This window comes from Glaciecola sp. G7-5 (assembly GCF_055808975.1).
On record NZ_CM147892.1, the window covers coordinates 980417 to 1095759 of the forward strand.

Genomic DNA, 115343 nt, shown 5'->3' on the forward strand with positions numbered 1-115343 from the left:
ACGTTTGTTCATCCCCGTGGGCAATCGCTTCAATGGCCTCTGCTGCTCCTCGTCGCAAAGAATGCACGTTGACGATATCGCCTCGTCTGATGTGGGTAAGCAGAGCAGATATTGTTGCTTGCTGGGGTGAAAATGCGATATCGATATCACCGCCTTGTACAAGGTCTACATAGGCACTTCTTTGAATAAGCACCATCGCTTTTGCGGCGCCCATACGCTTGGCTAGCATGGCCGACATAATGTTTGCTTCATCGTCGTTGGTCACAGCAATAAATGCATCAACTCGGTCAACACTTTCTTCTGATAATAAACTCGCATCACTAGCATCACCTTGGAACACGGTTACCTTATCTAAGGTGCTAGATAAATATTCTGCGCGTTCGGCATTATATTCAATCAGTTTAACGTTATGTTTACCGCCTAATCTTTTCGCAAGGCCCGCGCCTATAAGGCCGCCACCTGCAATCATAATGCGTTTATAGCTTGCTTCTAGTTTTTGTAGCTCACTCATGACCGCGCGAATATGCTTTGTATCGGCAATAAAGAATACTTCATCATCGGCTTCAATTACCGTTGAGCCCAGTGGGCGAATTGGTCTGCCGCGCCGATAAATGGCGGCGACACGTGTATCTACATTAGGCATATGCTCTTTTAATGCAGATAAGGCGTGACCTACAAGTAAGCCGCCGTAGTATGCTTTAACAGCGACTAAGCTTGCACGCCCATCGGCAAATTCAACCACTTGTAGCGCGCCGGGGTAATCAATCAACCTTTTTATGGCAGTGGTTACGAGTTGTTCGGGTGCAATAAGGTGGTCAACTGGAATATCTTTATGTTGATAAAGCTGATCTTGATAAATAATGTATTGTTCAGAACGTACGCGGGCTATTTTGGTCGGGGTTTTAAACAAACTGTGGGCCACTTGGCAGGCCATCATATTACTTTCATCACTGTTAGTAACCGCAATAAGCATGTCGGCATCTTCAGCACCGGCTTTTTTAGAATGTCGGGGTGTGAGCCAATACCACAGACTATTTGTACATCAAGACTATCTTGTAAACCCGATAAGGTAGATTGCTCCGAATCGATAATGGTGATTTCATTTTTCTCACCAGCCAAATTCTCGGCTAAGGTAGCACCAACTTGTCCTGCACCAATAATTATTATTTTCATTTCAGCAACTGATCTCGGTTACTAAGTAATAAGCAAGAACACATTAGGGATGTGTTCAACATTTTTTTAGCCTAGCATAAAAAAAGCCGTCCATGCCGTCTTGCCCCGGCAATATTTGCCAAGTATCTTTTGATTCATTGTTATTTGTGACAATCGGAACAAGTGTAGCGTCATTATGCGTGGCAATAAAGTCTTCAATTTGGCCTTGGTTTTCCTGAGGCAGTATGGAGCATGTTGCATATAGCAGCGTACCCCGGGCTTTAATTTTTGCCATGCGCTGTGAAGTATTTGCTTTTGTAAGGTAACTAGTACATCAATATCTGCGGCTTTTCGTAACCACATAATGTCAGGATGACGCCTAATAACGCCAGTAGCAGAGCAGGGAGCGTCCAAAAGTATTCTATCAAACAATGGTAAGTCACTGTTTTCATGCAATAAGCTAGCATCTTGCACGACAAATGTGGTGCGCGTGTCAAACCTAGTGCTGTGGCCTAAACGCTCGAAATTCTCATGTACCCGCTGCATTCTTTTGGGGTCTGAATCAAGTATATAAAGATGCGCTAGTGCTTCTTGATACTCTAAAATACCTGCAGATTTTCCGCCAGGTGCAGCGCAGCAATCTAGAATAGTATCGTCTTTTTGCGGATTGAGTAACAAAGCCGCTTGTTGTGCTGCATAATCTTGCACAGCAAAGTGACCTTCTTCATAACCCGGTAGACGCACAATTTCCCCCGCGTTTAGTAACTTTATGGTCTTGCTTGCAAGGCGTTCGAAGTTGTAGTCGGCAGCGCTTAATGCCGCTTCAAAGCTTTCGACACTGGTCTTTTGAGTATTTACACGCAGCCACAAAGGCGCTCTGGCGTGCATGTTGGCGGCTATTTTAGTAACATCATGACTATCGCCATAGTGTTTTAGTAAGGCCTTATGTAACCATTTCGGTAAGCCAAGCGCCACATGTGCTTGTTCATGTACTTGAGATTGAATATCTTCACGTTCAAACCTTCTTAGTACCGCATTCACCAAACCACTTAGGCCCATTTCTCGCATTTGCTTACAAGCATCTACCGTCTCTGATACGGCGGCATGCTGGGGAGTGCGAGAGTAGGCCAACTGATACATGCCTAGCATGAGTAGGTGTTCGATAATCTTTTGCTGTTTTTTAAGTGGCTTCTCGAGTAGTTGCCGCAGCCAAACTTGTAACTCAGGTAGTTTACGAAGGCAGCCATATACCATTTCTTGCAACCAAGCGCGATCTTGTGGTTTTTCGTGTCGGTTCCATATTAGTGGCATCACTTCACTTGCAGAGCGACCATTTTCCAGTATTTGGAATAGCACCCAACTGGCGTCAGAACGTTTATTAATAGGGTGTTTTATATGAAATAAGTCTTTGCTGTTGCCTTTGTTTTCGTGGCGCTTGGCATTATTTTTCATTGTAGTACTTCATTGGCGGCAAAAAGTGAGGGTTGGCCGTTTACAAGCTGCGAGATGTCTTGTGCTTTTTTGCCGGCTAATTGCAGTTTTTCAATGACAAGCACACCCAGCTCGGTGGCTATTTTTAAACCGTGTTTATCGTAGGATATTACCTGACCGGGTTGCATCATCAGTTGCTCGCTGTCGCTTAAGCTTTCAACTTTTGCCTGCCATACTTTTATGGGTTTGTCTTGATGCGTAAACCACGCCACTGGCCAAGGATTAAATGCGCGAATGTTCCGCTCTAATTGTTCAGCAGGCAAGCCCCAGTCCAAATAGGCTTCTAGTTTACTGAGTTTAGCAGCATAGCTTGCTTGGCTATCATCTTGCTTTATCGCCTTTAGTGTCGATAACTTTGACAAGGTTTCAACCAGTGCTTGCGGACCTAATTGGGCCAATTTATCGTATAATGCCGCACTTGTGTCGATGGCATCTATGTCGACTTTATGAATCGACAATATATCACCTGTGTCGAGCCCTTCATCCATTTGCATAATGGTAACGCCCGTCTCTTTGTCACCGGCCCAAATGGCGCGTTGAATAGGCGCCGCACCTCGCCATTTAGGCAGTATTGAGCCGTGAACATTAATACAACCGAGTTTAGGAGCGCTAAGTGCTGCTTTAGGCAGTATTAATCCATAGGCTACTACTACCATTAAATCGGCATTTAGCTCACGCAATTCTTGCTGCGCTTGTTCTGCTTTTAGGGATTCAGGTTGAAAAACCGGTAGCTTGTGAGCAGTCGCAATTTCTTTGACCGCACTAAACTTAACTTTATTACCTCTACCAGCAGGGCGGTCGGGCTGCGTGTAAACAGCAATGACGTCAAATTTGGCATCAAGCAATGCTTGTAAATGCGAAGCGGCAAAATCGGGAGTGCCAGCAAAAATAATACGCACACAATCTCCTTAACGATGGTGTGAAAACTAGTAAAGACGCGTTAGTCTCTCGCGGCTAAACGTGCTTCTTTCTCGAGCTTTTTCTTGATACGGTCGCGTTTTAACGGAGACAAATAATCAACAAAGAGCTTGCCTTGCAAATGGTCAAGTTCGTGTTGAATGCAAATCGCTAACAAGCCTTCCGCTTCTAACTCAAAAGCTTCACCGTTTTCGTTAAGTGCCGTCACTTTGACTTTTTCTGCGCGGTCAACCTTGGCGTAGTTATTTGGAACCGACAAGCAGCCTTCTTCACTAACAGTTGAGCCAGACTTTTCGAGGATTTCAGGGTTAATAAACACATAAGGTTCATTTTGCTCTTCTGATATATCCATCACTACTACGCGCTTGTGCACGTTTACTTGGGTAGCGGCTAAACCTATACCTTTTTCATCTTTCATGGTCTCAAACATATCGGTGACCAACGATCGAATACTATCGTCTACGTTATCAACTTTTTTTGCAATTGTGCGTAAACGCTCATCAGGGAAGGTTAAAACTTCTAATACAGGCATAAAAATTTACTCTTTGGGTCAGTATTAATATACATAACATTGGTTCACAATTCGTATTTAACAATTGTCGCTTTACCTTATTATGGTAGCACACGACAAAAGTTTTGATTAATTTACCAAACGCTTTGTTATGAATTTGCGACAAATAAAGCAAATTCAAGGTAATTGGGGGTTAATTTTATAGGTTTCAGACCGATAAGCTATTATACAACAGTCAAAACAGATATGAATCTGAATTCTCGCAAGGTTAAAAAAGATGGTTAAAGGCTCGGTGATTTTACGCGCAACAGCATTTACAGTAGCACTTCTATGTACTACGGTAGGCATGGCGGTTGCCGATGTTTTAAATATTAAAGCAGATGCCCCAACCCAGTATGTCGTTAAAAAAGGAGATACCCTGTGGGACATTTCCAATATATTTTTAAGCAAGCCTTGGTTGTGGCCTGAATTATGGCGCAATAATACCCAAATTGAGAATCCGCATCTTATCTATCCGGGTGATATGCTTAATCTTCGTTACGAAGATGGTAAGCCTGTGATTGAGCTAGTAAGAACGCCAGGAAGGGAAAAAGGAAAACGGGTATTTAGTCCTGAAGGCCAAGTGACGAAAAAACCAAGTCCTATTTCAACTTTGCCTTGGGATTTGATTTCCTCTTTTATTGCTAATGATAGTATGATGGAAGCCCATCAATATGAAGCCTTGCCGGGCTTGTTAGGTGACAAAAACGGTACCCCAAGGTTTTCTGAAACAGACTATGTGCTGACCCACAAATTACCCAGCACAGACGGAAACTATCAAGTTATTCGTAAGGTTAGAGAAGTATTCGACAGTAAGGGTAATCGCTTAGGCTTGCAGGTAAGTCATTTAAGTGATGCTGAAGTAAGCTATGCATTGTCGAACGATCGTCAAATTGTGCACTTAACAGCCAGCACCTTAGAAGCAAAGCAAGGTGATAAACTCAAACCGCTTGAGAAGCTAGTAAAACAAGACCTTAGACTTGCTCCTGCAAATACGCAAGTAGGCGAGTTAGTGCAAAATATAAATGGTAATTCATTAATTGCGATGCGTGACATTGTGATTGTCAATTTGGGTGAGCACGAAGTAAGCCCTGGCACGGTCTTTGGTATTTACCAAAAAGGGCCCGATGTAGTCACGGCAAAAGAGCCTACTTACACAACCAACGAGAGCTTGCTTGATTTGTTTTCCTTTAAAGACCGCGTAGAGCAACCTGCATTTAAGGTGGGCGAATTGGTAGTGATAAAAAGCTTTGAAAAGGCAAGTTATGCATGGGTTACCAAAGCCGAAACCCATTTAACCGGTGGTGAAACCATCGCAAAACCCTAAATATATAAGTAGAAAATTCTACTATCGATTATTCCAAGGAAGGAAAATCAAATGTTCAACGCAATATCTGCATATAAAAAACGCACATCAAGCATTCACACCGAAGAAAAGCTCGTAAGTCAGTGGTTACGCTTAAACAACGTCCCCAATATTGGCTACATCCGCCTATGCAACAGCGCGAAAAAATTAAAATGTTCGCTACCAGATTTACTCTATACACCAGCGGATGCCTTGTTGGCTATTGGCTGGAATCAAACGCAAATACAGGCAATGTCTGCAGCAAATCAAGAGGTAGTTACGCAAGTAAAGCAGACTCTCGAATGGCTGAGTCAATCAAGCAAACATCATTTTGTGAGTCTTGATTGTGACGCTTACCCTGCTTTACTAAAGGAGATATCGAGGCCACCTTTATTTCTTTTTGTTAGTGGTGATATCGCTTTACTTAAGCGGGCGCAATTAGCTTTTGTTGGCAGTCGAAAAGCATCCTTAGGTTCATTACAAACTACCCAAGATCTAATTTGCGGGGTGGCTACACAAACAACGGCCATTAGCGTAAGTGGCTTGGCCCTTGGTATTGATGCCGCTTGTCACAGTGCTAGCTTAGCCAATAACTTGCCTACTATTGGCGTGTTGGGGTGTGGCGTAGATGTCGTTTATCCAAAACGTCACAAATATTTATATCAACAAATTGCTGAGCATGGAGCATTGGTGTCTGAGTTTTTATTAGGCACAAAACCGGTAGCAACTATGTTTGTGCGGCGCAATCGGATTATTAGCGGTATGAGTTTAGGTACAGTTGTGATTGAAGCCCAAATAAAAAGTGGAAGCTTAGTGACTGCTAGATACGCACTTGAGCAAAACAGAGAGGTGTTTGCAGTCCCAAACAATATACATAACCCAAATGCAGAAGGTTGTCACTGGCTTATTAAACAGGGCGCTAAATTAACCGAAAGTATTACTGATATTGTTGATGAAATCCCCTGTATAGCAAACGAAACAAAAAAAGTAGAAAAAAGCAAGTGAAAGCTTGGCATCTGATCCATTGTTAGATAGTGTTGACTACAGTGCTACATCAGTAGACACTATCGCAACACGCACCGGCATGGCTTTAAACGACGTGTTGTCACGACTATTAGAATACGAATTGCGTGGACTGGTAGCTTCAAGTGCAGAAGGCTACGTTAAACTGAGGGGCTAAAAAATATGTTTGATATCCTCATGTATCTGTTTGAGAATTTAGTGAATAACGAAGCCGATATTATGGTCGATCAAGATGAATTGACCGAAGAACTGATACGAGCTGGCTTTCACCACGACGAGATTTTTAAAGCTTTGGCATGGCTCGAAAAATTATGTGATTTACAGGCCAGCGATGAAACGCCTTATTTGACGCGTGCCAACGGCATCTCTAATACCCGCATATATACACACGAAGAGCAGGTCATGCTTGATGTTGAGTGTAGGGGCTTCTTACTTTTTCTTGAGCAAATTAATGTACTTTGCGCCACCACGAGAGAAATGGTGATAGATCGAGTCATGGAAATTGATTCAAGCGAGTTTTGCTTGGTTGATCTAAAGTGGGTGGTATTGATGGTGTTATTTAATGTGCCAGGCAAGGAGCTCGCGTATGAACAAATGGAAGAACTTCTTTTTGAATACCCTGAAGGCTTGTTGCATTAAACAAAGTCGTACATGTAACACCGAATGTTGCGAAGCACGGTAATATTCATTCCCACAACCTATAGGTAAACGAGCAATAAATCTGTCATGTCAAAAAAAGACGATGCATTATTTCCTGACCATAGTGCTAATCAATTAGCCTATGGGGATTGTCCTGAGTGTGCAGCGCCCCTTCAACTTAAACATGTTGGTAAGTCGACATTTTTGGGCTGTACCCGTTATCCACAATGTGACTATTCAAAGTCACTTAACACTTTTGAAGTCACCACATTAAAGGTCATTAGTGACAGTCACTGTCCTCAATGCAATGCGGCACTTGCAGTTAAAAAAGGACGCTACGGGATGTTTATCGGCTGTACAAACTTTCCAAGTTGTCATTATATTTCTGCTAGTCAACAAAAGCAGGTTCAAGCACAATATCAACCTGTACATTGTCCAAAATGTAGAAACGGAGAAATACAAAAAAGGCAGAATCGCTTTGGCAAATTTTTCTACTCTTGTGATAATTACCCCAAATGTAAATATCTAGTCAATAATGAGCCAGTTGCCATGGATTGTCCAAAGTGCAAAGCAAATATCATGCTGCGAAAAGCGAAAACCGAGAATGTATATATATGTGCAGACCCCAAGTGTGCACATTTAGTTGATGAAAGCGAACATGAACAATAAATCTGAACACGCGATGCGGGAATTAGCTCATTGGTATAAGTCGGGTCAGGTGTTTGCATACCCAACGGAAGCTGTATATGGTCTTGGCTGTGATCCTTTAAACAAAGAGGCAGTTTATAAAATATTGGCACTAAAAAGCCGAAGTGTTGAAAAAGGCATGATTCTAATTGCCAGTAATTTCTCGCAAATAGCGCCATATGTTTTATTCGACAGCTTGCCCCAAACGACACAAGATACTATTTTGGCTTCTTGGCCTGGTCCAGTTACATGGTTATTGCCAAAGTCATCGGCCACGCCTGATTGGGTAAGCGGGGATTCAAGCATGATTGCCGTGCGAATCACTAAACATCCTTTAGTTAGGCAAATGTGCGATCATTTAAATGCTGCTCTAATTTCAACAAGTGCGAATCCAGCTGGTGAGTCACCGGCAATGACAGAGTCACAGGTGCGCGCTTATTTTTCAGATCAGGTGTCAATTGTGGCCGGGCAGCTCGGTACACAAAACTCACCGAGCAAAATTTTTCACAGTTTAACGATGGAAACCATTCGAGCATGAGCGAATCAAGCAGTTCAAACACTAAGGTCGATTTAGACAGTGTCACACAAGAACAAATAGATAAGGTAAAGGCTTTTCTTCTCAAGTTACAAGATTCTATTTGCCAAACGCTTTCTTTAGCAGATGGTGGTGGCTCATTTATAGAAGATACCTGGGAACGAGAAGAGGGTGGTGGTGGCCGTTCACGCGTCATGCGCGGTGGAGATGTGATTGAACAAGGTGGCGTTAACTTCTCCCATGTTTTTGGTACGCAAATGCCTGCTTCCGCCACGGCCGCTCGACCTGAATTAGCCGGTCGTAGTTTTCAGGCCATGGGTGTTTCCTTAGTTATTCATCCTAATAATCCTTACGTGCCCACGTCACACGCAAATGTACGGTTTTTTGTTGCGCAAAAAGAAGGTGAGGCACCTATTTGGTGGTTTGGTGGCGGATTTGACTTAACACCCACCTATGTTTTTGTTGAGGATGCAAAGCATTGGCATCAGGTGTCTGCAGATTTGTGCGACCCCTTTGGTAAAGATGTTTATCCTAAGTATAAGCGCTGGTGTGATGACTATTTTTATCTAAAGCATCGCGGCGAGACACGCGGTGTTGGAGGCCTATTCTTTGACGACTTAAATCAATGGGGTTTTGAAAAATCCTTTGAGTTTATGCAGGCTGTTGGCAACGGTTACTTAGATGCTTATGTTCCTATTGTCGAAAAAGAGAAAGAACAGCAACTTTTCAGACCGAGAGCGTCAATTCCAACTTTACCGCCGAGGACGTTACGTTGAGTTTAATCTAGTCTATGACAGGGGGACTTTATTTGGCTTACAGACTGGAGGGCGAACCGAATCAATTTTGATGTCTATGCCACCACTTACGCGATGGGAATATAATTATAAGCCTTCACCAGAATCTCCTGAGGGTAAAATTCAACAATATTTGAAGCCAATCAATTGGCTCGACCTATAAGGAGCCTTTTTGATTATTGGCATTATTAATGAAGTAGAATAAAAGTAGAACAAAGATAAGTTCCTTCAAATATCCTTAATTGCTTGATTTGGATCAACGAATTAAACCGCGTTAAATCAAGTGTTTGCCAAAGCTTAATCTAGATCAATATTTTATATCTTGCTTACTTTACTATTGGTTTCAGTTTTCTAATTTAACCTTTAATTAATCAATATATAGTGAGTAAGTAATGAAAAAGTCTATTCTTTCAAGCGCAATAATTTCTGTTTTAGCTTTAGGTAGCGCAAATGCGTTTGCACATGAAGCTGGCGACATTGTAGTTCGCGCAGGTTTAACCAACGTTGCTCCTGACGAAGCAAGCTCTAACATTTTAGTGGGTGGTGCAAACTTCGAACTTGGCGGAGCAGTTGTGGGCGGAGTATCGGTAGACAACAACACCCAACTTGGCTTAAATGTTGCCTACTTTTTGACTGACAACTGGAATGTTGAATTGTTGGCCGCTACGCCTTTTTCTCATGATATTGACTTAGCAAGTGGTGGTAACTTAGGTAAAACTAAACATTTACCGCCTACCATTACCGCAAACTACTTTTTTGCTGATGCTGGCGCTAAATTTCAACCTTATGTAGGTCTTGGTATTAACTATACTATCTTTTTTGACGAAGATTTTAATGACGAAACAGTCGCCGCGATAGATGGTTTGATTGGTGCAACTATTTCAGATTTGAGCCTAGACAACTCGTTTGGCCTATCTGCGCAACTAGGTGCTGATTATGAAATTTCTGATGGGCTATATTTAAACGCATCAGTTCGTTATATCAATATTGAAACTGAAGCTAAGTTTAAAGTAAATGGCGCTGACTTAGGTACAATTGAAACGGTTGAGATCAACCCATTCGTATATACCATTTCACTTGCTTACAAGTTCTAAGTTAATAGCTTCTTTATTTTAAGGCTAAGACATTAATAGGGACCTGTTGGTCCCTTTTTGTTGCGTGGCGAATAATTACTACTAAGAAAAAACAACTTAATCTTGAAGATGGTTTGGATTAAGACAAATTTTCGGTATTATGCTAGCCCTAGTGTTTTATTAGGTACACAGTTTGACAAGTTCTTCTGCTATTGCTTGCGTATTTGGAAACCCCATTGAGCAAAGCAAATCACCCATTATTCATGCAATGTTTGCCAAACAATTTGGTATAGACTTAATATATACCAAACGTTTAGCACCCGAAGACGGGTTTAATAATTCTGTTGAAACGTTTTTTGCTGATGCGCGTTGTATTGGTGCGAACGTGACCATGCCTTTCAAGCATGATGCGTTGGCATGGGTCGATAGCTTATCCAGTCAGGCTATGCGAGCAGGCGCGGTCAATACAATTATCCGCAAAGAAAATTCGTTTGTAGGTGACAACACCGATGGTATTGGACTTGTGACCGACCTAGAAAATCATGGCGTTGTTTTACAAGATGCGAACATCCTTTTGATTGGTGCCGGTGGAGCGGCGAAAGGGGCCTTGCCTGCGTTGGTTGATGCAGGTATAAAAAGTGTGACGATTTACAATCGTAGTGAAGACAAGGCAAGAGAGCTACAAAACTATACAAACAGTTATGCTGGTGAAAAAGCGAGCCTTTTCAGCAAGACACCAACAACACAATTTGATGTGATCATTAACGCAACTTCTCTAAGCTTAAGCGGGCAGGTGCCAGACCTGCCAGATGATATTTTTCATAATAATCCCAGTGTATACGATATGGTCTATCAATCGCAGCCAACCGCGTTTTTAAACAAAGCGATAAAGTTGGGCTGCACTAATACTATAGATGGATTGGGGATGCTGGTTCACCAAGCGGCTTATAGCTTCTATTTATGGTTTGCCAAAAAGCCGAATTGTGACCCCGTGTACCAATACTTACGTGACTTAAATAAATAATCAGGCATTTGCTAGGTATTGATCCTTCAATTTCACGTAATTTTTTGCGGATTCTAACAAGAAAGCTTTTTCAGACTCATGCAATGGGCGCTTTTTAAGCGCAGGGTTACCAACATATAAATAGCCGCTTTCTAAACGCTTGTTTGGTGTTACCAACGAGCCCGCGCCAATGAAAACGTCGTCTTCAACTATCGCGCCGTCCATGACAATTGCGCCCATACCCACTAGCACTCTATTACCAATAACACAGCCATGTAACATACATTTATGGCCAACGGTTACGTCATCACCAATAATCAAGGGGAAACCGTTTGGATTTCTTTCACTAACTCGACTAACATGCAATACGCTTCCATCTTGAATATTAGACCGCGCGCCAATTCTAATGATATTAACGTCACCCCTTGCTGCCACTAAAGGCCATACACTAGCGTCTTGACCAAAATGAATGTCACCTGTGATAGATGAGCTTTCGTCTATATAAACTGAACTGTCAAAACTGGGACGTATATTATTAAAAGTGTTTATTGGCATTGGGACCTCGTTAGACTTTCACAGCTAAGATATAGCTATTGATGTATGAACATAAAATAGCATAGCTAAATATTAAGCTATCGCCAACCAAATACCAATAAAAGCGAGTAGACTTCCGCCGATACGATTTATCCATTGCGCTTGGTTACCTTTATTTAAAAGTTGCCTCAGCCATTTTCCTCCATTAGCGTAAATTAACATACATACCAATTCGCTGAGCATAATGATAGAAACTAGGATAATGAGCTGCAATGGGAGCGCTTTGTCGATATCTAGAAAGGGTGGCAATACCGAGATCATAAATGCCCAGCCTTTTGGATTAGCAACCGCGGTTAAGAAACCTTGCAAAACTAAATTATATGGTGATAGTTGGTTATCTGATAAGGTGGAATCGAGTTCAATGTGCACCTTAGTTAACAACATCTTGATACCAAGGTAGAGTAGGTAAGCCCCGCCGACCCATTTAAATACCACAAAAGCAGTTGGATATTGGATCATCAGACCGGCAACACCCAATACAGCGAGCACCGCCACGAGGGCAACACCAAAAACCTCACCTAACATCATATATAGTGTTTTCCTAACGCCAATTGTCATACCTAATGTCATCGCTAAGCTCATACACATACCGGGTGTTAACGAAATTAGAAAAAAGGTGGGTATAAATACAGCTAAAATAGCGATCTCTGGCATAAGCCCTATAATTCCTCTTTAAATGTAAAAGTTTGCACCAAAGCAATACCGCTAGTATCTATTAGCGCATTTGAATAACTTCGTTGTTGCACTTAAGTTTCCGTTTTTGTATCACAGATGTTAAATAACTACTATATTTTGAGCGTTTCGATGCAAAAACGAGCAGACAGTCACAAAAACACAAATAAATTTAGTAATAGGCTTGATCATAGAATTTATCTATGTAGAATGCGCGCTCGCTTCAAGGACACATCGTTAGGCTTTGATTACAAAGGCTAGCAAGTCGCTTTGAAGTGTCAAGATTAACGCGTCATTTCGATGACGCAAACGTAAAACAAGCTGCAAAATAAATTGCAAAAAAGTTTACAAAAAGTCTTGACAAAATTTGCGAGTGACGTAGTATTCGCATCCCGCTTGAGGAGAGGTATAGTCCACCTCACAGCGAGTTAGCCGTCAGGCTAACAATGTTCTTTAACAATTAGTAGCAAGACAATCTGTGTAGGCACTCGTCAAGAGTGTCTGCGACAAAAATTTATTTGTAATTTCAGTATTTAATTGAAGAGTTTGATCATGGCTCAGATTGAACGCTGGCGGCAGGCCTAACACATGCAAGTCGAACGGTAACATTTCTAGCTTGCTAGAAGATGACGAGTGGCGGACGGGTGAGTAATACTTAGGGATCTGCCCTTTGGAGGGGGATAACCATTGGAAACGATGGCTAATACCGCATATTACCTACGGGTAAAAGGGGGCTTCGGCTCCCGCCAAAGGAGGAACCTAAGCGAGATTAGCTAGTTGGTGAGGTAAAGGCTCACCAAGGCGACGATCTCTAGCTGTTCTGAGAGGAAGATCAGCCACACTGGGACTGAGACACGGCCCAGACTCCTACGGGAGGCAGCAGTGGGGAATATTGCACAATGGGGGAAACCCTGATGCAGCCATGCCGCGTGTGTGAAGAAGGCCTTCGGGTTGTAAAGCACTTTCAGTTGTGAGGAAAGGTGTGTGGTTAATACCCATATACTGTGACGTTAACAACAGAAGAAGCACCGGCTAACTCCGTGCCAGCAGCCGCGGTAATACGGAGGGTGCAAGCGTTAATCGGAATTACTGGGCGTAAAGCGCACGCAGGTGGTCATTTAAGCCAGAAGTGAAAGCCCCGCGCTCAACGTGGGAAGGCCTTTTGGAACTGAATGACTAGAGTCTTGGAGAGGGGAGTGGAATTCCAGGTGTAGCGGTGAAATGCGTAGATATCTGGAGGAACATCAGTGGCGAAGGCGACTCTCTGGCCAAAGACTGACACTCATGTGCGAAAGTGTGGGTAGCGAACAGGATTAGATACCCTGGTAGTCCACACCGTAAACGCTGTCTATTAGCTGTTTGTGGATTTAATCCGTGAGTAGCGAAGCTAACGCGATAAATAGACCGCCTGGGGAGTACGGCCGCAAGGTTAAAACTCAAATGAATTGACGGGGGCCCGCACAAGCGGTGGAGCATGTGGTTTAATTCGATGCAACGCGAAGAACCTTACCTACTCTTGACATACAGTGAACTCTCCAGAGATGGATTGGTGCCTTCGGGAACACTGATACAGGTGCTGCATGGCTGTCGTCAGCTCGTGTCGTGAGATGTTGGGTTAAGTCCCGCAACGAGCGCAACCCTTGTCCTTAGTTGCCAGCATTCAGTTGGGCACTTTAAGGAGACTGCCGGTGACAAACCGGAGGAAGGTGGGGACGACGTCAAGTCATCATGGCCCTTACGAGTAGGGCTACACACGTGCTACAATGGCGAGTACAAAGGGAAGCGAACCTGCGAGGGTAAGCGGACCCCTTAAAGCTCGTCGTAGTCCGGATTGGAGTCTGCAACTCGACTCCATGAAGTCGGAATCGCTAGTAATCGTAGGTCAGCATACTACGGTGAATACGTTCCCGGGCCTTGTACACACCGCCCGTCACACCATGGGAGTGGGTTGCAAAAGAAGTAGCTAGTCTAACCTTCGGGAGGACGGTTACCACTTTGTGATTCATGACTGGGGTGAAGTCGTAACAAGGTAACCCTAGGGGAACCTGGGGTTGGATCACCTCCTTACCAAAAGTCAATGACGTTTTTGACTGAGTGCTTACACAGATTTTCTTGCTAAAAAGGGGTCAGAGTTACTTACTCTAACCGCTTGCTATTAAGAATAAACAAAGGACTACGAGTAACTAACTCTGACCCCTTTTTGCTCTTTAACAATTTGGAAAAGCTGATAAAAAAAGTAATCTATATTTAAAAGTAAGAGAAGTGATGAAAATTGCTTGTATGTACATGAAAGTGTGACATACGAAACGATTTTCTCAAGAGCTACTCTATCTGACATATATACCTCTATTTTTTCCACCGAAAAAATAGAGCGATTAGCAAAACTTGTCACCATACGATTTAACGCGCTTTGAATTACAAAAGCGAAGCGTTAAATAAAGCATGCGCTTTATAAGGGTTGTATGATTAAGTGACTAAGCGTATACGGTGGATGCCTAGGCAGTTAGAGGCGATGAAGGACGTGTAAGTCTGCGATAAGCGTTGGGAAGCTGACAAAACGCGTTATACCCAACGATTTCCGAATGGGGAAACCCAGGTCTTAGGGCCTATCGTTAAGTGAATTCATAGCTTAACGAAGCAAACGAGGGGAACTGAAACATCTAAGTACCCTTAGGAAGAGAAATCAAACGAGATTCCCCTAGTAGCGGCGAGCGAACGGGGAGCAGCCGAATCAGTATGATGTAGCAGAATGTGTTGGGAAGCACAACGATACAGGGTGATAGTCCCGTATGTGAAGCATCATATTGGTCATATTAAGTAGGTCGGGACACGTGTTATCCTGATTGAAGATGGGGGGACCATCCTCCAAGGCTAAATACTCCTAACTGACCGATAGTGAACCAGTACCGTGAGGGAAAGGCGAAAAGAACCCCTGTGAGGGGAGTGAAATAGAACCTGAAACCGTATACGTACAAGCAGTGGGAGCACCTTTGTGGTGTGACTGCGTACCTTTTGTATAATGGGTCAGCGACTTATATTTAGTAGCAAGATTAACCGTTTAGGGGAGTCGTAGCGAAAGCGAGTGTTAACTGCGCGTTTAGTTGCTAGGTATAGACCCGAAACCCGGTGATCTAGCCATGGGCAGGTTGAAGGTTGAGTAACATCAACTGGAGGACCGAACTCACTGATGTTGAAAAATCAGGAGATGACTTGTGGCTGGGGGTGAAAGGCCAATCAAACCGGGAGATAGCTGGTTCTCCCCGAAATCTATTTAGGTAGAGCCTCGGACGAACACCATTGGGGGTAGAGCACTGTTAAGGCTAGGGGGTCATCCCGACTTACCAACCCTTTGCAAACTCCGAATACCGATGAGTGCTATCCGGGAGACACACGGCGGGTGCTAACGTCCGTCGTGAAGAGGGAAACAACCCAGACCGCCAGCTAAGGTCCCAAAATATTGCTAAGTGGGAAACGATGTGGGAAGGCTAAGACAGCTAGGAGGTTGGCTTAGAAGCAGCCACCCTTTAAAGAAAGCGTAATAGCTCACTAGTCGAGTCGGCCTGCGCGGAAGATGTAACGGGGCTAAGCAATATACCGAAGCTGCGGATTTGTCTTAGGACAAGTGGTAGGGGAGCGTTGTGTAAGTGGATGAAGGTGAGCTGTAAGGCTTGCTGGACATATCACAAGTGCGAATGCTGACATGAGTAACGATAATGGGGGTGAAAAACCCCCACGCCGGAAGACCAAGGTTTCCTGTCCCATGCTAATCAGGGCAGGGTAAGTCGGCCCCTAAGGCGAGGCAGAAATGCGTAGTCGATGGGAAACAGATTAATATTTCTGTACTTATATAGTGAGTGAAGGAGAGACGGAGAAGGCTAGGCAAGCATGGCGTTGGTTGTCCATGTGAAAGTGCGTAGGGCGTAGAATTAGGCAAATCCGGTTCTACATTAAACCTGAGACACGAGACGAGTGACTAAGGTCGCGAAGTTGTTGATGCCCTGCTTCCAGGAAAATCTTCTAAGCGTATTGCTATATGAACCGTACCCCAAACCGACACAGGTGGTCAGGTAGAGAATACTAAGGCGCTTGAGAGAACTCGGGTGAAGGAACTCGGCAAAATAGTACCGTAACTTCGGGAGAAGGTACGCCCCTGTTTGTGATGGACTTTACGTCCTAAGCGAATGGGGGCCGCAGTGACCAGGAGGCTGGGACTGTTTATTAAAAACACAGCACTGTGCTAAATCGAAAGATGACGTATACGGTGTGACACCTGCCCGGTGCCGGAAGGTTAATTGATGGGGTTAGCGTAAGCGAAGCTCTTGATCGAAGCCCCGGTAAACGGCGGCCGTAACTATAACGGTCCTAAGGTAGCGAAATTCCTTGTCGGGTAAGTTCCGACCTGCACGAATGGTGTAACCATGGCCTCGCTGTCTCCACCCGAGACTCAGTGAAATTGAAATTGCAGTGAAGATGCTGTGTACCCGCACCTAGACGGAAAGACCCCGTGAACCTTTACTACAGCTTGGCACTGAACATTGACCCTACATGTGTAGGATAGGTGGGAGACTATGAAACGTTGTCGCTAGATGACGTGGAGTCAACCTTGAAATACCACCCTTGTACGTTTGATGTTCTAACACTGGTCCCTTATCGGGATTGTGGACAGTGTCTGGTGGGTAGTTTGACTGGGGCGGTCTCCTCCCAAAGTGTAACGGAGGAGCACGAAGGTTGGCTAATCCTGGTCGGACATCAGGAGGTTAGTGCAATGGCATAAGCCAGCTTAACTGCGAGACAGACACGTCGAGCAGGTACGAAAGTAGGTCATAGTGATCCGGTGGTTCTGTATGGAAGGGCCATCGCTCAACGGATAAAAGGTACTCCGGGGATAACAGGCTGATACCGCCCAAGAGTTCATATCGACGGCGGTGTTTGGCACCTCGATGTCGGCTCATCACATCCTGGGGCTGAAGTCGGTCCCAAGGGTATGGCTGTTCGCCATTTAAAGTGGTACGCGAGCTGGGTTTAGAACGTCGTGAGACAGTTCGGTCCCTATCTGGTGTGGGCGTTGGATGATTGATGGGAGCTGCTCCTAGTACGAGAGGACCGGAGTGGACGAACCGCTGGTGTTCGGGTTGTGATGCCAATTGCATTGCCCGGTAGCTACGTTCGGAATCGATAACCGCTGAAAGCATCTAAGCGGGAAGCGAGCCCAAAGATGAGTCATCCCTAGCGATTTAATCGCTTTGAAGGGTTGTTGTAGACTACAACGTTGATAGGCAGGGTGTGGAAGCGTAGTAATGCGTTAAGCTAACCTGTACTAATTGCCCGTAAGGCTTAATCATACAACACCTTATAAAGTGCAAATATTTATTCACTGCTTTTGTGGATCAATATCTTGCGCAACCGATGTGTGCATGTTCCATGGGAACGCTAGGACATCATCGGTATTAATGTGTTAGTAGTGACAAGTGACTAATCAAGATGTGAAATAGAGTAGCGTCTCTTACTTACTAAAATAGTAGATGTTAAGCACATGGTGACGATAACAAGTCGTCATTCCTGCGCAGGCAGGAACCTCCTTGGGCAACCGCGGAGTGTCAAACATCTATCCCATTACTTTTTTTATATTCCTCACTGTTGAGGAGGTTCCCGCCTTCGCGGGAACGACGGTACTTCGTCGTAAATATGAAGTGTCGTAACAGCTTTTTCAAATGAAAGCGCGTTGTTTTGATAACGGCGTGCTAAGTCGGAGCCCCTCAATCAAGTTGAGGGCGCTTCGCGCTTTTTTGTCTGGCGACAATAGCGATACGGTACCACCTGATCCCATCTCGAACTCAGAAGTGAAACGTATTAGCGGCGATGGTAGTGTGGGGTTTCCCCATGTGAGAGTAGCACATCGCCAGACTCCCAATTAGAAAAACCCGCATAGCAAACGCTAGCGGGTTTTTTTACGTCTGCAGTTTGTGCAACCCTTGCACATTCAACGTAAATACCATCATATTCAACACAAAACCCTGCACTATCAACGAAGAAAGGTCATTCCTGCGCAGGCAGGAACCCCCAACATTACACGGCAAAAGCCAAACATCTATGGGGTTTGCTAGGCTGTTGAGGAGATCTTCGCCTGCGCGAAGATGACGAGGGTGGCAGCGAAGATGACGAGGGTGGTAGCGCAGATGACGGCGTAGAGTTACGGTGATAACGTATGCGGTGCGGTGATGACGTCTGTGGGCTGCGGTGATGACGTCTGTGGGCTGCGATCATAACGGCGTAGCGATGCGAAAATAACGTTCGGGGTCGCGGTGATAGAAATTAGTAACCGGTTAGTTCTAAAAAGCCGTTTCCTTTGTGAGAGCCTTCTACCTTCATCATGCCTTCATAGTAAGGCACTAGAGCTTTGTTCCATTGATCATTTTTCAATGCGGTAACTTTGATATCAATATCCTTACTTGGTATGGAGATAGCCCATTGCAAGGGAAGCAGTTTGTTATCTACTTTGGTTTTATTAAGTGCTTCCAGAGATACTTGTGATGGAAGCAAGGACTGTTGTTTTCCTTCAGAAGAGATGTATGAGCCAGTTATATAATCGTTTTGGTCCTTTATTCGCATTCTAAAGGCCATTAGTTTACTTCCATCATCTAGATGCAGTGATAGCCAATCCCATCCCAACGTTGACTGGTCAAAAAGTCCCGATGTCCATTCATGATCAAACCACGCTTTGCCTGTCACCTCTATTTTTTCCGTTTGTTCAGCTGGATTGATCATTTTCAATGTCCCTTTCACATTAATAAATGGTGCGCTGTAATAATGCGAAGCATGGCCACTTGTAGATTTGACACTATAACCATTGTTTCCATGCGGTATATAGGGGCCTTGTTTACGCAAGTGTAAACTAACTTCAAGGTTTAATGAGGTGGTATTTTGGCTGGCTGCGCTAAAATCCAAAATCGCTGGCAAAAGATCGCTGCCCTGCTCGAAGTTCTTCCATTGCCAGTCGTCAATATTGAGGATAAAAGGATTGCTTGTTATTGCCGCATTGCCTACACCGCCACGGGCAAACTTCTCTGCAAACCAGTGTTCTTTCATTGAATGTACTGAAGCGTGCGCCATAAACATCTGATTATTATGCCAAATGTTATTTTGCGAATCTGCAGAAGATACATCTGCTGCTGGGTTCCTAAATCTAAATAGTGTCCATTGAAGACCATAAATTTCATCATTTGAAGCTTCTAGATTAGCGGTTAAATACCACCATTCAATATCAAAGAAGTCGTGAGATGCATGGTCTTTTGGAAAAGTTATCTCATATTCTGGATCTGCTAAGCTTCCAATATCGTCCTCAATCGCATAAATATTGCGACCGAACACAGAGCTAGCGGTCGCCTCTTCATCGGAGCTCGTAAAGCTTATAAATAGCGCAATACTAAAAATAATAAGGCCGGCGAGCATCATGTCTCTTCGCATAACTAATTCAACCTTCTAATATCTTTAATAAGAGGGCGTTTTCCTGCGCGTACAATAGGAATACTAATAACAAGCAGAACAACGCTCAAACTGACAATATAAATATAGGCTATCTTTAGCGCATCGATTTGTAACGGGTAGGTCCATTTAAATGCATGAAAATTGATGTCATAGATTAATACCCAACTGAGTAGAATGCCAAAGGGTGTCGCAAAAATTAAGGCAACTAAACACAGCAACATGTATTGGAATAAAGCTAAAAGTTGCGTTTTAATGGCTGAAACACCTAAGCTCCGTATCAACATGTTTTGAGGCCTTGTATCGTTCATTAACACGACTATTGCGCAAGCAAGAGATAGTGCAGCCACCAATAATGTCACCACATTTAAGCCATCGGTGATCAAAAAGGTTCGATTAAACGTTTGTTCAGAAACCGCGAGTAATTCTTTAGTGCTTAATAGGGAATTTTGATAATTTATATTCGCGCTATCAAGAGCTTGTTTAAATCTTTCCAAACCTGCCTCATCCACCACTATCGAGTATATTGCGCTTTTCGTTAGCGATCCGTCAAAGGCAGATAGCGGCATAATGACTTGTTTGTATGCGTTACCAAAGTCATAAATAATTCCTTGAATAAGGTAAGTAGTAGAACCATTAGTAGTAGGGTGAGGAAGGACAATGGTACTACCTACTTTATAGCCATAGGTAAATGCAAATTGTTGATTTACAAATACGGCTGTTTCATTTTCAAAATCGTCCCAGGCTTGTTCATGAGCAGCGCGCTCATAAAATACCATCGCCTGTTTAAATTGCACCGTCGTTGGATAGCTATGCAATTGAATTTTATCATTATTTTGATAACTAATAATTTTTTCATAGCGCTGATACAGGTCGATATCTGCCGTTTCAGCCATTGCAGCAATATCTTCATTGCCTTCATAATATAAATAATAATCACTTGTTAATCGCGAGTCTAGCCAACTTAAGGTTGCATTTCTAAAGCTATCAACCATCAAGTTCATACCAATATTACTGGTTGCAGCAATAAAAAAAGCACAACAGGCTACTTTGGTTTTACCCGACAAGGCAATGCTTTGTTGAGTACTTAATTTCAGCAAAGTAAACGAGGGCGGAATAAGTCTATCTAATACGCCAATGACCTGCGGATAATTCGCCAGCAAAAGCGAACAACCTGACAATATTAGTAAAGCTGTCGCGAGCAACATTACCCACAATGCTGTGTCAAGTTGCAAAAGACTAAATGCAATAGCAGCAAAGATTGCACTCGATAGCCAAAAAACCTGTCGCCACCCTCTCTGGGAATGAGGAACATTATTCTCGGCCTTTATAGAATTTAAAGATTTATTGCTTATTAGGAACGGTGCAATTGTCGCAGCAATACAGCCAAACAAACTAATACCAAACACTTGCGTAAATAAGCCAAGCAAAGAGATATTACCAAAGCCAACTTGAACTCCATACAGACCTTCAAGTGTCGCCTGTATGGAAGGTGAAACAATGTTCGACAAATGAATACTAAGATAAATGCCCACACAGCTTGTGACCAAAGTAATCAAGCTCATTTCTATCAATTGATTAGCAAAGATTTGGTATCTAGATATACCAAGTTGGCGACAGATCTTAAACCACGGCATACGCGCATTTATCAGTAGATTGACAGCGTTAATCACTATAAACAAACACACAACAAACATCAGCAGTGCCATTGCTAACAAATTCATATGAAAGCTATTGGTGAGTTCGCCCTGTTGGTTATTTGTATTTATCGCGACTATCTTAAGGTGGGTGGGCAGTTGTTTTTCAATCTGACTTATTCTATCCGTGAAATCATCGGCAGAAGCAGTACCTACTAACAGCAAGCTGCTGAGTTCGGCTTCAGGAAATAGTCTATAAAACTCTCCAATATCACATATTAAGTCATTGCCTAAACTGGGATTGTTTATACTAATAAGTTTGGGGAGAGTGTAATTGTGCTTTTGCAGGGCATTTAATTCGCTCATAGGGCGAGTAGATAGTCTTTGTATACTGTCGTTGTCGGCATCTAATTCAGCTAATAAACTTGGATGTCCAATCGCAAGTGATGTACCAAAAGCCATGGATCCTAGTGTTTGGCTTTGTGCTGTGAGGGAAGTGTTTTGCGCGCTCTTTGTGCTATCGGCTAATAGCGGCAATAAAGATAGGCTATCAATCCCGGTTACTGTAATACGCCTTTTACTTAAGCGCTCGTTTCCTTTGTAAATATGTGAAGAAGCCGTAGCGATAGCGATAAGTTGACTAAAGCCTTTATTGCGTAACGCTGTATAGTCTTGTTTTGTTAAGACTGACTGAGGTGTTTTTGCCACAATTTGATACTGCACATTTGGTATCAACAAAGTGTTATTGTCACCGTAGCTTTGTTTAGCACTGGCATTAATGATCAATACAGTAGATAAGCCACACGTTGCGATCACTAATGATGCACACAACATCAACAGACTAAATTTGCTTGCCTTGTAACTTTTGAGCAATAGCGTAAAAAACAAAGGCTTGAATACTTCCATACTAATGTGTCGACGAAAGCAAACGCCCTTGCTCCAAGCGCACTTGTTGCTGCGTGAGGGATGCAACTTGTTCACTATGGGTAACTAGGATGAGTGTCGTATTATGTTGCGCACAAGTATCTATCAACAAACGACTAACCTTTTGTGAATTAACGCTATCGAGGTTACCTGTGGGTTCGTCGGCCAGTAAAAGCTTGGGTTTGTGAGCTAGGGCTCTAGCAATAGCCACGCGTTGTTGTTCACCGCCAGATAATTGATGAGGAAGCTTGTCTGCATGTTTTAACACGCCCAATGTCTCCATAAGCGCATTAATGTATTTGGCATCGGTGGGACGCCCACGTTGTGCATTTAATTTTGCAGGCAAATAAACGTTGTCATGTACGCTAATGACGTCGATCAGGTTATATTTTTGGAACACTATCCCTATGGTCGACATTCTGTAGTTGTCTGCTTGTTCTTGAGAAAAGGCGCTTATATCTGTGCGTCCTTTTTGGCCTTGGTTATTATTATTGTCGTCAAACCAGATATGGCCTTGATCAGGCTTATCTAATGCGGCCAACAAATGCAATAATGTCGACTTCCCAGAGCCAGACGCGCCCATTATACTAACACTCATGCCTTGTTCGATTGAAAAGCTTAGCTCGCTTAAAATGGTTTGTTTATGGCCGCCATCTATATATGACTTTGATATTGCATCGATTGATAACATATTTTACGATTATTTCTTCATTAAAAACCAGGCTAAAAATAAGCCGCTTACAAAGCCAAAAAAGTGAGATTCCCAAGAGACATAGGGTTGACTCGGTAATACTCCCCAAACCATCGTTCCATACACGAAGGCGACCAATACCGATATAATCATAAGCCCAATTTTTCGACTTAAAAAGCCTGCGAGTACAAGAAAGCCAAAATAACCGTAAATAATTCCGCTCGCACCAACATGAAAAGCGTGTCTACCAAATAACCACACCAGCAACCCTGTGCTCACGATAAGTGAAAAAGACAGAACGAAAAATGTTCGCTGAGAAAATTGAAGCAACAAAAAGGTAAACACACACAAGGTGACTATGTTTGATAAAAAGTGTTGCAGACTAGCATGCAGAAATGGCGCAGTAAAAATATAGGGAAGTGAAAAAAGTGATCTAGGTACTATGCTGAATTGATTGAGTATTCTGCCAGTAAAAAGATTTATTATTTCAATGACAAATAGTAAGGCAAACACGTAAGCAACGATACGCAGGTGCTTTTTCAGAACAGAGTGATTTTGTGGCATGAAGTACCTAGCAATACTTAACAACTATCGCTTTACTTTACCTCATTGGCTAGCGATTAGACATCCTATTTGTTGGTTTTAATGTTGAGGGCTCTGATTGACAGCTTTTGTACTTGTATACACTTCGTGATGATATTTTATGCCGTACTTTTGTCTGAGTGTTTCTATCAATTCACGTTCTTTTTCGATAAAGGCGCTAAGCTCTTCGAGTAAGGTAATATGCTTGATGCTAGATAGATGATAAGCAACGCTAGTATTGGGCAAATTAGGCGCGATGGATAAGCCATGCAAATTATCATTTTCAGCAATTAAATATGCCCCAATATTATATTCTACATCTGCCGCAACGACTGAGCCTCGTTGCACAGAATATAACGCAGTATATAAATCCCTCACTGGGACCGACTTTATATTGTAATCTTTTATAGGGCCAACCCAGGTATAAGCGGTGTACCCAAACGGAATAGCGACTTTTGATACGTCTTCGACGTTTATATTGCGGTTTTCGGTACGAACAAAACTTGCGCTTATTGTGTCTATGATTGGGGCGCTATAAATATTTGGCAATCGGTTTGAACGATAGGCTGACCATAACGGGTTATCTGGGAATATAAAATCGATTGCCTCACTATCCATTGACGGTTGTAGGCGATTTACGGGCATAGGTAAATATTCAAAGGTAATATTTTTCGCGTCTGCAAATTTTTTTAATATTGCCCAGCCAAGTCCTCTATCTTCTACATTGGCATAGGAGAAAAGTGGATAACTGTTTACATAAGAAACACCTATTCGAAAGTGCGTCTGCTTTTTAGTGAGGGTTTTTTTTGTATCTTGCGAGTTTTCAATATTGGCGTTGGTCGTCTGGTCGGGGCTTTCATTTGTCTTGCTGAAACTTAGCTTATTGCCCAATAGCAGTGTGACTAGTAATAGTAGACAATATTTTTTCACGTAACACTCTCTCTAAATTTATGGGCGATTTACACATATAGATGGTTAAGTATCGGCCAATTAAGCAAAAAACTGAGAACTTAAAGGGTTTTCGGTACGAGTTTATTATTATATGAGAGTGTCCTATATTCTGACCTTGTTTGACGTTTACTAAATTAAAATATGCGATTTTGAGATAGTGAGTGCTTACATTTGAACTTGGCGTGGCCGGACTTTTGGATTCTTTGTGTTATACAATGCCTAAATATTAAAAAATTTATGAGTAATACAACTTCATGAATACGATCGCGTTTGGCCTTTTTAAAGATATTGCGCGTGTTGTAAATGCGCAATTTAAGCTAAAAATATTTAGCGATATTCGCAAAATGAAAAGTCAGTTAACCGAGTTTTTATCAAGCCCGAAATGTGACTTCGCAGCTAAAAAATAAGGGCGCTAAACTTCCACGATTTACACTGTGAACTAGTGCGATTGACGCGAGGTCACATTGCAAAGTGGAAGAAAAAATCTTTGGTTTAACGAAAATATGCTAATAAAAAAGCACAATGATTTCACTTTTACAGGGACTGTATATTTAGTCTTTCTGCTTTTTATAGAGCTTGAGATTGGGTCTAAATATTTCTTTTTTGCTAGCCTTATAAAAATGAATAGTCAGAATGCCCCTTGTCTTTTATGTTCTTTAGTTTGAGCGACAAAACTCTTTAGCAATTATAAACAAAGGCGTGTATGCTTGTTCACATAAAGTCACAAGCTGTAGTTTTTTGTTCGATGTGACAGGTGAGCAATTAAATATGGTATCTAACTATCGTGTCCGATATAAATTTACGCAATAAACTAGCTAGGTTTTTGAACTGCGAACTTGATTGTAATTCAGGGCGTTTGAGTGTTGATGGTAGCCAGCAAAAACTAGAGCCCATGGTTCATCAATTTATGCTTTTGCTTATTCAGCACCAAGGCGAGTTGGTGAGCAAGGAAGAGGTCCTAGAAACACTTTGGCCATCGAAAAAACCTAACGACGAAGCCCTACGTGCAATGGTCAAAAAAGCACGTGAAGCCCTAAAAGATAACGCCAGAAATCCTATCTATATTAAGACAGTTCCAACCAAGGGATATTTGCTCATACCACCTGTAGATTTAGTTTCTACAATGCTACAGTCGTATGTAAAAGTACATGCTAAATTTATCGTTTGGACGGCAATTGTGGTAAGTTGCGCCATAGTGGCGTTTATTTGGTATTTAGTCAGTACGGGATATGGGGATGATACGCTGCCGAAAGTAAGCATTGAAAAAACTACGATAGGGGTTGTGCAGAACAAAAGTGTAAGTACTTACTACATTAATGACGATATAATAAATATATGGATAGATAGTTCTGATGCTAACAATCTAAGCCAAGTCCTGATTGAAAATATCAACACTAAACAACTGCAAAAAATCGTATTCCCGGAGCTATTACATCAACAATTTTGGTATTCACAAGGAAGTAAGCGTATATTGCTGATGCGTAAAGACAACAAGGGTTTTTACGCAATCGATGTTAATCGACAAGCAAAAGACGCAAGTATTAAAAAATACCCAGTAAGTTTGCCTGATGGTTCTAATGTGCTTGGCGCTGATTTTAGTGGTAACTATTTATATGTAAGCTCTGAGACCGATAATACATTTAATTTGTTTTCTTTGGATAGCGGTCTGCAGCAAACAGCGGTTGAGCGCTGGCCTTCGATTGTGGGTGCATCTGAGCAAATCGAGAAGTTGAAAGCGAGTATTGCGTCAACACCACCGCTCAATTCAGTTGAACAAGTGAAGGTCAACGTTTGGCCTTCGCCTGTGAGCAGCGGATTTATACTTAGTTTAGAAGCCAAAAACCGGCATAGTTTGTTCTATTTTAAAGATGCACAAACTGCCGTTCCCACTCGCTCGCTTGATCTTAACAATGGTTTGCAAAGCGGCGTATTTAATGCCCAAGGCAATCGTTTTAGCTTCACCGACAATAGCGCAAATCTTAGCGCATTTCAGCTCGATGAAGGGCGCTTAACCTTATTTAATGCCAATGGTGAATTGATTAATCAGGTTGTTGCCGATTGCGGTGCTACTTGCTTTGTGCTTGCCAATACTCAAGGCATACCGAAGTTGAATGAATATACAATACCCGAAGTGTTCGCTACTAAAGCCACAAGTGAAAATGCTAGTCAACACGTGCAACTGGTGTCAACAAATACGATTGCACGCAATGAATATCTTCCCCAGTATACTGATGAGGGTCTCTACTTCGTAAGTCAACAAGCAGACCAAATAGCGATTGTTTACAGAGCGAAGAATAGCGCCGAAAGGGTCATTTACGAGTTTAGTAAGCAATCGCAGATTGACGAATTGCTTGTCGATGAGGATTCTCGGTTTTTAGCGGGTATTGTAAATCAGCGTCCGTTTGTCATCGATATGGATAGCGCAAAAATTCGTTATTTACCGCTTACTTTTCCTAAGGTTAGTCATATTCATTTCTCAACAAAATCAGGCTCTGATACTAGCGATATATTGACCTTTTATGCTGAAACAAGTATTGCAGGGCAAACGACGAATTTACGACAGCCTGACGGTTTGTACGAATACAATATGCGTACAAAGCAAATGAGACTGCTAGAAGCGGGTATAAAAGTGAAAAAGTCGATTGATCTAGTCGATACACTTGATAAGGGAAGTAAACGTTACAGTGCGACATTTCTGCTTAACAAGCATGGCATTGGCTTTGTAAATTTCCAGAATAACAAAGCGTCGTTGCAAGTTGAAATTGGCACTAATGATTGTAGTGCTTGCTGGCAAATACATAAAAACCACCTATATCAATTAGTGCCAAGTACATACAGTAGCGAGCAAGCTTATCTTCTTAAAACACATTTGCTTACGGGCGAACAAAGCAAAGTCCCTTTACTTCTTAGTGATTTGCTGAAACCCTTTAGTATCCATCCAAGTGGCAATAAAATAGCACTTATTACGCGGCAAAACCTACAAACAGAACTCACGCAAATCAAAGGGATAACACAAATATACTGATTGGCTTATTTAAATTCTCGCGCATTCACATCAAGGTGTTGTAATAAGCCAGTTAAATCGACTAACTTACCAGCGATGACATGTTCGACCCCGCCATTTCCACGCTCTAGAATGCCTTTAACCTGTAATATCTTTGCGTTTAAATAGGCTTCTTTTTGTGCTCTGGCGCTACGCTGCCAAATAACTACATTGGTATTTCCGCTATGATCTTCTAAAGTAATAAATGTTACTCCTGCAGCGGTTCCAGGACTTTGTTTACACGACACAAGACCAACAACCGAGATAAAAGATTGGTGTGCAACAAGGGGAATATCTTTCGCTAGGGTGAACTTAGGTAATAAATTTGCTTGTTCTAGCATGTCGATAGGATGATGTTTGACCGACAGCCCTGTACTAGCATAATCTTCTAATAAGTTATCAAACATAGATGGTTGGCGAATAAGGGATTGAGTGGGTGTACTGCTAGTTTGACTAAACAGTGGTAAATCAACAATATCATTCATTAGCTGCCAACGGCTATTAAATCTATCTTGACCAAAACAGGCGAAAGCATTCGCACTCGCCAAGGCTTGTAAGCAAGACGCCGGTAAACCAATATGACGTAGTTCTTGGATACTTTTAAATAGGCTCGCTGGCCGGTACTTTATGAGGGTGTCAACTGATGAAGCCTTAAGTCCTTTGACTAAGCGTAAGCCTAAACGAAGTGCATGATCATGAACACTATCTTGCTCATATTTAGACTTCGCTTGTTGATTTTTGTTTGTGGGAATAAGTTTGTGATCATAATCTGATTGATTAACGCAAACGGGCAGTATGGCTACCTTATGACGCTTGGCATCTTGAATAATTTGTGAAGGCGCGTAAAAGCCCATAGGCAAGCTATTGAGCAAGCCTATATAAAAAACAGCAGGGTAATAATGTTTTAGCCACGCTGATACATAGGCAAGTACAGCAAATGAAGCTGAATGGGATTCTGGAAATCCGTACTCGCCAAAGCCACATATTTGTTCAAACAGACGCTCAGCATAAGCCAGTGAATAATTTCTTTGGGTCATTCCATCAACAAGTTTTTTCTGAACTTGCCCAGTTCGCCATTCTTTTTCCAACTAGCCATGGCACGCCTTAATTGATCTGCCTCTCCGCCACTAAAGCCGGCTGCCACCATGGCAAGTTGTATAACTTGTTCTTGAAATATAGGCACGCCCATTGTGCGTCCAAGGACGTTTTTGACCGCCTCTGAAGGATAGCTGACTTTTTCTAAGCCATCTCGGCGTTTTAAAAAAGGATGTACCATATCGCCTTGTATAGGCCCAGGCCTAACAATTGCAATTTGCACGACTAAGTCGTAGTAACATTTGGGTTTTAAACGCGGGAGCATCGACATTTGTGCCCGCGATTCGATTTGAAAAAGACCCACGGTGTCGGCGCTTTGTATTTGTTTATAAACCTGTGGGTCGTCACCTAATGCGGTAATAAAGGCAATGCTGCAGTCTTGCTGGTAGTTATTTTTGAGCATATCAAAACATTTGCGAATGGCTGTTAACATGCCAAGCGCAAGCACATCGACTTTCAGTAATTTAAGGCTTTCAAGGTCATCTTTATCCCATTGAATTACGGTACGTTCGGGCATGGCGGCGTTTTCAACCGGAACGAGTTCGTATAATGGGCCTTCGGAGATCACAAAGCCGCCCACATGCTGAGATAAATGGCGGGGAAAGCCAATTAGTTGTTCAACCAAATGTACAAACTTATTACCCAGTGAGGACTCAGGATCAATGCCTAATTCTCCTAACTGAGATTGCCAGCTAATTGCACGGTCGCGCCTATTTACATTTTTAATGAAAAAGTCGAGGTCGGTGTTATTAACGCCTAATACTTTACCCACTTCACGCAAAGCGCTTTTAAAGCGATAACATACCACCGTGGCGGCAAGCGCGGTACGTTCACGGCCATATTTTTGATAGATATATTGGATGATTTCTTCACGGCGCTCATGTTCAAAGTCTACATCGATATCGGGTGGCTCATTTCGTTCTTTTGAGATGAAACGTTCAAACAGTACGCTGATTTGCCTTGGATCAACGGCAGTAATTTCTAAGCAGTAACACACCACCGAATTTGCTGCTGAGCCTCTGCCTTGGTATAAAATATTGCGGCTTTTGGCAAACATCACAATATCGTGAATGGTTAAGAAAAAGTGCTCGTACGATTGTTCTTTGATCAATAAAAGTTCTTTTTCGATAATATCTCGGATGTCTTTAGATAGGCCTTGTTCAAACCTATTTTTAATGCCTTGCTCAACCAATTCACGCAGATATTGGGTGGGCGTCATGCCCTTTGCGACGACCTCACTAGGATATTGATAGGCTAGTTCGTCCATACTAAAGTGACAAGCCGAGGCTAATAGGCAAGCATTGTTTAACCACTGCACCGGATAGAGTGACTTCAGTTTATTAATAGGGCGCAGGCAAGCTTCGCTATTTGCTTGTGCGCGGCGACCAAGTTCATTAATACCGCAGCCCATTTTAATTGCTTGTAGGCAGTGCTGCATTTCTAAGCGTGAGGGCTCATGCATAAGCGCGCAAGAGCTGGCGATAATATCAATATCATAAACTTCACTAAGGTCTTGGCAATAAGCAAGATAATCTTGTTCGTTGGCGTTTAACCAGCGCTTTGCGACTAAAAATAAGCGTTCTTTGAAGTGCTTTTGTAACCAAGTGATGAAGTCGTGACTTGGGTTTTGTTGCTGCCACGCAGAAAAAGAAGGGCCCGGGTGCGCACTATGCTCAGGGTAAAGGCTCGGCTTGGCTGGTATCCATAAACAAAAGCAATGTTTAATGGAGCTGAGATCCCACTTTGACAGCGTATATTCGCCTTTTTCGGCTCGCCTGCGTGCGTTTGTTATTATTCTGCAGCACTCTTTGTAAGCCAAATGGTTAGGACAAATAAGCACAATCTCTTGGTTTTCATATATGAACTTACTCCCAACTATTAGCTTGATGGGTAAATGGTTATTTTTAATTTCGGTGTATGCCCGTACTACCCCAGCAACCGAACATTCGTCGGTAATGGCAATCGCTTGATAGCCTAAAAAATAGGCTTGGCGTATCAATTCTTCAGGGTGCGAGGCTGCTTCTAAAAAGAGAAATTAGATTGGCAGACCAATTCAGCAAAACCAATAAGGGGCGCTGTGTTTTCTGGTGGCGGATTAAATAAAGTAGCCATGTAAAAACCATTCTTGAGTGGGGGTTTTAAATATCCATAACTGCTGGCCGTCTTGGCTTTGTCCTATGTAGTAATCTCGGTTAATTGCCCTGTCATCCCACCAACCAGTTTGAATACGTTCAGGGCCTTTTATAACCTCAAGTTGTTGCTGCAGTGGTTGCGGTGTTTGCAGTAATAAGCCGGGCCTGTCATCAAAAATGAAGGTTGTAGAATGCTTGTTCTTATTTGAAGTTGTGCCAATAGGGCTTGATTCGCTACATTTTTCAGGCCTAAAATCACCAACAAAGTGCAAGTGCTTTACGGCCTTATTTCCTAACTTGCTTTGCAATCTAGAGATCAAGGTAAGGGAGGCGAGATGAGTCGATTTTTGGGCAAACATATCGTCGTTAGCAACTTCTGCTACTTCATAATGTTCACAGCTTAAGGATAGGGCGTAAACCGGTGAATCAAATTGTATCGATTCTAATTTAAGGCTAATAATGTCTAGCCAATCAGGGGTTTTGTAAATAGGACGTATGCTCGCAAAATGATGCTCTTGCGGCTCATGCTCACGCTGGAAAAACTGCATAGCAATTGATAAGCAATGTGCATTTCGCAGTTGCAAAAACTCACTGAGTTTATCTATCACAAGGCCTATAAGTGGTAAAAGTTTATCGCTTAAGCTGACCTCATATAATAGTTCTATATAGTCATGGTAGCGGGGTTTAGGTTGGTAAAAGGTGACACGCGCAGCTTGCTTACCTTGTAGCTCGTTAATGACGCCCATGCTAAAACGTGAAACACGGTTGGCGAGATCGGCCGTAGGAAGTTGACACAGTTGTGCATAAGTTTTAACCCCAATGCGGGCCAGTTTTTGTAAGTCTTTGACGTCGATATCGGTATAGCTTAAGGCGCATTGCTTAAGCTCGGCGCTAATTTTCTCACGATCATCACTAATAAGTGACTTGTGATTTAGGGCGAGTACTTTTGCTCCTTGAACCGAATAACTCGATGCGGCGATAAAATGAATACCTTGGCGCTGTAATACTTGCTTTATGACTAGCCAATAAGCTTCTAACCCGCCATAGAGACTAAGCATGTTTTGCGCTCTTAGGACTAGCGCATTGGGCGGGGCGAGTACAATATCTGAAGTCATTAAGTATAAGTGGTCGGCAATATTCACAATATGCGTGCTTTCTATTTCTTCGCTATATTCGTGCAACTGTAAATCAGCACAGCTCAAACTTGCGCTCGCTAAGCCCATATTAAGGCGCAAGCCTTGCTCGAGTGCCTTTTTGTTTAATTGGCACAAGGTGTTTGTATTTACGTTTACAACGCCGCGGGGCTGCTTTTGCTGCCTAATCTGATGACTTTCAGCCGCTTCTATTAAATCAAGCTGTAGCCTAGGGAAGTAGAGATAAATCCACAATGAGCGCGTATCAAATTGCATGATTTACCTGTTGGCGTTAATCGCAACGATTTTATTAGCGCTGTCTACTTTGTGCTGGCGGCGTTTGAGTGAGCGATTAGTCAGGCTTTTAAAAGGAAGCGGAATACGAACCGCTTTTTGCGCCCAGCCTATTTTTTGCTTGTTTATTTTTATGCTCAATTCATCGTTTTCACGCTCAATACTAAGCGATAAGCTAAGCGGTAAATTACTTTGCTGGTTTTCGCTTTGCTGATCCTGGGTATTGTTATTTGTGCACCGGGCATGAAGGTGACTCTGTAGCCATACGCAGTAACAAGCCCCTTGCAGAGCGGCGTGTTCAAGCTTACGTATTTGTATGTGTTTTAGCTTTTTCTGCCACATAAAAATGGCACAACAAGCCCCACTTTTAGCTGACTGTTCAGCGCTCCATAAGGCGTCTTCAGCTTTGTTTGTACGGATCACAAGCAATTGCGCTAAAGAAATATTTTGTGCAAGCAGAAACTCTGCGTTTAATTCAAAAGGCGGATCGATAAACATATATAGCTTGTCGTTTTTGCGCTTTTGTTGCTGTAAAACAGACAGCATCAGGCGCATTTCGCCGCAGCCAAGTGGGCTTTCTATATGGATCATGCCTGCCGCGGGAAAGCCGCGAGACAATACCTTATCAAGGTTTTCATAGCCGGTTGCTAGCGTATCACTTGCGGCTTGTTGCTTAGCATTTGCGGCTGTCCATACCCATTGCTTATTTTGTAAATCATGCAGAATAGGATTCATAACCAGCTCAATTTATACTGTACGGATATACAGTATAAATATTATTGTAAGCGACGCAAGCAAGAAATGTTTTTTGATATAAGAATGATCGCTAATTATTTGTTTTAAATAATCTTTTTTTCAGATAAAAAAAGAGCAGGGCTATTGCAGCACTGCTCTTGATAATACCTACATATCGCTAAAAAGTGTGTAGAGCGATAAATTTACAGTGGTATTTGATTGCCGTTTAACAATGCAATACCATTTTCTAAGCTAAAGTTTAGCTTATAAGCTTCGTCTTCTTTTATAAGCATGCCCTGCTGTGTAAGACCTTGCAAGGTTCCTTCTATCTGTTGAGTCATTATTTGGTCTTGCTCTTCCTCGCTTAAGGCTACGAAGTTCGGATTCGCCGAAAGCTGCTGAGATATCATTAAGCTGGCGAAGAATTGCGCTGCATCTTCGGCCATTGTCAACTCGCTAGTAACAAGGACATGTTGCATCCAAAATGCCTTATCGTCGATGCTCTCTGGCAGCTCTTGAATGTCAGTCACTGTGCTCATAATATTGCCTTTAAACTCACTGCCATTTACTTTGCCACTAATATTCGTAAAGTTATATTCAGGTTTTGCTTGCAGCTGTTCAAGTAGATAAGTGTCGACAAATGCATTCATGTCGGCTTCTAGTTGGCTTGGGTTTGCCGCGTTTTCCATTAATTTATTGCTAAACTCTTGATAGGCCAAAATAAACTTAGCTTGTAAGTTTTTGACTTCAATGAGCGTATTTAAATCAGTGAGATTCATATCAGGGGCATCTACTGATGCGATGTTAGTATTGATTGAAACGCCGCCCAAATCATTTGATTTATCATAATCACTTGTCGCGTTCATCTTTGTATCTACGATACGTACTTCGGTGTTTTCAGTCATATCGTTGAAGCTCATTAGATCAATCGAAAAGCTTGAGCTTGAATCATATAAACCTTGGGTCATTAGATTTGTAATTGACTCAGCGGCATTCACATCAAGCACGATATTTTGAATATCCAAGCTCAGCGTGTTTTCTACCGTCATTTGCAAGCCATCAGCGGCGCCAACATATTCAATTGAGTCACTGTTAAGTTCACCCTTTCCTTTAAGCCCCGTAAACGAAACGATACCTTTGGTCTTCGGGTCGGTATATTCTATTGCTGCAATACTATCTCGATAAGTTGTGCTTCCAAGTAGGCCCGTTAGACCTTTGAATTGGTAGAAGGGGTCGTTGTTAGGAAGTACTAAACTAGCAGGAAGCTCTGGAGATTGCGTTTGTACAACACTGCGCAACCAAGCAATTGCAAAGCCATCACTAAAGATAAAAGGCCCATGGCTCCCCATTACGTCAACATTAACCGAAAAGTCCAAAGGTGCTTGCCCGGTCACGTCTGACATATCAGGCATAGTTAAGGCAACATTCACAACCGCTTTAGTACTAAACCAACCACTTTCGATACTGCTAATAGAAGCGCTATAGCTAGGGTTTTTATTAATTGCTTGGACGGTATTTTCAATGCCAGTCGCAAATTGTGAACCCACAATTTTAGGGCCAATTAAGGCCGCAGCGAGAACAAGCACGAATGCAAATATGAGGACTTTCTTCATGGAGGGACTTCCTTGCGTAAAAATAAAAGAATAATGGGCAGTATAAGCTTACGCCCAACTGCCGAGAATAATACAGAACTTACGAAACAAACTAAAGACTAGTAAAAAGACTATTTTGTTTTCGCTTTTTCAATAAAGGCATCTACTTTTTGTTCGAGTACAAAAAGGGGAATTGAGCCATTTGCTAAGACAGCGTCGTGAAATGCGCGCAAGTCAAAATCCTCTCCTAGACTCGACTCCGCTTTTTTGCGCAGCGCCTTAATTTTGATTTCACCTATTTTGTATGACAAAGCTTGTCCTGGCCATGTGATATAGCGGTCAATCTCGGTACGTACATTGTGCTCAGATAAAGCCGTGTTTTCTAACATATAGGCTAATGCTTGGTCACGACTCCAGCCAAATACATGCATGCCTGTGTCAACCACAAGACGACACGCTCGCCACATTTCGTAGCTTAAACGCCCAAAATCGTCATAGGGGTCTTCATACATACCTACTTCAAGCCCTAAATACTCTGAATACAAGCCCCAGCCTTCACCAAATGCCGAGATATAAGTTGAGCGACGAACTTCAGGTAGCTCACTCATTTCAGCGGCCAAGGATATTTGTAAATGGTGACCAGGGACGGCTTCGTGTAAAGTCAGCGCTGGGATAGCATAAAGTGGGCGTTTATCTAGCGCATAAGTGTTCACCCAATAGTAGCCGGGTTGGTCATCCCGCCGTGGTGATAGATAACGTCCGGTAGTATATTTAGGCGCGATATTGTCAGGCACCGGCGCTACACCGTAGGGCGTGCGAGGCATTTTATAAAACAGCTGAGGCAGTTTCGCATCCATTTTTTTCGCGACATACGAAGCATATTGAATAAGCGCTTCGGGTGTTTTTGCATAAAAGCGTTCATCACTGCGTAAAAATTCGATAAATTCATTGATGTCGCCATTAAACTCGCCTTTCTCTATTTGAGCGTCGACAATCCTTTGCATATCGCCGCGAATGCGAGCCACTTCTTCAAGTCCTAAGTCATGAATTTCTTGGGCTGTCATTGTGGTGGTCGTAAAATGCTTTATACGGTTGTCGTAAAAAGCCAAGCCTTGCGGCCAGTTTTTTGCTGCGATATCGCTTTTAGCACTGGGCATATATTCTTGGGTGAAGAAGTCGTAAAAGCCTTGATATAGCTCGTTTGCTTGCATTACCAAGTCTGTCAGTTCGGCTTTCTCTTTAGCTGATATTAGCTCGTCTTTAGCATTCGCTATTGGTTTAAAGAATGGATGTTCTGAAATGTTATCAGTGCTCAGTGTAGTATTAATATAGGCACTAATAGTGTCTTCATAGCCTTTTAGTGAGACTTGCGGCTGCGTATGCCCGTGTTTTATCCCTTCCTTCATGTAGGCGATATTATGTGCAAATTGATCGGGAAGTTCACTGAGCATTTGTTTGTATACCGAAATATCATCTTTTGACATAATCCGTACGCTGCTGATGCTGGCCCCTAAACTGCTATGAAAACCATACTCAGAGGTAATCGGTACCCGATATTCCTTAAATTCAAACTGAGATATTGCATTGTCTAGACGATACTTTTGCATAAGCACTGTGATGCGTTCGCTGTCAGTTAATGCGCTTTGGTCTATTTGCATTAGCGTCTCACGAAAACTCACAAAGCGGGCATTTCTGGCTTGCAGGGCGGCTAGGCTAATGTCGGCAAATTGTCTAGGTAGTTCAATCGCTTTTTTACCCTTTGATTTTGCTAAGCTCGGATATTGGCTTAGTTCATACTGCCAAATATCATCAAGCAAGGCGGCTAAGGTAACAGAGGCTGCGCTTTGCGACGACACTTGTGGAACTGAGGGGGCTTGTGCTTGCACATTATGTTGAGCGCAACCTGATAGGGCTAATGCAAGCGCGGTAAAAGTTAAAGCAATAGGTAGGGTTTTTAACATGATTGACTCCAAGGTGCGGCGCATATGATGACCGTTTTTGGTTTTGCGCAAATGCCGACACGTTTATTAATATTATTTTTTGGGCGTATATATTGGGCTATGAATGGCGGTCACTTTATCTAGCTTATCAGAAAACGGGGTGATTTTGGCGCTGCCTTGTTTTTTTACCTGATCTATCCTAAGGACGTTATGCATAGGAATAAAGGTACGATCTACACTTCCAAATTCGTCTTTTAGCCTTTCGTGGCTTGGGTCTAGCACAAGTCCGGTGTGTGTATCCCAAACAAAATCTGCAATTTCGATAAAACCAAATATCGAGCTGCTGATAAGCTCTTTTACGTATAACTCGTAGCGTTCACCGCCACTAATAAACTCCACTCTATAAATTGTGGCATCTTTCGTCATGTTACAGTTCTACCTTGTTAATGATGTTAATCTTTAGATAAGTTCAGCAAATAAGCTTTTGATCACAATAAGTGCATCAGACTCGCCTTGTACAATACTGTTAGATACTGGTAATCCTTGGGCAAAACAACTTAATTTTAGTGCTAAGGATTCTACATTTACCTTGTGCCTAAATTCATTTTGATCAATGGCACGTTCAATACAAGCAATAAAGCTTTGTTGCAAATTATCAAAATAGCGCCGGGCTTGATTAATAATTTCGTTGTCTTCTTTACCGGTTTCGACCACCAAGCGAATCAACAAACAGCCTTGCTTATTAATATGTGCTTGATAGGCGGCGAAATAATCAATGATCGCTTGAGAAATCTCTGTGCTTGCGCGCAAGTGTTGCTGCAAGGGCAACAAATGCTGGCTAATGTAATAGCTCAACAAGGCGTCCATAAAGCCTTGTTTATTTCCAAACTCTAAGTAAAAAGCACGCCGATTAAAATCAGTTACGTTAATCAACATATCCATTGAGCAACCTCGATAGCCTTTCGCTAGCACCACGGGAATAGCTGATTCGAAAATCTCTTCTACTGTATATTGTGCTTTACGCGGCATAGCAAACTCGCCTTAGCGTTAGTTTCATGAGAGCCTATTTTAGCTTTGCAATCGATATATTCTGCTAGTGTATGGATGAAACATGAAAATTTCCACTTTTTGCTGTGTTATTAGGCTTTTGCACAAGTTTTGTTACAAGCTTCGACTGGTGTTTGCAGTCTATTCTTGCTTAAATGGCCTGGTAGATTTTGTGCCCTAAGTGGCTTCATTCAACGATATAAACATGCTTTAGCCTACACTTTCCCACCAAGGTGAGTGTCGCTAAAAATTGATAAACGACTGATAAATAAAAGAGAGTAGTGTGAAATTGATATCAAGTATAAAAACAAGTGGGTTGATGCTTGCAACCAGCTTAATGTTGTTAGGTTGTGATGCAACGAGCGATTCAAGGCAAGCAGGACAGGCGCTCAATAGCCCCAAGCCCAATGTCGAAAATATTAAAGGGCACATGAACTTCTTAGCACACGATTTGCTAGAAGGTCGTGATACCGGTTCAAGAGGGCATGAAATTGCGTCTCTCTACATCGCTACAGAGTTTCAAAAATATGGTTTAAAGCGTGCGGGTGAAAACGGCACCTTCATGCAGCGTGTTGGGTTTCGCAAAGGCCTCCTAGTGCAAGAGTCGCCCTCACTTGTGCTACAAAAAGGCGATGACACGATTGAAATGGCCTTTATGGATGATTATTTAGTTAGCCCCAATTTAGCCTATGCCAACGCCAATGCTTCTGCGCCTTTAGTTTTTGTGGGCTATGGTATTGTATCGCCTGAGTTAGATCATGATGACTATGCCAATGTTGATGTTGAAGGCAAAATTGTTGTTGTCTTAAGCGGAAAACCAAAGCGCTTCCCTAGTGAAGTAGGTTCACATGTTTCTTCAAGTGCACAAAAAGCAGATTATGCAGCAGACCGCGGTGCGGTGGGTTATATTAGTATTCAAACGCCCGCTAGTGAGAAACGTCGGCCCTATGAGCGGTCTAAGTTATATACTAAGACCCCAAGAATGGCATGGCTTAATAGCAACGGTGAGCCAGGCAATCAACGCACTGAATTAAAAGTTTCAGCCTCTTTTAGTCCAGATGCGGCCAAAACACTTTTTGCTGATACACAAACCTCACTAGACGAAATTTATGCACAAATTGCAAAGGATGAAGCCCCCGCAGCTTTTGATATGGGCTCGTCAGCTGACTTAAGTTACACCACGACTCATGAAGATGTGAGTAGTCCAAACGTTATTGGTTTGCTTGAGGGCAGCGATCCACTCCTAAAAAATGAATACGTTGTATATACCGCTCACTCAGACCACCTTGGTATTTCAAAGTCGGTCGAGAAAGACAAAATAAATAATGGTGCGATGGACAATGCGACAGGTACGTCGGTACTGATGGAAACCGCGCGTATGTTTTCACAATTGCCGGTGGCGCCAAAACGTTCTATTTTGTTTGTTGCGGTAACGGGCGAAGAGAAGGGTTTATTGGGTGCTGATTACTTTGTTCGCCATCCTACCCGTCCACTTGAGAGTCTTGTCGCCAATGTTAATTTAGACATGCCTTTATTAACTTACGAATTTGCCGACGTAATTGCTTTTGGTGCAAGCCATAGCTCTATGGGTGAAAAAGTAGCTAAGGCTGTGGCAAATGCAGACATAAAGCTGACAGACGATCCATGGCCTGAACTTAACTTGTTTACGCGCTCTGATCACTACGCTTTCGTCAAGCAGGGTATACCGGCGGTATTTTTGGTCACGGGCATAGAATCAAAAACACCCGATATAGAGGGGAGTGAAGTATTAAACAATTTCTTAGCTTCTCATTATCACAGACCTTCAGACGATATGAATCAGCCCTTCGTATGGGCAGCAGCGCGCACATTCACTCAAGTTAATTTTGAAATCGGTTTAACCCTAGGTAACGACCAGCAGCGTCCTACCTGGAATGAAGATAGCTTTTTCGGGCAAACCTTTGGCCGTGATTAAGTTCTTATCTTAGAAAAAAGACGCAAAATAACGAATCCTCTTCTGCCCTGCAGCAGAGGATTTTTTTAGAAGAAGGAAAAACAAATGAAAAAGTTTGAATATAAAATGGTTGATACTCGAGATGTCGCTTCGGCAGGCGTTTTTAAAGGAAGACAACGTCAAGATGTAGAGGCCTATTTAAATGAACTTGGCAGCCTTGGTTGGGAGTTAGTAAATGCTGACTATCGTGAATTAGAGGGTGGCGCAGAGTTCGCTGGCATAATGAAACGCGAGCAGTAAAAAGCTAATTGATTCAAAAACTAAGAGTACAATTCTAGTTCAAACGTGCGTAATTTCATACGCTTTAGCTTTAAAATAACATCGGATCTTTTTATCACGTGCTAAGTCTTTGATTACTCTCAATAAGCTACGAAAAACCGGCGGAAGCCGCGTGTTTATTGGCCTGTCTGCTTTTTTTACAGTTTAAATTTATAAGCAAAATGGATAGGTTTATATAACTGAAAAACAAAGAAGTTTATTGATGGCTCAGTTCTTGCTTCACTACCTGTGATTAATAAGGATGAATAGACGTATTTATTCGTATTATTCTTAATAATTAACTTAAATTTGAAGGAAATTCACGATGTTAAAGAAAATTTTATGTGGCGCTTCACTATTATGTGCAGCGGGATTCTCAAACGCAGCTGTTATTACTGAAACGTTTACTGTAGCTCCTACAGTAACTAACTTCTCTAATTCTAGCGTACAAGTAGCTAAGTTCGATACTATGGGCGGAAACCTTGTTCTTAACTCAGTAACATTTACTATTGCTGGCACAGTTGATGGTATCGCTGAAGTAGAAAGCAGAGACGCACAACCAGCAACAGTTGTTGCTACATTGTCAGCTGAACTAACATTGTTAGACAGCATGATGAACACTTTAGTAGTAACTATTCCAACTGTTAGTGACTCGTTCAATGCATCTGCATATGACGGCACTGATGACTTTGGTGGTACTTCTGGTTTCACATTTGCTGATTTAGATGGTTCTCAAACTAACTCTGCAACATTTGCTGATATGGGCACTTTAGCTACATACAGTGGTAGTGCTGGTGACATGATTAACTTCACATTCAATGCAAGCGCTACTAGCGTTGCAACGGGTGCAGGTAACTTGTTATCTTCATTCACTACTCAAGCTGGTGGACTAATCACTGTAGCTTATGACTACACAGATATGACTCCTCCTCCAGTACCTGTATCTGCTCCTGCTCACGTAGCTCTTTTAGGCCTAGGTCTTTTAGCGTTTGCTGGCGTAAGAAAATCACGTAAGTAGTAATTTTCTAAGTGAAATAATCACTCCCCAATCGCCGTCTTGCACGGCGATTTTTTTATATTAAGCACTATTAACACGATCACTTCTAAGCAAGTTTAGTCTTTAACTTCTATTGTTTTTGTACTCACAAACAAACTCAAGCACTTTTATAAAGTGTAGCCAACCTGCCTTGTAAAAATCCCTTTGGGCGTTTTTACATTGTTGTATGCCCACATCTGTATACATTGTCCTTAAGTAAATTAAATGTAAACACTTCGTTAGCTAAAAAGGATTAACGATCAAATCAATTAACAAAAGGATAGGTCATAATGTTTTTACAAAACAAGCGTGCGTTTAAACGCACTTTACTCGTCAGTATGGTCGCAATGCTCGCAACAGGTTGCGGCAGCGGAAGTAACGATGATAGCGATGACACGGTTGATACCAATGCCGCGCCAGTCATTACGTCAAGCGGTGTTGTCGCCTCTACTGAAGGCGCAGCTTATAGTTATACTTTAGCTGCCAGTGATGCCGACAATGACTCTCTAACACTAAGCGCAACGACTTTACCCGCATGGTTGACCTTCGACGCAGGCACGGGCGTTCTTTCGGGCACGCCAGCAAGCACTGATGTTGGCGATCACAGTGTTGTACTGAGTGTAACTGACGGCACGGCGCCAGCAGTTACACAGTCTTTTACCATTACGGTAGCCGGTGCTGTAGTGGCTAACTCTGCTCCAACCGTGACTAGTACAGCACTAACCGCTGCGACAGTTGGCGTTGACTACAGTTATACCTTAACCGCAAATGACGCAGACGGTGATACATTGAGTTTATCGTCGGTAACGCTTCCTGCTTGGGGTGCTTTTGATACGGTTACCGGGATTTTATCGGGCACACCCGACATTGTGGGTGATTACCCGGTGGATTTAGTCGTTAGTGATGGTGAAGATACTGTCAATGACACCTTTACAATTACCGTCGCCGATGCCGCTGCTATGACCGTTGAGCTTATTGTCTTTGAAAATGCGGCAGTAGCAGCGTGGAATACATGGATAAACGATGGCGGCTCAGTAGAGCTATATACTGATGACGCAGCACACGACCAAACTACCCGATTCCAATTAACCGCACCTAGTGTTGCTGGTTTTAGTGCGCGCGCTAGTGAAAACGACAATGGCGTTGCCTATGACGCTTCGTCTATCGTTTCTACCGGCATGGTACAATTTGAATTAAAAATGCTCGCTGCACCCACAGCTGGTGTTGTTGATTGGAAGTTGAAAATAGAATCTAGTGTACCGGCAAATGCCGTTGAAGTGAGCCTGTCAAGTGCTACTGAAGGCCACGCTACTCCTGTGCAAGACGTATGGCAAACTTATACTTTCCCTCTCTCTGCTCTTAATTCGGCTGGTTCACTAAATATGAGCGATATCGCTTTGTTTATGGTCTTCCCTAATTACAACGATGCTCCTGGGGCAGATTATTTAATCGATAATTTCAAAATCATTAATGACCCTTCTGCTGGCGGGAATAACGGTGGAAGTAATGCGAGCGATTCAACGTCGGGTGGTGACCTAATTGTAAATGTAACCAATGGTATTAATTTTGAAGGCACCGAAGCACAACAGTCAAGCTGGACTGCTTTTGAAAATGGTCCTGATTCTCCAGCCTTGGAATTTGTTGCCAACCCAAGTATGGTCGGTAATACGACTGCGCAAGTAGCAAAACTTAGCTTAGTTGCTGCAGGGCCTAACTTTGGCAAGTTTGCAGGCGCGGTAACGCGAACTGTGCAAGAATTTGCTTTAAGTGCCGACACTGCCATTGTGAAGATTTGGGTCTACAAAGACAAAATAAGCCCTGTCGGAGTTAAGTTTGAAAGACAAAGAGGCGATGGCTACGGTGCCCACCCAGAAAGAACGGCAACGAATACTAAAATCAATGAATGGGAACAGTTAACTATCGACTTTACCGACGATATTGGACTTCCAGAGAATCTAGCGATTAGTGGTATTGCCATTTTCCCTGATATGGTTGATGGTCGTACTGACACAGTAGTATATTTCGATGAAATAACCTTTACTAGCAACTAATATGTTAAGGTGCCTGCAGGCTCGTAAGGGCTTGTTTTAAAATGTAAAAAAGGATTGTCGGCATAGCCTACAATCCTTTTTTTGCTATCGCAGTTTTCGCGATATATAAATATATTAGCACTGACTATAACTGCGCTATTGATGCTTCAAGCTCTGATTTATAACGTCTTGACAGACGAATAACTTTGCCCGATAACATTGCTATTTCGGCATCACCAGTGCTTAAGCTTTCAATAAAGTCGACCTTATTAACATTCACTGCGAATGATTTGTGCACGCGCACAAAGCCAAACTGTTTACTCTTCTTCATAAAATCGTTCATGGTAATGCGCATTGGAAAAAGCGCATCCTTAATGTGCAGGTTAGCGTAATTCCCGCAGGCTTCGACCCATTCAATATCAGCGGTTTTTACTAAGAATTCTTTACCCAACTTTTTAACCAGCAATATATTGGCGAGCGGTTCTAAGGGCGTCTGCTCAAAATCGCTGGTTTCTTCAGGCAGTGATTTTGCGTCTCCAAGCCACTGGGCTATAACATATCGGTATACCGCAATCATGACGACAAAAAACACAAAGCTCCATAAGTCTTTGCGTAATTCATAGAGTATTTCGAACAAATATTGCCATATGCCGCTAGCGAATTGATAAGTACTCGCGGTCGGCAAATAAAAGAGTTCGCGTAATACTACCATCAAGAAGATATGCAGTGCGCCATAGGTGAACGCTGCAACTACGTAGCCTACGATACTTCGAACATTCGCCTGCCAGTTCCAAGGAAAGTGACGCATAAATCCTGCGATCAGGGGGATTAAACAAAGTGTTGCGAATGCGCTAGAATACTCCCAAATAAAAGGTTCCCACGCTTGAAAAGAGGACTCTGTTTCTCTAGCCTCTTCCATCAGCACAGTTGTCGCGTTAATACCAGCATTTATACTGAAATAAACACAAAGAGCTAGTGCTTCATAGCTTGTTTTGTGTAGTTGAAAATGCGCTTTAGAAAACTCCATTATAAATAGTAAACCTTTCGTCCCTTGTATTCGCCGCTTATCACTTATTTAAATAAATTCAATCACTTAAATAAGTTTGCTGATGCTCGGCATGTCATTATGAATTCCTAATATATCGCACTTTGTGTAGTTTAAGAAATAGGAATTAGATGATGTTATTAAAGCAGCCAAATAATACTGCAAGCGTAAACGCAAGACTTGATTGCATTGATTGGTTGCGCGTAATTGCGATTGTTGTGCTAGTGTTTTATCACACCGCTATGGTGTATGTGCCCGATTGGAGCTTTCATTATAAACATCCACTTGCGAATGACTTCCTTAAGTCCCTGATGTTGTTGAGTTCACCTTGGCGCATGGGTCTGTTATGGCTAGTGTCGGGAATGGCTTTAGCGTATATGTGCCAAGGCCAAAATATTTTTGCGTTAGTGCTTAAACGTAGTAATCAAATCTTACTTCCCTTAACCATAGGGGTCTTATTTATCGTGCCTTTTCAACTATTTGCCGAAATGAAACAAGCAGGTGATATGCCTCTGGGTTTATTTGACTTCTTTTATGCACTTTACGTTGAGCCTAAGGCCTACTTTATTGACTATACTTCAGGAATTTGGCAGCGCTTTGATGTAAATCATTTGTGGTTCCTGCGCGCTTTGTGGCGTTTTAGTCTTGTGCTTATCATACTCTCGCCTGTGCTCAACTCTCACTTTTCAGCGCGTATTATTTTGTGCTGTGCTAAGCAAATTTTCGTTTTATTGGCTTTGCTGATTGTGCCTATTGTCTCAATTGAATATTGGGTACAAGGAGAAGCGCAAAGAGAATACTATGGTTGTGTGTTACTAGTATTTGGTTTTTGTTTTGCTCGCCAAGTCTCATTTTGGCAATGCATCGTTGCCCACAGCAAATTACTTTGTGTGATGGCTATTACCGCTATGCTTTTGCTGCAGATTGGTTTTGTCACGATATGGCAAAATGGCTTACATCACCAAAGTACGGTGTTGACCATACTGATAGAATCTATTTATGTAAGTAATAAAATACTGCCTTTGCTCGCTGTACTTGCACTTGCCTACCGGTTTTTAAATAAACCAAATAAACACATAAAAAGGCTCAATCCTTATGTATTCCCACTTTACATTGTGCACCAAAGTGTAATTATCATAATCGCTTTTATCGCCAGCAACAGCACTTTTCCTCTTCTCAATGAACCCCAGTACCAAATATGGTTAAACTTGCTGCTAACGCCGGTGGCATGTGCATTGTTGCTGTTGCTGATTGCGCAATTGGATATACTACGGGTATGCTTTGGCATGCGCCCGAGGCATAACCAAGACCCTTACAAAGGCTGGAAAGTAAAGCTTGGTGTGTTTAGCCTTTGCTTGCCTATGATTGTTCGGCTCATTTAGTGCTAATAGTTGCGCTAGTTATGCAAGATAATGCAGGCGAATGTGCGCCCAGTGCTCAGTAAATTGTTGAGTTGGACGGCGCTGAAATTGACTTCTTACATATTGGTTAATTTTGCCGTCTACAAAGCAAATAAGCATATTGGCTAGTAGGGCTTCGTCAACGATCGCGTCTTTACCTTCGCGCAACTTGCGTTCCCGTAATATTTGTTTTATTTGGACTTCTAAGCGATCAAATAACTGCGCGATACGCTCGCGTAAACGTTCTTGCTCACCCATGAGTGCATCACCATTAAGAATTCGGGTAATCCCTGGGTTTTTTTCTGCAAAACCTAAAATAAGATGCAAAATTAGTTGAACACGATTGGCAACGTCTTTTTCATCGCTAGTGATTTTATTGATACGTGAAAAAAGCGTTTCTTCGATGAAATCAATCAAGCCTTCAAACATTCTCGCTTTACTAGGAAAATGCCTATATAACGCGGCTTCAGATACACCAACTGTTTCAGCTAACTTAGCCGTTGTAATTCGCTGACCATGATGGGTTTCAAGCATTCCGGCAAGTGCTTGCAGAATTTGCGCTTTGCGATTCGGTTTTTTAGGTGCTGGCATGATAAAAGTCTTCTTATTATATTGATTGAAGCTGGCTTTTTAGGGAGCCTTTAATAGATATTAGATACTATTTAACGATAACAACTAGCTAGCTACTACGGTATTGCTCATGCACTAATTTCATCAGCTCCAACGCGAGCAATTCTTTAGTGTTTGGGGCCAAATGCTGTGTTTTATTCTGAGACAAAACTATAAGCGCGTTTCGATCAGAATTAAAGCCTAATTCTGTATTTGATACATCATTTGCCGCAATCATGTTCAATTTTTTCTTTTCTAGCTTTGCTTTTGCATAAGATTCAACGTGTTGCGTTTCTGCAGCAAAACCAACGGTAAATGGCGGATTTTCCAAAAAAGCCACGCTTTTTAGTATATCTGGGTTTTGCGTTAAGGATAAAGTGATATCTTCACTTTGTTTCTTAAGTTTGTGCTCACTTACCTTGTTGAGCTTATAATCTGCGACCGCTGCACAAGCAATAAAAATATCCTGCTCGGCAATACCTGAGTGTACCGCGTTTAGCATATCTTGTGCACTAATTACATTGATGCGCTCGACGTTTTTCGGCGTCTCTAATGACACAGGTCCAGCAACCAAGGTCACCTTGGCACCTAAGCGCTGAGCGGCTTTAGCAATGGCAAAGCCCATTTTCCCAGAACTGTGATTACTAATATACCGCACTGGATCTATTTCTTCTCTCGTAGGACCTGCGGTAATCATTATGTTGGTATTTGCAAAAAGTGCTTCAGATGCGCCGTTGTTTTGGGCGAAGTCGGCAATCGCGTCGGCAAGTTCTTGGGGTTCAAGCATACGGCCATAGCCTAAATCGCCACAAGCTTGTTCGCCAGCGGCTGGGCCTAATAATGTGGCTCCTCGTGAGCGCAAAGTCTCTACATTCTGAGTCGTGGCAGGGGCTGCCCACATCTGCTGATTCATCGCCGGCGCGATAAATAGAGGGGCAGAGCTTGCTAATGCAAGTGTTGTTAGCAAATCATCAGCAAGTCCATGTGCTAGTTTAGCAATCGTATTTGCAGTTGCTGGCGCGACTAAAAAGTAATCAGCCCAACGAGCGAGCTCAATATGGCCCATGCCGGCTTCGGCGTCTTCATCTAGTAGGTGAGTGCTCACTTTGTTACCAGAAACCGCTTGCAAAGACAAACTACTTACAAAATGAGTGGCAGATTCGGTAAGCACAACTCTTACATTAGCACCTTTTGCGCTTAGTTTACGCACAAGGTCGGGGGTTTTATATGCCGCGATTCCGCCGCTTACACCCAATAAAACGTTCTTTTGTTCAAGTTGCATATAGGCCACAAATGAAGGTTAATAAACAAAATCTAATACCGTTATTAAACCATTGTTAACCAAGGAATGGAAACATGAAAATTCAAGATTGGCCTTTACATGAGCGTCCACGAGAAAAACTGCTTCAATTTGGCGCCCACACGCTGTCTGATGCTGAACTACTGGCGATACTTATTAACACCGGCACCAAGGGGAGCTCTGCTGTAGAACTTGCGCGGATGGCGATCAATCAATTTGGTGGGGTGCAATCGTTATTGTTTGCATCTAAACCTCGATTTACCAAAATACCGGGCCTCGGCCACGCCAAGTATGCTTTGCTTCAAGCTTGCATCGAATTATTCAAACGCGGCATGGCCGAGAAACTGGCACAACAAAGCAGTTTTACCAGCGCTGATTGCGCGTCAACCTATCTGCGAGCGCAGCTGAGCAAAAATAAACGTGAAGTTTTTGCGATGTTGTTGTTAGACAGTCAACACCAATTAATCGCTTACCGAGAAATGTTTAAGGGCACTATAAATGCCGCTGCGGTCTATCCGCGCGAACTCATAAAACAAGCAATGGATGACAACGCAGCTGCTGTTATACTCGCGCACAATCACCCAAGTGGCGTTGCCGAACCTTCTCAAGCAGACATTCAGATTACACAACGCATAAAGCAGGCTTTTGCGCTTGTCGATGTAGCGGTGCTCGATCATTTTGTGATAGGTCATTCTCATGCAGTATCGTTTGCTCAGCGGGGTTTATTGTAATAAATAAAACATCTGTCATCGCATAGAGATTTGCACTCAAAAACGCAAAAAAACATTATATTCGCTTATTCGTATATGCTGGTATAATAAGAAGGATTTTGCGCACAAGTACAACAAATCAAAATAGTTGTGCCTTTTTGATCGAAATTGTTTGTATTTTATCCTTGTTTCCTGTATAAAATGCGCCCTCTTAATTAACCACGTTTAACCGCAAAACTGCTTGCAGATGTTAAACGGTACAACAGTTGTTCTGGAGACTAAAATGTCTAAAGTATGTATAGTAACGGGTAAGCGCCCTATGGTTGGTAACAACCGTTCGCACGCTAGAAACTCGACCCGTCGTCGTTTTTTACCAAACCTTCACACTCATCGTTTTTGGGTTGAAAGCGAAGGCCGTTTCGTTAAGCTTCGTTTATCTACTAAAGGTATGCGTATTATTGATAAGAAGGGTATTGATTCAGTATTGACTGACATCCGTGCTCGTGGCGAGAAAATCTAAGGAATCTGATCATGCGTGATAAAATCAAATTAGTGTCATCTGCGGGTACCGGTTTTTACTACACCACAGACAAAAACAAACGTAACATGCCTGGCAAAATGGAGATCAAAAAGTTTGATCCAAAAATTCGCCAGCACGTGATGTTCAAAGAAGCTAAAATCAAGTAATTGATAATCAAGTAATTTGCGAGTTTGCGGGTTTATTTGATTTGTCTCCACATCTGCCTGCAACATGGCTTGCTTTGTACTTGTAAAGCACTTGCTTCTAATAAGCATTAAAAAACCCAGCTACTCGCTGGGTTTTTTGTGTTTGTTATTAATGTATTATTCTACTTTTACATTATCTAAATAAAATACAAATTCTCCAAGGCCCGGGCCTGCAACAAAAGCAAAGCCTGACACTGCGTTTAGATCTAAGCCCGCTAGAGCAGATAAAGGAATCGACAGCGTTTGCCATTCGTTGCCAACGGTAAATGTGTGACTTGGCGGTATACCGGCATTGTTTGCACTAAAGCCCATCAGCCTGTATTCGCCTGGCGTTCCCTTCACTTCAAAGGTCAATTGTTTGAATGAGGATAAATTCTTACCTTCAATGGGCGGGGTAAAATCGCCCACGGCAGCGCCTGACCAAGGGTAGGGAAAGCCTGCATTGACCGAGGCATTCACTTTTAATACGCTTGCATTGCTTGGCATCGTTACAACCTCGATGCTAGCGCGAGACTTTCCATTTGCCATACTGTCGTCAGAATGACTCCACATAAAGCCGTCAAATGTGGCTAAGCCACTGGCACTGCTATGGTCTTGACTGAAGTCCCCTAATAGGGAGTCTTTGATTGTTTCGCCAGTTTGCTTGCTAGTATCGAGTTCTCGTTCAAGCGCAAAGCCATTTTTATACACCGACTTAATATTATATAACGCGCTTATATCTTTGCTTGGATCCCCGTTAAGCAAGACTAAATCGGCGCGCTCTCCAACAGCTATGCGTCCTCTTCCAGTCAAGTTAAATAAACGCGCTGTTTCGCTTGTGGCAGCAGCTAAAGCCTGAATAGGGGATAGGCCAGCCTCTACTAGTAAATTCGTCTCGTGAAGCGCGCTGATGCCATAGGCAGTGCCAGGATTAGGTGCATCGGAGCCTGATAGAATTGGCACCCCCGCGCTAAAGAACCGTTTTACGTTTTGTTTAGCAATGTCAAAACTAAAGCCAGGTATTTCTGCGCCAAAGTCCGAGCTTAAGGTTGATATTTGCTGTGATGATAAATACGCGGCAATTTCTTCATTGTTGATTAAGCCCCGGCTTAATGCCTTGTTATCGGCTGATGCAACGACCGCGAGGGTAGGAATAATAAAAATCTTTCGCTGTTTTGCTAAAGAGAGTAATTCGTCGCTTACTAATTTATCAGCAAAGACGTGCACAAGGCCATCTATCCCGTCTTCAATCATATCCTGAGCTGCTTTATGGGTTGAGATATGCGCCAATACTTGCATGTCTTGAGCATGCGCTTGCGTAATCACTTCTTTGGCTAATTCTCGGCTTAAGCTAGGCATATAGTTCTGATAAGGCATGTAAACCAACTTAATGTAATCAACCCCAGCTTGTTTGCGCTTGCCAACCCAAGAAGCTACATCTTCAAGCTTCTCAATTGTATCGATTGCAAAGCCATATTGAGTACCATGGCCGCCATCAACTGTGGCTAAGGTGCCTGAACTAAATAAATCGGCCTGCCCACTACGCGCAAGGGACTCTCTTTTTTTCGTCGTTTCGACAAGATTATCTTCGGCGCTAAACATATCAAGGTGCGTAGTCACACCAAAGCGAAGTGCGTCGCTTAAGCCATTGCCATAGGTATGTGTGTGGGCATCTATTATGCCCGGTATTAGGGTCAATCCTGTTGCATCAATGTTGGTATAAGCAGATTGCTTACTGGTCACTGAGTTTTGCTTGCTAGAAATACTTTCTATTTTTCCTTTTGTTACGACAAGTGTCTGTTTACTCAATATTTTTTTACCATCAAATATATTTACGTTAGTAAATATATAGTTATTAGAAGCTGAATCGTGATTGACTTCAGCGCTGTCTTCTTGTGCTGTTTGATCTGGTGTGGGTAGCACCATTACTATGGTTACAAGGCTAATGCCAACAATGGCCGTTGCGATTAAAAAAATGTATCGAATCATATTGTTACTCCTGTAAAAAGGCTTAAGCGTTACGCTGTTTTGTCCATGCAAGCGCAGTTGCGCCTAATAAAACAAGCGTCATTATCGCGATGGCTATAAGGTTATAAGTGATGTCACGGTCACCGGGTGCGCCCGATATACTCAAGGCAATTTCACTCAAATGATAGGTGGGTAAGAACTGCGCAAAGCTTTGCATGGCCGCGGGGAATACCATGATGGGTATCCACAAACCCCCTAAGGCCGAAAACGCTAAGAAAATGACATTCGAGATTGCGACCGCAGCATTGCCATTACACAAAAAGCCAATACACAAACCAATTAATATGAAGGGGAAAGTAGCTAATACATGTGTAAGCAGCAATAAAGCCCATGTTTGCCTTGGTAGCGCAACATCTGCCGCAAAACCAGCTACGCAATAAATAATCGCAACTGAAATGCTCGCGAATAATATGGTAGAGCATACTTTGGCACCAATGTAGCTAAAGCCGCGGCTTGGGGCTGCTCGTTTTAGCGCTAACCAACCTTTGTCACGTTCGTTAGCAACCGATATACCAAAACCAAAAACAGCGGGTCCGAGAACGGCAAACACACCATAAGTAGCCAAAAGGTAGCCCGCAGTGGAGCCATTATTAGGCAATACAATGGCGAACAAGGCATAAAACGCGACTGGCATGCCTAGCGTTGGAAAGATGAATTCAGGTGCGCGCAGTGCTTTTAAAATTTCGGCGCCCGCTTCTAAACTGAAAGACTTTAATACATTCATTATTTTGTTTCTCCTAGTTCAGGCTTCGCGCTAGACGCCGGCGCAGTCAGTTCGCTAAATATATCTTCTAGCTTGGGTTGATGTACGTTTAGGTCGCTTAAACTAGGGTCTAACGCAAGTAGTTCAAACAGCGTCTTATTTACATCGCTTGTGCGCAGCTCGCTAAAACGTCCAGACATTGTTAATGCACTCACCCCAGGTAGCGCTTTTAAACGTTCTTTGCTTACTTGTGTTTGGCAGCGCAAAATCGAGCCACTTACCTCTTTATGGATATCTTCTGGCGTGGCGTTAGCCACAATTTTGCCTGCATTCATTACCATTATTCGGTCAGCAAGACTATCGGCCTCTTCTAAATAGTGGGTCGTTAGCACAATGGTTTTGCCTTTGTTAGCAAAGTCGCGAATAACAGACCACAAGTTGCGTCTGGCGTCGATATCGAGGCCGGTGGTGGGTTCGTCTAAAAAGATAAGTTGCGGGTTGCCAACAACCGCTAAGGCAAATTGCGCTCTGCGTTTTTGCCCGCCCGACAATTTTTTATAAGCCTTGTGTGCAAAGCTGCCTAGGCCACACATATCAATGGTTTCAGCGAGCGAAAATGGTTTGGGATAATAGCTTGCAAACAGTTGTATATGTTCTTTGACGGTGAGTAAGTCGGGCAGGTCTGCATCTTGTAGAATAACGCCCGTTTGTTGCTTAGCCGCCAGTGAGCCAGGTTTGTGCCCCATGGTTTGTAAGTAGCCTGAAGAGATGTTTTCTAAACCTAATGCACACTTTATGAGTGAGGTTTTGCCAGCGCCATTTTGTCCTAAAATAGCATAAACGCCCGAACTGCTTATATCCAAATCTACACCACTAATAGCTTCGAGCTTGCCGTAAGACTTTGTTAAGTCTTTGGCAACAAGTCTTGTTGTGCCTTCATTCGTGTGTTTATTCACGATTATTTTTCCTTACTTTGTGGATCTTGTGTTGTATCTTTCAATAAAGCGGCTTTTTTGCCAAGTGACAAAAGTCACCAATCACACACATTCGCTGAAATTTGTTATACTGCTTTGTATTAATCGCCTACCGACTTTTGTATTTTTGCCATGTTAAAAATGACTAAACGCACTTGGAACAACATCCTTATATTTTCTATGTTGGGTTTAATTTTGGTGCTCAATATTGACAACTTTAGAAGTGACCAGAGCAGTACTCGGCTGATTGTGGCTGAAGGTGAATACATCATCAGTATGCAAATTAATCAGGTAGAAATAGAAAAAGCAGGGCAACAATGGCGCATTGACCCAAATGGTGTTCAGCCGAGTGTCGTCCCCGGGCCCGAAAAGCTAGCCGCCATTGTTAAGGCGTGGCAACAAGCTTATGTTAGTCCTGCGGGTATTGATTTTGACACAGAGCTGTTTAGTAGCCCAAGTACACTGGTCGTTTTGTCTTTGGCGGGTGTTAGTCAACCTACGGTAGTGGCTTTAAATATCGTTGAGAATCAGCTTTTTTTGGTGATTAACAAGCAAGTATTTATTTTAAATTCACCAACAATAAAGCAATTACTTGAACCTATAGTACAGGTTACCCAGTAAATACATGTGTATCAATTAATGGAAGAATGCTGTGCCTGAATTACCTGAAGTAGAAGTGACCCGCCTTGGTATCTCGCCTTATCTGGTTAATCAACGAATCAAAAAAGTGCATGTGCATCAGCAGCAACTGCGCTGGTTGGTGCCAGAACAAGTACATTTAAGTGAAGGCTTAGAAATTACAGATGTGACGCGCCGGGCAAAGTATCTTTTCATTCATACCGCTGCCGGTGAGATGGTGCTGCATTTGGGTATGTCGGGCAAAATGCGAGTGGTTGACGCTAACTTAGCGCGTAAAAAGCATGATCATATAGAAATTGAGTTGGCTTCAGGGAAAAAGCTGGTGCTAAACGATCCTCGTCGCTTTGGCAGTTGTTTGTGGCAAGACGCAAGCGACAGTCAGGCCTTAGCGATGTTAGGTAATTTAGGGCCAGAACCTTTAACCGATGATTTTGATGAGCATCGTTTGTATCGCCTTAGCCGTGGTCGCAAAGCGCCGGTTAAGAGCTTTATTATGGACAATGCCGTTGTAGTGGGTGTTGGCAATATTTACGCAAACGAAAGTTTGTTTAACACCGGTATCGACCCACGCCGCGCGGCAGGGCGCGTTAGCCTTAAGCGCTACAAAATACTTACTCAGCAAATTAAAATAGTTCTGGCCAAAGCGATTGAGCAAGGCGGTACGACCTTGCGAGATTTTGCGCAAGCCGATGGTAACCCCGGTTATTTCGCACAGCATCTTCATGTATATGGTCGTGCCGGTGAAGCGTGCGATGTATGTGAGTCGCCGATTGCCTCAAAAGTGATTGGCCAGCGCAATACCTTCTTTTGCAAGATTTGCCAGCGTTAAATTCATCAAGCTATTGTTTTTAAACGCCTAGGTAGTTGGTGAGTACTTGCTGGGTGCTATCTGTTAGCTAGCTATTTAGTGCCATATTTCTCGTTCAGTGCCGCATTTACGAGAGGATGGCAAAACTGTGAGACATCGCCTTTGTGCATCGCAACTTCTTTCACAAGTGTTGAAGAAATAAAAGAATTTTCTTCTGAAGGCGTTAAAAATACGCTTTCCAAATCAGGGTTTAAACGGCGATTCATATTCGCTAGTTGAAACTCATATTCAAAATCGCTTACCGCACGTAAACCACGAATTAAAATATCAGCGTCATTATCTTTCGCAAACGACGCTAGCAAACCAGTAAAACCAGTCACTTTCACGTTGTCGAGTTTATTGCATACTTGGGTGATTAATGCGACGCGTTCCTCTAAGCTGAACAAAGGGCTGCTTACTTGGATTAGAGGCGATTGCCACAATCACTTCGCTAAACATATTCGCGGCACGCTCAATAAGATCTGCATGACCATTGGTAATGGGATCAAATGTACCTGGGTAAATAGCACGATGCTGTGACATAAACGTAAGTCCTTGGTTAACAACACGAGTGAATGTAACAGATTATCCTAGCCGCTTTATATATAGATTGCTAGTTAAGGCGCTTCATTTTTATAAGCCATTAGTAGTTGATCCCAATTTTCTTGGCGATAGTGGTAGGATTTGTACTTTTTACTTTGCTTAAGAAGCGAACGCTGAAAACGCGCTAAGTTATTCATTTTCCAATGGTGATTAGTACGAATCTCACACTTGTCAAAATCTAATAAATGCACTTTATAAGCGCCATCGAGCGTTTCTAACAAAATATTTTTAACGTTTATGTCACCATGAAAAACCTGCGCGTTATGCATTTTCTTGATTTCTAGACCAATGGCTTGCCAAGTTTCGCTCGTGACCACCTGTGTTTGTAACAGCTCGTGCAACTCAACGGTATTAGGGATCACTTCACTAATAATATCTGCTGTGTAGAAAAAGCCCTTTCTACAAACTTTGCCCGCAATGGCGCGAGGTACATTCACCTTCGCTTTGCGCAAATGTTCTAGGATGTTAAGTTCTTCGTAGCAGCGAGTCTTTTCAAGCGAAGAAAAGATAAATTTGTCGTCTGAAAGCTTTGCCATTAGGCCGCCACGTTTATAGTGTCGTAGTACTACAGATTTATTGCTCAAATTAAAAAAATACACCGTCGCTCTACCTTGTGCAGTGCGCGTGATTAAATCTTGTTGCTGCAAATAATGAGGATCAAAGTGCATGAGCTTAACATCCAAGCTTACACCTACAGGCATGCGCAACAAACTTTGTTGCTCGAATTGTGATACTTGAATGGTCATTTGTCGTGTAAAAGGCTTTTATTTACCCTAAGTTACGGTAACATATCAAAAATAATCTGATTCGCCTACCGGAAGTCTTTTTGTCTGCTCCTTTTCACTTATGTATATTGCGACTCTCTGCCATTGGCGATGTATGCCATGCTGCGGCAATGGTGAACGCGATCATGCAGCATCGGCCAGAAGTCAAAATCACTTGGGTTATTGGTAAGGTTGAATATCAACTAATGAAATTCATTCCCAATGTGAATTTTGTGGTGTGCGATAAACAAGCCGGTAGTCAAGCCCGAAAAGACGTAAAACAAGCGTTAGAACATATTCATTTTGATGCGATGTTTGTGATGCAAGTGGCGCTTAGAGCCAACTGGCTGTCACGAGTGATCAAAGCAAAACGGCGTATAGGATTTGATTTTAAGCGCTCAAGAGAAGGGCATTTTTTGTTTGTCAATGAGCGCATCGCTGAGCAAAAGCAAGCGCACGTTCTTGATGGCTTTATGGGCTTTGCGAAAACGCTAGGCGTGCCTACACCTAGCAAACCACAATGGAATATTCAGCTTTTAGAAGAAGACCTTGCTTGGATAGAAAACACACTACCTAAAAAATATATTGTGATAAGCCCCGCCGCCTCAAAATCAGAGCGAAATTGGCAAGCAGCACGCTATGCGAAAATTGCTGATTATTTGAGTGAAAAGGGTTACGCCATTGTGTTGTGTGGCGGCCCCGGGGATTTAGACAAGCAAGTCGCAGATGAAATCATGTCATGCTGCACTAGTGTAAACCACAATCTAGTTGGGCAAACGACCTTAATTCGCTTATTGGCCGTGCTGAATAAGGCACAATTGGTGTTGGCACCCGACACCGGCCCCGCTCATATGGCCACTACTCAAGGTACACCCGTTGTGGGGCTGTATGCGCATAGTAATCCAAGACGAACGGGTCCCTATTTGTCACTCGACACTACTGCATCTGTTTATGATGAATGTATACAAGAGCAATTTGGCAAGTCATGGCAGTCTTTATCGTGGGGTAGACGCGCGAAAGGCAAAGACCTAATGAATGCGATTTCTGTAGATATGGTCAAGAGCTTAATACAGCAAGCTTTAGGTTTTTCTTAGGCCTCGCGGTAAAACCCTAGTTTCACGGTATAAAACACCCAATATTTTTAAAAAAGACACTCACTTTAGCAATTGTGTCCTACACTATTTGATATAGAATTAAGCAAGGCGTATGTAGTTAATAAAAACCGTGCTCTTGCTAAGCTTGCAGCACGTGCTTAATTTTCTTTTACAAAGCGTTGGGCCTGAGTGTAGAGGGCTGGCGCAAATATGGAGTCGGCAATGTCACAAGCTTTTATAAAACAGCTACAACAACAAATTGAAGAAACAAAGACACAAGGCCTATACAAAAAAGAAAGGGTAATTACTTCTCAGCAGTTTTCCAATATAGCGATTGCAAGTGGGCAGAAAGTCCTTAATTTTTGCGCAAACAATTATTTAGGCTTAGCAAATCATCAAACCTTAATCGACGCCGCAAAAGCGGGTCTAGATAGTCATGGCTTTGGTGTGGCAAGCGTGCGTTTCATTTGTGGTACCCAAGACATTCACAAACAATTGGAAAGCAAAATCAGTGACTTCCTGGGCATGGAAGATACTATTTTATATCCCTCTTGTTTTGACGCGAACGGTGGTTTATTTGAAACTATCCTGACCAGCGAAGATGCCATCATTTCAGACTCACTGAATCACGCAAGTATTATAGACGGTGTGCGGTTGTCTAAAGCTAAGCGTTACCGTTATGCGAGTAACAACATGCAGGCACTGGAAGAGCAGTTAATACAAGCCAATGCAGATGGTGCAAGGTTTAAACTTATTGCCACCGACGGTGTGTTTTCGATGGACGGGGTTATCGCCAATTTAAAAGGTGTTTGCGATTTAGCCGACAAATACGACGCGATGGTCATGGTTGATGATTGCCATGCCACCGGTTTTGTGGGTGACAAAGGCCGCGGCAGCCACGAATATTGCGATGTTATGGGCCGTGTCGATATTATCACCGGCACCTTAGGTAAGGCCTTAGGCGGCGCTTCTGGCGGTTTTACCTCGGGTAAAAAAGAAGTGGTAGAGTGGTTGCGTCAGCGTTCACGCCCTTATTTGTTTTCAAACTCAGTTGCACCTCCTATTGTGGCGGCATCGTTAAAAGTGTTTGAAATGATGGAAAAGGGTGATGATTTGCGAGCAAAATTACGTCAAAACGCCCAGCACTTTCGTAGCCGCATGGAAAAAGCGGGTTTTACGCTTTCGGGTAAAGACCATGCAATTATCCCAGTGATGCTCAAAGATGCGTCACTTGCCAGTGATATGGCTGATAGGCTTCTTGAAAAAAATATCTACGTTATCGGTTTTTCCTTTCCTGTGGTGCCAAAAGATCAAGCCCGTATCCGAACTCAAATGTCGGCGGCACATAGTATCGAACAAATTGATCAAGCCGTTGATGCCTTCATCGAAGTTGGCATTGAGCTTGGTGTTATTGCTCCAAAAACGGAATAAGCATATGAAATCTTTAGCAAAAATAAAGGCTGAAAAAGGTATTTGGATGGTCGACAACCCCATGCCGGAGGTTGGCCATAACGATATCATGATTAAGATCCACAAAACCGCTATTTGTGGCACCGACATGCATATATACAATTGGGACGAATGGTCGCAAAACACCATTCCTGTGCCTATGATTGTCGGCCATGAATATGTTGGTGAAGTCGTTGAAATAGGCAGTGAGGTTAAAGGATTTACCCTAGGTGATAGGGTGTCTGGTGAAGGACATATTACCTGCGGCCATTGCAGAAATTGCCGCGCAGGACGGGTGCACTTATGCAGAAACACCATAGGTGTAGGCGTAAATCGTCAAGGTTCGTTTGCGGAATACTTGGTAATCCCTGCCTTTAATGCCTTTAAAATCCCGGCGAACATAAGCGATGAAATGGCTGCGATTTTTGACCCATTTGGTAATGCGGTGCACACTGCTTTGTCGTTTGATCTTGTCGGAGAAGATGTAATAATTACCGGTGCTGGTCCCATTGGTATTATGGCAGCAGCGGTCGCGAAACACGCAGGTGCACGCTTTGTGGTGATCACCGATGTTAACGAATATCGCCTAGACTTAGCTAAAAAAATGGGCGTATCAAGAGCCGTTAATATTAGTAACGAATCTTTAGACGAAACGATGCGCATATTGGGCATGACCGAAGGCTTTGATGTTGGTCTAGAAATGTCGGGTGTACCTAGTGCCTTTGGCGGCATGTTGGCAAAAATGAATCATGGCGGCAAAGTAGCAATGTTAGGTATCCCACCTAAAGGGGTAGCTATTGATTGGAATCAAGTCATTTTTAAAGGTTTGACCATAAAAGGCATTTACGGGCGTGAAATGTTTGAAACTTGGTATAAAATGGTGAGCTTATTGCAAAGTGGTTTAGACATATCGCCCATTATTACCCATTCTATGCCGGTGGATGAGTTTCAAAAAGGATTTGAAATAATGGGCTCTGGACATTCAGGTAAAGTGATCCTTGACTGGAATACGTAAACAAGCTGAATTTGAATAAAAAGCGTTTTTTATGGAGTGTTAATGAAAGAGTTTCAACATATTTCAGTGGCCAATACCAAAGAGAGATTGGCCAAGGGTGAAATCAAAGTCGTTGATATACGTGACCAGCAGTCTTTTGAGCTAGGGCATATCCCTAGTTCTTTTCATTTGAGCAATGGGAACATTACTCAGTTTATTAATGAAAACGAGTTTGAAACCCCTGTGGTAGTATGTTGTTATCATGGTATAAGTAGCCAACAGGCAGCCCAATATTTGATTCATCAAGGTTTTGAAGACGTTTATAGTATGGACGGCGGTTTTGAAGCATGGCGCGCCAATTACGAATTCGAGACAGGAAATTAATGGCCATATCTTTACTCAACTTTAGCGATGAAAGACCCGCACGTTTACTTTTATCTTACTTTGCCACACAAGGCATTCCTGCGACTGTGCAAAAGCGTGTTCGCAACGTCGATGTTGAAAATAACAGCCATGCTGAGCAAAATCCACCGCATGAACAAGACGTCTCAGCAGAACAAAATAAGCTTGATGATAGCAGTGATAGTGAGGCTTTCGTTAAACATCCGCCTACCGTATTATATGAGCTTAGTATCGACAACCCTGCAGATCAGGAGCGTGCAATAAGCTTAGCTAAAGCCTTTTTGGTTAACCCTAATGATCCAAAGTATCAGCAAGCGGCATGGAGCAGTGGCGACACCAGCACAAGTTCTGGCTCAATGTTCAGCGGCTTTGAATTTGAAAGCCTTACAAACTGGCGCAAGCATTTATTCACCCATGTTATGGGTATCTTCATTGCTATTGTTTACCTCTTTATGTACATGGGTTACGGCGAGACCATTTTTAATGCGCTAAATATACAATATTACAATGAACTGTCTCAAAACAATCAATGGTGGCGTTTGCTTGGACCTACCTTCATGCATGGCGGTGTTGCGCATTTAATCATGAATTTGTGCTGGTGGTGGATTTTGGCGAGTCGTTTAGAACGCACCTTCGGCAGTAGCAGTCTAGCGATTTTATTTGTGGTCTCGGCCTTAGTTGCTAACGTCGCACAACTTATGCACACCGGGCCAGGTTTTGGGGGCATGTCGAGCGTAAACTACGCCCTATTTGGCTTTATTGCCATTATCGGTTGGTTGCGTCCAAGTTGGGGCCTAAACTTACCGAAAGGTATTATCATTTTCTTAATCATTTGGTTGCTTATTGGTTATTCGGGTATTTTATGGGTAAGCACCAGTGATGACTTGCATTTATTTGGCATGCTGACCGGCGCGGTGCTAGCGCTAATTTTACATCAAGCGACCAATTTGATGACAAGTAAAACAGATGCATAATTTGGAAGGGAGATTTTATGAATGATCTAATCAAAAACCTTGGCTATTTCCTTATTTTACTATTGGTTTCAGGGACTGCATTTGCAGAGGATGCCGATACACTTGGTTATTACCGTGACCCAAACTTGCACGCCAATAAAGTGGTTTTTACTGCCGATGGTGATTTATGGATAACTACGCTCAATAGTAGTACCCCGGCCAAACGTTTAAGCACTCACGCTAGCCTAGAACGTAGCGCAAAGTTTTCTCCTAAGGGCAACAAAGTGGCCTTTGTTGCAAGCTATAACAATATTCCAGCCATATATGTAATGAACGCCAACGGCGGGCAAGCGCAGCAAGTCAGTTTTGAACTTAGCAGCAGTAAACTTCACGGCTGGGTAGATGACAACACTTTATTAATAAGCACGGCAAGTGATACTGGTATGCACAGTTCTTGGGTGCTAAAAACCATTAATATAGAAGATCTAAAAACAAAAACGCTGCCACTTTCAGATGCAGTAGAAGGCACGATTAGCGAAGACGGCAACACCCTCATCTTTATCCAACATGGCTTGCAAGTGTCTACCGACAATGCTAATCATTACAAAGGCGGTGCCGCCGGAGAAATGTGGCGTTTTTCGCTAAACTCAGAGAAAGAAGCCAGTCTTCTGACTGAAAACCATGAGGGATCAGTTAGAAGCCCGATGTTATACAAAGAGGGTAGCGCACAACGCATCTACTTTATTAGTAATCAAAATAGCATAGATAATATATGGTCCATGTCTTTGGACGGCAGCAATATTAAGCAGCACACTAAATTTACCGATTGGGCGGTTCGCGGCGCGAGTATTGAGGGCGACCGTATTAGTTTTCAACACGGGGCCGACATCAAAATTTTTAATATTGCCAGTGGCAAGGTAAGTAGTGTTGATATATCTCTACAATCTGACTTTGTTGACCTCGCTACCCGCTATATAAATAAGCCGCTAACTTACTTCGAAAGCGCAACTATTAGCCCTGATGGGAGTAACGCAGTTGTTGTTGCTCGAGGTCAGATTGCGGTCGCTAATACTACGCCCAAACGTTTAGTTACCGTTGCAAGCGATCCTAAATCGCGCATCCGACATGCCGTGATGAGTAAAGATGGTAATTCTGTTTACGCCATAAGTGATGCAAGTGGTGACTACGAGATATGGCGCTATGATGCTAAAGGCAGCACCGCTGCTAAGCAGTTGACTAAAAATGGCAAAGAACTAAAAACGGGATTGTGGTTATCACCTGACGGTAAATGGCTAGCCTTCACTGAAAAATCGGGCGCTTTATGGTTATTGAATCTAAACAATAACAAAGCTAACAAAGCCAACAAGTCAATAAAAGGCTTCTTCGGAGATATTACCTTTTCACCCGACAGCCGTTACTTGGCCGCCTCTGTATGGCCATACTCTGGCGACCGTCAACAGGTCTATGTACAAGAAGTGCCAAGTGGAAAGTCGGCGCTAGTAACGGGCCCTAAATATGATTCAAAGAGTCCAGCTTTTAGTGCAGACATGCAATGGTTGTACTTTTTATCAGATCGTTCTTTTAATCCGACGCCCTCAAATCCGTGGGGTGACCGCAATATGGGTGCAGAATTTGATAAACGTACCCAAATATTTGCAGTTTCGTTAACAAACGAGAGTGATTTTCCCTTTGCCGCGCCAACAGAATTAGATCCAGTTGAAGAAAAGACAAAAGAGTCTGATGACGATAAAGACAAAAACAATGACAAAAAAGATCTAGCTGTCTCCATCGACTTTAACAATATTCAGGACAGACTTTGGCAGGTGCATGTGCCTGCGGGGAATTACAGTAAATTACTTGCTAACGATAAAGCTTTATTTGTAAGCGAAGACAACAGCTTAAAGAGTTTAGCGTTTGAATACGATGCTAAGTTTACAGACATGACTAGCGATATAAGTGATATACAATTATCCGCAGATAGTAAGCACTTGTTGGTAGTAAAGGGCGAAGGTGCAAAAACGTCACTTCAAATCGTGCCTGCGGAACTTAGTTTTCCAGCTGACACTACAAAGAACAATGTTAAGCTCGACGCGTGGACATTAAACATTCAACCACAATTAGAATGGCAGCAACTTTTCAAGGACGCATGGCTGATGCACCGCGATTCACTCTATGATAAGAACATGCGTGGCGTAGACTGGTCAGCAAGCAAACAAAAATATATGCCTTTACTCGCCAGAATGACAGAACGTAGCGAGCTTAACGACATTTTCGAACAAATGATGGGTGAACTCAATAGCCTGCATTCGCAAGTGCGTGGTGGTGATACCGACAATGACGCCCAAGCAGCAAACTACGTAACGCTCGGTGCAAGCTATAGCGATACCTCAAGTGGTGTCAAAATTGATGAGATTTATCAATACGATAAAGAAATTTTAGAGCAAGCACCGCCTCTTGCTAAACCGGGCGTAAACGCACAAGCCGGCGATATTATCGTCGCTGTCAACAATGTGAAGGTCGATAGCATCGCACAGCTTCAAAGCGCATTAATGAATAGTGCCGGTCAACAAAGCTTACTTAGCCTAAAGCGTAAACGTAAACTTATTCACACCGTTGTGGTACCCGCGGATGCCGGCCTTGAGACGCGATTAAGACATCAAAATTGGGCGGCAAAGAATTTAGCAAAGGTGCAAAAAGCAAATCCGCAAATCGGTTATTTACATCTTTACGCCATGGGTGGCAATGACGTAGCCTCATTTGCACGTGACTTTTATGCTCAATACAAAAAGCAAGGTCTTATTATTGATGTTCGTCGCAATCGTGGCGGCAATGTTGATAGTATGCTGATTGAAAAACTACTACGGCGTGCTTGGTCATTTTGGGAGTTTCCCCCAGGCCAAGAAACAAACATGCAACAGACCTTCAGAGGGCATTTAGTCGTGCTTGCTGATCAATTCACCTACTCAGATGGCGAAACCTTTACCGCAGGCATTAAGGCTTTAGAAATAGGCACTGTTATCGGTAAGCAAACTGCTGGCGCCGGAGTTTGGTTGTCGGGAGGAAATCGTTTGGTTGATGGCGGGATCGCCAGGGTTGCTGAGTTCCCTGTGTTCTCGATGACGGGTGAATGGCTAACAGAAGCCAGAGGTATTTCACCTAATATTGAGGTTGATAATTTACCTTACGAAACTTTCAAAGGCGAAGATGCACAGCTTAAAGCTGCTATTCGTTTACTAACCGATAAGATACAAGCTGAACCGGTGCAAGAACTTAAGCCTAAAGCTTTCCCTCGCGTTGAAGAGCACGCCTCTGACGCGAAGGCAATAAAAAAGTAGCTCTCGCTACTTTCGTTTGTTGATATAGGCGTTTATCTGCGCTAAGAAGGGCGGCTTAGCCACCTTGGCGCAGATACTTGGTAAATATAATATCTTTAATAACAACATTGCCGGTTTCTTTCGTCATGCGGTCACGAAAACGCTTTAGAATTTCGCGGCGCATATCTTCTCGCCCTGTCAATGACCTTACCTGCTGTTCGGTTTGTCCGCCAATCACTTCAATCGCAGTAGCACGTAACAAAGGCATGTGATGTTCAATTTCCCCAATAAACTGGCCGTCATCTAACATGATTTCTATGGTAAGACGCAGGTAACCGAGTTTTTTCGAGTTGTCGCCCGCATAATTTGTAATGATGTCGGGATCCAGCGCAATATACGCATAGCCTGGCCCTAGCGCTTCTTCCTCTTGAGCAACGGCGATATTGGCGAAAACTGCACACATCCAAAAAAGTAGAATTGAAAAACCGCTTATTAGCCGGAAATGAGTTAGCATTTTTGTTTACCCGTGGTAAAAGACAAATTCAGTGTGATAGACTCTATTTATCGGTTAACTTAGCAAAAACTGCAGTGTTGATTACTCAAAAAGTGTTTCCTTTTTCTATGCCAGTGCAATGGCAGTCTCCAAGTGAAGTTAAAAACCTTTCACCTATACTGCGTGATTGGCTTCTTAATACCGGTTCATTAACTGAACGTTTGCAAGCCCTTACTACTACTTTTGAGGTAGATTTATTGGGCCAAGAAGCGGTCGCTTTAGATAAGTCCGAATGCAGTCTTTTAGCATCGTCGCGCGATCAAAACTGGCAAGTCAGAGAAGTTATTCTTAAAGGCGCGCCTCTGGTAGCGAATGGAAAAAATAAATCCAACAAGGCCTTACAAGATTGGGTGTTCGCCCGAAGCGTATTGCCTACAGAGTTGTGCTTATCGAAATGGGCTAACTTAGGCAATCAGCCTCTAGGGGCAAGGATTTTCAACGACGATAATTTTATCCGCAGTGAGTTTGAAATAGGCAAGTTAGAGCATCATCCTATAAGCCATGCGCCTTTAGGACCAGAACAAACTTGCTGGGCAAGACGGTCCAAATTTACTATAGAGCAATATGAATTATTGGTCGCAGAAGCTTTTCTTCCTGACAGCCCCTGTTATTGGTAGGCATATGATTGCGTTAACGCTAAAGCACAAAGACTATTATTGGCAACTTATGCGAGCAGATAAGCCCATTGGTATTTATTTACTGTTGTGGCCATGTTTGTGGGGATTGTTTTTGCTGCCCAAGGGATGCCGCCTTTTGATATTGCCCTTATATTCGTGCTTGGCGTGATTGTGATGCGAAGCGCAGGTTGTGTGGTCAATGACTTTGCTGATCGCAAGGTAGATGGCAGCGTTGAGCGGACTAAAAATAGGCCTTTGCCAGCAGGCAAGGTGAGTGCAAAAGAAGCCAAACAATTGTTTGCCCTACTTATATTCATCGCCTTTTTGTTAGTCCTGTTTTTGAATACAGCAACCATTATGCTGTCGGTGGTCGCGCTCTTGCTGGCGAGTGTATATCCGTTCATGAAGCGCTACACACATTTGCCACAAGTGGTATTGGGGGCAGCCTTTGGTTGGTCTATCCCCATGGCTTTTATGGCAATTAGCGGTGACTTGCCATATTGGATTTGGTATTTGTATATTGCTAATTTATGTTGGACGGTTGCCTACGACACCCAATATGCCATTGTAGACCGCAAATACGACCTTGAAATAGGCATTAAATCTACGGCAATCCTCTTTGGTCGCTTTGATTTATTAGCAATCGTTTTATTGCAACTCGCGAGTGTGGCTTTATTAACCTGGGTTTTTTATATAAACCAGTTACCCATCCTTAGTTATGCAGGCTTGTTTATCGTGGTATTACTGTTTATTTATCAGTTTATTTTGTGCAAAAACCGTGAAGAAGCAAAATGCTTCACGGCTTTTTTACACAACAATTGGGTGGGTATGACCGTATTTGCCAGTATTGCCTTAGGCTATTTAAGCCCTATTTAGTTATTCGCTAGGACTTTCGTTTGATGCTTCTAATGCGGCGAGTCTAGCTTCAAGCGCTTCAAGCTTTTCGCGGGTTCTGATCAACACTTGGCTTTGTACATCAAACTCTTCGCGACTCACAAAATCAAGTTTGTTTAATTGACTTTGCAATACTTGTTTCATTTTTTCTTCTGCTTCTCCTGCCATGTTTTTCACTCCTGGCGGGATCGCGTTTGATATATTTTTGGCAATTTCTTCGAGTTTCTTTGGATCAAGCATATGTTCTTTCCTTTATCCGTACTTTTTCTTTTAAGTAGAAACAACATTGTAGACACAATTTTAAAAGAAAGCAGTCTCTATTAGCATTGTTTTGTTATAATTTGTGTCCGATAAATGACAGGTAGTGCACAATTTCATGCGATTAAACCCAGCCCAACAAGCCGCAGTAGAATATATCAGCGGGCCATGTTTAGTACTCGCAGGGGCCGGCAGCGGAAAAACACGCGTAATTACCAATAAAATAGCGTATTTGGTGAACGTGTGTAAATACAAACCAAGCCAAATAGCTGCGGTAACCTTTACCAATAAAGCGGCGCGAGAAATGAAAGAGCGCGTCTCCCAAACTTTGGGTAAAAAAGAGTCGCGCGGGCTTAAGGTATCGACCTTTCATACCTTGGGTTTAAATATCATCAAAAAGCATGTAACCACCTTGGGCTACAAAGCAGGCTTTTCTTTATTCGATGACAAAGACAGCTATGCATTATTAAATGACCTGACTACTGACGAATACGCGGGCGACAAAGACCAAATAAACCACCTTGCGCGCAGTATTTCAAACTGGAAGAACGAACTCATTATGCCGCTAAACGCCGTGCAAATGTTTGGCAAAAGCACCGGTATAGAGGCAGAGCACGCACTCTTTTATCAAGAATACGCCCGGCATATGCAAGCTTACAACGCACTAGACTTTGATGATCTCATTTTATTGCCAACGGTCTTGTTTCAGCAAAACCAAGCAGTAAGGGAGAAGTGGCAAAATGCCATTCGCTATTTGCTGGTAGATGAATATCAAGATACCAATACCAGTCAGTACCAGTTAGTGCGCTTATTGGTGGGAGAACGCGCAAGATTTACCGTGGTAGGGGACGACGACCAATCTATCTATTCATGGCGCGGCGCACAACCTAAAAACTTAAGCTTGCTAAAAGAACATTATCCATCGCTTAAGTTAGTAAAATTAGAGCAAAACTACCGCAGTAGCCAACGCATACTGCACAGCGCCAACATACTTATTCAAAACAATCCGCATTTGTTTGATAAGCGTTTGTTCTCTGAACTCGGACAAGGTGAAAAGTTAAAAGTATTAGTGTCTAAAAACGAAGACCACGAAGCAGACAAAGTGACCGCCGAGCTGATGGCACATAAATTTATGAATGACACCCAGTATAAAGACTACGCTATTTTATACAGAGGCAATCATCAAGCGCGCGTGTTTGAAAAAGTCCTTATGAAAAACCGCATACCCTACAAGATTAGTGGCGGAACCTCATTTTTTGGCCGTGCAGAAGTGAAAGATACCATGGCCTACTTACGTATACTGACAAATCATAATGATGATAATGCGCTCCTTAGAGTTATAAATACGCCTAGTCGCGGGATAGGCCGAGCGACCTTAGCCAAAATCGGTGAATTTGCTAACGCCAACGGAGGAGGACTGTTTGACGCTATGTGCCACCCCCAAATATCGGCTGTCCTTGGTGAGAAAGCCGGCGCAAGCGTAGAACACTTTGCAAGGCTTGTGGCCAGTACTAGCGAAAACGCGACCCGGGGAGACACCGAAGCGGTGCTGCGCGACTTTATCAAATCGCTACAGTATGAAGAATTCTTATACGCGCAATCAGCTAGCCCTAAAGCGGCTGAAATTGCGATGAAGAATGTATCAACCCTGTTCGGTTGGGTACAAGACCTGCTAAAAGGTGACGCTTTAAACGCACCTATGACTTTGCCAGAAGTCGTTCAGCGCTTAACACTGCGCGACATGATGGAGCGCGGTGAAGACGACGCCGAAGCCGACCAAGTCCAACTTATGACTCTGCATGCGTCCAAAGGACTAGAGTTCCCTTATGTGTTTATGGTGGGCATGGAAGAGGGCTTGCTGCCACATCAAAGCAGTATTGATGAAGACAATATTGACGAAGAACGAAGACTCGCCTATGTGGGCATTACCCGAGCGCAACAGCAACTATACTTTACTATTGCGCGAGAGCGGCGACAGTATGGCGAATTGATTGAACCAACACCCTCTCGCTTCCTCTATGAGCTCCCTACCGATGACCTAGAGTGGGAATGGCAGAAAAAACCAGATAGTGAAGAGGTTCGATTGCAAAAAGCCGAAAAAGGTATTGCGGCCCTTAAAAAACTATTTGAGTAAGACTTATTTTAAAAAGGAAAGGGGAGTGATGGCGTTACCTTGACCAAAATGGCAGCCAATTTCATGTAACTCTTGCAATATCATGTCGTCATCAACGCCATCAGCAATAACGCCTATGCCGACTTCATTGGCAATAAGTACTATCGATTTTACTAAACGGTGATATTTGTCAGACATGCCAAAAGTATTGACTAAATCTGGGTTTAATTTAATAAAGTCAAAATCATATTTGAATAAGTGATTAAGCGAGCCTGAATGGCTGCCAAAGTTGTCGAGCACGAGTGTAACGCCCAGGTTTTGGAGTTTGCTTAGCATATTTGGTAAATACTTCGTGAAACGGCTTAGCGCTGCTTCAGAGAGCTCAATTACCAATAATTCACTGTATATTTCACTCATCTCAATCTGCTGCACTAAATCCTCAAATGACGATTTATGTAATAAGTGCTCGATGGACAAACTGAGACCGATTTTGGTGTTTTTGTAATCCCGGTCTAGGCGCCAAGTATGTAAGATTTTAAACGCCTCTTCCATTAACTGCTTATTTATTTGATACGTTAAGCCGCACTTGTCAGCTAAGGCCCAAAAACTTTCTGTGCGCTTACACTTAGGATGATCTGGCCAATAAATTGAGCATTCGTAAAACAATATACTGTCGTCATTAAGGTTCCTGACAGGCTGAATCGCATATTCGAATTCACCGGCTTTAAATGCTTTACGGAAGAGATGTTCGTCGTCAATTTCTTCTATTAATTGATTACGCATACTGATATCAAAAATCACGTAGCGGTTTCGGCCTAAATTTTTGGCTTGATACATGGCAGCGTCAGCATCGCGAAGCACATCATCGGCACTGGTATAGTCGCTGGTTATTTCAGCCACACCAATACTCGCACCTGAAAATACTTCTTTTTCGTCAATTTTAAATACCGTGCTAATAGAGTCGACAATACGCTGTGAAATTGCTTCTACGTCACCCATATTAGTAAATTTGTCGACTAGTATCACAAATTCGTCACCGCCTAAGCGAGCTAGAAGATCATGGCTACGCTTACAGGTGCTAATGCGCTTAGATGCTTCAATTAAGAACTCGTCACCTGCATGGTGTCCTAGGGTGTCGTTAATTGTTTTAAACCTATCTAAATCGATAAAAAGAAGCGCAAAGTTATGTTCGCTGTAGCGTTGCTTACTAGCGATCGCCAGTTCTAAACGGCTATTAAACATCACTCTATTTGGCAACTGCGTAAGGCTGTCATGATGGGCATCATGAATAAGCTTTAGTTCAACTTCTTTACGTTGCTCTATTTGCTGCTTAAGCGAGAGGTTGGTTTTGTTGAGTTCAGCGGTGCGTTCTTGTACTTTTTCACTCAATTGTTGATTGTATTTTATTAGTTCGTTCGCCGCTCGGCGTCGCTCCATGGCAACAGATATGTGTTGTGATACAAAGCGCAGAATGTCTAAATCATCTTCATCATAGTCTTCGCCTTCGCCATAAGTTTGTATTGCAATAACACCTTTTACAGCCGAATCTACAAGCAGCGGTGCACCCATCCACGAGTTACCCTCTTGCAGCATACGAACAACAAATTTACGCTCAACTTCACCGCTGTCGACCAGCTCATAAATTTTCGCGCTGTCGATTAAGGTGGCTTGCTTGCACCTAATCACGTACTCGGTTAAGCCACGGGTAAGTTGGCGAGTACTATTGAAATCTTCATCTCGGCCTACAAAGTAGGGAAAATTTAAACTCTCTTCGCTTTTATCAAGCAAAGCTATATAACAGTTTTCCGCATTGATGAGTTCTTTTAATATACCGTGTAGCTTGGTGTAAAACTCAATGATATTGCCGTCGACTTTAGTTGACAACTCAGAAATTTGAAATAGCGCTTTTTGGAGATTCTCCATACGCAATCTTTCTGATATTTCTGATTCTAGTGTATGGTTTGCTTTAACCAGTTGTTCGGTGCGCTCAGCAATTTTTGCTTCTGTTAGCTCACGTTGAAAGATACGGTCGCGAGCGGTCACAATGTGTTGTGATATAAATACCAAAATCTCAAGGTCGTCTGCATCATAGCGAATGTCTTCACTGTAACTTTGTACAACCATAGCCCCTATTACCTGATTGTCTCGAATGATAGGAACACCCATCATGTCAACAGGAGGGGTTCCAAGCATGTCAAACTTGTGTTCGGCCTGGAGCTGGGGATAGTTTTCTTTTGTCAGGGTAAGGGTTTTGCCCGAACGCAGTATAAGTGCGGTTATGCCGTTTTTTATTTTTGCGTAGCTAATATGCTTGATGGGCTCTTCGTCGCGCTCGTCAACAAAGTAGGCGAATTGGATGTTCTCGTCTTTTGCTTCGTGGAAAGCAACAAAGAAATTGTGAGCCTGCATAAAGTCAGACACAATGTTATGAATTTCAGCGTAGAGCGAATCAAAGTTATCTAGCGAGCTTGCGAGCTCACTGATCGTGTAGAGCGCCTTTTGGATACGCTCTGAACGTTTGTACTTTTCAGTGAGGTTTTGAAGCTGAGGGACTAACTCCCTCAGCTCGCTTTCCGTCAATTCACCGATGATTTCATTTCTATGCATAGAAAAACAATCCAATCTTGGTGAAAGAGGGTAAAGCCGGTGGAATTACTGGCAGTTAAATTCCCTCAATCATATATTCGATAGCTGCTTTGATATCGTCGTCGGTGCAATCTCCACAAGTACCCATGGGAGGCATCGCGTTAATACCGTTGATTGCGTTCTTCCAAACCGTGTCAAAACCTTTTTCGTCAAGACGTGGTTGCCAATCAGCTGCTACTTGTGTTTTAGGTGCACCTAACACACCAATGGCATGACATGCTGTACACGCGGTGTTATAAATATCTTCACCAGAACGTGGCCCTGCTGCTACCGCGGCACCTGCTGGAGCTGCGCCTGCAATCTGCACTTTACCTACTGGCTTTATTCTTTCTAATAACTCACTATTATCTTCTTGCGCAAAACTTCCTGCAATAAAACAACAACTTGCGACTACAACTGCTAAAAATGCCTTTATCTTCACGATAATCTCCTGCATATTAAGGTGTTAAACTGGTGTGATTATAACCACATACACTAGCTAAACAACTCCTACTTACATCTTAGACCACATTTTCAATGATTTAATTGCATAGTAAGCTTTACGTCATGCTATCAAGACACTACTGCACTATATTGTTGATAAAAGTAAGTAATTTGACTTAGATCGTTAACGGCCCTGATTTCTAATTCTAAAGTTCTATTTATCACATTTTCATAAAGATTTGAGTTGTACTCTATCTTTGTACTCGAAGCGTGCTAGTTTAGGGATAAGATACAATTGATTGAATACAATAATTAAGGGTTTTATATGAATATTTTTCGTTTGGCATTTGTTTGGTTTTTACTTGCTATTTCCTTTACCAGTTTAGGCTTTAGCGAAGATCCTATTGAAACCGGTACGTTTAACAACAAGGCGATTTATGGCTACGATACAGTAGCCTATTTTACACAAGGCAAGCCCGTAGAAGGTAAAGACAATATTAGCAGCGATTGGCGCGGTGCAACGTGGCATTTTTCGACGACTGAACATAAAAAATTGTTTGACGAAGCGCCTGAGAAATATGCGCCGCAATATGGAGGCTATTGCTCTTATGCAATGTCAAAAGGGCGTTTTGTAGGAATCGATGAAGAAGCCTTTACTATTTACGAAGGTAAACTGTATTTAAATTATAGTAAAAGCGTGCGTGAAGACTGGCTTGAAGACAAAGTTGGGTTTATTAAGCTTGCTGATGCTGAATATAAAGCGAATGTAGAGTTATAGCGGGTGCCCGTAATAAAGGGCAACGACAGTTATTTATAAAAAAGTAACTGTCGTTGCTCGTAAGCTAGTGTCATACTGGTTTATTGCATGTATGTCGCTTGCAAAATCAATAAGCGAGATTTACCTTCTTTAGACTTAACTCTAGAATTAAATTCTTGAATCTTGCGACGCGCGGCTGAGTTGTCTTTGTTGACTAACAACGCTTCAATATAATTAAGAATAATACTTTCATCTCTTACCGCAGGCCCCATAACTTTGTTATAGGTTTCTACCGCTTCACCTACCTGACTGCGGCGCATGAGTATTTGTGCATAAGTATCAGCAAAATCAACGTTTTGCGGACTTATTTCAACGGCTCTGCTGCTGTACTGATAGGCTTTGTCTAGTTTATTTTCTTGCATCAGTAGGTAACCAGCGTTATTCAGAATAACCGGGTTGTTTGGTAACTTGGGGATCATCTCTTCATAGATGGCTAAAGCCGCATTTGGATCTAGCGCGATTTTACGCTCGGCCAATAAGGCCAAACTACGCTTATCGTTAGGTGCTTTTTCTACGTGCTGCTCAATAATACGAAGTGCTTCATCGCTTCTTTTCGCGCTGTCGAGGGTTTGTACATATACCAACAGGTTATTCGGACTGGCGTTATCGATGTACGAGGCTTTAGCATCTTCAATACCTTGGGCGCCTCTATTTTCCAATAAGGCAATACGGGCTTTAATACCACGAACAAAGGGCAAGCTTTGTGACGCGCTATCAATATTATTGAGGACCGCTTTCGCGCCTCTCACGTCTTGTGACATAGTAAGGTAATAGGCCTTCATTAAGTTGATTTGCGGGCTATCATTTTGAGCAACAAAGTCAGCCGCAATCGCTGCTGCCTTTTTAAAGTTGCCTTGGGCGTCTAACACTCGTAGCAAGCCAATAGTTGGGTTGCTTTGATTTGGAAAAAGTCTGGCCCACTTACTAAAATGCTCATAAGCATCAGAAAGCTGATTTGTGCGCAGTAGTGCAGTGCCTTTAACTTCCCAATAGGTTTGCGAGGTAAGTCTGGTAGGCTCAACGTTATTCAACAACTCGATAGCTTCGAAAAACTTATTTCTTGCTAGCATGGTTCTTGACGCAAGCATGATCAAGGGCTCATTATCAAGGTTTTGCAGTGCTTGCTCTTCAATTCTATCCATCGCAGGAGCAGGATTTCCTTCTTGCAATTTAAGTTGGAACAAACTTGCTAGTGCCGTTACATTACTTGGGTGCGACTCTAAAACCGCTTCGGTCGCAGCTAGGGCTTCATCCCTTTTTTCTTGGCGCAGTGCCAATCTAATTTTTGCTAATTGTACCGACAAATTTGTTGAATCGATGTTTGACGCTTTTGCCAACGCAGCGGCGCCGGGGCCGTATTGTTTTTGGCGCTGATACACTTCAGATTCAAGCAAATATCCGCCAACGTTTGATGGCTCGTCACTTTGCCAGTTTTTAGCTAGTTTCATTGCTTTTTGAAATTGGTTGGTGCCTAAATACGCACCTGCTAGGGTTTCTTTGGCCTTTGCTGAGAGCGGCGCTTTTTCAACCGCGCCTTCAAGGTCGACAATGCCGTCAAGGTTGTCGAGGGATAATTTTAGTACGCCTAGTTGGGTAAGGTCGTCGGCCGAATCACTGATCTTTTCTGATTGCTCAATGAGCTTGTTAGCCGCTTCAGTATTGCCTGATTTGATTAACTCGTAACCGGCGCGTGAAAACAACTCAAAATCATTTTCAGAGACATTAGTAACGCGCGACAATACTTCGCTGGCGTCTTCATCCATGTTTAGCTCAAGTTGGCTCGCCGCCAACATCCGAAGCGCAGGGTGATTGTCTGCAAGGTTAACCGCGATAGGTGAAAAGTGCTTAATGGTACTTTGATAATCTTTTAATTGAAACGACGCCAATCCCGCTACCATGCGCAGGCTAAAATCATTTCGGCCGCTGCTTATTGCTTTTTCAGCAAACTTTTTCGCGCTGACATAATCGTCGGCAGCAGCTCGTACAATTGCTTTGAGTTGATTGAGTGCTGGGTGCTCAGCGTTTACCTTGAGGAGTTCATCAATATATTTTTCTGCTCGTTGTGGCTGTTTTTGTTGCAGCAACATATTGGCTAATGAGAACTTCGCTTCTAGATCCTCTGGGGCTACTTTAATGTAGTCCTCGTACAGTCTGGCGGCGGTTTCAGGATCGTTATTGAGCACATATAGCCGAGCGGTAAGGTCGATCGCATCGCGATTAAGAGGGTCTTGCTGTAATGCGCCTTTAACTTCTTCAAGGGCTTCAGGATAATCTAAGTTAGTTGCTAATTGCAGGCCTTTAACCATGGTTTTGTAAATGGTTTGAGTATTGATTGCCAACAGCTTATTGATAAGTGCCTTTGATTCTTCTTTTTTCTGCAAGACAATAACTGCATGGGCTTGGCGATAGCCAATTTCAACAAGCTCGGCGGGGCTAAACAAAGATTCGTCGTACTCCAAATCTGCCAAGGCAACGTTGGCATTGGTGCGATGCAGTGCTTCGGCCAACAACGGAATAATCTCTTTTTCTGAGTAACCCGCGTCTAGCGCAAAAGACAATTCTTTACTCGCAGAATCGAAGTTATTGAGTTCTAAGTAGAGCTTGCCAAGAGCAACGCGCGCTTTAGACATGCGGGGCTCAGCTTGGATCGCATTTTTTAGTGCAACAATGGCGGCGTCTTGATTGCCGTTAGCAATAAACTCAGCAGAGTCGTTAAAGTGGTCTTCGGCAGTTTTTTCACCGCAAGCCGCCAAAAAGAACACAATTCCCAAGGTAAAAACAACTTTTGATAAATGGGACAACAGGCGCTTACAAGCGCTGGATATAGGGTGTTGCATTCGTAGATTTTCCTTAACTGGTTATATGATTTAAACCCATCAACAAGTTTCTTGTTCCAAAGAAACCTAACTACTCTTTATAAAGCTTGCGTGGTAGCAATTTCTACAAATCATATAGTCATCACAACGTATTTTACCGCATTTATTTTATACTAACTATAGCTAAAAATTCAGCAAATACTGTGCTTATGATAAAGTTCATCTAAAACAGTTACTTACGCCTTTATCGCGTATGTGCTTACGACTATCTGCTAGTGTTTTAACTTTCCAAGTTGGTTTTTAAGACTTGTTATGGTTTTTCATAAGCTTAAGCGGGTACTTTCACTTAGCAATGTTACGTTGTTTGTACGCTAAGCTATTATTTGAACGAGCGAGTTAAAGACCGTAGCACCAAGCGGTTTTAATGTGTTAACATTCTCGCCCTTAGTTACGCTCCCGTAGCTCAGCTGGATAGAGTATCGGCCTCCGAAGGTAATACTCATTGAGTTTGTGACAACTGAGGGTAACAGTCAAAAACGCCACAACAAAAGATTATGCTCCCGTAGCTCAGCTGGATAGAGTGACGGCCTCCGAAGCCGTAGGTCACGCGTTCGAATCGCGTCGGGAGCGCCATTTTGTTGGGTTGTAGCGGCATTTCTGTTTAAAAAAATGTAATCTTCATATGATCTCGTAAAACATTTAATTGGCTTTCATGTTTTGTTTATGAGTACTTTTTATTTGTGAGCATCTTTGTGTTTTGATAGCTGTGACACATGTGTGACAAGTCTGTGCGAACAGTCAGTTGTAACTATTAAATAGTCAAATATCTTTAAATGCCGTGAATTTGACTACTCGTGCATGAGTCCCCTTATTTTTTAAACCTAGCTTTATACAAAGTTTTGAATAAATCTCTGGAGGAAACCCTCCTTTAAAATCCCAAGACGAGTCACTAGACTTCATGCGAACAATTCCTGATATGTTTTGATACTTTTGGCCCAAGCGATTCTTTATTATATAATTAGAGACCTGATGACTCTCTGTAAAGTTTAAATTCTTTATTTCGGCGACTAACTTTTTGAATTCTTTTTTGCAAACTTCTTCTTTAGCGTTTTCTTCTTTACGCCTCTTTTTTGCTTTTTCTTTTTCTTTTTTCAATCTTTGTTTTAATTTTTTCTTATCTTTTTTTAGTTTTTTATTTAATTTTTCCTCTTCAACTATTCGAATAGCCTCCCTCTCTTCTTTAAGTTTTATTCTTTGATTTTTATAGTCATTAGCTCTTTCTTCTCCGCTTAGGTCACAGGTTGCTTTATATATCCAAGCTGGTAGAGCTATATCAATATCTAGCCAAAGTAATTTAATCTTTTCATCAAAGCTAGGAAACTGATTTTTTACTAACTTTTCAATATCTGTTTTGCTTAACGCACGAAAGACATTGTCCCCTTTGGAGGTGTTTTCTACTTCATACCAAAGGTATAACTCTCCATAGTTTTCTTCATCATCAAGTTTTATAGCAAGTTCAGGTAGCGCTTTTTTGATTTTTTTAATATGGAAAAATAGTTCAGTTGAACCACTTTGGTAGAAGATACGCTCAATAAATCCGAAACCTCTGTCTGAAAAATATTTTTTTATTTTTCCAAAGTTTATTTCAGGGGCACTAGTCATTAAAAGTCGAACTCTCTAAAGTATAAAATTACAAAAATAGATCGGATATCGTAACATGAAGTTATAGTAGCATCCTACCGTTAGAGGTTTGTTAATTTGCACCCTAATGGCGCCACCCATTTGCGGCCTAATGGAGCCACCTAGAAGTGCTCTTTTTACCCTCAAACAAGTTGATTATTGACCGCTTTTTGAAGCGCGTCCAGTTTTGTTGGTATTTGGTGTTTTCTCCTCTCTTAATTTTCGGTAACTTTCACCTTCGAGTATCAAGCGATAAGCATTGTGTCTTAGCCTATCGAGCGTGGCTGCGCCAAGTAGCTTATTCGGGAAGGCATCGCCCCATTCGGTGAAGTCTAAATTACTAGTAATGATGGTGGCGTGCTGTTCGTACCTTTCATCAATAAGGTCATGTAAGTCTTCATCTTGCGGGGGTTTCAAGGGTTTCAAGCCGAAGTCGTCAATGATGAGCAACGGCACTTTGGCTAAGGCTTGGAAGCGCTTTTCATATGTATTGGTGGCGCGTGCGGCATTAAGATTAGCGAGCAATTTAGCTTGAGTAAAAAACAACACATCTACCCCTTTTTGTACTGCGCAATGTCCAATGGCTTGGGCTAAGTGACTTTTTCCTGTGCCGCATGGTCCTGCAATGAGTACCGCGACTTTTTCATCAATAAAGCCGCATGTTGCTAATTCTTTTACATACGATTGGTTAAGGTGAGGATTGCTAGTTAAGTCGAAGCTTTCGAGTGTTTTATTAGACTTAAACCCCGCACGGCGAAGCCGTGTGGCATACTTCTTACTGTCTCGCCTTGCTACCTCGTCTTGCACCAATAAAGCCAAGAACTCCGGATAAGTCATTTGGTGTTCAATGGCCTCGCGGTTACGTTGAGCCAGCGAATCAGTCATGCCCGATAGGCGAAGTTGTTTCAGTAAGGGCGATAATTCTGGAATAGGATTAATCATAGTCATTTCTCTAATGTGGAATAAGTTTGTTGGGGTCGCGATGGAAGCGGCCTTTGCCAGTGTAACTGTCGCTTAAGCTATCGAAGGCGTGACTTTCATGGGGCATTTCATCCAAGCCTTTTTCGAGTATTTGCTTCACTGCGCTGTAGCGCACATTGTCGAAGGTTAAGGCACGGTAGCAGGCATTTTCTAATCGTACTGGCCCGTAATTTTTGGCGAAGCCCACAACACCTTGTGCCGCACGCAGGTTATCAAGCACGCGACTGGCAAACAGGCGCTTGATAAACAAGTGGCAGTATTCGCCGACTTTTTCGGCTTGCTTTAGGCAGTATTGTGGGTCTTGCATATTGTAAGCTTGTGCCGCAGGGGGTTGATGCTCTTTGACAGTAGAGCGGCCACCTTGGTGGCGCAATCGTTTGTGGGTCGCTTTTAACTCGTGCTGCTGATAAATGCGTACCGTGCTGTCGCCGGCACGCAACCAGACAGTTTCGCGTATCAGTATATAAGGCACTGAGTAACGACAGTGTTGGAATTGAACATGACCATCACCATGCACTTTTACTTGTGCCCATACGGCAAGCTCGGGGGCGACATCAGGTAAAGGTTGTAGCAGCTCTTGCTCGACTTCCTTGAATTGCGTCAGTGGAATAAGTTTCGTCGTGCCATGTTTGCGATTGCCAGCCACACCCACTAACCATGCTTTTAATTGTGCATTCGCGTCGCTTAAGCTACGGAATTCCTTTAAAGGCACGAATGCATTTTTGATGTACTTGACGTTGGATTCTACACGGCCTTTCTTCTTTGGCTCGCGCACAGGACACGGTGCAATTAAAAAGCCATAGTCTTCAGCGCATTCACCATAGGCACGCTGAACATCAGGATCGTGATAGCAGGCTTTGGTGATGGCGCACTTTGGATTGTCAATTATCACGCGTTTAGGCACACCATTGAACCATTCAAAGGCGCGGCGGTGGCACGACAACCACGTAGCCGTACTTTGGTCCCATATGAATTCTGCGTACATATGGCGACTCCACGCCAAGGTCATGACAAAAATCCATGTCTTACGCAATTCGCCAGTTTGCGTATCGACTATCAGCGGGCCAGCGCCGAAGTCGACTTGCACCGCATCGGCCGGGTCGAACTCCATAACGGTCGAGACTGCGCCAGGCTCTTTTTCTTTGACACTATTGATGTAGCGAATGACAGACCAGTAGCTGCCCGTAAATCCATAGTTTTGGACAAGTTGTTGGTGAATAGTCGTGGCTTGCACGCCACTTTTCATCCATGTTTTTACTTTGTCAGCATGGGGTAACACGCTAGACATAGTGGACGATGATGTGTGCACAGTGACATTGAGCACCGTGGCTAATTCAGCATTTTCAGGCAGTGGCTTCAGTTTATCTAGCCAGTCTTGCGCAACTGCGGTATCCCTTAACTTCTGTGCCTTTTTCCTGCCCATCAGCCCGCTTTGGGCAATTGCACGATTAGATTCACCCATTCGCATCCGAACGAGTATTTGTCGATATTGATACATTTCAAACCTCTTGTTTGCCATGCGTAACCTCCTTGCCTAAAAAGTAGACTCAAAGATACGCGATTTACAATGAAGTTTGAGGTGAAAAAGAGGAAATAAGTGGCGCCATTAGCCGCAAATACGGTGGCGCCATTAGGTGCAAATCAGGTGGTGCCATTACGCCGCTAACGATTTGGCTCCATAGCGGTGCAAATTAACAAGGTTCGAATGGATATTGCTTGTTTACACGTTTAGTCATTTTACACCTAAATAGTTGGATATTATCCTTTATTGAAGTGTCCTGCTAATTCAACCACAACAGACTTAATTTTGAACGAAAGTGAGAAAAAAACGTAAAACATGCTTGTATATGAAATTAAAAGATCAACAAAAACAGACATACCTCAGAACTAATTATTCTCGAATATAAAATTAGACATGTCCGACTTAATTACTAATGAGATTAGCCTATAACCTTCTTTGGGAACCACAGAAAAAATCATAGAACTTGACTGGTGTACCCAAAGTTCAAGCTGTTTAGGTTTGTCTAAAATCATTGGAAATTCCAATTGCTCGATCTTGTCACTTTGAAGAATTTCTATAAGCTCAGCAGTGATAGTTGCAATATCTTCGTCAGCCCTGTGTTTGCGAAAGCACTCAATGACCCTACTTGATATACATACTAGCCCTAGGTTTGTTGTCGTTATTGTTGATTCCATGTAGCACACTGTAACCGCCCATATTGTTGGTTTTAATAAAATTCCTTTAAGATGAGTTTTTGCTCACTCAGTAAAATAGAATTTGCTGATGCATTTGGTCGACTACGATACTTATTCGAAGAAGCAGTACATCAATGGCGTAAACTCCGACAATTTAAAGTTATCGCAACAATTTTACATTAACGCTAACGTTTAGCACGCCCAATTTATCAAGAAATTGAGCGTCACTTTCAGAGGTGTCTGTACCTGTATTAAACGCGTTAAATTTCGCTTCAAGATTTTTAGCATATGCAACAAATACAGCGACTGTTAATGCATATAGGTAAATAACTGTACATCGTCAAAAGCTTCTTCAGATACTTCTTCATATTTATCAAACATAGCTTGTGAACAGGTTTCATTAACGTACTTGCCTGTTTCTAAAAATCTTTGTTTATTTCGTTCTCGTAGTAAACTAGCATCTGCTCTCGAAAAAGATAGGTCATATCTCACACACTTGTATTAGTGCTACTACAGAAAGGACTGTGTCGGTTTAAATACCGAGCGAATTTGGTAAGATTATCATATCTGTTAATTTGAACCACTATGGATCCAAATCGTTAGTGGCGTAATAGCATTGATTAAACTTTTGTAACTAGCCAAATACTATTCTGATGATCTCAAGTATTATAACGACAAATGAATAAATTAAAGCTAAAAAAAAGATAAAAGGCATAGAAAGCAACAAAATCTGCTGTCGTTCTACCTTCAATTTATTGCGAAGTATTCTCATGACCTTTTTTGCATTTTCAAGCTCTTCATCATTCAAATTAGAGAACTTTTCATCAGCCTTAATTTTTTGATGTGCCGCATCAACGAGTTCAGCCTCTGCTTTTAATCTAAGTGCATGTCCCAATGTTGCCCAAGCCACATAGTAATTCTTAATTGCCTTCCAAAGAGAGTCTTTACTGCCTTTGAGCGAATTTTGTATGCTCATATTCATCCCTTAGTATTCTGAGTATAACCCTCTGGTCAGTATAAGACGGATTAAAGCTATTTACTACTCTCTGTGACATTTGTCTTTTCCACTAGATTCGCTTGTTGAATTGTGCATGTTTTATTTAACGTTTTAGCTTGAAATTTTATGCGGAGATAGTCTTTTGATGCAGGAATTGAGTGATCAGGATACCATTGCTCGTACAAAGTAGCATTTTATAGCGATAGAGCCAGTAACTAATTTTGTAACTGCATACGGTAATATATGTCATTACACTTTTAGTATTAGATTCAAAATATTAAAGTACTGTATCTGTACTTTGGTCTAGTGTAATGTATTCGTTTTTAGATATGAAAAATAACAACGTATCAAAGAGATTTTGAATCGGAACCAGAAGGATTTTATAAATGGACTTTTTAAACTTGCAAAAAGATCAGGCTACTCAATTAGCAAGTCTTCTCACCATAGTCGTATGCGTCACCATTGTAATCGCATTTCTTTTTGCTTTATGGGCATTGTATAAAAACCGCGCCAACGATTTTGTGTTTTACACACCTGCACTTTTGACATCCTTAGGTATATTTGGAACTTTCGCCGGTATCGTAATTGGTCTTATGGCGTTTGATGCAAAAGATATTGATGGGAGTATTGAAGGCTTATTAAATGGTTTGAAAACGGCATTTTTTACAAGCTTAGTAGGTATAGTACTATCTATGGCATTCAAGGTAATCCAAACAAGCGGCATATTCCGTCAATCTTTAACATCTGGAGAGGCCCCGTCTGCCACGCCCGAAGATATTCTACTCGCCATAAATCAGCAACGTCAATCTATCGATACTCTAGTTTCGGCTATTGGCGGCGACAGCGATGGGTCAATCCTCAGTCAGCTTAAGTTACTTCGCGGGGATATAAACGATAATCAAAAACTTGGACTTAAAACGCAACAATCCACTTCTGAAACACTGAGTTTGATCAATGAAAAAATATCCTCTCAACAAGAAGCCTTCACCACATTCACAGATAAGCTTTGGATCAAAATGCAAGATTTTGCAGATATGCTCTCAAAATCCGCTACTGAAACTGTTATTGAGGCACTTAAACAGGTTATTACTGACTTTAACAATAACCTGACAGAGCAATTTGGTGAAAACTTTAAGCAGCTAAATGAAGCTGTCAAAGAGTTAGTTACTTGGCAGGAAAATTATAAACTTCAACTTTCTGAGATGTCAGAGCAATACAAGCTTGGCGTCGCCTCAATAGCTGCGACAGAAACTTCAGTAGCAAATATAAGCACTGAGTCTAAAGCGATACCTGAAGCAATGACAAATTTAAAACAAGTAATGGAAGTGAATCAGCATCAACTATCAGAGCTAGAAAACCACTTAGAGGCATTTAAAGATATTAGGGATAGAGCCGTTGAAGCAGTTCCTGAAATCAAGAAACAAATTGACGAAACGGTGAAGACCATATCAGAATCTGTTCAGCTTGCGAGCAATCACTACAAAGAGCTTCTGACTGAGTCTGATAAGTACATACAAAGTCACATTACAACGTCCAACGATTTACTTGAGAAGTTTGTTACCAATGCCAATGACGGTGTTGAGACTATAGGTAAAAAACTTGCTGAAAGTGCTCAAAATGTAGAGAAAGTGATTGTTGAAGGCTCTACTAGCTTTGCTGATTCAGTCACCAAATCAAATGCTTCATTGGAAAATACTGCAAATGTGTTAGACGGGAAGACGGAAGATATTCGCGAACAATTAAACGCTACGGTCGAAGATCTCAACAATCATGTAAGGGATATGATAAACGGTCTAGTTGACGACTCAAAGGCTCTAGCAACGACACTAACTGATGCAAATAAAGCGTTGGTTTCGGATACAACAACGGTCAGAGATAACGTAACTGATAGTATCGAAACAATGCAAAAACGCTTAGAAAACTCCCTTGAAGATGTATTCGCATCACAAACACAGCATATGACTAAGGTGTTTTCCAACATTGATGTAAGCCTCAAAGAGCAGGTAGGCAAAACAGGAGAAGCTGTTGAAAAACAATTAGGAATGATTGACCAATCGATGCAGCAAGAACTAAATCGCGTTATGAGTGAAATGGGCAAGGCTTTAGGTCAAATTAGTAATCAATTCGTTCAAGACTATACGAAGTTAGTTGGACAAATGAATGCTATTGTTTCAAAGGTGGCATAATTTATGTCTGACTCAAGCTCAATATTTGGTAAATCTATACAAAAAGAAGATGGTGAGCACTGGTTAACGGTGTCAGATCTCATGGCTGGCCTTATGATAGTGTTTTTGTTCATAGCTATCGCGTTCATGAGGCATGTGTCTATAGAGCGAGACAAAATAAAAGATGTCGCAGTTGCATATCAACAAAACCAAGTCGCTATTTTTGACGCTCTTAATGTTGAATTTGAAAAAGATTTATCGAAATGGGAAGCATCTATAGATAAAGAAACCTTATCGTTTCAGTTTGACTCACCAGAGGTACTTTTTGATAGCGGTGAGAGTAGCTTAAAAACTGAGTTTGAAGAAATTTTAGCTAATTTCATTCCGCGCTATTTGAGCGTTCTTGATAAATACAGAGCAAGCATAGATGAAGTGAGAATAGAAGGACATACGTCATCCGAGTGGGGCACAGGCACTCATCCAGACGATGCCTATTTTTTTAATATGACCTTGTCTCAAAACAGAACCCGCTCAGTCTTAAATTATTCATATTTTTTACCTAACCTTTCGAGGGAACAAAAGGTTTGGATAAAATCCTCATTCGCTGCGGTAGGCCTCGCTTCATCTAGGTTGAAGTTAAATGATGATGGCATAGAAAATAAACAAAAATCACGTAGGGTATCTTTTCGTGTAATCACAAACGCTGATATACAAATTCGTAAGATAATCGAAGGCTTGTAATGAGTATTAAACTGACAGTGGACCTAACGCTGCTGCATCAAGCCGTAAAAACTATGGGAGCTGAATCGGTAGTTTTTGAGTTGTCTAATGAATATATTCCAATTGAACCTATAGATGCTGAGCTTGGCAAAGGGTTAGAAGTAAATTTTGAAGATATTGAATTTGATACAGGTCTTGCTAGCTATAAAGGAAGACAGGTTCTCTTGTACATTAAGGACCATAGTTACAACAACAAAATTTATGGCGTGTTAGACGATGGAACTAAAGGAAACAAGTTTCATGTAGCTGATTGCGAAATGTTAGAGCGAATGAGGCAAAAGGGCAGATTCGAGCGATATGTAGTCACTAATAAATTAGATGGGTTGTTCTCGGTGTCTGGAACAGACAATCGCACAAATGAACTCATTGAAGGCGAAACGAAACTCAACGTATGTCAGTACTGCTTAGAGGCAATCAACTATCGTAAGTTTGGCTCATTAAGCAGAGGTGGGCCGAGGAGGGAATTTGTACAACAATTTCAACTGGGAGATTTTTTCGACACTTATAGCTCATTTTTTAAATTTATGCCTAAAGGCGTCGCTAACAGCCAATCAAGCAATTACACAGAAGATTGGGAACAAGTATCAAGGCAAATTAGGGAAAAGTTCAACTACCAATGTCAACAATGCGGCTTAGACTTACGTCAACATAAACGCCTACTGCACGTCCATCATAAAAATGGAGTTAAGTCCGATAACAGCAGCAAAAATTTAACACCACTCTGCTGTGACTGTCATCGAAAGCAACCTGATCATCAACATATGTTTATCAAACATGATGAAACGAAGCTCATCGCCCAATTAAGAAATGCCCAAGGTCTGAACGTCAAAGAAAGTTGGAAGGATATATACGATTTAGCCGATCCTGGAATGCACGGAATTATTGATTTACTAGAAAGACACCACGTCTCCTTCCCTGAGGTAGGTCAAGAAGTCCAGAACCATAAAAACGAGGTAGTTGCTGAACTTGAATTGGCATGGCCATATAAAAAAATTGGTATTGCAATTAATAAACCAGAGGCTATTACTGCAACAAAGCTAGGGTGGAAAGTTTATAGTATGCGTCATGCGTTGAGTCAGATAGAACAACTTGCAAGCAGTTTGAGATAGAAATTTATGAATAGCCAAACAGAGAATACGACACAAAAATTTGCACCGGGTGCACGAATAGAAATCCGCGACGAAGAATGGGTTGTTCGGCGTGTTGACCTGACTAACTATCAAGGCTATCAGTTGACGTGTGAAGGTATTTCAGAACTAGTGCGCGGAAAAGAGGCTTTATTTCTCACTGAGTTGGAAGATGAAATTAAGATCCTCGACCCGAAAGAAACTAAGTTAGTTCAAGACTTATCTCCTAACTTCTCGCAAAGCTTATTATTTATCGAAAGCCAGCTTCGACAGTCTACGCCAAATGACAATCTCATTCATGTGGCAAAAGAAGCGGCAATGGACGTTGTACCATATCAACTAGACCCAACCTATCAGGCATTGTCACAACCTAGACAACGCATTTTAATAGCCGATGCTGTTGGCTTGGGCAAAACGCTAGAGGCTGGAATTTTAGTTACCGAACTAATGCAGCGGGGGCGTGGTAAACGAATTTTAGTACTAACGCTCAAAAGTATGATGACACAATTCCAAAAAGAGTTCTTGGAGTCGCTTCTCAATTCCATTAACGCGATTAGATTCAAATGGCCTTCAACGTGTTCGCGGCAGAATACCTGCTAATCATAATCCGTTTTATTATTATGACAAATCGATCATATCGATAGACACTTTAAAACAAGACAATGAATTCAAGATGTATCTAGAGAAGGCATACTGGGATATTATTGTTATTGATGAAGCACATAACGTCGCCGATCGTGGCACCAGCTCGCAACGCACTGAACTGGCGCAATTATTGGCAAGAAAGTCTGATACCTTGATAATGTTGTCAGCAACACCACATGACGGCAAGGCAAAGAGCTTTGCCAGTCTAATGAATATGTTAGATCCGACAGCAATTTCAGACCCCGAAAATTACATAAAAGACGACTTTTCAAATAAAGGTCTCGTTGTACGTAGGTTCAAGCACGACATAAAAGATCAGGTAACTACCGAGTTTAAAGAGCGCTCAGTGCATGCGATCCGCCAAAAGGCGACTGCACAAGAAGAAGCGGTATATGAGGCATTACTTAACGTCCCATTTACTGTGCAAGGCGAATATGACAATGAAAAGCCAGGCCAATTAATACGCATCGGACTACAAAAGGCATTATTCTCCTCTCCAAGTGCCTGTTTAAAATCTGTCGAACAGCGCATAAAGATCTTAAAACCAAATTCAGATGAAATGACTACCTCGAAGGCTATACAAAACGAAATTGAGGCATTGTTACACCTACGAGCGACTCTCGAAAATACATCCGATAGTCATTGGTCAAAATATCAACGATTGATTGAAATGCTTGCCAGTAAAGCATTCAACTGGAAAAAAACTGACACTAATGACCGCTTGGTTATATTTTCGGAGCGTATTGAAACGCTTCGCGTATTAGAGCAATTATTGATAAGTGACCTAAAGTTAAATGAAAAGCAAATCACCCAGCTTCACGGAGGTATGAGCGACATTGAACAACAAGATATTGTTGAGAAGTTTGGTAAACCAGAGGAAAAACTTAGAATCTTATTATGCTCAGACGTTGCAAGTGAAGGCATCAATCTTCACTACTTATCCCATCGCTTGATTCATTTTGATTTACCGTGGTCCTTAATGGTCTTTCAGCAAAGAAATGGTCGTGTTGATAGGTATGGCCAAACAGAAGAGCCGGAGATTTATTACATGATCACCGAAAGTGAAAATCAGACCATAAAGGGTGATTTGCGTATTTTAGAAATACTTCAGGAAAAAGACGAACAGGCCTACGAAAATATAGGTGATCCTGCAACTTTTATGGATGTGTTTGATGTTCAAAAAGAAGAGGATATAACGGCAGACGCCATGCTTTCAGGTATGACTGTCGACGAATTTGATGCGACTTATACACCTGATACTCAAGAAAATGAGGGTGATGACCTCATGGCTATGTTTCTTAATTCAGGCCAAGAAGATGCCAAGCCACAAGATGCTCAAAAAGCACCCACAGAAAAACCACTAAGCCTGTTCGATACTGATTATCAGTTTGCTAAGTCGGCGCTACGTTTTCTTAATCTGCTAAATAGGCGAGTGGCAGTCGATTTTAATGATGTAAGCAAGATTATTCGATTAACGGCACCAGACGACTTAAAGCAAAAATTTAAGGCATTTCCATCAGAAATTTATCCGGAAAACGGTGAGTTCATTTTAACGGCAGATAAACAAGCCTACATGGATGAAATTAAACGGGCACGCAGTGATGATAATGCATGGCCTAAACATCATTACTTGTGGCGTAAACACCCACTCACCGACTGGTTGCAAGAGCGTATGCTTGGCAACACTGGACGGCACGAGGCGCTAGTATTGGGGCTCAATAGTCAACTTGATGCAAATGACGCGATTTTCTTTGTTAGTGCACTTATTCCTAACCGTAAGGCACATCCTGTCATTTGGCAGTGGTATGGCATACATACTAAAAATAGCGAGGTCCAAAAAATAGAACCACTCGCTACCACACTTGAAAAATATGGCGAGTATATTCGCGCGCTGCCAAACACAGGCCTGCCGGTTGACATATCCTCCTTGGAAAAGCTCCGCGCTCCGGTTATAGACACAGTCACTAAAGAAGTACTTGCAACTAAGCAGGAATTTGACGCGCAAACACAACCTAAGTTACAAAAGCAGTTAGCGGAACTTGCCAAATTAAAAACAAAGCAAGTAGAGCAAATGGAGCTTGAAGTAGGCCGTAAATTATTGACAACCCAACAAAGCCAAAGGCTTAAAAAGCAGCGACATATCGATAAAGTGTTTTTTGAATACCAAAGATGGGTTGAAGATACCTGGCAAACAGAGGCTGTGCCATATATACAGTTAATAGCCGTGTTAGCGCCGGTAAAGGAATAAAGGAGTAGAATTATGGCTATCAGTGACAATGCTGCAACGTTTTTAGGTATTCATAACGAGAATGAATTCTATTCTGCTCATTATTTATCAGAAGTGTTTGAAGGCGATATAAAAGAGCTTATTCAAGCATGGTTGCAGCGCGAAGCTGATGACGATGCAAATGACTTGACTACTACTTTTGTGCCCCCCTATAAACGTTTGCGCGACGCAGCTCGTGATTACTTCGCAATGCGTGAGCAATCTCAAAAGGAACGGAATCAACAAAAAGCAGTTGCTATGCAGCGAGGATTTTTTGAAAAGTTCTTAACTACTATTGATTTTCCGTATACCGCTAATAATATCGTTGTCGGGAAGGATGTTGAGATACCGGTATTGTCAGTTTTCCCAAATGCCGAACAACCAAAAGTATGGATATTAGGTGCGCTAGATATAGAAAAAGAAGGGCTCGATCCTTTTAGTTTACCATTGGATAAATCTCAATTTTACGGGCCGAAACCACACGCTAATAAACTAGCAGGAACCACTTGGTTCGAGCTTATTAACGACTATGTATTCAAACTAGATGAGCCACCCCGTTGGGTGATATTACTAAGTGATCGCCAGTGTGTGCTAGTCGATCGTTTTAAATGGCTACAGAATCGTGTATTGCGTTTTGATTTGGACGAAATATTAGGACGCAAAGATGATAAAACTCTTAAAGCCACTGCTGCCTTGCTGCATCAAAGCAGTTTGGCACCATCTGACGGCGCATCGTTATTAGATAACTTAGACGAAAATGCCCATAAGCATGCATTTGGCGTATCTGAAGATTTAAAATATGCCATTAGAGAAGCAATAGAGCTACTAGGAAACGAGGCAGCAAAACAGTTACTGGAACGCAGTGATATTGCCTATGAAGGAAAAAGTGCGTTGTCGCCAGAGCAGCTCTCTAGAGAGTGCTTGCGGTACATGTATCGCTTGTTGTTTTTGTTTTACATTGAGGCGAGACCAGAACTAGGCTATGTCCCTATTAAAAGCAGTGAAACATATCTTAAAGGCTATAGCTTAGAAAGTTTGCGTGACTTGGAGCTAGTGCAGTTAAACACTGAGCAATCGGTAAACGGCTATTATTTTCACGAAAGTATCCAAAAGCTTTTTGACATGATCCATCAAGGGCGTCAACGGCCAGAACAAGACCAACAAGGCTTGCAGCTTGAAGACATGCAAGCAACTTATTCTATCGGTATTGACGGTTTTGAAATTCCTTCCTTGGATAGCCATTTGTTCGACCCCAAACGCACTGCTTATTTAAACAAAGTAAAATTTAAAAACAGCACACTACAAAAAGTTATTCAATTAATGTCACTCACTCGTGAAACAAGTGGCAGAGGTAATAAGAGAAGAGGCAGAGTAAGCTATGCGCAACTTGGTATTAACCAGTTAGGTGCGGTATACGAAGCGCTGCTGAGCTACCGTGGCTTTTTTGCCGCCCACGATTTATACGAAGTAAAAAGAGCCACTGATAAATACGATGAACTCGACGCCGGCTTTTTTGTGTCAGCAGATGAAATTGGTGAATACGCTGAGGACGAAAAAGTATTTGAACGCGATGACGAAGGTCATAAAGTTTTAAAGAAACACCCCAAAGGTAAGTTTATTTATCGGTTAGCAGGACGTGATAGACAAAAATCAGCAAGTTACTACACGCCAGAAGTGCTGACAAAAAGCTTAGTTAAATACACTTTACGAGAGAAATTAGGTGCTGATTTAGAAAAATTAAGTGCCGACGAAATTCTAAATTTAACCATATGCGAGCCAGCAATGGGCTCTGCTGCGTTTTTGAATGAAGCAGTTAATCAATTGGCAGAAGCCTATTTAACCAAAAAGCAGACTGAATTAAATGAGCGGATTGAGCACGCAAAATATCCTGCGATTTTACAAACCGTCAAGATGCATATGGCTGACCATAATGTATATGGGGTTGACTTAAACCCAATTGCAGTTGAACTTGCAGAAGTCTCACTTTGGCTTAACTCATTAAATGGCAGTAGCCATGTGCCATGGTTTGGTTATCAATTATTTAATGGTAATTCACTAATTGGTGCACGTAGGCAGGTTTATCATACATCTGCACTTACCGCTAAACGCAAAACTGATTTGTGGTATAGCCTAGCACCAAAGCGCTTATCTACTGAGTCGTTGAAAACGGCTAGTAGCAGACAAGACAGTGAAATATACCATTTCTTACTACCTGATATTGGTATGGCAAATGTTAACGATAAGGAAGCCAAAAAGCTTAAACCTGATGCATTTGCTACCATTAAAGAATGGCGCAAAGGTTTTATCGCACCAATCGAAGACTTTGAAGTTACACTTCTCAAAAAAATGAGTAAGGCCATCGATTTACTATGGTCACAGCATGTTCAAACGCTCAGAGTCGACCGAAACAAAACAGAAGATATTTTTGCTATATGGGGGCAAAGCGATGAAAGTCACCCAACCTCTACTGCTGCAAAAGATGAAATTAGGGCTAAGGGTATTTTTAATCATGATGCTTCTGTAGCTACGCCATATCACCGGTTAAAGCTAGTAATGGATTATTGGTGTGCCATGTGGTTTTGGCCATTGGATAAAGCTGATTTGTTGCCAGACCGTGCGACTTGGCTAATGGAGCTAAATTTAATCCTGCAAACTGAGATTTATAATTTCAATCAGCCGCAACAAGATGATTTAGCGCTTACCACGAGTATTCAAAACGGAAAAACAGGGCTTGAACCCGCGCAAAGTAGCCTGTTTGGCGAGGCGCAGCCCAGTTTGTCTGATAGTCATACCACGCTCAGAAAAGTATTAAATGCAAAAGGTCAGCTCCACCTTCCTAGTCTCTATAAGCAATTCCCTCGTTTAGGCTTGATAAAGCAACTCGCTGATAAATTCAAATTTTTTCATTGGGAATTGAACTTTGCAGATTTGTTTGCGGATCGCGGTGGCTTTGATGTGATGTTGGGGAATCCGCCTTGGTTAAAAGTAGAGTGGAATGAAGGAGGTGTGCTTGGCGACTTCAATCCAGAGTTCTTAATCAAAAAGCTTTCAGCTACACAGTTGCGTGAAAGAAGATTACAAGCATTCGATGAAAAACCAAATTTAGCACAGACATGGTTTACAGAATTAGAAGAGGCAGTGTAGTGGTAGAGTGAATTTGGCCACCTAACAAGAAATGTTATGCTACAAGCATAGCAAGATTAGGTGACAAATATGAAGAAAAGTAAACGACCTACTTACAGCCCAGAATTTAGGCTTGAAACGGCACAATTGGTAGTCGATCAAAACTATAGTCAAGAAGAAGCCGCAAAAGCTATGAATGTTGCGCCATCGACTATCAGTAAATGGGTGAAACAGCTCAAGCAAGAGCGCCGTGGTGTGCAGGTTAAACAAACACCAATGACGCCAGAGCAAATTGAAATCCGTGACCTAAAGAAGCGTCTAGAGCGCGCTGAATTAGAGAAGGAGATACTAAAAAAGGCTACCGCTCTGTTGATGTCGGACTCCATGAACAACTCTCGCTAGTCGAGAAACTGAGTCAGAGCGATAAACGCCGTTATTCAATAAAACTGCTGTGCGAGGTATTTGGAGTCCATCGCAGCACATTTAAGTATTGGCGTAAAAGAGATAAACGGCTGCCGCCTGAAGTAGCCAAGTTACATAGCCAGGTGAAAGAAGTTCATCGTGAAAGTAATGGCTCAGCAGGCGCAAGAACCATTGCAGTGATGGCTACTAATAATGGTTTTCCGCTAACTCGCTATCGAGCTACCAATATCATGCGTAAGCTTAATTTGGTGAGTTGCCAGATACCAAAACATGCATACAAAAAGTCAGGACAAGAGCATGTAGCTATTCCAAATATATTGGATAGGCAGTTTGCTGTTACCGAGCCGAATCAAGCGTGGTGTGGCGATGTGACGTATATCTGGACAGGCTCTCGTTGGGCTTATTTGGCGGTAGTATTAGATTTATTTGCAAGAAAACCAGTCGGATGGGCAATGAGCCATTCGCCTGATAGCAACCTGACATGTCAGGCGTTAACAATGGCATTTGAAAGCCGTGGGAGACCGAGCAATGTGATGTTTCACAGCGATCAAGGGAGTCATTATACGAGTCGTCAATTTAGACAATTAATTTGGCGATATCAGATCAAGCAGAGTATGAGTCGGCGCGGAAATTGTTGGGACAACAGCCCAATGGAAAGATTTTTTAGAAGTTTAAAAACGGAATGGATACCGACAACTGGTTACAAGAATTTTAGCGAAGCCAAACATAGAATTAATGACTACATTATTGGTTACTATAGCAATATTAGACCTCATTCATATAACGGTGATTTGACCCCAAATGAATCGGAAATAAGGTACTGGCAATTTTATAAACCCGTGGCCAAAATGACTTGACCACTACACAGAAGGAACTCAAAGTTTTCTGAATGCGATTCATAATTACCCAGAATTGAAAGGTATCCAAACTAATTTATACAAATGTTTCTTACCACTAGCATGGAAATATTGCAATCATGCAGGTGTAATTGGTTTCCTTCATCCTGAGGGGGTTTACGATGATCCGAAAGGTGGTGAATTTAGAGGTCAAATTTATCCTCGCCTTAAAGGGCATTATCAATTCCAAAATCAATTTATTCTGTTCCCGATTGGTCATAGGGTTAAATTTAGTATAAATGTTTTTGGTGAAGTACAAGAAAAGGTTTCATTTACAAATATCGCTAATTTGTTTACACCAAATACTATTGACTTTTGTCTGTCTCATGATGGTTTAGGTTTAGTGCCGGGTATAAAAAATACTGAAAACAATTGGGATGTGACGGGACATTCAAGCAGAATGCTAACGGTTACTATTGATGCTCTTAAGATATTTTCGAAATTATATGATTCTGTAGGTACAAAACCCCTAAATGCAAGACTACCGTCACTGCATTCTCAAGAATTGTTATCTGTATTAGACAGGTTTGCTGAACAACCAAAGCGGCTAGTTGATATAAAGAATGATTACTTTTCTACCGTAATGTTCGATGAAACTTATGCTCAGCGTGAAAAAACTATAAAACGTAATACTTCATTTCCCAATTCAACTAAAAGCTGGGTTCTATCGGGCCCTCATTTCTTTGTTGGATCACCGTTCCATAAAACCCCAAATGCTATTTGCAATGAAAAAAGTCACTATAGTATGGTCAGCCTTGAAGATTTAGACGAAACGTACCTTCCTCGGACAAATTACATTCCTGGTGTAGAAGTTAAGGAATATATTCGACGAATACCGTCAGTACCTTGGATTGATAAGGATATGTTGGCGCCTCGCAAAGTAACGGACTATTATCGGATTTGTTACAGAGCAATGATTGGTTCCAGTTCTGAGAGAACACTATGCGGTGCTATTTATCCGCCTGGAGTGGCTCATACGAATGGTGTTAGGTCATATGTGTACAAAGATATTGAAGTGCTTGCAATAATGGCTGCTGCTCATTGCTCACTGCCTTTTGACTTCATGCTTAAAGCTTCAGGTGTAAGCAATCTGCATACTAAATTGGAAGATTATCCACTGGTAAACCCTAGAAATAATAAGCTTCGCTCTGAGCTAATGGTTAGGATTATGTCGCTAACTGCTCTAACTAAAGATTATTCTGATTTTTGGCATACGTTATGGAAAGAGGACTTTGAAAAATGCTTCTGGACTAAAAAGTTGGTTGTAGAAACTAGCTTCGATTTTAAAAACTTGAGCAGCGTTTGGAACGCTACTTCAGCTGTTAGATTAGCTTGCGAACGTCGTCAAGCGCTTTTAGAAATTGATGTTCTGATTTCAATCGAACTTGGGTTATCGCTTAAAGAGCTGCTGACTATTTATCGTGTCCAATTTCCTGTATTGCAACAGTATGAGAATGAAACATATTACGATCAAAATGGACGAATTGTTTTTACTCCATCTAAAGGACTCGTTGATATAGGCTTTCCAAGGAGTGTTGGTAAAAACGAAGATTCCGTAATTATTGAATACCCCGATGGCGCCACAGAATCTAAACCACTTGGTTGGAACGAAGCGAAAGACTTCCCAGATGGCACCAAAATTTTACGCACCGTTATCGATGATACAAAGCCGGGTGGACCAGTAGAAAAGGTCATCACTTATACAAGCCCATGGTATCTTCCTAATCGAGAAGAAGATTATCGCGTTGCATGGGAAATGTTTTCTGAGCGTTTTGCATTCCAAGAAAAGGACTTTTAGATGTATCCCAGTTTAATTGCGAACGATATAGAGAGTGCACTTAAAGAGTTTATCGTTACGGGTTATGAAACCGAAACACCGCACTTTAAAGATAAATTCTCTGCTTTAATGCATAGTGATGCAGATGGAGAGGCATTCTTTAAGGGACCATACGTAAGCATTGGTTTGCCATTTCTAAAAAATAATTCAGCAAGTCACAATTATTTTGAGAAATTTGAAACTGAACATAGCCCTTTTGCTCATCAAGAGAGAGCATGGCAGCGATTAAGCAGCGAGACTCCACTTCCAACCGTTGTAGCAACTGGCACTGGTTCAGGTAAAACAGAGTGTTTCTTGTACCCATTATTGAGTCATTGCCTATCGCAAAAAGACGCGGGCGTAAAAGCGATAATTATTTACCCAATGAATGCACTTGCTTCCGACCAAGCAGCACGTTTTGCCGAAGTAATATACAAAACGCCTGAACTAAGGGGCAAAATCAGTGTTGGTCTGTTTGTTGGCGGCTCCGAAGCCAGTCAGCAAAAAACGATGGGTGAAAAACAGGTTATTACCTGCAAAGCGACATTACGTAAAAACCCTCCTGATATTTTACTTACTAACTACAAAATGCTCGATTACTTATTGATGCGCCCAAAAGACCAAGCACTTTGGCGTTTGAATAAACCAGAAAGCTTACGGTATTTAGTGGTTGATGAGTTACATACTTTTGATGGTGCGCAAGGCTCTGACCTTGCGATGCTAATTAGGCGTTTAAAAGCACATTTATCCACGCCAAATAATTATTTAGTGCCTGTAGGTACCTCGGCAACTATTGGTTCTGACGAAGAAGCACCCAGTTTAATTGAGTTTATATCTAAAATATTTGATGCCAAATTTGACGAGGCAGCAATTATTGGAGAAGCACGTCAAAGCGCAGATGTGTTTAAGGATGAGGTTAAGTACTTCAGTTTGTCATACGACTTTGACACTGCATACTTATCGCCATCTAATTTTAAAACAGAAGATGAGTACTTAACACATCAAGCATGGTTGTTTTTTGGAAAGGCTGATGAAGATGGTTTCGATCTTGAACCTAGCAATATGGGGTCTCGTCAAAAACTGGGGACATTGCTAAAGCAACACGCGTTGTTTCATCGCTTACTTGCACAGTGCAGCACAATTGCACCTTTAAATCTGCTGATACCCGAGAGTCGGCAGTTACCGCCAAATCTTAGGCCTTTTTCACAGCAAATATTATTATCATTATTGGCACTGGTCGCCTTCGCTCGGGGCAGCGATTATAGTAATCAGCCGTTCGTATCTTTAAGGCTGCAATTTTGGGCTCGTGAGCTAAAGCGTATTGTAGCCTCAGTTAACCCTGACCCTGAACATGTTCATTTGTTTTTCTCTGACGATCTAAAGCAAGATGAAGACCGCATGGTACTCCCAGTTGTCCAATGCGCCGAGTGCCATGCTACATCATGGCTGGCAGCAGAAAAAACAGGTGACAGCCGAATTGAGACCGACCTTCGCACCTTGTATAAACACTTTTTTAATAACGATATACAATCGAAAGTGATCATGCCATTAACTACGGGTGACAATGGCCCCGGTGATTATGGGCACGAAAAACACTTGTGTGCTGGCTGCGGGCATTTGACCTTAGCTCACTCTGAAAATTGTACTCGCTGTGGCGAAGACGCAATGGTTAAAGTATTTGAAGCAGGGCAGGTGCGGACAGTTCGCGAGCGGGGCGTTAATACCAATAAAAAAGAACGTTCCTGCCCAGTTTGCCAAGCAAGTAATTCACTCGTTCTATTTGGTTCGCAGGCTGCAAGTTTAACTTCAGTCGCGGTAAATCAAGTATTCTCAAATCGCCTGAATCATGACAAAAAGCTAATTGTGTTTTCAGACTCAGTGCAAGACGCTGCTCACAGAGCTGGTTTTTACAGCGCCCGCACATGGGACATGAACTTGCGCATGGCTATGGCACAGTATTTAAACCAACATGACAAAGTTCCTTATATTGAATTTTTAGAACATTGGTTTGACGATTTCGTACTTACCGATACCAACCCTAATGGTTGGGACGACGAAACCTTTATCAGCCAATTTATTGCACCTAATCTGGAGTCTGAAGACACCTTTATCCGAATGAAAAAGGGTTACAAACCAGAGCTGTCAAAACTACTTAGTTTTGTTAAACAACGTTTGAGTTGGGAAGCATTACAAGAGGTTGGTATTAGGGCGCAAATTGGACGTTCTCTGGATCGAACCGGCACCGCCACGATCACCTGGGCTCCCGAATTAGTGGCAACAGCAGCAACAAAGTTTAAAGAAAAAGTGCGTGATGAACTCGGTCGCTCATTAACAGACCGCCAGGCAAAGCATATGCTTTGGGGTTTAGTGCTCCAGTTAAAGAGGCGTGGTGCAATTTTTCACAGAGACTTGGCTGGGTATGTAAACCAGGGGGAGATTACTTCATCCTGACGAAAATTCCATTTTTACCTAAGTTTGGTAAACGCTCTACTTTACCTCGCTTTCCTGCGACAGACACCATGAAAGGCTTTGAAGCAGTTTTTCCTAAAACGGGAGTGTCGTGGTATGTCCAATGGCTAAAAGCAAACTCCGATAGTGACGAACTTGTTGACCGTTCGTTCTATGTCGAACTTTTCAAGCTCGCGATGTTGAGTTTAACCAATTTAGAGCTAGTTAAAACAGTTATTGTGGGTAGCAAGGATGTGCAAGTATGGGGACTCAACCCCGAGAGGCTGCAAATAACCACCACTCTTGTGCGAATGGAGCTTATTCAGGAGCAAGAGGGAGAACAATATCCTGCAGGTATGGCTTATTTACCTGCTGATTGGCAAGAGGCAATAACTGGGCTTCCTTCGCTTGTTATTGCACACTTGGCGTCAGGTCGAAAGCTAAATTGGCAAAAAGGACAAGCGGCAGCGCCTAATTTTTACCGTGATTTTTATTTACAAGGTGAGCCAAGGCGGGTAATTGGCCATGAACATACAGGCTTACTAGACCGTGAATTGCGAGAAAATGTTGAAAATCGTTTTAAAGCAAAACCCAAAGATAGTAAACCGTGGTATGAGAACTTACTATCTGCTACACCAACGCTTGAAATGGGGATTGACATAGGTGACCTATCAGCGGTTTTCTTGGCCTCTGTTCCACCTAATCAAGCAAGTTATCTTCAGCGTATTGGACGTGCTGGCCGTCAGACCGGAAACGCTACCGTTTTGACGCTAGCCAACGGTCAGCCTCATGACTTGTATTTTTACGCTAATCCAATGCAAATGATGGCCGGCGCGGTAGAGCCCCCAGCTATCTTTTTAGAAGCAACCATGGTGCTGAGAAGACAACTATTGGCGTTTTGCTTCGATGATTGGGGAAGAGTAAAGGAAGGTAAGCAAGTTATTCCGTCCTCTATGCAGCCCGTTGTAAATGCAGTTAAAGAATCTAAGCTCGAACAATTTCCCTTTACTTTAATCAGTTTCATTAAAACTAATCGTGACCGCTTGTGGGACGATTTCTCTCTGTTGTTGCCCAATACCTTAACTGATGAAGGATTGGCGCGTCTAAAACAGCTCTTGGTAAATCCACAAGATGAAGAGCAACAAGTAGAGTGGATTTTAATTAATCGGCTAAAAGAAATTGTTGATGAAGTGTCGAGACTGGATCAGCAAAGAAAAGTATTAGACACGGCGCTAAAGAATGCTGAGAAAAAGCCAGATGATGAGGCTAAAGAAAAAGAAGTAAGAGAGCTCAATGAGGAGCTAAGCGGCGTTAGCCGATTAAAGCGCAGCATTTTACAACGAGAAACTCTTAACTTTTTAACTGATGAAGGATTGCTACCGAACTACGCATTTCCGGAGGAGGGAACAACACTAAAATCGGTAATATTTAGACGTTCATCAGATCCAACTGGTGCTCAGCCGTTTGAATCAGACACCTATGAATACTCCCGCCCAGCGCATTCAGCTATTAGTGAACTGGCGCCTAATAGTGTCTTTTACGCATCTAATTACAAGGTGTCGATATCACGTGTTGAAACAGCTAGAGGTAAAGCAATTGAATCAATACGTATTTGCCCTAACTGTAGCTACAGTGAAAAGTCGACTGGGGCGCTTGAAACCGCAACATGTCCTCGATGCGGGACACCTAGCTGGGCCGGGATACAGCAGAAATTTCCAGTACTTCGCTTAACTCAGGTTTACGCAAACACCTCCATCAAAGATGCGACTTTAGGTGATGACAAAGACACTAGAGAGCCCATCTTTTTTAATAAACAGATGTTGGTAGATATTCCGCCAGAAGAAGTTGAACTCGCTTATGCTTATGAAGATGAATCCAAGCCATTTGGTTTCGAGTTTATAAGACGAGCAAAGTTTATTGAAATTAATTTTGGTGAAAGCAGCGGTAACGACGATAGATTGTTCTGCATTGCTGGCAGAGAACTAGAAAGGCCTGGCTTTAGGATTTGTAAGGACTGCGGAACGGTGCAACCTAAAAAAGGCAAAGCAGAGCACAGACCTTATTGCAAATATGCGAAAGCCGAGGGCGAAGAGGGTATTGAACAATGCCTGTATTTATATCGCGAATATACTTCCGAGGCGATACGGATATTGATGCCTAATATGTCTATAGGGAATGATGAAGAGCAAACTAACTCGTTTGTTGCCGCTGTGCAGTTGGGTCTCAAAAAGAGGTTTGGCGGTAAAGTCGATCACCTTCAAATTATGGTGTCTGATCATCCGGTACCGAATTCAGAGCACCGAGATAAATATTTAGTTATTTATGACAGTGTGCCTGGCGGTACCGGCTATCTTCACGAGCTTTTGGCTGATCCAATTAATTTGATTGAAACCTTCAAGGCTGCGCAAACTGTAATGGCAAAATGCGGTTGTCAGAATGCTATACCAGAAGTTGATGGCTGTTATAGCTGCTTATATGCATATCGTAACTCGTATGGAATGGAAAGTACTTCGCGAATTGTTGCTCTCAATATGCTTAACGAGCTTTTGGAAGGAGACACCAAGCTTAAGCCTATAGACAATTTAGGCAAGGTGAAAAAGGTGATATGGGAAGATAGCCAATTAGAGCTTAAATTCCCTGAAGCGCTGAAAGCACTTAATGGAAAAGATATTGTTGGCGGTGATAGAGTATCGGTAAAACTCGACCTCATTAAAGGCAAAAAGGCTTATCATTTAATCATAGGGGAACAGCAGTATCGAATAGAAATGCATGTTCAACTTAACAAAAGTGACGGTGTTAAATATGCATGTGAGCCTGACTACATTATTTATCCTGTAAAAACGTCATACTCATTTAAACCAATAGCAGTATTTTTAGATGGTTATGAATATCACTTTGATAAAGTGCATGACGATTTATTAAAGCGACAGAGTTTGTTGTTATCCGGCAAGTATTTGGTTTGGTCATTGAGTTGGTATGATTTGGATAATCAGTTTGCTGGTATGGAGGCTAAACTACCAAGTGCTTTTAATGGAAAAAGAAATCAAGCTGTTTGGTCAGCAGTTCAAAAGCAAGCTCAGGGACTTAGTGATTTCTCATTAAATGATATTAAAGCTAATAATTTCAGCTTTCTAGCTAAGTTGCTTGCTCACTCTAATCAAGGTGAAGCTCAAAAACTTTCGTCTTTACAAATTCTATCGATGCTAGATCCTAAAAATAGAAATCAGCAAGCGGTTGATGAGTGGGAAGAATCGATTGTTATCATGCCAGAGGGTTTTAAAACCCATATATCGGATTTAGAGCTTACCTTGTCGCAAGTAATTTCTTGGAATGAAGGTGAAACCCTTTTTGACTTGAGAGTAGCGATAGAGGATGACTTTTTACGAAAGTGTGAAGCTATTAATTGCGTTCTGTCTGTGCAAGTTGCATTAGTAAATAAAGCGAGTGAAATTACCAAACAACGCTGGTTGATACTATGGCAACTTATGAACTGGGTACAGTTTATTCCTAATTTGTTCGCAGGAGAAGTAGAGCCAACTCAAGAGGGGACTTTTGCCCAATTATCTTGGGACAGTGAGTCAGAGTACGTCGATGAACAATGGCAATTCGCTATTCAAGATGCAATATCTGAGACACGTCCCTTATTGGCGGAACTTGCTAAGTTAAAGGTTGCCATCCCACTTCAGAGTTACGAGCTAACAAGCGCAAAGGGTGCCGTTATAGCCGAAGCAGAACTCTGCTGGCCCGATAATAATTTGGTTGTTTTGCTCTCTGAGCAGGCCGATGATGAGGAAGTGTTTATAACAAATGGTTTTACAACCTTAATTTTGGAAGATGAATTTGAAGAAGTGCTAGGAGCACTTAAGGATAAATTATGAGTGCTGAAGTAAAAGTCGCATTTTCGGATTGGTATTTTAATGCTTTAAATAAGCAACAGCCGAATATTCAGGCAAAGGTAAATCAAATGGTTATGAAACTCATGTCTAACCCAGACTTACCTGGCTTAAATCTTGAAAAGCTAAAAGTTACTAAAGACGATAGTTTTCGGTCATTGCGCGTTGATCAGGCTTACCGTGTTATTTTATCCGCTCAAGGTAACATCCTTCTTTTACTATGGGTTGATCATCATGACGACGCTTACAAGTGGGCAGAGAAACATAAATGCACCATTAATGCAGAAAGCGGCTCTATTCAATTATATCAAACGGAGCTTAATGTAGAGCAAAAGACCGAAACAGAAGTAGGTGACGATGACTATATGCCACTATTGTTTGGTGAGCTTAAAGATAAGCAGTTAATGAAGTTGGGAGTTCCCGAAGACCATCTTGAAGCTGTGCGTGGGATAAAAACAGAAGAGCAACTTGATAAGCTTCAAGGCTACTTGCCAGACGAGGCATATGAAGGCTTGTTTTTCTTTATTGCTGGGCAGTCCTATGAAGATATTCTCAACGATCGTCAGATAAATAAAGAAGCTGAGTTTAATACCACTGATTTCGCTGCAGCACTGGAACGACTACAAACGCTATCAAAATTTTCTGTGGTGTCGGGTGAAACTGAACTCGAAGAGATATTAAGTGCGTCTTTAGAGAAGTGGCGCGTGTTTTTGCATCCATCACAAAGACGACTTGCCACAGGAGTAAAAAATGGACCGGTGAGGGTTTTAGGAGGTGCAGGAACGGGAAAAACAGTAGTTGCTATGCACAGAGCAAAATGGCTCGCTAAAAATTGTCTAAAGCCCGACCACAAAATACTTTTTACAACATTCACTAAAAACCTCGCCCAAGATATTAACGATAACTTGAAAACGCTCTGTGGAGAGGCGCTCCTAAAAAATATTGAAGTTGTTAACCTCGATCAGTGGGTAAGATATTTTTTACGGAAACAAAATTATGATTTTGAAGTGGTTTACGACCAAGACACTTTGAACAAACTTTGGAAGCAAGCTTACGCTGATATGCCCTCATCGCTTGAATTTAGCCTAGATTTTTTTAAAGAAGAATGGGAACAGGTAATTCAACCACAGGGAGTAATAGATTGTGACGAGTACAAAAGGGCAAAAAGAATAGGTAGGGGTACCAGATTAAATAGACGGCAGCGCGTTGAAATATGGGCTGTCTTTGACAGTTATAGACGACTACTTAATCAAAACGGATATAAGGAAGTGTCAGATGCGTATAGAGATGCTGCTGATTTTATTCGTTCCAACAATATTAGCTTACCTTATAAAAGTATTATCGTGGATGAAGCCCAAGATATGGGGAGTCAAGCATTTAAACTGTTAAGAGCGATGGTACCTGAGGGGCAGAACGATATGTTCATCGTAGGCGATGCGCATCAACGGATTTATAGTCAAAATAAAGTGGTATTGGGGCAAGTTGGAATAAATATTATTGGTCGTTCGGCCAAGCTAAAGATTAATTACCGAACCACAGATGAAATACGTAAGTGGGCCACAAGTTTGCTTGAAGGATATCCAATTGATGATTTAGATGGCGGTGAAGATGACAATAAGCTTTATAAATCGTTAACTCACGGTAGCTATCCAGAAGTAGTTGAACTGAAAAATGAGCATGAACAAAACGAATACCTCTATCAGGTTATTAGGAACTCCGATTTGCCACTAAGTCATATTTGTATTGTGGCAAGAACCAATCGCGAAGTGTCTAACATTGCATCCGCCTTAACAGAGAAAGGGATCAACACCCACATTATCAAAACCAGTGCAAATGGCGTTTCAGACTCTGCTGTGAGACTAGCAACGGTTCATCGGGTAAAGGGACTAGAATTTGACCATGTCATTTTTGCCTCGTTTAATGATGATTTGATTCCGTTGAGCTATGCCTTGATGAATACAGCCGATGAAGTGTCACGCGAAGCTCATGAGCTTTTAGAACGTTCATTGGTTTATGTAGCATTGACCAGAGCAAAAAAATTGTCACAGGTTCTTTGGTATGGGGTTAAGAGTCGATTTATTCAGTGAAATTAGCGCCAATTCGTCAAGATTGCTTGTAGAAGACACCGTATAAATAAAAAGGGCCTTGATACAAGGATGTGTAAAGTTTAACTGAGGGTAGGGTATGAGTAGCCAAAAGGCGTTTATAGAGAGTGTTCGAAAAGAAGATTTTGGAATTGATGAGAATGGCAAACCAACTGGGCTAACACCTCATATGTTGTCGTCCTTTGAAGGGATGTTAGGTCTTGTTTCCAAAGAGCTCTACAGCGATAGTTTGCATTTTGTGTTTGAGCTAATCCAGAATGCGCAGGACAACACTTATGTGGATGGCGTGCTACCCTATCTCAAGTTTATTCTTCTCGACCATGATCCCACAAAAAGTCAAAACTCAGAAGGTTGTCTCTGTGTTATAAACAATGAAAAGGGCTTCAAAGAGTCTGATATTAAAAGCATCTGCTCCGCTACAAGGTCTACAAAAGCCTTTAAAAAAGCAGATGGTTTTATTGGCGAAAAAGGTATTGGTTTTAAGTCGGTATTTAAGGTCTCTTCTTTTCCTCACATCTTTTCGAATGGATTTCAGTTCAGACTTCTTGGTGATGACAAAATAACTGGACTGAGTTATATAATCCCCTACTGGGTTGATGACATCCCGGATATTGTTAAAGAAAACAAAAATAAAACCTGCATTTTATTGCCATTAATTAAAGATAAATACAGCGAAATCAGGACCTCTTTCCTCAAGTATAAATCAGAGGTCACCCTATTTCTGGATAAGATCCAATCAGTTGAAATAACGATACCTGCTGATAATTACGAAGTTGTTTTTACAACAAGTCAGTCAGGAAATATTCTTCAACAAGTTACGACACTGAACGGTAATGTCTCGAATGAGCAAAAGTTTTATTTGGCAAATAAAATTGTGCCTGTGCCAAAAAAGTTGAATGAGGAAAAGCGTCTCGGAGTAACAGAAAGAACAATCACTGTTGCGTTGCCACTCGACAAGTATGAATCCCACAACGTATTTAGTTATTTACCTACAGAGATGCATAGTGGACTTCCCCTTGTAATCAATGCCGATTTTATTCTTGCCGCCTCAAGAGAATCGATAATTAAAAATTCATGGAATGCTTGGCTATTTAAAGAAATTGCTCAGCTTGTAGTTTCGCAAATTGCATATTTAGCAAAAAGTGGATTAACAAATACTAATATCTATAGTTTTGTTCCGTTGAGAGCTGATGCTAAGAAAGCTGGGGGAGTTTTCCTATCCTTAGTAGATGACGTTATTGAGCAGTTAAAAACGAAAGAGTTTGTTAAAGATTGTTCTGATAACCTGCGCGTTCCTAGTGCAATTAGGATAGTTAAGAAAGAGTTTAGAGAGTTATTCTCTGATGCGTCACATGCAGTCAATTGGTTGCATACTGAACCGGCATTGCACGTAAATAGGTTAAAGCAGGTTGGTCTCAAAAATATTACGCCCACTGAACAAAAATCTTATTATCAGCAAAGTGATTTTATAGAAAAGCAAGATGACGTCTGGTTCATAAAATATATTTTGTATCTAACCCAGTTGAATCAATCCTATGCTAAAGACTTCCCATGTATTCCGCTAGAGGGTGGGGGCCTAGAATGTTTAAGCTCAAGGTCAACGTATAAACCATTGGAAACCGGCAAAGCACTCGTACCTGATGGGATCTTCTTTCCGAAGGTTAAAAGTTTACGGCAATCTTTGTTTGATAGGGTTCGCTCAACAGGTGATTCAGCGCAAATAATAGCACGGTTATCGTTACAAGCATTTTCGTATAGTCACTACGTTTTTGAGCAGATATCACCAAACCTCGATGAAAAGGCAGCCAAGGCTTCGTTGCAGGAAAAACAAAATCTAATAGATACTATTTTTCACTGGTGGGATATCCTCGAGGTTGATGAAGATGATGACTATGAGGGAATTGGAATTCCCGTTTTATTATCTGATGGGCGATTAACGCTTTCCGATAATCTAGAATATCCAATCGTTTTGCCAGAAAAGTCAAAATCTGAGTGGACTTATCTGTTTTCATCAGACTTTGAAAAGTCAAAATTCAGTATTCTTAGCGACTATTATTTGGAAGGAAAGTTCGAAAATATTGAAGACTACTACAATAAAATTGGTGTTGAAAAGTTTCCATCGCCTATACTTTCTGAGCAACGGTCAATAAGTCAATTGGGTGGCAGTTATACTGATTATGACAAATTTTTGAATACAAAGTTTTTCCAAAACTCATCTAATTACCATAGCACCAGCATCAAAACTGCAAAGATAAAACTAATGCCATCTTTGTTTTGGATATTCAAAGAATTAAATAATTCGGAATATCAAATTTTGCTTAAATATTTCGAATTACAGCTAGTTACTACCGGAAAAACGACTAGAAGAGATTTACTCACTGAAGCTTATTATTACTATCGAAGCCACAAATTTGAATGGTTTGAGTCAACGTTTAGTTTCTTCTTGAAGCGCACTGCATGGGTAAAAACAAATGAAGGTTATAATTTACCTTCCCAATGTTTTGTTGATGATCCAAATCTGCGGCAAATATTTGGTAATAATTTACCATATTTAAGTGTTCAGATGCCTGAAAATTTAATGACGTATTTGGAAGTGAAGCGAGACGCTGAGACTAAGACGATAATTGAATATCTAAAAAGGTTGAACAGATCTGCATCGGTAAAAGTAAAAACGATAGTTGCTATTTATACAGCGTTATCAAATCGCAAAGACATAAATGCAGATGACTTTTCAGATAATGCTTTAATTTACATACCACCGAATAAAAGAAAGGAAGCACAGTGGTGCACCAGCGCACAAGTAATTTGGGATGACGTATCAAAATATATTGACGATTCTGTCTTCGATTCGCTTCAGTCATGCTATCCGGAAGAGTTAAAGAGTTTCTTTGTAAAAAAACTGAATATCAAAGAAAGCATGGATGCTAGTAATTACGCTGACCTCTGGATAAATTTACAAAACAAAAACCAGCTAAACGATAGAGAGTGGAATCTGTACAACAAGGCCTTTGTAATAATTGCTTCAGTTATTAAGAAGAAAGAAAGCCCTGAATGGTTAAAGCAGTTCAAGAAACAGGCGAAACTTTATTCTAACAAAGGTACTTGGGTGTCTGCTGATGACGAACCACAGGCATTTTTTCCAGACGAAACAAAGCTTAGAACCGCATTTTCAACTAAAATTACTTTCGTAAAAAAACTAGAAGACCATTCATATGAATGGATGTTGCCACTTGTTAAATTTTTAGATTTTGAGTGTTTTAGTGATGTTGTTGAAGAAGAATTGATTTCCGACATTGTTACAAGTCTCGAGCCAACAAACAAAATTCTGACAGATTATAGCTGTAAATTAATTATCCGTTTATTGGCAAATAAGATTGCCCAAGGACGGGAACTTGTAGAGCGTCTGCAAGCAGATAGTCATATAGAATCACTTTTAAATTTTAGGGAGGCGCGAGTAAGAGAAATAAAAGTTAGGCTTTTCATACCCCACACAACAATTTCCCATTTAACTTCTGCGCATACTGTCTTTTTAGACTTCAAACAAAAAGTTCTTTTTCTAAAAAATGACGCTGAACCTGATGAACTAAGGGATGATTTTGAGCGACTATTTATTGCGCAGGTTCTGCGGGATTATACCTCTAAATTGGAAAGAGATACTTTGGAAGACTCGATTTCAAAAATGTTAGGAATAGTCAGCAAAGAGAGATTTGACAAACAAATGAAAAGAAAACCTGATTGGCATACCCCTCGAGCGGTTGCAAATCACATAGATAAAATTATTAAAGGGAGGGCTATTCACGAGCTCGATATTCCTGTTCAGCAGGAAGTACAGCAAACAAAAGCAAGCGAGGCACTGCAAAATGAGACTGATGAGGAATCGAACCAAGTAAGTTCGCAAACCACAGCTAATAACAAGCCTAGAAGTTTCACTCAAAATACTTCCAGCATTTCAGAGGGCCATATAAAAACCTCTCAAGAACGTTCTACCAGCAATAAATCGCGGCGTTCGCCTTTTATCGATACGAGCAACTCGGAAACTGATAGCAATAATGATTTTTCTAAAAGTTCCTCGAGTAATCATTTTTCAGCTAATGATGAGAGTGGCTACACAAAGCCGCTAAGGTTAACAAAATCAAGATCTGCGAGCATATCAAACCGAATCAATCATGCTAGAAGAAATAAGTTGCGGTCTTATGTTATTTCCAATGAAAAAGACTTAAATTCGAATGAAGAAAACAACGAATCTAAAGAACAGCAACAATATCGAAAAGAGTTAGGGAACAAAGCTGAATTATGTGTCTTAGACGATTTGAGGGCTAAAGGCTATATTTCTCAAAGAATGCCAGAAAATAACCCCGGTTATGATTTAGTTGCTACAAATCCAAATTCAGGCGAGTCTTTTTATGTTGAAGTAAAGGGAGATTCTTTACGGTGGTCTGATAAAGGTGTTGGAATCTCAAAGCGTCAATATGACGAGGCGGTTGAAAAAGGGTCATCTTATTACTTAGCCATTGTTGATAATTTATTAGAGACTCCTAGCTCGCCAACTTATATTAAAAATCCAATAAGCTATATCACAGAATACCGATTTGATTCAGGTTGGTCAGATTTATCATCTAATTTGGATCTCGTACTTGTAGAAGAAGTAACTGTTTCGATATTAGAGCAATTACAGGACCAAACAGAAGATACCGTCTGTAAAGAAATTCTCAAGCACTGCGACATTATGTCTTACCCTTTTCCAGAAATAGGAGCTGAGTTACAGGATGACTCAGGCAGAGTGATTTTGGAAGATATTGAATTATTATGGGAGGTTGAGCGCATTGCTATTTTCATAGAGGAAAGCAGCAAATTAGATGCGATGAGGCAGTACCAAGATTGGACGGTATCGATTGCATCCGATTATACAGACGTGACGATTATGTTGAAGCAAAAATTCGGCGATCCCTAAAATGTACTAGCTCAGACTTGATCTGACACTTACCCGTTTTTCAATTGGTGTCCGTCAGATTAGATTTGAGCTAAATTCTTTTCAACCCAAATCGATTTCCCATCAAGTAAAGTTTCCATTGGCGTTCTGCCGCAGCAAATTTTGCCCTGATGAGTTCGCTCATTGTTGTAGAAATCGATCCAGTCGTCCAGATCTTTTTGCAATTCCTCCATCGTTGAGTAAAGTTTTTTGCGGAACGTGACCTGATAAAATTCTTGCAGTATCGTTTTATGGAAGCGTTCGCATATGCCGTTAGTTTGTGGCGACATTGCTTTTGTTTTCGTGTGGTCGATGTCGTTTATCGCCAAGTACAACTGATAGTCATGTTGCTCAACTTTGCCACAGTATTCCGTGCCGCGATCAGTGAGTATGCGCAGCATAGGAAGCTCTTGGTGCTCGAAGAGCGGCAGAACTTTATCATTTAGCATATCAGCTGCTGTAATTGGCGTTTTCGTTGTGTAGAGCTTAGCAAAGGCCACTTTGCTATAAGTATCAACGAAGGTCTGCTGATAGATGCGACCAACGCCTTTCATATTGCCGACATAAAACGTATCTTGTGAGCCTAGATAGCCAGGGTGTTCAGTTTGAATCTCCCCACACGCCTCGTCATCATGCTTTTTCTTCTCAAGTGCATATTCTGGCGATGATGAACACCCATTCTGGTCTGAACGTGAACACCTAAACGTCCCCGCATTGGGCTAGTAGTGTTTGTACCCTAAGTGTTCACGTTAAGTCAACTCAGAGCGTATTTTTCGCATAGATTCTCCTTTTAAATTGATACGATGTGCGTTGTGCATGAGCCGATCTAATATTGCATCGGCTAGCGTATTGTCGCCGATGGATTCATACCACTGGTCGGTCGGCAACTGACTAATGATGACGGTGGATGTACTGCCGTTTCTATCGTCCATGATTTCCATTAAGTCGTTTCTTTGTGCTGGTTTTAGCGGCTCTAAGCCCCAATCATCTAAAATAAGCATGTCGATTTTAGCGAGTTGATTTAGCATTTTTGTGTAAGTTCCATCTGCTTTGGCTTGCGTCAGTGCAATCATTAAGCGCGATATTCGATAGTATTTTGCACTTAAGCCTTTGGTGCAGGCAGTGTGCGCGGCAGCGCACGCTAAGTACGTTTTTCCGCTACCACACGGGCCAGTCAGTAATAGATTTTGGTGTTTTGTTATCCATTCACACGTCAGTAATGATGCCATTACAGGCTGCTTAAGCCCTCGTGGTTGGGTGTAATCAATGTCTTGTGCATTGGCATGTATTTTCAGCTTGGCAGCTTTGAGCAGTCGCTCCTGTTTACGTATTTCACGTTCGTGTTGTTCGCTGTCGGCCATCATGGCAATACGCTCTTCGAAGCTTAAGTTATCGTAGTTACCAGGCTGTTCACTTTGTAGCTGAAGCGCACTTGCCATGCCGTGGAGTTTTAATTGACGTAATTGGGTTAAGGTTTGATTCATCATGTGATTGTCCTATTAGTGGAAGCTTTGTGGGCCACGGATGTTTTCGTGAGCCTGCGGTAAGGCAGAGCTGATATCGCTGCTGTCTTGCGGCAACTTATCCTGATTGCTTTTTAAGATGTCTTTGATTTGTTTAAGTCGATATAGCTTGTGTTTATTAGCAATCGCGCAGGCTTTATCTAGACGACTATGGGGATACTTTTTCCCGAGATTGAGCATGCCTAAACACACTCTAAACGCTTGCTCATTATGCGATTTACGGTGGAATTGGCTTTCCACCCAGTTAAGGCTCTCAGGGCCAACGTTCTTTGCCCAATTGAGTAACTTGGCTTTGTCCCATTTATGGTAAACCGCATGCTCTTTGGGCATATGTGCAGGTGTTGTGCTCATGCCATAACGATATTGCCGCGCGTGGTTGGCAATTAAGTTGCCTTTGAAGTACAGCTCAATCATGTTGAATTTAGCGTGTAAATCAATTCGTTCACCCACCAAGTGATGCGGCACAGAGTACAAGTGGTCGTCATACTGCACGTGGTAATCAATATTGACCTTCACAGGCTTAATATCGGTGTACTCATAAGCAATTGTTGGTAACGGGCTTAAATTTGGTTTGTCGAGGGTATCAAACCAGTGTTTACGACTTCCTCTTAAGTGCTTGGATTCGCGATTATTGACGTCCTCTAACAACACTTTAATAGTTTGATTTAACTCAGAGAGTGAGAAGAACGTCATATGGCGTATTCGCGCTAATATCCAACGTTCAATGATTTGCACGCCGACTTCCGCTTTGGATTTATCTTTGGGTTTGTAAGGTCTGGCGGGGATAATAGCCACGCCATAATGCGCGGCCATTTGTTGGTAAGTCGGGTTCACATCAGGGTCGTAATTGCAGGCTTTGGTGACACCACTTTTCAAATTATCGGGGACTACTACTTGCGGCACGCCGCCCATAAACTCAAAGCAGCGTGCATGACTTTGCACCCAATCCGATAGCGTTTGTGTGTAAGTGGCTTCTGCATATGTGTAGTTTGAAGCGCCCATCACCGCGACGAATATCTGCGCGGTGCGCACTTCACCTGTGCTGTTGCTAACAATAGCAACCGTCTGCCCCGCATAATCCACAAACAGCTTTTCACCCGCAATATGGATCTGACGCATGGAGCGTCTTTGCTTCTTGAGCCAGATTTTTAAGTGGTGGCAATACTGCGCATACCCAAAGCTACGCGTTGGAAATTGCTCAGCGTATTCTTCCCACAGCAGATACTTGGTTGTGCCTGCCATACTTAGCTCTTTGCGGACGAAGAACCAGTCTGGCATTTCTCGCTTATTGGCTAAGGCTACATCTGCTTTAGGATAAAACAATTCAGCCAAACTTCGCTCGTCGAGGGCTTCAACAGCAGGCCAATCGAGGTTTAAAACCTTTGCCTTCTTTAATGTTTTAGATACCAAGCCGACGCTTATTCGCAGGCTCCTGTTTATCTGTCGTGTGCTGAGATTAGCTTGCAGCTTCAACCTCAATATATCTCTTAATTTACGCATTGATGATCTCTGTGCTGGCATAACCTGCTCCCTCAAGCAAAAGGAAATAGGTTAGCAGTTACAAAATCAATGCGGGAATGTCATTCTGTTTGAACGTGAACACCAATTCTGGCCTAAGGTCTAAAAGTGTTCACGTTCAGGCCAGAATCAGTGTTCACGATAAAACAGTATGGGTGTTCACGTTCGACCAGAATAGGTGTTCACGTTGCGCCAGAATATGCACTCAAGTGCAGCCACTTGTGAATCAGTCAAAATGATACCGTCATTAGCAACTTTATCTTCTAGCGCTTTAAGTCGTTTTTTGAAGTTTTCTAGGTTATGGCGCACCCAAATTGAGCGAACACCGCTACCAGAGACAAAGACACCTTTTTTACGAAGTTCATTGCTGGCTCTGTGTTGCCCGTATGCTGGGAAGTCGACCGCGTATTCAACAACTGCTTTTTCTGTTGCCTCATCGACGCGATTTTTTATATTAGGTGTTCTTCGAGTCTTGTTCATTAAAGAATCAATACCACCATCTTCAACTAGTTCTTGATATCGGTAAAATGTATCGCGTGAAACGCCCATTACTTTGCAAGCTTTAGAAACGTTTCCGAGTTCTTCAGCCAAATTAAGTAAACCTGCTTTGTGTTTTATGATTGGATTGTTAGTATGCAACATGAGAGTTACCTTGTAGTTTTGTTAATAAAGATTCGACACCTTTATCAAAACGGGTAACTCTCACTTTTTCAAGTGAAATGTCAGATTAAGTCGAGACTAATACACCTAAAATAGCATTACTGTACGAAAAACATTTTTATTTTTCTCAAATTTAGTCTGTTCTGTTCCACATAATCGTTACGAAACCAAAATGAATTGTTAGTAAATAGCTTTACAAATTTTTTATCGTTTCAGTTTAACTTGAACTATAAATGTAAAAAACCTGAGTATTAGTAGATGTTATTTATCCAATTCTAGCAATTCAGAAATATCGCAATCTAAATACAAACACAGCTTCTCAAGCACATCAAACTCCACACGTATCGCCGTCTCTTGGTAAAGCCTAGTGATTGTCCCACGGTTTATATTAGTATCTCTCGCCACGTCAGAAATCTTCAATTTTTTCTCGCCCATCAATCGTGACAAATTGCACTTTATCATCTAAAGAAGACCTTTTTTATCTATAGGAGAGCAAAAAGAGTTGCTAAAAGTTATTTAGCGGCGTATATTGTTCTCCAGCAGGTCAAAAAGACCTGTTGAAACTTAAATTTGTAATAGGAAGATTACCATGAGTCAAACTTATTTAACAACAGAAGAGTTATCCCAACTCATCAAATACGATTCACGCACCATCCGCGAAAGACTAAAAGATTCAGTGCTACTAGAAGGTGTTCATTACATAAGACCATTCGGCGGCCGTAAAATTTTGTATCTATGGGAGCCAATTCAAAAAGATATGAAGTCGCACTCGTCAAATGCATTCGCTATCCCAATGGCCAACGGAGGGATAAGCAATGGGGCATATTAGAACTCGCAAAGAAACCGGCAAACTGTTTTTTGATTTCAAATATCAAAATTTACGTTGCCGTGAACAAACCAATTTGCCCGATACCCCAGCGAACGTAAAAAAGTTAGAGAAAATGCTTGAGCGCATTGAGGCAGAAATACTGCTAAATCAGTTCGACTACAAGGCAACATTTCCATCAAGCAAGATGGTGTCGAAGCTTGAAGATATTCAACAAGCGAGAAGGGTACAACAAAACGGTACGCCATTGTTTAAGGATTTTACTGAGCAATGGTTCAACGAAATGAAAGGTAGTTGGCGCATCAGTTACATCGATTCAATTCGGCATATTCTTGATAAGCGACTAATCCCGGCTTTTGGTGAATTTGATGTTTCGCAAATTAAGAAAGTTGACCTAATGAACTTTCGGGCTGACTTATCGATACAGAAAAAGAAAAACGGCGACCCTCTATCTCCTACACATATTAACCGGCATATGAAAATTTTGCGGATGATATTAACTGAGGCTGCAGACCGTTATGAATTCTTGACGCCCTTCAGGAATATTAAGCCGCTAAAAGTCCCTAAGCCCGATATTGAGCCATTTACCTTTGAGGAAGTTAACCTCATCTTAAGCACTGTTCGCGCTGACTTTAAAGACTATTACACAGTACGGTTTTTTACTGGCATGCGTACGGGCGAGATCCATGGGCTTAAATGGCGTTTTGTTGATTTTGAAAAGCGGCAGATTCTCATTCGTGAATGTTATGTGAAAGGGCGGACTGAATACACTAAAACTGATGAGAGTCAGCGAGAAATTCATATGTCAGAACCGGTATTCAATGCCTTGAAGGCTCAGCATACATTGACGGGCAACGTGTCGGAATATGTTTTTATAAACTCAGGAGGGCTCCCGCTAAATTCCAGCAATATGAATAATAGGGTGTGGCTGCCATTATTAAGGCACTTGGGGCTTAGACGGCGGACTTCATATCAGACTAGACACACTGCGGCGACGCTTTGGCTGGCTAGCGGCGAGTCTCCCGAGTGGATCGCTCGGCAAATGGGTCATGCTAATACCGAAATGCTTTTCCGAGTCTATTCTAGATATGTGCCTAATCTTACTCGACAAGACGGTAGCGCATTTGATCGTTTAATAAGTGAAAAGCTCAAGGAGGTTAATAATGATTAATACTAATCAAATACATGCTAGCCAGCCCATGCTCCATATGGCAGATAATTACGGGCAATTTACAGGCATTTACTTTTTAAGCTCATTAGTCGTTAAATTTGATAGATACGGTCGCCCGTATGTAGGGATAAAATTGTCTGATTCGTTGTCATCTATACACGTGAATTGCTTCCTACCGCATGCCTTAACGATGCTCACTGAGCCAAACGTGCCTGTTAAAGTTAACGTGTCAATCACGAGGATGGATGACGTTGCCTATTACAAATGCGATTCTATCGATATTGTGAGCTTTGAAGAATTCGCAAATGAGGTTGGGATTTATGGCTTACCCTTATCTATTTTAAACATTCAAGGTATCCACAAACGATTCTACAACGTTATAGAGAACATACATTCGGCAGACCTGCTGAAGTTTATCTCTAAGTCCATATTGCAAGCACAAGTATGTGTTAACTATTGTTTATGTCCTGGCAGTTTAAATCATCATCATAATTATAGAGGAGGGCTGATTGAGCATAGCATTGAAATAGCCGAGTCTATTTTGAATGATCAATCACTTTCTGATTCAGAAAAACAAATAGGGCTTGTAGCGGCGCTTGTTCACGATATAGGTAAAACAAAAACGCTAACCCCAGACTTAAATAGAACCAGTTTGGGCTACTTTGTTGACCATGATTGCATGAGCCTAGAGATATGTGCATCGGCAATGGCTTGTTTGGAGCACCTTCGTGAGAATGATGCAGTGCAAATTAGACATGCACTGACTTGTAATGCGAGCGGCGCACCTTATGGCTATAAGGCAAAGACTCGCCTTGCGGTTGCTCTAAAGCTTTTCGACGGGATGAGCGCAAAGCAAAGCCATAACCAACTTTGTTACAAGGCATCAGTAGCACAACAAATTAACGCAACTAATTAAACAAATAGTGAAGGAGACTGATGTGGCAAGGCATCCAGAAGTAAAAGAAAGTGATATTATTAAAGCAGGTAAGGTGCTGGAGACGTCGGGTAAAATTCCAAACCCTGGTGCTATTCGAGCCCAACTAGGCTTCAAAGGTGGACTGCTTCGCATTAAAACAGTGTGGTCCAAGTTTATAGACGAGCGAGAACAGTCGTATCTTTCAGATAAACAAAAGCAATTGCAGTTAGAGGCTCTCCCTACAGAAATATCTGAAAATATGGGGGTTATTACAAATAGGCTGACAGAAAGCTTAGAACGCTTAACGGTTCAGGCTTATCAAATTGCACAAGAGATGTTTGAGAGACGTCTTAATACTAGCCAATCAGAGTATCAAGCTAAGGTTGATTACTTCGAGTCATACGAAAAAGAGATTGATTCGAACATTGCACAAAGTGAACTAGAGCTGCGCGAGTGTTCTGCAGAAGCTAAAAATTTAGCCGACCAAAATGCTAAATTGATAGTTGAGAATGCGAATCTAAAAGGTCAACTTCAAGCGCTTCAAAGTCATATTGACAAGCTTGAGATAAGAAGCGCATAGTCAATTTGGGCGCGGCTAGGTCTAGATTGTTTCGACGGTTTTTAATTGTAAAAAGTTCTGATATAGGTAGGTTTATTTATAGGAATATCAGGGCTTCTGTATAGCCTAGTTTTTAAATAATTTCATCACATTAGAGGTATGCATATGACTAGTATGGAAAGGTCCATGAGAGCAAAAGCGAAGGCTTACAAAAAGCATGGGATGCTAGAAAAGATGGCCAAAAATGCTGAAATAATCCGAAAAGAGATAATAGAAGAGAGCCGCAGACTTTGGCTTGAATAGCCTCTTATATTTTCTGTATAGCGGTATCATTAGTGCTAATTTTTTGTAGTTTTGATACTGGAATAAATTACCATAGGCTATACAGCGCGTTCCGGTTGACTCAATAGCGATAGATTGGGACTTTCACAACCGCCACTGCTACCATTAAAAAATAATTCGTCTGCAATCAGCAGTCTTCCAAATTGCTCCCTAGTCAAAGCCGTTCGGCTTATGTCATTAAGCACGTCAATCTTGGTTATTTCCCTCAATATGCCGACCATACTAACGATGAACCAAATTGGTATAGTTTATTTCTCACAGCTATTTAATAGCCGTAAATTATTAATTTTAAAAGCTATACCGAAAAGTGGCGAGGTTTTCATTCAATGAGATGCTTGTATTGTCCTTATCAAAAACAAGCGAAAAACAATGACTAAATACAACACCCGTCCAATATCCCACGCACATAGAGAATTTATAGAAATTCAAGTGTTTGCTATTAATAAATTATTGGAGCGAATGGAAAACACCATGCTTATGTACGAGATGAAAGATTTCCCCAAACTGCAAAAATTGGTCGACGATGAACTTATCAACAAAGAATCATATCAACCCCTTTCAATTGCATTCGGAGACA

At 41.9% G+C, this 115343-nt stretch carries 80 protein-coding genes, 1 tRNA gene, 3 rRNA genes and 8 pseudogenes (2 of these 92 running past the window's edge); 51 read left to right on the forward strand and 41 right to left on the reverse strand.

From position 1 onward, the window contains the following. The 4 genes and pseudogenes from trkA to def all read right to left on the reverse strand — a co-directional run. Positions 1 to 1173: pseudogene (gene trkA, locus AC0L6H_RS04385) on the reverse strand (Trk system potassium transporter TrkA); it reaches 203 nt to the left of the window's first position. 55 nt (positions 1174 to 1228) lie between these two features. Next, positions 1229 to 2604 (reverse strand): annotated as a pseudogene (gene rsmB, locus AC0L6H_RS04390) (16S rRNA (cytosine(967)-C(5))-methyltransferase RsmB). Next, positions 2601 to 3542, reverse strand: coding sequence for a methionyl-tRNA formyltransferase (gene fmt, locus AC0L6H_RS04395; protein WP_473392837.1), 942 nt, complete (start codon positions 3540 to 3542; stop codon positions 2601 to 2603). The pseudogene rsmB and the gene fmt overlap by 4 nt, the downstream one beginning before the upstream one ends. 41 nt (positions 3543 to 3583) lie before the next feature. Then, positions 3584 to 4093 carry a peptide deformylase gene (def, locus tag AC0L6H_RS04400; protein WP_473392838.1) on the reverse strand — a complete coding sequence of 170 codons (510 nt, stop codon included), beginning with the start codon at positions 4091 to 4093 and terminating at the stop codon, positions 3584 to 3586. A gap of 256 nt (positions 4094 to 4349) precedes the next feature. On the opposite strand from def, the gene AC0L6H_RS04405 reads away from it, so the two are divergent. The 9 genes and pseudogenes from AC0L6H_RS04405 to aroE all read left to right on the forward strand — a co-directional run bounded on the left by AC0L6H_RS04405 (position 4350) and on the right by aroE (position 11231). Continuing rightward, a complete protein-coding gene (locus AC0L6H_RS04405) occupies positions 4350 to 5438 on the forward strand; it encodes a LysM peptidoglycan-binding domain-containing protein (protein ID WP_473392839.1) in 1089 nt (362 codons plus the stop codon). A 51-nt stretch (positions 5439 to 5489) separates the two neighbouring features. Next, positions 5490 to 6461, forward strand: a complete 972-nt coding sequence (gene dprA / locus AC0L6H_RS04410) for a DNA-processing protein DprA (RefSeq protein WP_473392841.1) — start codon at positions 5490 to 5492, stop codon at positions 6459 to 6461. A 4-nt stretch (positions 6462 to 6465) separates the two neighbouring features. Further along, a complete protein-coding gene (locus AC0L6H_RS04415) occupies positions 6466 to 6636 on the forward strand; it encodes a DprA-like winged helix domain-containing protein (protein WP_473392842.1) in 171 nt (56 codons plus the stop codon). A 5-nt stretch (positions 6637 to 6641) separates the two neighbouring features. Beyond that, complete coding sequence (locus AC0L6H_RS04420) at positions 6642 to 7118, forward strand: DUF494 family protein (RefSeq protein WP_473392844.1); 477 nt, start codon at positions 6642 to 6644, stop codon at positions 7116 to 7118. 87 nt (positions 7119 to 7205) lie between these two features. Further along, positions 7206 to 7787, forward strand: coding sequence for a topoisomerase DNA-binding C4 zinc finger domain-containing protein (locus AC0L6H_RS04425; RefSeq protein WP_473392846.1), 582 nt, complete (start codon positions 7206 to 7208; stop codon positions 7785 to 7787). Then, positions 7777 to 8343 carry an L-threonylcarbamoyladenylate synthase type 1 TsaC gene (tsaC, locus tag AC0L6H_RS04430; protein WP_473392847.1) on the forward strand — a complete coding sequence of 189 codons (567 nt, stop codon included), beginning with the start codon at positions 7777 to 7779 and terminating at the stop codon, positions 8341 to 8343. Before AC0L6H_RS04425 ends, tsaC begins: the two co-directional genes overlap by 11 nt. Beyond that, positions 8340 to 9297: pseudogene (gene hemF, locus AC0L6H_RS04435) on the forward strand (oxygen-dependent coproporphyrinogen oxidase). Before tsaC ends, hemF begins: the two are co-directional and overlap by 4 nt. Before the next feature lie 229 nt (positions 9298 to 9526). Continuing rightward, entirely contained in the window at positions 9527 to 10228 is a 702-nt protein-coding gene (locus AC0L6H_RS04440; protein ID WP_473392848.1) for an OmpW family outer membrane protein, read from the forward strand. 172 nt (positions 10229 to 10400) lie between these two features. Continuing rightward, complete coding sequence (aroE, locus tag AC0L6H_RS04445) at positions 10401 to 11231, forward strand: shikimate dehydrogenase (protein ID WP_473392850.1); 831 nt, start codon at positions 10401 to 10403, stop codon at positions 11229 to 11231. On the opposite strand, the gene AC0L6H_RS04450 is transcribed toward aroE, so the two are convergent. Together AC0L6H_RS04450 and AC0L6H_RS04455 are read right to left on the reverse strand one after the other, a co-directional pair. Continuing rightward, positions 11232 to 11765, reverse strand: a complete 534-nt coding sequence (locus AC0L6H_RS04450) for a gamma carbonic anhydrase family protein (protein WP_473392851.1) — start codon at positions 11763 to 11765, stop codon at positions 11232 to 11234. Positions 11766 to 11837: 72 nt separating this feature from the next. Further along, the gene (locus AC0L6H_RS04455; RefSeq protein WP_473392853.1) at positions 11838 to 12458 is read right to left on the reverse strand and encodes a LysE family translocator; all 621 of its coding nucleotides are present in this window, start codon (positions 12456 to 12458) and stop codon (positions 11838 to 11840) included. Positions 12459 to 13010: 552 nt separating this feature from the next. Between AC0L6H_RS04455 and AC0L6H_RS04460 the strand changes: the two genes are divergently transcribed. From AC0L6H_RS04460 to rrf, 3 genes are all read left to right on the forward strand, one after another. Then, positions 13011 to 14543 (forward strand): 16S ribosomal RNA (locus AC0L6H_RS04460). A 397-nt stretch (positions 14544 to 14940) separates the two neighbouring features. Then, a 23S ribosomal RNA gene (locus AC0L6H_RS04465) occupies positions 14941 to 17818 on the forward strand. A 447-nt stretch (positions 17819 to 18265) separates the two neighbouring features. Further along, positions 18266 to 18381: ribosomal RNA gene (rrf, locus tag AC0L6H_RS04470) — 5S ribosomal RNA — on the forward strand. The 16S, 23S and 5S rRNA genes sit together here, the layout of an rRNA operon. A 407-nt stretch (positions 18382 to 18788) precedes the next feature. Here the strand turns inward: rrf and AC0L6H_RS04475 are convergent. The 5 genes from AC0L6H_RS04475 to AC0L6H_RS04495 form a co-directional block, all read right to left on the reverse strand. After that, the gene (locus AC0L6H_RS04475; RefSeq protein ID WP_473392854.1) at positions 18789 to 19940 is read right to left on the reverse strand and encodes a lipocalin-like domain-containing protein; all 1152 of its coding nucleotides are present in this window, start codon (positions 19938 to 19940) and stop codon (positions 18789 to 18791) included. A 2-nt stretch (positions 19941 to 19942) separates the two neighbouring features. Beyond that, positions 19943 to 22501, reverse strand: a complete 2559-nt coding sequence (locus AC0L6H_RS04480; protein WP_473392855.1) for an ABC transporter permease — start codon at positions 22499 to 22501, stop codon at positions 19943 to 19945. A 1-nt stretch (position 22502) separates the two neighbouring features. Continuing rightward, entirely contained in the window at positions 22503 to 23210 is a 708-nt protein-coding gene (locus AC0L6H_RS04485; protein ID WP_473392856.1) for an ABC transporter ATP-binding protein, read from the reverse strand. A gap of 9 nt (positions 23211 to 23219) precedes the next feature. Next, a complete protein-coding gene (locus tag AC0L6H_RS04490; protein ID WP_473392857.1) occupies positions 23220 to 23774 on the reverse strand; it encodes a rhomboid family intramembrane serine protease in 555 nt (184 codons plus the stop codon). A 78-nt stretch (positions 23775 to 23852) separates the two neighbouring features. After that, positions 23853 to 24722, reverse strand: coding sequence for a substrate-binding periplasmic protein (locus tag AC0L6H_RS04495; protein ID WP_473392859.1), 870 nt, complete (start codon positions 24720 to 24722; stop codon positions 23853 to 23855). Between the two features lie 805 nt (positions 24723 to 25527). Here AC0L6H_RS04495 and AC0L6H_RS04500 point away from each other — a divergent pair. Next, complete coding sequence (locus AC0L6H_RS04500; RefSeq protein ID WP_473392860.1) at positions 25528 to 27768, forward strand: winged helix-turn-helix domain-containing protein; 2241 nt, start codon at positions 25528 to 25530, stop codon at positions 27766 to 27768. 5 nt (positions 27769 to 27773) lie between these two features. On the opposite strand, the pseudogene AC0L6H_RS04505 reads toward AC0L6H_RS04500, so the two are convergent. The 7 genes and pseudogenes from AC0L6H_RS04505 to AC0L6H_RS04535 form a co-directional block, all read right to left on the reverse strand. Next, a pseudogene (locus tag AC0L6H_RS04505) lies at positions 27774 to 30993 on the reverse strand (error-prone DNA polymerase). Further along, positions 30977 to 32422, reverse strand: coding sequence for a Y-family DNA polymerase (locus tag AC0L6H_RS04510; RefSeq protein ID WP_473392861.1), 1446 nt, complete (start codon positions 32420 to 32422; stop codon positions 30977 to 30979). The pseudogene AC0L6H_RS04505 and the gene AC0L6H_RS04510 overlap by 17 nt, the downstream one beginning before the upstream one ends. Positions 32423 to 32425: 3 nt before the next feature. Then, positions 32426 to 33175, reverse strand: a complete 750-nt coding sequence (locus AC0L6H_RS04515) for a translesion DNA synthesis-associated protein ImuA (protein ID WP_473392862.1) — start codon at positions 33173 to 33175, stop codon at positions 32426 to 32428. Positions 33176 to 33378: 203 nt separating this feature from the next. Further along, a complete protein-coding gene (locus AC0L6H_RS04520; protein WP_473392863.1) occupies positions 33379 to 34788 on the reverse strand; it encodes a YdgA family protein in 1410 nt (469 codons plus the stop codon). Between the two features lie 110 nt (positions 34789 to 34898). Beyond that, positions 34899 to 36728, reverse strand: a complete 1830-nt coding sequence (locus tag AC0L6H_RS04525) for a DUF885 domain-containing protein (protein WP_473392864.1) — start codon at positions 36726 to 36728, stop codon at positions 34899 to 34901. 72 nt (positions 36729 to 36800) lie between these two features. Continuing rightward, positions 36801 to 37133 (reverse strand): DUF1820 family protein, encoded by a 333-nt coding sequence (locus AC0L6H_RS04530; RefSeq protein ID WP_473392865.1) that lies wholly within the window; start codon positions 37131 to 37133, stop codon positions 36801 to 36803. Between the two features lie 33 nt (positions 37134 to 37166). Beyond that, positions 37167 to 37736 carry a TetR/AcrR family transcriptional regulator gene (locus AC0L6H_RS04535; RefSeq protein WP_473392867.1) on the reverse strand — a complete coding sequence of 190 codons (570 nt, stop codon included), beginning with the start codon at positions 37734 to 37736 and terminating at the stop codon, positions 37167 to 37169. 337 nt (positions 37737 to 38073) lie between these two features. Here AC0L6H_RS04535 and AC0L6H_RS04540 point away from each other — a divergent pair, with 337 nt between their 5' ends. The 4 genes from AC0L6H_RS04540 (at position 38074) to AC0L6H_RS04555 (ending at position 43092) form a co-directional block, all read left to right on the forward strand. Further along, complete coding sequence (locus AC0L6H_RS04540; RefSeq protein ID WP_473394463.1) at positions 38074 to 39708, forward strand: M28 family metallopeptidase; 1635 nt, start codon at positions 38074 to 38076, stop codon at positions 39706 to 39708. Between the two features lie 84 nt (positions 39709 to 39792). Then, positions 39793 to 39987 (forward strand): DUF4177 domain-containing protein, encoded by a 195-nt coding sequence (locus AC0L6H_RS04545; RefSeq protein WP_473392868.1) that lies wholly within the window; start codon positions 39793 to 39795, stop codon positions 39985 to 39987. Between the two features lie 343 nt (positions 39988 to 40330). Further along, positions 40331 to 41023, forward strand: a complete 693-nt coding sequence (locus AC0L6H_RS04550) for a choice-of-anchor E domain-containing protein (protein WP_473392870.1) — start codon at positions 40331 to 40333, stop codon at positions 41021 to 41023. A gap of 308 nt (positions 41024 to 41331) precedes the next feature. Beyond that, positions 41332 to 43092 (forward strand): putative Ig domain-containing protein, encoded by a 1761-nt coding sequence (locus tag AC0L6H_RS04555; protein ID WP_473392871.1) that lies wholly within the window; start codon positions 41332 to 41334, stop codon positions 43090 to 43092. A 124-nt stretch (positions 43093 to 43216) separates the two neighbouring features. Here AC0L6H_RS04555 and AC0L6H_RS04560 read toward each other — a convergent pair whose 3' ends face one another. Further along, entirely contained in the window at positions 43217 to 44098 is an 882-nt protein-coding gene (locus AC0L6H_RS04560; protein WP_473392872.1) for a LytTR family DNA-binding domain-containing protein, read from the reverse strand. 149 nt (positions 44099 to 44247) lie between these two features. On the opposite strand from AC0L6H_RS04560, the gene AC0L6H_RS04565 reads away from it, so the two are divergent. Next, positions 44248 to 45498, forward strand: a complete 1251-nt coding sequence (locus AC0L6H_RS04565; RefSeq protein WP_473392873.1) for an acyltransferase family protein — start codon at positions 44248 to 44250, stop codon at positions 45496 to 45498. 18 nt (positions 45499 to 45516) lie between these two features. Here AC0L6H_RS04565 and slmA read toward each other — a convergent pair whose 3' ends face one another. Then, on the reverse strand, positions 45517 to 46107 hold the full coding sequence (gene slmA / locus AC0L6H_RS04570; RefSeq protein ID WP_473392874.1) for a nucleoid occlusion factor SlmA: 591 nt from the start codon (positions 46105 to 46107) through the stop codon (positions 45517 to 45519). An 88-nt stretch (positions 46108 to 46195) separates the two neighbouring features. Beyond that, a complete protein-coding gene (coaBC, locus tag AC0L6H_RS04575) occupies positions 46196 to 47407 on the reverse strand; it encodes a bifunctional phosphopantothenoylcysteine decarboxylase/phosphopantothenate--cysteine ligase CoaBC (protein WP_473392875.1) in 1212 nt (403 codons plus the stop codon). A gap of 74 nt (positions 47408 to 47481) precedes the next feature. On the opposite strand from coaBC, the gene radC reads away from it, so the two are divergent. The 3 genes from radC to rpmG all read left to right on the forward strand — a co-directional run bounded on the left by radC (position 47482) and on the right by rpmG (position 48822). Further along, on the forward strand, positions 47482 to 48156 hold the full coding sequence (gene radC, locus AC0L6H_RS04580; protein WP_473392876.1) for a RadC family protein: 675 nt from the start codon (positions 47482 to 47484) through the stop codon (positions 48154 to 48156). A gap of 262 nt (positions 48157 to 48418) precedes the next feature. Next, positions 48419 to 48655, forward strand: a complete 237-nt coding sequence (rpmB, locus tag AC0L6H_RS04585; protein ID WP_473392878.1) for a 50S ribosomal protein L28 — start codon at positions 48419 to 48421, stop codon at positions 48653 to 48655. A gap of 11 nt (positions 48656 to 48666) precedes the next feature. Further along, the gene (gene rpmG / locus AC0L6H_RS04590; RefSeq protein WP_006008015.1) at positions 48667 to 48822 is read left to right on the forward strand and encodes a 50S ribosomal protein L33; all 156 of its coding nucleotides are present in this window, start codon (positions 48667 to 48669) and stop codon (positions 48820 to 48822) included. 156 nt (positions 48823 to 48978) lie between these two features. On the opposite strand, the gene AC0L6H_RS04595 is transcribed toward rpmG, so the two are convergent. The 3 genes from AC0L6H_RS04595 to AC0L6H_RS04605 are packed head-to-tail and all read right to left on the reverse strand — an operon-like array spanning position 48979 to position 52527. Continuing rightward, positions 48979 to 50829 carry an amidohydrolase family protein gene (locus tag AC0L6H_RS04595; protein ID WP_473392879.1) on the reverse strand — a complete coding sequence of 617 codons (1851 nt, stop codon included), beginning with the start codon at positions 50827 to 50829 and terminating at the stop codon, positions 48979 to 48981. Between the two features lie 22 nt (positions 50830 to 50851). Beyond that, positions 50852 to 51592: an ABC transporter permease gene (locus tag AC0L6H_RS04600; RefSeq protein ID WP_473392880.1), complete on the reverse strand. Its 741-nt coding sequence runs from the start codon at positions 51590 to 51592 to the stop codon at positions 50852 to 50854. Further along, complete coding sequence (locus tag AC0L6H_RS04605; RefSeq protein WP_473392882.1) at positions 51592 to 52527, reverse strand: ABC transporter ATP-binding protein; 936 nt, start codon at positions 52525 to 52527, stop codon at positions 51592 to 51594. The genes AC0L6H_RS04600 and AC0L6H_RS04605 overlap by 1 nt, the downstream gene beginning before the upstream one ends. Positions 52528 to 52677: 150 nt before the next feature. Here AC0L6H_RS04605 and AC0L6H_RS04610 point away from each other — a divergent pair, with 150 nt between their 5' ends. Together AC0L6H_RS04610 and mutM are read left to right on the forward strand one after the other, a co-directional pair. After that, positions 52678 to 53166, forward strand: coding sequence for a hypothetical protein (locus tag AC0L6H_RS04610; RefSeq protein ID WP_473392883.1), 489 nt, complete (start codon positions 52678 to 52680; stop codon positions 53164 to 53166). A 31-nt stretch (positions 53167 to 53197) separates the two neighbouring features. Next, positions 53198 to 54013, forward strand: a complete 816-nt coding sequence (mutM, locus tag AC0L6H_RS04615) for a bifunctional DNA-formamidopyrimidine glycosylase/DNA-(apurinic or apyrimidinic site) lyase (protein ID WP_473392885.1) — start codon at positions 53198 to 53200, stop codon at positions 54011 to 54013. 71 nt (positions 54014 to 54084) lie between these two features. Here the strand turns inward: mutM and coaD are convergent. Beyond that, positions 54085 to 54574 (reverse strand): annotated as a pseudogene (gene coaD, locus AC0L6H_RS04620) (pantetheine-phosphate adenylyltransferase). A gap of 74 nt (positions 54575 to 54648) precedes the next feature. After that, positions 54649 to 55380: a 3-deoxy-D-manno-octulosonic acid kinase gene (locus AC0L6H_RS04625; protein ID WP_473392886.1), complete on the reverse strand. Its 732-nt coding sequence runs from the start codon at positions 55378 to 55380 to the stop codon at positions 54649 to 54651. A gap of 80 nt (positions 55381 to 55460) precedes the next feature. On the opposite strand from AC0L6H_RS04625, the gene AC0L6H_RS04630 reads away from it, so the two are divergent. From AC0L6H_RS04630 to AC0L6H_RS04655, 6 genes are all read left to right on the forward strand, one after another. Continuing rightward, positions 55461 to 56492, forward strand: a complete 1032-nt coding sequence (locus AC0L6H_RS04630) for a glycosyltransferase family 9 protein (protein ID WP_473392887.1) — start codon at positions 55461 to 55463, stop codon at positions 56490 to 56492. 222 nt (positions 56493 to 56714) lie between these two features. Then, positions 56715 to 57923, forward strand: a complete 1209-nt coding sequence (locus AC0L6H_RS04635) for a glycine C-acetyltransferase (protein WP_473392888.1) — start codon at positions 56715 to 56717, stop codon at positions 57921 to 57923. A gap of 4 nt (positions 57924 to 57927) precedes the next feature. Next, a complete protein-coding gene (gene tdh, locus AC0L6H_RS04640) occupies positions 57928 to 58956 on the forward strand; it encodes an L-threonine 3-dehydrogenase (RefSeq protein WP_473392889.1) in 1029 nt (342 codons plus the stop codon). Positions 58957 to 58998: 42 nt separating this feature from the next. Next, positions 58999 to 59319 carry a thiosulfate sulfurtransferase GlpE gene (gene glpE / locus AC0L6H_RS04645; protein ID WP_473392890.1) on the forward strand — a complete coding sequence of 107 codons (321 nt, stop codon included), beginning with the start codon at positions 58999 to 59001 and terminating at the stop codon, positions 59317 to 59319. Then, positions 59319 to 60311, forward strand: a complete 993-nt coding sequence (locus tag AC0L6H_RS04650) for a rhomboid family intramembrane serine protease (RefSeq protein WP_473392892.1) — start codon at positions 59319 to 59321, stop codon at positions 60309 to 60311. The genes glpE and AC0L6H_RS04650 overlap by 1 nt, the downstream gene beginning before the upstream one ends. A gap of 17 nt (positions 60312 to 60328) precedes the next feature. Beyond that, positions 60329 to 63625, forward strand: a complete 3297-nt coding sequence (locus tag AC0L6H_RS04655; RefSeq protein ID WP_473392893.1) for a S41 family peptidase — start codon at positions 60329 to 60331, stop codon at positions 63623 to 63625. 55 nt (positions 63626 to 63680) lie between these two features. On the opposite strand, the gene AC0L6H_RS04660 is transcribed toward AC0L6H_RS04655, so the two are convergent. Then, positions 63681 to 64067: a flagellar basal body-associated FliL family protein gene (locus tag AC0L6H_RS04660; protein WP_473392894.1), complete on the reverse strand. Its 387-nt coding sequence runs from the start codon at positions 64065 to 64067 to the stop codon at positions 63681 to 63683. A gap of 14 nt (positions 64068 to 64081) precedes the next feature. Here AC0L6H_RS04660 and AC0L6H_RS04665 point away from each other — a divergent pair, with 14 nt between their 5' ends. Together AC0L6H_RS04665 and ubiA are read left to right on the forward strand one after the other, a co-directional pair. Beyond that, a complete protein-coding gene (locus AC0L6H_RS04665; protein WP_473392895.1) occupies positions 64082 to 64774 on the forward strand; it encodes a chorismate--pyruvate lyase family protein in 693 nt (230 codons plus the stop codon). A 4-nt stretch (positions 64775 to 64778) separates the two neighbouring features. Continuing rightward, positions 64779 to 65650: pseudogene (gene ubiA / locus AC0L6H_RS04670) on the forward strand (4-hydroxybenzoate octaprenyltransferase). Here the strand turns inward: ubiA and ubiK are convergent. Further along, the gene (ubiK, locus tag AC0L6H_RS04675) at positions 65651 to 65908 is read right to left on the reverse strand and encodes a ubiquinone biosynthesis accessory factor UbiK (protein WP_473392896.1); all 258 of its coding nucleotides are present in this window, start codon (positions 65906 to 65908) and stop codon (positions 65651 to 65653) included. Positions 65909 to 66044: 136 nt separating this feature from the next. Between ubiK and rep the strand changes: the two genes are divergently transcribed. Further along, positions 66045 to 68060 (forward strand): DNA helicase Rep, encoded by a 2016-nt coding sequence (gene rep / locus AC0L6H_RS04680; protein WP_473392898.1) that lies wholly within the window; start codon positions 66045 to 66047, stop codon positions 68058 to 68060. Positions 68061 to 68063: 3 nt separating this feature from the next. On the opposite strand, the gene AC0L6H_RS04685 is transcribed toward rep, so the two are convergent. Together AC0L6H_RS04685 and AC0L6H_RS04690 are read right to left on the reverse strand one after the other, a co-directional pair. Next, entirely contained in the window at positions 68064 to 70646 is a 2583-nt protein-coding gene (locus tag AC0L6H_RS04685; RefSeq protein ID WP_473392899.1) for a bifunctional diguanylate cyclase/phosphodiesterase, read from the reverse strand. 55 nt (positions 70647 to 70701) lie between these two features. Then, entirely contained in the window at positions 70702 to 71106 is a 405-nt protein-coding gene (locus AC0L6H_RS04690) for a c-type cytochrome (protein ID WP_473392900.1), read from the reverse strand. Between the two features lie 327 nt (positions 71107 to 71433). On the opposite strand from AC0L6H_RS04690, the gene AC0L6H_RS04695 reads away from it, so the two are divergent. Continuing rightward, on the forward strand, positions 71434 to 71886 hold the full coding sequence (locus AC0L6H_RS04695; RefSeq protein ID WP_473392901.1) for a YHS domain-containing (seleno)protein: 453 nt from the start codon (positions 71434 to 71436) through the stop codon (positions 71884 to 71886). A gap of 80 nt (positions 71887 to 71966) precedes the next feature. On the opposite strand, the gene prsT is transcribed toward AC0L6H_RS04695, so the two are convergent. Continuing rightward, positions 71967 to 74762, reverse strand: a complete 2796-nt coding sequence (gene prsT, locus AC0L6H_RS04700; protein WP_473392902.1) for an XrtA/PEP-CTERM system TPR-repeat protein PrsT — start codon at positions 74760 to 74762, stop codon at positions 71967 to 71969. A gap of 535 nt (positions 74763 to 75297) precedes the next feature. Between prsT and AC0L6H_RS04705 the strand changes: the two genes are divergently transcribed. Next, positions 75298 to 75374, forward strand: a tRNA-Arg gene (locus AC0L6H_RS04705). A 186-nt stretch (positions 75375 to 75560) separates the two neighbouring features. On the opposite strand, the gene AC0L6H_RS04710 is transcribed toward AC0L6H_RS04705, so the two are convergent. From AC0L6H_RS04710 to AC0L6H_RS04730, 5 genes are all read right to left on the reverse strand, one after another. Then, entirely contained in the window at positions 75561 to 76403 is an 843-nt protein-coding gene (locus AC0L6H_RS04710) for a cold-shock protein (protein WP_473392903.1), read from the reverse strand. A gap of 174 nt (positions 76404 to 76577) precedes the next feature. After that, a complete protein-coding gene (gene istB, locus AC0L6H_RS04715) occupies positions 76578 to 77363 on the reverse strand; it encodes an IS21-like element helper ATPase IstB (protein ID WP_473392905.1) in 786 nt (261 codons plus the stop codon). Between the two features lie 10 nt (positions 77364 to 77373). Further along, positions 77374 to 78900: an IS21 family transposase gene (istA, locus tag AC0L6H_RS04720; RefSeq protein ID WP_473394464.1), complete on the reverse strand. Its 1527-nt coding sequence runs from the start codon at positions 78898 to 78900 to the stop codon at positions 77374 to 77376. Between the two features lie 1007 nt (positions 78901 to 79907). Beyond that, entirely contained in the window at positions 79908 to 80090 is a 183-nt protein-coding gene (locus tag AC0L6H_RS04725; RefSeq protein ID WP_473392906.1) for a hypothetical protein, read from the reverse strand. A 142-nt stretch (positions 80091 to 80232) separates the two neighbouring features. Further along, complete coding sequence (locus AC0L6H_RS04730; RefSeq protein WP_473392907.1) at positions 80233 to 80574, reverse strand: hypothetical protein; 342 nt, start codon at positions 80572 to 80574, stop codon at positions 80233 to 80235. Positions 80575 to 80981: 407 nt separating this feature from the next. On the opposite strand from AC0L6H_RS04730, the gene AC0L6H_RS04735 reads away from it, so the two are divergent. From AC0L6H_RS04735 to AC0L6H_RS04790, 12 genes are all read left to right on the forward strand, one after another. After that, on the forward strand, positions 80982 to 82781 hold the full coding sequence (locus tag AC0L6H_RS04735; RefSeq protein ID WP_473392909.1) for a hypothetical protein: 1800 nt from the start codon (positions 80982 to 80984) through the stop codon (positions 82779 to 82781). Positions 82782 to 82784: 3 nt separating this feature from the next. Then, on the forward strand, positions 82785 to 83501 hold the full coding sequence (locus tag AC0L6H_RS04740) for an OmpA family protein (protein WP_473392910.1): 717 nt from the start codon (positions 82785 to 82787) through the stop codon (positions 83499 to 83501). Next, on the forward strand, positions 83501 to 84649 hold the full coding sequence (locus AC0L6H_RS04745; RefSeq protein ID WP_473392911.1) for an HNH endonuclease: 1149 nt from the start codon (positions 83501 to 83503) through the stop codon (positions 84647 to 84649). The genes AC0L6H_RS04740 and AC0L6H_RS04745 overlap by 1 nt, the downstream gene beginning before the upstream one ends. 6 nt (positions 84650 to 84655) lie before the next feature. Then, complete coding sequence (locus AC0L6H_RS04750) at positions 84656 to 85267, forward strand: hypothetical protein (protein WP_473392913.1); 612 nt, start codon at positions 84656 to 84658, stop codon at positions 85265 to 85267. A 73-nt stretch (positions 85268 to 85340) separates the two neighbouring features. Next, positions 85341 to 87560, forward strand: coding sequence for a helicase-related protein (locus AC0L6H_RS04755; RefSeq protein ID WP_473392914.1), 2220 nt, complete (start codon positions 85341 to 85343; stop codon positions 87558 to 87560). Positions 87561 to 87572: 12 nt separating this feature from the next. Beyond that, complete coding sequence (locus tag AC0L6H_RS04760; RefSeq protein ID WP_473392915.1) at positions 87573 to 90722, forward strand: Eco57I restriction-modification methylase domain-containing protein; 3150 nt, start codon at positions 87573 to 87575, stop codon at positions 90720 to 90722. Between the two features lie 69 nt (positions 90723 to 90791). After that, a protein-coding gene (locus tag AC0L6H_RS04765; protein ID WP_473391102.1) for an IS3 family transposase occupies positions 90792 to 91981 on the forward strand; the annotation gives its coding sequence in 2 pieces (ribosomal slippage) (positions 90792 to 91050 and positions 91050 to 91981; 1191 coding nt in all). 55 nt (positions 91982 to 92036) lie between these two features. Then, positions 92037 to 93818: a hypothetical protein gene (locus AC0L6H_RS04770; protein ID WP_473392917.1), complete on the forward strand. Its 1782-nt coding sequence runs from the start codon at positions 92037 to 92039 to the stop codon at positions 93816 to 93818. Then, the gene (locus AC0L6H_RS04775; protein WP_473392918.1) at positions 93819 to 96287 is read left to right on the forward strand and encodes a DEAD/DEAH box helicase; all 2469 of its coding nucleotides are present in this window, start codon (positions 93819 to 93821) and stop codon (positions 96285 to 96287) included. It abuts the gene before it with no gap. Further along, entirely contained in the window at positions 96194 to 100162 is a 3969-nt protein-coding gene (locus AC0L6H_RS04780) for a DUF1998 domain-containing protein (protein WP_473392919.1), read from the forward strand. Before AC0L6H_RS04775 ends, AC0L6H_RS04780 begins: the two co-directional genes overlap by 94 nt. Beyond that, positions 100159 to 102264, forward strand: a complete 2106-nt coding sequence (locus AC0L6H_RS04785) for a UvrD-helicase domain-containing protein (RefSeq protein ID WP_473392921.1) — start codon at positions 100159 to 100161, stop codon at positions 102262 to 102264. The genes AC0L6H_RS04780 and AC0L6H_RS04785 overlap by 4 nt, the downstream gene beginning before the upstream one ends. 97 nt (positions 102265 to 102361) lie before the next feature. Continuing rightward, the gene (locus AC0L6H_RS04790; RefSeq protein WP_473392922.1) at positions 102362 to 107233 is read left to right on the forward strand and encodes a sacsin N-terminal ATP-binding-like domain-containing protein; all 4872 of its coding nucleotides are present in this window, start codon (positions 102362 to 102364) and stop codon (positions 107231 to 107233) included. A gap of 59 nt (positions 107234 to 107292) precedes the next feature. Here AC0L6H_RS04790 and AC0L6H_RS04795 read toward each other — a convergent pair. The 5 genes and pseudogenes from AC0L6H_RS04795 to AC0L6H_RS04815 all read right to left on the reverse strand — a co-directional run. Continuing rightward, positions 107293 to 107904 (reverse strand): annotated as a pseudogene (locus AC0L6H_RS04795) (integrase core domain-containing protein); the annotation flags it as partial. Between the two features lie 96 nt (positions 107905 to 108000). After that, positions 108001 to 108738 (reverse strand): IS21-like element helper ATPase IstB, encoded by a 738-nt coding sequence (gene istB / locus AC0L6H_RS04800; protein WP_473392923.1) that lies wholly within the window; start codon positions 108736 to 108738, stop codon positions 108001 to 108003. Positions 108739 to 108750: 12 nt separating this feature from the next. Beyond that, a complete protein-coding gene (gene istA / locus AC0L6H_RS04805; RefSeq protein ID WP_473392925.1) occupies positions 108751 to 110295 on the reverse strand; it encodes an IS21 family transposase in 1545 nt (514 codons plus the stop codon). A gap of 201 nt (positions 110296 to 110496) precedes the next feature. Further along, a pseudogene (locus AC0L6H_RS04810) lies at positions 110497 to 110934 on the reverse strand (helix-turn-helix domain-containing protein); the annotation flags it as partial. A 279-nt stretch (positions 110935 to 111213) separates the two neighbouring features. Beyond that, positions 111214 to 111414: a helix-turn-helix domain-containing protein gene (locus AC0L6H_RS04815; protein ID WP_473392926.1), complete on the reverse strand. Its 201-nt coding sequence runs from the start codon at positions 111412 to 111414 to the stop codon at positions 111214 to 111216. Between the two features lie 127 nt (positions 111415 to 111541). On the opposite strand from AC0L6H_RS04815, the gene AC0L6H_RS04820 reads away from it, so the two are divergent. The 5 genes from AC0L6H_RS04820 to AC0L6H_RS04840 form a co-directional block, all read left to right on the forward strand. Continuing rightward, positions 111542 to 111781, forward strand: coding sequence for a hypothetical protein (locus tag AC0L6H_RS04820; protein ID WP_473392927.1), 240 nt, complete (start codon positions 111542 to 111544; stop codon positions 111779 to 111781). Continuing rightward, the gene (locus tag AC0L6H_RS04825) at positions 111768 to 112949 is read left to right on the forward strand and encodes an Arm DNA-binding domain-containing protein (protein WP_473392929.1); all 1182 of its coding nucleotides are present in this window, start codon (positions 111768 to 111770) and stop codon (positions 112947 to 112949) included. Before AC0L6H_RS04820 ends, AC0L6H_RS04825 begins: the two co-directional genes overlap by 14 nt. Beyond that, entirely contained in the window at positions 112942 to 113865 is a 924-nt protein-coding gene (locus AC0L6H_RS04830) for a hypothetical protein (protein ID WP_473392930.1), read from the forward strand. Before AC0L6H_RS04825 ends, AC0L6H_RS04830 begins: the two co-directional genes overlap by 8 nt. Positions 113866 to 113887: 22 nt before the next feature. Continuing rightward, the gene (locus AC0L6H_RS04835; protein ID WP_473392931.1) at positions 113888 to 114445 is read left to right on the forward strand and encodes a DNA-binding protein; all 558 of its coding nucleotides are present in this window, start codon (positions 113888 to 113890) and stop codon (positions 114443 to 114445) included. A gap of 690 nt (positions 114446 to 115135) precedes the next feature. Further along, positions 115136 to 115343, forward strand: partial view of a hypothetical protein gene (locus AC0L6H_RS04840; RefSeq protein ID WP_473392932.1) — the 5' portion only. The gene runs 125 nt beyond the window's last position; 208 of the gene's 333 nt are visible here — the first part of the coding sequence; it begins with the start codon at positions 115136 to 115138; its stop codon lies beyond the right edge, outside the window.

Coding starts and splice junctions, on each gene's coding strand:
- slmA (WP_473392874.1), bottom strand. CDS start 46,107: ATGCCAGCACCTAAAAAACCGAATCGCAAAGCGCAAATTCTGCAAGCA.
- AC0L6H_RS04485 (WP_473392856.1), bottom strand. CDS start 23,210: ATGTTATCAATCGATGCAATATCAAAGTCATATATAGATGGCGGCCAT.
- AC0L6H_RS04790 (WP_473392922.1), top strand. CDS start 102,362: ATGAGTAGCCAAAAGGCGTTTATAGAGAGTGTTCGAAAAGAAGATTTT.
- istB (WP_473392905.1), bottom strand. CDS start 77,363: ATGATTAATCCTATTCCAGAATTATCGCCCTTACTGAAACAACTTCGC.
- AC0L6H_RS04420 (WP_473392844.1), top strand. CDS start 6,642: ATGTTTGATATCCTCATGTATCTGTTTGAGAATTTAGTGAATAACGAA.
- AC0L6H_RS04650 (WP_473392892.1), top strand. CDS start 59,319: ATGGCCATATCTTTACTCAACTTTAGCGATGAAAGACCCGCACGTTTA.
- istB (WP_473392923.1), bottom strand. CDS start 108,738: ATGATGAATCAAACCTTAACCCAATTACGTCAATTAAAACTCCACGGC.
- AC0L6H_RS04510 (WP_473392861.1), bottom strand. CDS start 32,422: ATGCAATTTGATACGCGCTCATTGTGGATTTATCTCTACTTCCCTAGG.
- tdh (WP_473392889.1), top strand. CDS start 57,928: ATGAAATCTTTAGCAAAAATAAAGGCTGAAAAAGGTATTTGGATGGTC.
- AC0L6H_RS04600 (WP_473392880.1), bottom strand. CDS start 51,592: ATGAATGTATTAAAGTCTTTCAGTTTAGAAGCGGGCGCCGAAATTTTA.
- AC0L6H_RS04750 (WP_473392913.1), top strand. CDS start 84,656: ATGAATAGCCAAACAGAGAATACGACACAAAAATTTGCACCGGGTGCA.
- AC0L6H_RS04695 (WP_473392901.1), top strand. CDS start 71,434: ATGAATATTTTTCGTTTGGCATTTGTTTGGTTTTTACTTGCTATTTCC.
- AC0L6H_RS04545 (WP_473392868.1), top strand. CDS start 39,793: ATGAAAAAGTTTGAATATAAAATGGTTGATACTCGAGATGTCGCTTCG.
- AC0L6H_RS04635 (WP_473392888.1), top strand. CDS start 56,715: ATGTCACAAGCTTTTATAAAACAGCTACAACAACAAATTGAAGAAACA.
- AC0L6H_RS04745 (WP_473392911.1), top strand. CDS start 83,501: ATGAGTATTAAACTGACAGTGGACCTAACGCTGCTGCATCAAGCCGTA.
- rep (WP_473392898.1), top strand. CDS start 66,045: ATGCGATTAAACCCAGCCCAACAAGCCGCAGTAGAATATATCAGCGGG.
- AC0L6H_RS04740 (WP_473392910.1), top strand. CDS start 82,785: ATGTCTGACTCAAGCTCAATATTTGGTAAATCTATACAAAAAGAAGAT.
- AC0L6H_RS04540 (WP_473394463.1), top strand. CDS start 38,074: ATGCTTGCAACCAGCTTAATGTTGTTAGGTTGTGATGCAACGAGCGAT.
- AC0L6H_RS04520 (WP_473392863.1), bottom strand. CDS start 34,788: ATGAAGAAAGTCCTCATATTTGCATTCGTGCTTGTTCTCGCTGCGGCC.
- AC0L6H_RS04660 (WP_473392894.1), bottom strand. CDS start 64,067: ATGTGTGCAGTTTTCGCCAATATCGCCGTTGCTCAAGAGGAAGAAGCG.
- AC0L6H_RS04815 (WP_473392926.1), bottom strand. CDS start 111,414: ATGATAAAGTGCAATTTGTCACGATTGATGGGCGAGAAAAAATTGAAG.
- glpE (WP_473392890.1), top strand. CDS start 58,999: ATGAAAGAGTTTCAACATATTTCAGTGGCCAATACCAAAGAGAGATTG.
- dprA (WP_473392841.1), top strand. CDS start 5,490: ATGTTCAACGCAATATCTGCATATAAAAAACGCACATCAAGCATTCAC.
- AC0L6H_RS04685 (WP_473392899.1), bottom strand. CDS start 70,646: ATGCATAGAAATGAAATCATCGGTGAATTGACGGAAAGCGAGCTGAGG.
- AC0L6H_RS04735 (WP_473392909.1), top strand. CDS start 80,982: ATGGACTTTTTAAACTTGCAAAAAGATCAGGCTACTCAATTAGCAAGT.
- AC0L6H_RS04455 (WP_473392853.1), bottom strand. CDS start 12,458: ATGCCAGAGATCGCTATTTTAGCTGTATTTATACCCACCTTTTTTCTA.
- AC0L6H_RS04610 (WP_473392883.1), top strand. CDS start 52,678: ATGTTAAAAATGACTAAACGCACTTGGAACAACATCCTTATATTTTCT.
- AC0L6H_RS04555 (WP_473392871.1), top strand. CDS start 41,332: ATGTTTTTACAAAACAAGCGTGCGTTTAAACGCACTTTACTCGTCAGT.
- AC0L6H_RS04775 (WP_473392918.1), top strand. CDS start 93,819: ATGTATCCCAGTTTAATTGCGAACGATATAGAGAGTGCACTTAAAGAG.
- AC0L6H_RS04560 (WP_473392872.1), bottom strand. CDS start 44,098: ATGGAGTTTTCTAAAGCGCATTTTCAACTACACAAAACAAGCTATGAA.
- prsT (WP_473392902.1), bottom strand. CDS start 74,762: ATGCAACACCCTATATCCAGCGCTTGTAAGCGCCTGTTGTCCCATTTA.
- AC0L6H_RS04825 (WP_473392929.1), top strand. CDS start 111,768: ATGGGGCATATTAGAACTCGCAAAGAAACCGGCAAACTGTTTTTTGAT.
- AC0L6H_RS04450 (WP_473392851.1), bottom strand. CDS start 11,765: ATGCCAATAAACACTTTTAATAATATACGTCCCAGTTTTGACAGTTCA.
- rpmB (WP_473392878.1), top strand. CDS start 48,419: ATGTCTAAAGTATGTATAGTAACGGGTAAGCGCCCTATGGTTGGTAAC.
- AC0L6H_RS04535 (WP_473392867.1), bottom strand. CDS start 37,736: ATGCCGCGTAAAGCACAATATACAGTAGAAGAGATTTTCGAATCAGCT.
- AC0L6H_RS04480 (WP_473392855.1), bottom strand. CDS start 22,501: ATGGAAGTATTCAAGCCTTTGTTTTTTACGCTATTGCTCAAAAGTTAC.
- AC0L6H_RS04655 (WP_473392893.1), top strand. CDS start 60,329: ATGAATGATCTAATCAAAAACCTTGGCTATTTCCTTATTTTACTATTG.
- AC0L6H_RS04530 (WP_473392865.1), bottom strand. CDS start 37,133: ATGACGAAAGATGCCACAATTTATAGAGTGGAGTTTATTAGTGGCGGT.
- AC0L6H_RS04730 (WP_473392907.1), bottom strand. CDS start 80,574: ATGAGCATACAAAATTCGCTCAAAGGCAGTAAAGACTCTCTTTGGAAG.
- AC0L6H_RS04550 (WP_473392870.1), top strand. CDS start 40,331: ATGTTAAAGAAAATTTTATGTGGCGCTTCACTATTATGTGCAGCGGGA.
- AC0L6H_RS04515 (WP_473392862.1), bottom strand. CDS start 33,175: ATGAATCCTATTCTGCATGATTTACAAAATAAGCAATGGGTATGGACA.
- ubiK (WP_473392896.1), bottom strand. CDS start 65,908: ATGCTTGATCCAAAGAAACTCGAAGAAATTGCCAAAAATATATCAAAC.
- AC0L6H_RS04440 (WP_473392848.1), top strand. CDS start 9,527: ATGAAAAAGTCTATTCTTTCAAGCGCAATAATTTCTGTTTTAGCTTTA.
- AC0L6H_RS04760 (WP_473392915.1), top strand. CDS start 87,573: ATGGCTATCAGTGACAATGCTGCAACGTTTTTAGGTATTCATAACGAG.
- AC0L6H_RS04710 (WP_473392903.1), bottom strand. CDS start 76,403: ATGACTAGTGCCCCTGAAATAAACTTTGGAAAAATAAAAAAATATTTT.
- AC0L6H_RS04595 (WP_473392879.1), bottom strand. CDS start 50,829: ATGATTCGATACATTTTTTTAATCGCAACGGCCATTGTTGGCATTAGC.
- AC0L6H_RS04820 (WP_473392927.1), top strand. CDS start 111,542: ATGAGTCAAACTTATTTAACAACAGAAGAGTTATCCCAACTCATCAAA.
- AC0L6H_RS04475 (WP_473392854.1), bottom strand. CDS start 19,940: ATGCGAAGAGACATGATGCTCGCCGGCCTTATTATTTTTAGTATTGCG.
- radC (WP_473392876.1), top strand. CDS start 47,482: ATGAAAATTCAAGATTGGCCTTTACATGAGCGTCCACGAGAAAAACTG.
- istA (WP_473392925.1), bottom strand. CDS start 110,295: ATGCCAGCACAGAGATCATCAATGCGTAAATTAAGAGATATATTGAGG.
- AC0L6H_RS04405 (WP_473392839.1), top strand. CDS start 4,350: ATGGTTAAAGGCTCGGTGATTTTACGCGCAACAGCATTTACAGTAGCA.
- AC0L6H_RS04425 (WP_473392846.1), top strand. CDS start 7,206: ATGTCAAAAAAAGACGATGCATTATTTCCTGACCATAGTGCTAATCAA.
- AC0L6H_RS04565 (WP_473392873.1), top strand. CDS start 44,248: ATGATGTTATTAAAGCAGCCAAATAATACTGCAAGCGTAAACGCAAGA.
- AC0L6H_RS04830 (WP_473392930.1), top strand. CDS start 112,942: ATGATTAATACTAATCAAATACATGCTAGCCAGCCCATGCTCCATATG.
- tsaC (WP_473392847.1), top strand. CDS start 7,777: ATGAACAATAAATCTGAACACGCGATGCGGGAATTAGCTCATTGGTAT.
- istA (WP_473394464.1), bottom strand. CDS start 78,900: ATGTATCAATATCGACAAATACTCGTTCGGATGCGAATGGGTGAATCT.
- coaBC (WP_473392875.1), bottom strand. CDS start 47,407: ATGCAACTTGAACAAAAGAACGTTTTATTGGGTGTAAGCGGCGGAATC.
- AC0L6H_RS04755 (WP_473392914.1), top strand. CDS start 85,341: ATGTATCTAGAGAAGGCATACTGGGATATTATTGTTATTGATGAAGCA.
- AC0L6H_RS04785 (WP_473392921.1), top strand. CDS start 100,159: ATGAGTGCTGAAGTAAAAGTCGCATTTTCGGATTGGTATTTTAATGCT.
- AC0L6H_RS04525 (WP_473392864.1), bottom strand. CDS start 36,728: ATGTTAAAAACCCTACCTATTGCTTTAACTTTTACCGCGCTTGCATTA.
- AC0L6H_RS04490 (WP_473392857.1), bottom strand. CDS start 23,774: ATGCCACAAAATCACTCTGTTCTGAAAAAGCACCTGCGTATCGTTGCT.
- rpmG (WP_006008015.1), top strand. CDS start 48,667: ATGCGTGATAAAATCAAATTAGTGTCATCTGCGGGTACCGGTTTTTAC.
- AC0L6H_RS04625 (WP_473392886.1), bottom strand. CDS start 55,380: ATGACCATTCAAGTATCACAATTCGAGCAACAAAGTTTGTTGCGCATG.
- def (WP_473392838.1), bottom strand. CDS start 4,093: ATGCCTGTATTAGAAGTTTTAACCTTCCCTGATGAGCGTTTACGCACA.